General features: G+C 61.7%; 88 protein-coding genes and 11 pseudogenes. 43 read left to right on the forward strand and 56 right to left on the reverse strand.

The annotated features are described in order from the left end of the window. The coding region (locus tag AB4048_RS18500; protein ID WP_442203538.1) for a glycogen/starch synthase at window positions 1-126 on the reverse strand (126 nt) is incomplete at its 3' end. Between the two features lie 125 nt (window positions 127-251). Next, window positions 252-434, reverse strand: coding sequence for a DUF2934 domain-containing protein (locus AB4048_RS18505; protein WP_442203455.1), 183 nt, complete (start codon window positions 432-434; stop codon window positions 252-254). Window positions 435-658: 224 nt separating this feature from the next. Here AB4048_RS18505 and AB4048_RS18510 point away from each other — a divergent pair, with 224 nt between their 5' ends. The 9 genes and pseudogenes from AB4048_RS18510 to AB4048_RS18550 form a co-directional block, all read left to right on the forward strand. Next, entirely contained in the window at window positions 659-1,378 is a 720-nt protein-coding gene (locus AB4048_RS18510; protein WP_442203456.1) for a hypothetical protein, read from the forward strand. 558 nt (window positions 1,379-1,936) lie between these two features. After that, window positions 1,937-2,830, forward strand: coding sequence for a non-homologous end joining protein Ku (gene ku / locus AB4048_RS18515; protein WP_442203457.1), 894 nt, complete (start codon window positions 1,937-1,939; stop codon window positions 2,828-2,830). Between the two features lie 11 nt (window positions 2,831-2,841). Further along, window positions 2,842-3,654 carry a non-homologous end joining protein Ku gene (gene ku, locus AB4048_RS18520; protein WP_442203458.1) on the forward strand — a complete coding sequence of 271 codons (813 nt, stop codon included), beginning with the start codon at window positions 2,842-2,844 and terminating at the stop codon, window positions 3,652-3,654. A gap of 336 nt (window positions 3,655-3,990) precedes the next feature. Further along, window positions 3,991-4,809: an N-formylglutamate amidohydrolase gene (locus AB4048_RS18525; protein WP_442203459.1), complete on the forward strand. Its 819-nt coding sequence runs from the start codon at window positions 3,991-3,993 to the stop codon at window positions 4,807-4,809. Next, on the forward strand, window positions 4,806-6,692 hold the full coding sequence (locus tag AB4048_RS18530; protein WP_442203460.1) for a flavohemoglobin expression-modulating QEGLA motif protein: 1,887 nt from the start codon (window positions 4,806-4,808) through the stop codon (window positions 6,690-6,692). Before AB4048_RS18525 ends, AB4048_RS18530 begins: the two co-directional genes overlap by 4 nt. 9 nt (window positions 6,693-6,701) lie before the next feature. Beyond that, window positions 6,702-7,748, forward strand: a complete 1,047-nt coding sequence (locus AB4048_RS18535; RefSeq protein WP_442203461.1) for a glutathione synthase — start codon at window positions 6,702-6,704, stop codon at window positions 7,746-7,748. Between the two features lie 81 nt (window positions 7,749-7,829). Continuing rightward, window positions 7,830-8,087, forward strand: coding sequence for a DUF2188 domain-containing protein (locus tag AB4048_RS18540; RefSeq protein ID WP_442203462.1), 258 nt, complete (start codon window positions 7,830-7,832; stop codon window positions 8,085-8,087). Next, the gene (locus tag AB4048_RS18545) at window positions 8,084-8,458 is read left to right on the forward strand and encodes a GFA family protein (RefSeq protein ID WP_442203463.1); all 375 of its coding nucleotides are present in this window, start codon (window positions 8,084-8,086) and stop codon (window positions 8,456-8,458) included. The genes AB4048_RS18540 and AB4048_RS18545 overlap by 4 nt, the downstream gene beginning before the upstream one ends. A 174-nt stretch (window positions 8,459-8,632) precedes the next feature. After that, a pseudogene (locus AB4048_RS18550) lies at window positions 8,633-9,328 on the forward strand (putative zinc-binding metallopeptidase); the annotation flags it as partial. A 78-nt stretch (window positions 9,329-9,406) separates the two neighbouring features. On the opposite strand, the gene AB4048_RS18555 reads toward AB4048_RS18550, so the two are convergent. Both AB4048_RS18555 and AB4048_RS18560 read right to left on the reverse strand, forming a co-directional pair. Beyond that, entirely contained in the window at window positions 9,407-9,661 is a 255-nt protein-coding gene (locus AB4048_RS18555; protein ID WP_442203464.1) for a hypothetical protein, read from the reverse strand. A 197-nt stretch (window positions 9,662-9,858) separates the two neighbouring features. Beyond that, entirely contained in the window at window positions 9,859-10,269 is a 411-nt protein-coding gene (locus tag AB4048_RS18560; RefSeq protein ID WP_442203465.1) for a hypothetical protein, read from the reverse strand. A 184-nt stretch (window positions 10,270-10,453) separates the two neighbouring features. On the opposite strand from AB4048_RS18560, the gene AB4048_RS18565 reads away from it, so the two are divergent. Together AB4048_RS18565 and AB4048_RS18570 are read left to right on the forward strand one after the other, a co-directional pair. Then, window positions 10,454-12,382 (forward strand): PAS domain S-box protein, encoded by a 1,929-nt coding sequence (locus AB4048_RS18565; RefSeq protein WP_442203466.1) that lies wholly within the window; start codon window positions 10,454-10,456, stop codon window positions 12,380-12,382. Window positions 12,383-12,758: 376 nt separating this feature from the next. Beyond that, window positions 12,759-13,016: a hypothetical protein gene (locus AB4048_RS18570; RefSeq protein ID WP_442203467.1), complete on the forward strand. Its 258-nt coding sequence runs from the start codon at window positions 12,759-12,761 to the stop codon at window positions 13,014-13,016. Window positions 13,017-13,852: 836 nt separating this feature from the next. On the opposite strand, the gene AB4048_RS18575 is transcribed toward AB4048_RS18570, so the two are convergent. Further along, window positions 13,853-14,320, reverse strand: coding sequence for an Lrp/AsnC family transcriptional regulator (locus AB4048_RS18575; protein WP_442203468.1), 468 nt, complete (start codon window positions 14,318-14,320; stop codon window positions 13,853-13,855). Window positions 14,321-14,441: 121 nt separating this feature from the next. On the opposite strand from AB4048_RS18575, the gene AB4048_RS18580 reads away from it, so the two are divergent. From AB4048_RS18580 to ehuA, 11 genes are all read left to right on the forward strand, one after another. Beyond that, window positions 14,442-15,920, forward strand: a complete 1,479-nt coding sequence (locus AB4048_RS18580) for an NAD-dependent succinate-semialdehyde dehydrogenase (protein WP_442203469.1) — start codon at window positions 14,442-14,444, stop codon at window positions 15,918-15,920. A 14-nt stretch (window positions 15,921-15,934) separates the two neighbouring features. Continuing rightward, window positions 15,935-17,338 carry an aspartate aminotransferase family protein gene (locus AB4048_RS18585; protein WP_442203470.1) on the forward strand — a complete coding sequence of 468 codons (1,404 nt, stop codon included), beginning with the start codon at window positions 15,935-15,937 and terminating at the stop codon, window positions 17,336-17,338. 146 nt (window positions 17,339-17,484) lie between these two features. Then, window positions 17,485-18,933, forward strand: a complete 1,449-nt coding sequence (ehuR, locus tag AB4048_RS18590) for a MocR-like ectoine utilization transcription factor EhuR (RefSeq protein ID WP_442203471.1) — start codon at window positions 17,485-17,487, stop codon at window positions 18,931-18,933. A 68-nt stretch (window positions 18,934-19,001) separates the two neighbouring features. Further along, window positions 19,002-20,021 (forward strand): hydroxyectoine utilization dehydratase EutB, encoded by a 1,020-nt coding sequence (gene eutB / locus AB4048_RS18595; protein ID WP_442203472.1) that lies wholly within the window; start codon window positions 19,002-19,004, stop codon window positions 20,019-20,021. Beyond that, on the forward strand, window positions 20,018-21,031 hold the full coding sequence (gene eutC / locus AB4048_RS18600; protein WP_442203473.1) for an ectoine utilization protein EutC: 1,014 nt from the start codon (window positions 20,018-20,020) through the stop codon (window positions 21,029-21,031). Before eutB ends, eutC begins: the two co-directional genes overlap by 4 nt. Beyond that, window positions 21,028-22,206, forward strand: coding sequence for an ectoine hydrolase DoeA (gene doeA, locus AB4048_RS18605; RefSeq protein ID WP_442203474.1), 1,179 nt, complete (start codon window positions 21,028-21,030; stop codon window positions 22,204-22,206). The genes eutC and doeA overlap by 4 nt, the downstream gene beginning before the upstream one ends. A 4-nt stretch (window positions 22,207-22,210) precedes the next feature. Beyond that, window positions 22,211-23,224, forward strand: coding sequence for a N(2)-acetyl-L-2,4-diaminobutanoate deacetylase DoeB (gene doeB, locus AB4048_RS18610; protein ID WP_442203475.1), 1,014 nt, complete (start codon window positions 22,211-22,213; stop codon window positions 23,222-23,224). A gap of 60 nt (window positions 23,225-23,284) precedes the next feature. After that, complete coding sequence (gene ehuB / locus AB4048_RS18615) at window positions 23,285-24,136, forward strand: ectoine/hydroxyectoine ABC transporter substrate-binding protein EhuB (protein ID WP_442203476.1); 852 nt, start codon at window positions 23,285-23,287, stop codon at window positions 24,134-24,136. Window positions 24,137-24,194: 58 nt separating this feature from the next. Further along, the gene (gene ehuC / locus AB4048_RS18620) at window positions 24,195-24,860 is read left to right on the forward strand and encodes an ectoine/hydroxyectoine ABC transporter permease subunit EhuC (protein ID WP_442203477.1); all 666 of its coding nucleotides are present in this window, start codon (window positions 24,195-24,197) and stop codon (window positions 24,858-24,860) included. A 13-nt stretch (window positions 24,861-24,873) separates the two neighbouring features. After that, window positions 24,874-25,566: an ectoine/hydroxyectoine ABC transporter permease subunit EhuD gene (ehuD, locus tag AB4048_RS18625; RefSeq protein ID WP_442203478.1), complete on the forward strand. Its 693-nt coding sequence runs from the start codon at window positions 24,874-24,876 to the stop codon at window positions 25,564-25,566. Beyond that, entirely contained in the window at window positions 25,563-26,342 is a 780-nt protein-coding gene (ehuA, locus tag AB4048_RS18630) for an ectoine/hydroxyectoine ABC transporter ATP-binding protein EhuA (protein WP_442203479.1), read from the forward strand. The genes ehuD and ehuA overlap by 4 nt, the downstream gene beginning before the upstream one ends. Before the next feature lie 19 nt (window positions 26,343-26,361). Here the strand turns inward: ehuA and AB4048_RS18635 are convergent. Beyond that, window positions 26,362-26,499 (reverse strand): annotated as a pseudogene (locus tag AB4048_RS18635) (IS5/IS1182 family transposase); the annotation flags it as partial. Beyond that, window positions 26,483-26,641: a hypothetical protein gene (locus AB4048_RS18640; RefSeq protein WP_442203542.1), complete on the reverse strand. Its 159-nt coding sequence runs from the start codon at window positions 26,639-26,641 to the stop codon at window positions 26,483-26,485. The pseudogene AB4048_RS18635 and the gene AB4048_RS18640, both read right to left, overlap by 17 nt. Before the next feature lie 359 nt (window positions 26,642-27,000). On the opposite strand from AB4048_RS18640, the gene AB4048_RS18645 reads away from it, so the two are divergent. The 3 genes and pseudogenes from AB4048_RS18645 to AB4048_RS18655 all read left to right on the forward strand — a co-directional run bounded on the left by AB4048_RS18645 (window position 27,001) and on the right by AB4048_RS18655 (window position 28,963). Continuing rightward, window positions 27,001-27,291 (forward strand): type II toxin-antitoxin system Phd/YefM family antitoxin, encoded by a 291-nt coding sequence (locus AB4048_RS18645; RefSeq protein WP_442203480.1) that lies wholly within the window; start codon window positions 27,001-27,003, stop codon window positions 27,289-27,291. Further along, window positions 27,288-27,665, forward strand: a complete 378-nt coding sequence (locus AB4048_RS18650) for a type II toxin-antitoxin system VapC family toxin (protein ID WP_442203481.1) — start codon at window positions 27,288-27,290, stop codon at window positions 27,663-27,665. The genes AB4048_RS18645 and AB4048_RS18650 overlap by 4 nt, the downstream gene beginning before the upstream one ends. 153 nt (window positions 27,666-27,818) lie before the next feature. Then, window positions 27,819-28,963: pseudogene (locus AB4048_RS18655) on the forward strand (site-specific integrase). Between the two features lie 117 nt (window positions 28,964-29,080). Here AB4048_RS18655 and AB4048_RS18660 read toward each other — a convergent pair. Further along, a pseudogene (locus AB4048_RS18660) lies at window positions 29,081-29,320 on the reverse strand (helix-turn-helix domain-containing protein); the annotation flags it as partial. A 246-nt stretch (window positions 29,321-29,566) separates the two neighbouring features. On the opposite strand from AB4048_RS18660, the pseudogene AB4048_RS18665 reads away from it, so the two are divergent. Continuing rightward, window positions 29,567-29,842: pseudogene (locus tag AB4048_RS18665) on the forward strand (acyl-homoserine-lactone synthase); the annotation flags it as partial. A 281-nt stretch (window positions 29,843-30,123) separates the two neighbouring features. Further along, window positions 30,124-30,239: pseudogene (locus AB4048_RS18670) on the forward strand (aspartate 1-decarboxylase); the annotation flags it as partial. An 85-nt stretch (window positions 30,240-30,324) separates the two neighbouring features. On the opposite strand, the gene AB4048_RS18675 reads toward AB4048_RS18670, so the two are convergent. Together AB4048_RS18675 and AB4048_RS18680 are read right to left on the reverse strand one after the other, a co-directional pair. After that, window positions 30,325-31,782 carry a cryptochrome/photolyase family protein gene (locus tag AB4048_RS18675; RefSeq protein ID WP_442203482.1) on the reverse strand — a complete coding sequence of 486 codons (1,458 nt, stop codon included), beginning with the start codon at window positions 31,780-31,782 and terminating at the stop codon, window positions 30,325-30,327. A 17-nt stretch (window positions 31,783-31,799) separates the two neighbouring features. Further along, complete coding sequence (locus tag AB4048_RS18680) at window positions 31,800-32,300, reverse strand: TspO/MBR family protein (RefSeq protein WP_442203483.1); 501 nt, start codon at window positions 32,298-32,300, stop codon at window positions 31,800-31,802. A gap of 577 nt (window positions 32,301-32,877) precedes the next feature. On the opposite strand from AB4048_RS18680, the gene AB4048_RS18685 reads away from it, so the two are divergent. Next, a complete protein-coding gene (locus AB4048_RS18685; RefSeq protein ID WP_442203484.1) occupies window positions 32,878-33,657 on the forward strand; it encodes a transporter substrate-binding domain-containing protein in 780 nt (259 codons plus the stop codon). Between the two features lie 53 nt (window positions 33,658-33,710). Here AB4048_RS18685 and AB4048_RS18690 read toward each other — a convergent pair whose 3' ends face one another. Further along, window positions 33,711-34,187 carry an NUDIX domain-containing protein gene (locus AB4048_RS18690; RefSeq protein ID WP_442203485.1) on the reverse strand — a complete coding sequence of 159 codons (477 nt, stop codon included), beginning with the start codon at window positions 34,185-34,187 and terminating at the stop codon, window positions 33,711-33,713. Between the two features lie 100 nt (window positions 34,188-34,287). Next, window positions 34,288-34,926, reverse strand: a complete 639-nt coding sequence (locus AB4048_RS18695; protein WP_442203486.1) for a TetR/AcrR family transcriptional regulator — start codon at window positions 34,924-34,926, stop codon at window positions 34,288-34,290. A gap of 245 nt (window positions 34,927-35,171) precedes the next feature. Between AB4048_RS18695 and AB4048_RS18700 the strand changes: the two genes are divergently transcribed. Next, window positions 35,172-37,268 carry an oxidoreductase gene (locus AB4048_RS18700; protein ID WP_442203487.1) on the forward strand — a complete coding sequence of 699 codons (2,097 nt, stop codon included), beginning with the start codon at window positions 35,172-35,174 and terminating at the stop codon, window positions 37,266-37,268. A gap of 233 nt (window positions 37,269-37,501) precedes the next feature. Here the strand turns inward: AB4048_RS18700 and AB4048_RS18705 are convergent, their stop codons facing one another. Next, window positions 37,502-38,596 carry a nucleotidyltransferase family protein gene (locus AB4048_RS18705; protein WP_442203488.1) on the reverse strand — a complete coding sequence of 365 codons (1,095 nt, stop codon included), beginning with the start codon at window positions 38,594-38,596 and terminating at the stop codon, window positions 37,502-37,504. A 280-nt stretch (window positions 38,597-38,876) separates the two neighbouring features. Continuing rightward, window positions 38,877-39,995 carry a branched-chain amino acid ABC transporter substrate-binding protein gene (locus AB4048_RS18710; protein WP_442203489.1) on the reverse strand — a complete coding sequence of 373 codons (1,119 nt, stop codon included), beginning with the start codon at window positions 39,993-39,995 and terminating at the stop codon, window positions 38,877-38,879. 199 nt (window positions 39,996-40,194) lie between these two features. On the opposite strand from AB4048_RS18710, the gene AB4048_RS18715 reads away from it, so the two are divergent. Next, window positions 40,195-40,404 (forward strand): TOBE domain-containing protein, encoded by a 210-nt coding sequence (locus AB4048_RS18715; RefSeq protein ID WP_442203490.1) that lies wholly within the window; start codon window positions 40,195-40,197, stop codon window positions 40,402-40,404. Window positions 40,405-40,499: 95 nt separating this feature from the next. Here AB4048_RS18715 and AB4048_RS18720 read toward each other — a convergent pair whose 3' ends face one another. The 13 genes from AB4048_RS18720 to AB4048_RS18780 all read right to left on the reverse strand — a co-directional run bounded on the left by AB4048_RS18720 (window position 40,500) and on the right by AB4048_RS18780 (window position 52,363). After that, entirely contained in the window at window positions 40,500-40,919 is a 420-nt protein-coding gene (locus AB4048_RS18720; RefSeq protein WP_442203491.1) for a GFA family protein, read from the reverse strand. Window positions 40,920-41,029: 110 nt separating this feature from the next. Next, window positions 41,030-41,938, reverse strand: a complete 909-nt coding sequence (locus AB4048_RS18725; protein WP_442203492.1) for a sigma-70 family RNA polymerase sigma factor — start codon at window positions 41,936-41,938, stop codon at window positions 41,030-41,032. A gap of 159 nt (window positions 41,939-42,097) precedes the next feature. Further along, the gene (locus tag AB4048_RS18730) at window positions 42,098-43,828 is read right to left on the reverse strand and encodes an ABC transporter substrate-binding protein (RefSeq protein WP_442203493.1); all 1,731 of its coding nucleotides are present in this window, start codon (window positions 43,826-43,828) and stop codon (window positions 42,098-42,100) included. Window positions 43,829-43,907: 79 nt separating this feature from the next. Further along, the gene (locus AB4048_RS18735) at window positions 43,908-44,189 is read right to left on the reverse strand and encodes a DUF2160 domain-containing protein (RefSeq protein WP_442203494.1); all 282 of its coding nucleotides are present in this window, start codon (window positions 44,187-44,189) and stop codon (window positions 43,908-43,910) included. A gap of 15 nt (window positions 44,190-44,204) precedes the next feature. After that, a complete protein-coding gene (locus AB4048_RS18740) occupies window positions 44,205-45,032 on the reverse strand; it encodes a carbohydrate ABC transporter permease (RefSeq protein WP_442203495.1) in 828 nt (275 codons plus the stop codon). Window positions 45,033-45,043: 11 nt separating this feature from the next. Beyond that, window positions 45,044-45,910 carry a carbohydrate ABC transporter permease gene (locus AB4048_RS18745; RefSeq protein ID WP_442203496.1) on the reverse strand — a complete coding sequence of 289 codons (867 nt, stop codon included), beginning with the start codon at window positions 45,908-45,910 and terminating at the stop codon, window positions 45,044-45,046. A gap of 4 nt (window positions 45,911-45,914) precedes the next feature. Continuing rightward, window positions 45,915-46,985, reverse strand: a complete 1,071-nt coding sequence (locus tag AB4048_RS18750) for an ABC transporter ATP-binding protein (protein WP_442203497.1) — start codon at window positions 46,983-46,985, stop codon at window positions 45,915-45,917. 12 nt (window positions 46,986-46,997) lie between these two features. Continuing rightward, entirely contained in the window at window positions 46,998-48,074 is a 1,077-nt protein-coding gene (locus AB4048_RS18755; protein WP_442203498.1) for an ABC transporter ATP-binding protein, read from the reverse strand. Between the two features lie 96 nt (window positions 48,075-48,170). Continuing rightward, a complete protein-coding gene (gene glpD, locus AB4048_RS18760) occupies window positions 48,171-49,685 on the reverse strand; it encodes a glycerol-3-phosphate dehydrogenase (protein ID WP_442203499.1) in 1,515 nt (504 codons plus the stop codon). 110 nt (window positions 49,686-49,795) lie between these two features. Continuing rightward, a complete protein-coding gene (locus tag AB4048_RS18765) occupies window positions 49,796-50,569 on the reverse strand; it encodes a DeoR/GlpR family DNA-binding transcription regulator (protein ID WP_442203500.1) in 774 nt (257 codons plus the stop codon). Between the two features lie 196 nt (window positions 50,570-50,765). Further along, window positions 50,766-51,152: a type II toxin-antitoxin system PemK/MazF family toxin gene (locus AB4048_RS18770; RefSeq protein ID WP_442203501.1), complete on the reverse strand. Its 387-nt coding sequence runs from the start codon at window positions 51,150-51,152 to the stop codon at window positions 50,766-50,768. After that, window positions 51,146-51,484, reverse strand: a complete 339-nt coding sequence (locus AB4048_RS18775; RefSeq protein ID WP_442203502.1) for an AbrB/MazE/SpoVT family DNA-binding domain-containing protein — start codon at window positions 51,482-51,484, stop codon at window positions 51,146-51,148. The genes AB4048_RS18770 and AB4048_RS18775 overlap by 7 nt, the downstream gene beginning before the upstream one ends. 123 nt (window positions 51,485-51,607) lie before the next feature. Further along, a complete protein-coding gene (locus AB4048_RS18780) occupies window positions 51,608-52,363 on the reverse strand; it encodes an MBL fold metallo-hydrolase (protein WP_442203503.1) in 756 nt (251 codons plus the stop codon). A 244-nt stretch (window positions 52,364-52,607) separates the two neighbouring features. On the opposite strand from AB4048_RS18780, the gene AB4048_RS18785 reads away from it, so the two are divergent. Continuing rightward, window positions 52,608-53,111 (forward strand): hypothetical protein, encoded by a 504-nt coding sequence (locus AB4048_RS18785; protein WP_442203504.1) that lies wholly within the window; start codon window positions 52,608-52,610, stop codon window positions 53,109-53,111. Window positions 53,112-53,183: 72 nt separating this feature from the next. Here AB4048_RS18785 and AB4048_RS18790 read toward each other — a convergent pair whose 3' ends face one another. The 3 genes and pseudogenes from AB4048_RS18790 to AB4048_RS18800 form a co-directional block, all read right to left on the reverse strand. Beyond that, complete coding sequence (locus AB4048_RS18790) at window positions 53,184-54,437, reverse strand: ATP-binding protein (RefSeq protein ID WP_442203505.1); 1,254 nt, start codon at window positions 54,435-54,437, stop codon at window positions 53,184-53,186. 123 nt (window positions 54,438-54,560) lie between these two features. Further along, window positions 54,561-55,114: pseudogene (locus AB4048_RS18795) on the reverse strand (Kae1-like domain-containing protein). A 104-nt stretch (window positions 55,115-55,218) separates the two neighbouring features. Then, window positions 55,219-55,634 (reverse strand): annotated as a pseudogene (locus AB4048_RS18800) (Kae1-like domain-containing protein); the annotation flags it as partial. Between the two features lie 43 nt (window positions 55,635-55,677). Between AB4048_RS18800 and AB4048_RS18805 the strand changes: the two are divergent. After that, on the forward strand, window positions 55,678-56,055 hold the full coding sequence (locus tag AB4048_RS18805; protein WP_442203539.1) for a LysR substrate-binding domain-containing protein: 378 nt from the start codon (window positions 55,678-55,680) through the stop codon (window positions 56,053-56,055). A gap of 193 nt (window positions 56,056-56,248) precedes the next feature. After that, entirely contained in the window at window positions 56,249-56,803 is a 555-nt protein-coding gene (locus AB4048_RS18810; protein ID WP_442203506.1) for a hypothetical protein, read from the forward strand. Window positions 56,804-56,895: 92 nt separating this feature from the next. On the opposite strand, the gene AB4048_RS18815 is transcribed toward AB4048_RS18810, so the two are convergent. From AB4048_RS18815 to AB4048_RS18835, 5 genes are all read right to left on the reverse strand, one after another. Next, a complete protein-coding gene (locus tag AB4048_RS18815) occupies window positions 56,896-57,414 on the reverse strand; it encodes a DUF992 domain-containing protein (protein WP_442203507.1) in 519 nt (172 codons plus the stop codon). 72 nt (window positions 57,415-57,486) lie between these two features. Continuing rightward, window positions 57,487-58,299 carry a class I SAM-dependent methyltransferase gene (locus AB4048_RS18820; RefSeq protein ID WP_442203508.1) on the reverse strand — a complete coding sequence of 271 codons (813 nt, stop codon included), beginning with the start codon at window positions 58,297-58,299 and terminating at the stop codon, window positions 57,487-57,489. Window positions 58,300-58,452: 153 nt separating this feature from the next. Next, complete coding sequence (locus AB4048_RS18825) at window positions 58,453-59,205, reverse strand: bestrophin-like domain (RefSeq protein WP_442203540.1); 753 nt, start codon at window positions 59,203-59,205, stop codon at window positions 58,453-58,455. A gap of 138 nt (window positions 59,206-59,343) precedes the next feature. Next, window positions 59,344-62,517, reverse strand: a complete 3,174-nt coding sequence (locus AB4048_RS18830) for an efflux RND transporter permease subunit (RefSeq protein WP_442203509.1) — start codon at window positions 62,515-62,517, stop codon at window positions 59,344-59,346. After that, window positions 62,514-63,746, reverse strand: coding sequence for an efflux RND transporter periplasmic adaptor subunit (locus tag AB4048_RS18835; protein WP_442203510.1), 1,233 nt, complete (start codon window positions 63,744-63,746; stop codon window positions 62,514-62,516). The genes AB4048_RS18830 and AB4048_RS18835 overlap by 4 nt, the downstream gene beginning before the upstream one ends. A 306-nt stretch (window positions 63,747-64,052) precedes the next feature. On the opposite strand from AB4048_RS18835, the gene AB4048_RS18840 reads away from it, so the two are divergent. From AB4048_RS18840 to AB4048_RS18850, 3 genes are all read left to right on the forward strand, one after another. Continuing rightward, window positions 64,053-64,274 (forward strand): hypothetical protein, encoded by a 222-nt coding sequence (locus tag AB4048_RS18840; protein ID WP_442203511.1) that lies wholly within the window; start codon window positions 64,053-64,055, stop codon window positions 64,272-64,274. Between the two features lie 92 nt (window positions 64,275-64,366). After that, window positions 64,367-65,575 (forward strand): TIGR03862 family flavoprotein, encoded by a 1,209-nt coding sequence (locus AB4048_RS18845; protein ID WP_442203512.1) that lies wholly within the window; start codon window positions 64,367-64,369, stop codon window positions 65,573-65,575. 169 nt (window positions 65,576-65,744) lie between these two features. Continuing rightward, the gene (locus AB4048_RS18850) at window positions 65,745-66,854 is read left to right on the forward strand and encodes an acyl-CoA dehydrogenase family protein (RefSeq protein ID WP_442203513.1); all 1,110 of its coding nucleotides are present in this window, start codon (window positions 65,745-65,747) and stop codon (window positions 66,852-66,854) included. 41 nt (window positions 66,855-66,895) lie between these two features. Here the strand turns inward: AB4048_RS18850 and AB4048_RS18855 are convergent, their stop codons facing one another. From AB4048_RS18855 to AB4048_RS18870, 4 genes are all read right to left on the reverse strand, one after another. Further along, entirely contained in the window at window positions 66,896-68,335 is a 1,440-nt protein-coding gene (locus AB4048_RS18855) for an FAD/NAD(P)-binding protein (protein ID WP_442203514.1), read from the reverse strand. Window positions 68,336-68,648: 313 nt separating this feature from the next. After that, window positions 68,649-69,302 carry a methionine ABC transporter permease gene (locus AB4048_RS18860; protein WP_442203515.1) on the reverse strand — a complete coding sequence of 218 codons (654 nt, stop codon included), beginning with the start codon at window positions 69,300-69,302 and terminating at the stop codon, window positions 68,649-68,651. Then, complete coding sequence (locus tag AB4048_RS18865; RefSeq protein ID WP_442203516.1) at window positions 69,283-70,365, reverse strand: methionine ABC transporter ATP-binding protein; 1,083 nt, start codon at window positions 70,363-70,365, stop codon at window positions 69,283-69,285. Before AB4048_RS18865 ends, AB4048_RS18860 begins: the two co-directional genes overlap by 20 nt. A gap of 88 nt (window positions 70,366-70,453) precedes the next feature. Continuing rightward, entirely contained in the window at window positions 70,454-71,290 is an 837-nt protein-coding gene (locus AB4048_RS18870; RefSeq protein WP_442203517.1) for a MetQ/NlpA family lipoprotein, read from the reverse strand. Window positions 71,291-71,678: 388 nt separating this feature from the next. Between AB4048_RS18870 and AB4048_RS18875 the strand changes: the two genes are divergently transcribed. Further along, complete coding sequence (locus AB4048_RS18875) at window positions 71,679-72,920, forward strand: flavin monoamine oxidase family protein (protein WP_442203518.1); 1,242 nt, start codon at window positions 71,679-71,681, stop codon at window positions 72,918-72,920. Between the two features lie 2 nt (window positions 72,921-72,922). Here the strand turns inward: AB4048_RS18875 and AB4048_RS18880 are convergent, their stop codons facing one another. From AB4048_RS18880 to AB4048_RS18895, 4 genes are all read right to left on the reverse strand, one after another. Next, on the reverse strand, window positions 72,923-73,246 hold the full coding sequence (locus AB4048_RS18880; protein WP_442203519.1) for a type II toxin-antitoxin system PemK/MazF family toxin: 324 nt from the start codon (window positions 73,244-73,246) through the stop codon (window positions 72,923-72,925). Further along, window positions 73,243-73,467, reverse strand: a complete 225-nt coding sequence (locus AB4048_RS18885; protein WP_442203520.1) for an antitoxin MazE family protein — start codon at window positions 73,465-73,467, stop codon at window positions 73,243-73,245. Before AB4048_RS18885 ends, AB4048_RS18880 begins: the two co-directional genes overlap by 4 nt. Window positions 73,468-73,594: 127 nt before the next feature. Beyond that, entirely contained in the window at window positions 73,595-77,578 is a 3,984-nt protein-coding gene (locus AB4048_RS18890; RefSeq protein WP_442203521.1) for a PAS domain S-box protein, read from the reverse strand. 275 nt (window positions 77,579-77,853) lie between these two features. Further along, window positions 77,854-78,897, reverse strand: coding sequence for a GH25 family lysozyme (locus AB4048_RS18895; RefSeq protein WP_442203522.1), 1,044 nt, complete (start codon window positions 78,895-78,897; stop codon window positions 77,854-77,856). Window positions 78,898-79,211: 314 nt separating this feature from the next. Between AB4048_RS18895 and AB4048_RS18900 the strand changes: the two genes are divergently transcribed. After that, window positions 79,212-79,439, forward strand: a complete 228-nt coding sequence (locus AB4048_RS18900) for a hexameric tyrosine-coordinated heme protein (protein WP_442203523.1) — start codon at window positions 79,212-79,214, stop codon at window positions 79,437-79,439. A 69-nt stretch (window positions 79,440-79,508) separates the two neighbouring features. Here the strand turns inward: AB4048_RS18900 and AB4048_RS18905 are convergent, their stop codons facing one another. The 4 genes from AB4048_RS18905 to AB4048_RS18920 form a co-directional block, all read right to left on the reverse strand. Then, the gene (locus AB4048_RS18905) at window positions 79,509-81,806 is read right to left on the reverse strand and encodes an ATP-binding protein (RefSeq protein WP_442203524.1); all 2,298 of its coding nucleotides are present in this window, start codon (window positions 81,804-81,806) and stop codon (window positions 79,509-79,511) included. A gap of 198 nt (window positions 81,807-82,004) precedes the next feature. Beyond that, window positions 82,005-82,289, reverse strand: a complete 285-nt coding sequence (locus AB4048_RS18910; RefSeq protein WP_442203525.1) for an acylphosphatase — start codon at window positions 82,287-82,289, stop codon at window positions 82,005-82,007. A 137-nt stretch (window positions 82,290-82,426) separates the two neighbouring features. Further along, complete coding sequence (locus tag AB4048_RS18915) at window positions 82,427-83,896, reverse strand: FAD-dependent monooxygenase (protein ID WP_442203526.1); 1,470 nt, start codon at window positions 83,894-83,896, stop codon at window positions 82,427-82,429. 164 nt (window positions 83,897-84,060) lie between these two features. Then, on the reverse strand, window positions 84,061-84,315 hold the full coding sequence (locus tag AB4048_RS18920) for a hypothetical protein (RefSeq protein WP_442203527.1): 255 nt from the start codon (window positions 84,313-84,315) through the stop codon (window positions 84,061-84,063). Between the two features lie 206 nt (window positions 84,316-84,521). Between AB4048_RS18920 and AB4048_RS18925 the strand changes: the two genes are divergently transcribed. Further along, entirely contained in the window at window positions 84,522-84,959 is a 438-nt protein-coding gene (locus AB4048_RS18925) for a DUF1801 domain-containing protein (protein WP_442203528.1), read from the forward strand. Between the two features lie 378 nt (window positions 84,960-85,337). After that, a complete protein-coding gene (locus AB4048_RS18930; RefSeq protein ID WP_442203529.1) occupies window positions 85,338-85,529 on the forward strand; it encodes a hypothetical protein in 192 nt (63 codons plus the stop codon). Window positions 85,530-85,533: 4 nt separating this feature from the next. Here the strand turns inward: AB4048_RS18930 and AB4048_RS18935 are convergent, their stop codons facing one another. Together AB4048_RS18935 and AB4048_RS18940 are read right to left on the reverse strand one after the other, a co-directional pair. Continuing rightward, window positions 85,534-86,172, reverse strand: coding sequence for an NrsF family protein (locus AB4048_RS18935; RefSeq protein ID WP_442203530.1), 639 nt, complete (start codon window positions 86,170-86,172; stop codon window positions 85,534-85,536). Then, window positions 86,169-86,717, reverse strand: a complete 549-nt coding sequence (locus AB4048_RS18940; RefSeq protein WP_442203531.1) for a sigma-70 family RNA polymerase sigma factor — start codon at window positions 86,715-86,717, stop codon at window positions 86,169-86,171. The genes AB4048_RS18935 and AB4048_RS18940 overlap by 4 nt, the downstream gene beginning before the upstream one ends. Before the next feature lie 184 nt (window positions 86,718-86,901). On the opposite strand from AB4048_RS18940, the gene AB4048_RS18945 reads away from it, so the two are divergent. After that, window positions 86,902-87,153, forward strand: coding sequence for a pentapeptide MXKDX repeat protein (locus AB4048_RS18945; protein ID WP_442203532.1), 252 nt, complete (start codon window positions 86,902-86,904; stop codon window positions 87,151-87,153). Window positions 87,154-87,505: 352 nt separating this feature from the next. Here AB4048_RS18945 and AB4048_RS18950 read toward each other — a convergent pair whose 3' ends face one another. Next, window positions 87,506-87,787, reverse strand: a complete 282-nt coding sequence (locus tag AB4048_RS18950) for a hypothetical protein (RefSeq protein WP_442203533.1) — start codon at window positions 87,785-87,787, stop codon at window positions 87,506-87,508. Between the two features lie 347 nt (window positions 87,788-88,134). Continuing rightward, window positions 88,135-89,170, reverse strand: a pseudogene (locus AB4048_RS18955) (IS110 family transposase). 73 nt (window positions 89,171-89,243) lie between these two features. On the opposite strand from AB4048_RS18955, the pseudogene AB4048_RS18960 reads away from it, so the two are divergent. Continuing rightward, window positions 89,244-89,746 (forward strand): annotated as a pseudogene (locus AB4048_RS18960) (IS66 family transposase); the annotation flags it as partial. Window positions 89,747-90,025: 279 nt separating this feature from the next. Here the strand turns inward: AB4048_RS18960 and AB4048_RS18965 are convergent. Beyond that, window positions 90,026-90,784 (reverse strand): transporter substrate-binding domain-containing protein, encoded by a 759-nt coding sequence (locus AB4048_RS18965; protein WP_442203534.1) that lies wholly within the window; start codon window positions 90,782-90,784, stop codon window positions 90,026-90,028. Between the two features lie 186 nt (window positions 90,785-90,970). On the opposite strand from AB4048_RS18965, the gene AB4048_RS18970 reads away from it, so the two are divergent. Further along, window positions 90,971-91,645 carry a cysteine hydrolase family protein gene (locus tag AB4048_RS18970; RefSeq protein ID WP_442203535.1) on the forward strand — a complete coding sequence of 225 codons (675 nt, stop codon included), beginning with the start codon at window positions 90,971-90,973 and terminating at the stop codon, window positions 91,643-91,645. A 7-nt stretch (window positions 91,646-91,652) separates the two neighbouring features. Here AB4048_RS18970 and repC read toward each other — a convergent pair whose 3' ends face one another. From repC to AB4048_RS18990, 4 genes and pseudogenes are all read right to left on the reverse strand, one after another. Next, a complete protein-coding gene (gene repC, locus AB4048_RS18975; protein ID WP_442203536.1) occupies window positions 91,653-92,873 on the reverse strand; it encodes a plasmid replication protein RepC in 1,221 nt (406 codons plus the stop codon). Between the two features lie 444 nt (window positions 92,874-93,317). Then, window positions 93,318-94,427 (reverse strand): plasmid partitioning protein RepB, encoded by a 1,110-nt coding sequence (gene repB / locus AB4048_RS18980; protein ID WP_442203537.1) that lies wholly within the window; start codon window positions 94,425-94,427, stop codon window positions 93,318-93,320. Between the two features lie 4 nt (window positions 94,428-94,431). After that, complete coding sequence (gene repA / locus AB4048_RS18985; RefSeq protein WP_442203541.1) at window positions 94,432-95,637, reverse strand: plasmid partitioning protein RepA; 1,206 nt, start codon at window positions 95,635-95,637, stop codon at window positions 94,432-94,434. Window positions 95,638-96,306: 669 nt separating this feature from the next. Then, window positions 96,307-96,433: pseudogene (locus AB4048_RS18990) on the reverse strand (IS4 family transposase); the annotation flags it as partial.

The following is a 96,433-nucleotide window of genomic DNA, read 5'->3' on the forward strand; positions in this document are numbered from 1 at the left end:
CGGCACAAGCGAAACGGTCTCTACCTCAAACTCCGATAGAGCGTTCGGAAGCGATCCTGTGACGTCGGCAAGCCCGCCGGTTTTAACGAGCGGGAAAATCTCCGATGTTACCGATAGGACTTTCAACCGCCCCTCTCCTCATTTTCCAGGCCCGAGGCTTCGAGCATTGGACGATGCCCTTAGCGCAGTTTGTCACGAAGTGTGCGGGATGCGCCGGCGCCAGCCGGCGCTCGCTGCAGGATTGCTGCCGATCAAGAGGCGCCGTCCGTCACCTTCTCTGAGGCTTGCTCCGTCGCTCCCGTGGCTTGCTCTTCGGTTGTTTCATCCTCTTCTTCCGCGCGCTTCCAATGGTCGAGATGGTGTCCATCGACACGGCCCTCGTCTTCCCAGATCTTATAGGCGCGCTCACGTTGTTTCTGTTCACGGTCGTCCATCGTCGTCTCCTTGGTTGGCAAGAAATAACTCCAGAGGAACGAACGTGTTCCGGCAAGAGGCTGCGGCATTTCGGCATTGTCCTGGATGCCGATGCCCCAACCCCCTGGAGATTGACGTTCCGAACTTCGCAGCCGATCCGCAGTTTTTTTGGCCCGACTGCATCGCCTGCGGAACATTGCCGGACCCCAACCGTTCGCCGGAAAGAACACCTTCGGAGGATCCCATGAGCAATCTTTACAACGAGAACGCACCCGCCTTTGGTCAGCAGCCGATCAGCACACTGACCGCCTTTTTCGATTCCCGCAGCGCTGCAGAAACTGCGATAGGCAAGTTGAAGGACGCTGGCGTTTCTGACGTCCGCTTAATGCCGGGCTACGAGGCCGATGCGGAAAAGGCCCAGGTTAAAAGCGACGATCGCGGCGGCTTCTTCGAGGCCCTTGAAAGCTGGTTCTTCCCTGACGAGGACCGCGACCTCTATGCGGAAGGACTTCGCCGCGGCGGCTTCCTGGTTTCGGCATCGGTCGACGACGCCAACTACGACTTGGTGCATGACATCCTGGACGACGAAGGGTCAATCGACATGGACGAGCGCGCCGACCTCTGGCGCACGGAGGGTTGGAGCGAGCGCCAGTCCGAAGACGCCTTGGCGGACCTCAAGCACGATCAGGCGGCCGTCGCGCCGGACGACGTGTTCGAGGCTGACGCCGCTGCCCGCGCCGCCACCGGTGTTGGACGCCATGCGCGAAGCCTGGAATCAACATCGCCACGCGTACGTGCCTACGAGCTCGGAAGCGACGTTCCTGAGGAAATTGAAGACGACGTCCTTCCGACCGGACGCCAGAGAACTGTCGCCGAAGGTGAGGATCCTGTCGATCGCGACACGAGGCAGAGCGAAGAGTTGGACCGCATCCGGCAGGAACAGAGCTTCCCACACGGCCGATAAGCTCCAAACGGTGAAGGTGCGCGCTTCACGACTTCGAGCGGCCTGCACTTGATAGAGACGACGACGATACGGCTGCTGTCGTTCACGAGGGGCAGCCGGTCGGCGCCTTCTTCCGAGGTGGCGACGAGATCGTCGGGATGAGGTGCGGCGATGAATCTGGACGCGACCTTGCGTTCTAGGTTGGGCGGCTGGGTCGGAGGACCGAATATCGAGAGCATGCGTTGCAAAGCGAGGTCGCAGCGAACGGGTTAGGTGCTCGCCTGGCATTTCGTCGCCCGCAGCGAGAAACCGGAAAAATCGCTGCGTGCACCATCCCCGTCGCGTCCGATTGTCACGCCGCGACCTCGACGAAATAATCGGCAAGCTCGAGGATGGTTCCGCTGAGATGCGGACGTAATGAAGGTTCTGCGATTTGGCCTTCAAGTGATGTTTCCGTGAAAAGCCGAGGACGGCAGTACTGAGACCGGCCAGAGCTCGCTCATTTGATTCGTTTCGGCCGGGAACGAATCTCTTCCGGAGCGATTGACTCGTGACTCAATGTTTCGGGAGTAAAGCGTCATGGCAGCCCATCGCGCGCAGTGGAAAGGCTTCGTCAAGTTCGGGGAAGTGTCGTTCGGCGTCGCCCTTTACACAGCAGCCTCAAGTTCCGAGCGGATAACCTTCAACACTGTAAACAAGGCGACCGGTAACCGGGTGAACCGGATCTTCATCGACAGCGAAACCGAGGAGCCCGTTTCCCGCGAGGAGCAGACCAAGGGCTTCGAGGTTGGCGACGGCCAGTACATCGTCATCGATCCGGAAGAGTTCGCCGCGACCATTCCTGAAAGCAACAAAACTCTTGAGATTGAGGCTTTTGTTCCCTGCGGCGACGTCGACGATGTTTACTTCGACAAGCCGTACTATCTGGCCCCCGGCAAGATGGGCGGCGACGCCTTCGCTGCGCTGCGCGATGCCATGAGGACGTCCAAGGTTGCTGCGGTAGCTCGCGCCGTGCTGTTCCGCCGCGTCCGCACCGTTCTTATCAGGGCGCATGGCAGGGGCATGATCGCGACGACCTTGAATTACGACTACGAGGTCCGACCTTCGGAAAAGGCATTCGAGGAAATGCCGAAGATGCGCATCAAAGGCGAGATGCTTGATCTCGCTAAGCACATCATCGCCACCAAGAAGGGCGAGTTCGACCCGGCGACGTTCGACGATCGCTACGAGACGGCGCTCGCCGAGCTTGTGAAGGCGAAGATCGAAGGCAAGACGCTGCCGAAACGCAAGGAAGTCAAGGTATCGAAGCCAAACGACCTGCTGGCGGCGCTGCGCGAGAGCGCTGGTAAATCGAAGGCTGAAACGCCCAAGCGCACCGCCGCAAACGCAAATGCCGGCACAAGTGGCGACAAGGTGCGCCGCGCATCGACCGCCAAGTCCCGAACGGCCGCGCAGCAACGCAAGGCGAGCTGAGGAGACACGACATGGCACTTCGTCCCTACTGGAAAGGCTATCTCAAGCTTTCGCTGGTCACGTGCCCCGTAGCGATGACGCCCGCTACAAGCGAAAGCGAAAAGGTTCGCTTCCACACGCTCAACAAGGAAACGGGCAACAGGGTCGTCTCCCAATACGTCGACTCCATCACCGGCAAGGCGGTCAAGGACGACAGCGAGGCGAAGGGCTATGCGCGGGGAGAGAACGACTATGTGATCCTGACGGAAGACGATCTCGATGCTGTCGCCCTGGACACTGTCAAGACTATCGACATCGACAAGTTCGTTCCCGCCGACACTATCGAGTGGATCTATCTCGAGAAACCCCACTATCTCATGCCGGACGATCCCGTCGGCCAGGAAGCGTTCGCCGTCATCCGGGATGCCATGGCGTCTGACAAGGTCGTCGGCGTTTCGAAGCTGGTGATCGGTAGGCGCGAGCGTGCGGTCGTCCTCGAACCCAGGGGCGAAGGCATCGTCCTTTGGACGCTTCGTTTTGGCGACGAGGTCCGTCCGGAGAAATCCTACTTCGAGGAAATCGACGAGAAGGCGGAGCCGGAGTTGGTGCCGCTGGTGCAGAAGCTCATCAAGCAAAAGACTGCCAAGTGGACCTCCGACATGGCGAGCGACCCCATTCAGAAAAGCCTGCTGAAGATCATCGCGGAGAAGAAGAAGGCGCTGAAGCCCACCAAGAGGTCGGCGAAAGGCACGTCCGAAGCCGCTCCGAGAAGCAACGTCGTCAGCATCATGGACGCGTTGAGAAAGTCGGTGGAAGCCGATCTGAAGGGCAAGAAGATGCGCTAGTGATGATGCGCTTCGAAATTGCCACCGATAGAGAGATTGCAAGACGCCGCAGTGGATCGACGTAGTCCGAGCCGCACTAAGAGCTTTCCGACCGCAAACTTCCTCCTAGCCTCAAAAGTACGCAGGGGCCACCAGCCTCAACGCTCGGTGACAATCCCCGCTCTAAGGCAAGATCCACCAGGACGTGCTCGCGCGCGAGTGCAGCCGTGGCAAACCTTGAGCCAAACGGCATCGTGTAACTTTAGGCGCCCCCGTGCGTTCATATGATTATCGATCGACGGTAGCGGCCGCGCTTGCGCGGCAAGCCGCCATCCCGTTGCGTGTAAATGGATGATCATGGCCAACTCGCTTATTGAACCGCCGCCGCGTGCGGATGCTTTATGGAGCGTGGAACGCGGTGTTTCCCCGATCGTCGCTACTGCCGTGCACGAAGGGCATTTGGTCCGCGAGGAACTCCAAGACCTGTACGCACTTTCGCCCGACGAGAGGCTCCGCGAGGAGGACCCTTTCACGGAATTCACAACGCGTGACGTCCCGAACCGGATCATTTTCCATCGCTCGCGTTTTGAGGTTGACATCAATCGGGAGCGGGACGGGGCCATCTACCTTAGGCCGGAGCAATCTTGGGGAATGAATGTTTGGAAGGATGGCCTCGCGTCGGCTCACGTGGAAACCTCGCTTCAAGTTCACGACGACTACTACGAGATGCTGCTGACTTTCCTAAAGGGAATTGAGCGCCGACACGGCCGGATGATCGTGCTCGATATCCACAGTTACAACCATCGCCGCGCCGGCCCCGATGCTCCCCAAAGCGAGCAGCTCGAAGCACCCGATATCAACATAGGCACGTCCTCGATGGACCGGAAGCGCTGGTCGCATGTGGTTGAAGCCCTTATGGCTCACTTTGCATCCTTTGAAATCAACGGCCGGCCGCTCGATGTTCGTGAGAACGTTGCGTTTCAGGGCAAGGGCGAACAGACTCGCTTCATCCATCAGCATTTTCCGTACACTGGCTGCGCTATTGCCGTCGAATTCAAGAAGTTCTTCATGGACGAATGGACGGGTAAGCCGGACCCTGCCCTTCTAAAGGAGCTGCGCAGCATCGTCGCGTCCGCTGTACCCATGTTGGAACAAGTATTGGACACACGCCGATGAGCAACGTGCGGCCGATCAGCCCGCAGATGGAAGAGAACTGGCTCGCCGATATTCTGGAATGTATCCGCGAAGGCAAGTCTGTGCGCCGTGAACTCCCGCGAGGTGGCCGGCTTCATATAGACCGACCCCTTCCCTTTCTATGCGTCCATATTGCCGGGGACGATGCGGAGCCGGCAGCACGCGATATTGCACAGGCCAATGCCTCCTACCTTGTCGCTCCGCATGCGGATGAGGCAATTCCGGTCATTGAGGCTATTGAGGCGATTCTCAAAGAGCGGTTCGGCGTCTTCCTGCTCTTCGACATCGGCGAACTGTCACAGGATAGGTTTCTGACGGATGATGCCCCTTTCCTGCCGCCGTTTGAGGTCTCTGTCTGGTCGAGCACCGACGCGGTCGGGGCGGCCGGCGCGTTTTCGGCAGCCGTCAGCGATAGCGAAGCGCGCTTCCGACCCCCCCGCGTGGAGAAGATGGATGCGGCTTCGTCCAGCGCTGACAAACTGCTGCCCCGCGAAATCGGCTGCTCGGCGATTGCTGTGCGGTTCGCACCAGTCTATCGGCAGCCGGGTTCGGGCGATATTTACCCGGAGCTTCGCGAACAGCTTGTGGGCATGCTGTTCGATGCGGAGTTGAAGGCCTTGTCATCCTTCATCGAGGCCCATCAGATCTTCAAGCTGACAACGCACCGGGCGCTAGGACGCAAGGCTTTCGTCGAAGCTGTTTCGAGAGTCGACCGCAGCATCGACGAAGTCGCCTCGACCTTTGACTTTCTTCTCGCGGTGACTCCAATTAATGCCGAAGCAGCATTCGAAGCGTTCTTGGCGGGCGGGAGTGGGGCCGATCCGCCCTTTCTCTATCGCCCGCTCGGCCTGCAGGTGGAAGCGGTCAAGCGCAAACTGTTCTCAATTCCGTTCGACCATCTCGAAGATCCCGTGTTGCACCAGCTCTACCGGGAAAAGCAGCAAGAGCTTGATCTGCAGCTTTCGCTCCTGTCGTCTCGACAGAGCCCCAAGTTTGTCGAGTTCGGCCGTGCGCTCTATGGAGTGGTCAAGCGGCCTTTGCTGTGCGAGGCGAGAGCGATCGTCACTACATTGGCCGGCAACGAGCTGACCGGCGGTGATGACATCGGATCCGAAAACACGATCGCCGATTGCTTCCAAGTGGCGCGTCGTGCCAACGCAATGATCGCCGCGTATCGTCGGCAGTTGGAGGACTTTCAAGTTGCGGTCGAGCTTCGCGACGACCTGCCCTCCGGCCTGATGGTCTCGGGCCATCGGCTGCTGATTGCGCGCAGCACGCTGATGGATATTCGCCGCGTCGAACCCCTCCTGTCGCATGAGATCGGTGTTCACCTGCTTACCTATTTCAACGGCTCGGCACAGGGCCTACGGCTCTTCCGTTCGGGTCTTTCGGGCTACGAGGGCATGCAGGAGGGACTGGCGGTGTTTGCCGAATACCTTTCCGGCGGCATGCCCCCCGAGCGGCTCAAGCTCATTGCCGGGCGGGTGATTGGATGCGCCTCCATGCTGGACGGCGCGACCTTTGCCGAGACTTACTCGATGCTAATCAAGGACTACGACTTCAGCGCACCGGCGGCCTTCAACCTCGTGCTCCGGCTTTATCGCGGCGGCGGGCTTGCGAAGGATGCAATTTATCTGCGTGGACTGCTCGCGCTGCTTGATCATCTGAAGAACGGTGGAACGCTGGAGCCGTTTTGGATGGGGAAGATCGCTGCCTCGCATTTCACCGTCATGCAGGAACTTGCTGAGAGAGGGCTTCTGCGTATGCCGGCTGTCTATCCCCTCTTTCTCGATACCGAAGAAGGACGCGCCCGGCTGGAACGGGCCAGAAACGGCATGCGCCCCCTGGATATGATTCAACTGTAGGAGCCGTGAATGCGAATTGCTTTTTTTGTGAACTCGATCGAAGGCGAGGCTGGTTACTACACGACGACCTCGCTCGCACTCGCGGCCATCGCTCGAGGGCACGACGTCTGCTACTTGACGCCCGGTGATTTTGTACTGCGTCCGGATGACAGCCTAATGATCCGTGCCACCGTGCTGAAGAGCGGAAAGCCAAAAAAAGCGGACGCCTTTGTTAATGCCTTGCAAGGTGGCCAAGCAGAAATAGAGACCATCGACATCAGCGAGGTCGATGTGCTCTTCCTGCGCAACGACCCCTCCGAAGATGCTGACGAACGGCCATGGGCGGCACATGTCGGCTCGATTTTCGGACGGCTTGCGGCCGAACGCGGCGTGCTCACCGTCAATGATCCCGACGGTTTGGCGCGCGCCCAGAACAAGCTCTATTTCCAGGGCTTTCCAGAAGCTGTGCGCCCGACAACGCTGATCTCGAAAAGCATCGAGGAGATCCGCGCCTTCATCGACGAGCAGAAACAGGGCGTTATTCTAAAGCCGTTGCAAGGCTCGGGCGGCAAAAATGTGTTTAAAATCGCTTCGAGTAGGGAAGCCAACCTTAACCAGATCTTTGAGGCAGTCAGCGGCGAAGGTTATTTGATTGCGCAGAGTTATCTTCCCGACGCCACGGCGGGCGACATCAGACTTTTCCTGATGAACGGCCGGCCGCTGCAACGCGACGGCGCCTATGCAGCATTTCGACGTGTGCCTGCTCAGGGCGAAGTCCGTTCCAACATCAATGCTGCCGGTACCGCCGCTGCGGCGGAAATCACGCCGGAAATCCTCGCGGTCGCGGAGATGGTTCGACCCAAGCTGGTAGAGGACGGCATGTTCCTCGTCGGACTTGATATCGTTGGCGACAAGATCTTGGAGATCAATGTTTTCACGCCTGGCGGCCTGCCCGACGTTGCGGGGCTTCACGGCATAGATCTATCACCCGATGTCATCATCGCTCTCGAACAAAAGGTCGAAATGCGAATGAATTATGCCGGCCGGCTTTCAAACCGGACGCTGGCGACTCTATAGGCACGGCCGACAGTCGGAACAAATCGCCGCTGAGCTGGTTGCGACAAGAAATCTCAGGGTTTTCAGCGGAGGGAGAATTTCATGGCGACAATCACGTATCACGTGGCCGAGCACGACGGCGGTTACGCATATCGACTCAACGACGTCTGGTCAGAGACCTTTCCCGATCACGACACCGCCCTTGCCGAGGCGAAGTCGGCGGCGCAGCGTCAGCATATAGGAGGGAATGACGCTGAGATCTCATACCAACTCGCTGATGGTCGCTGGCAAATTGAACATGCCGACGGAGGTGATCGTCCGGACACCGACGTTATTGACGACAATGGAGATTTTCGATGACCACGCTCGCCGGATCGTGCAGATGCGGGCGGGTGCGGGTTGCCGTTCGCGGGAAGCCGGCCAGGATAGGCATCTGCCATTGCACCGACTGCCGCCACGAAAGCGGCTCGGCGTTCACCTTTTTCGCGGTGTGGCCCGCCGATCATTTTGAAAGCAAAGGCGAGACCAACGAATACGCGGGGCGCCGCTTCTGTCCGGAATGCGGATCGCGAATGTTCTGGGCGGATGAGAAAGAGGCGGAAATCAAGCTTGGCATCCTGACCGACGCGCCGACGCCACTCACTCCGACCTACGAACTATGGATCAAGCGCCGCGAAAACTGGCTCCGCCCGATCGAAGGCGCGGAGCAGTTCGAAGAGGATCGAATATGACGGTCGCGCGGACTGGCGCGACTATGTGTCGGCTCAATCGGCTTCATCAGGATTAGATCGCCGAACTCCGACAAGGTCTAAAGTCGAGTCTCTGCGCATACAGCGGTCGATGCGGAGAAAGAACGGCGGTAAGCGCCTACGCGACACGCGTTTCTCATTTCAAGGATTCGATGCATGCGGCTGTTTTCCTGCGATTATTGCGGTCACGTCGTTCATTTCGATAACCGCTCGTGCATCAACTGCGGCCATAGGCTCGGCTTTGTTCCCGAGAAGTTGACGATGTGCACGCTGGAACCGAGTAGCGGCGGCGCATGGCCTATCGTGGGCAAGACGAACCCTGCTCGCTTTCTCTGCGCCAACGCGAGCATCGATGTCTGCAACTGGCTGGTCGATCCAGCCGACGGCAACGCCTATTGCGTCGCATGTCGGCATAATCGGCTTGTACCCAACACCAACCTCCTCGAGGGTATCGACCGCTTCCGCCGTATCAATCAGGCGCAAAGACATCTGTTCTACTCGCTGCTCCGTTGGAGCATCCCTCATCCTGACCGGAACGAGGATCCCGCAGGCGGGTTGGTCTTCGACTTTGTGGAAGATACGATCGCAGCGGATGGAAGTATCGTCGCTGCAATGACGGGCCACGACGAGGGCGCCATCTCGATACGCGCGGCGGAAGCCGACGACGTGACACGGGAACTCGCCCGTTCGTACATGCACGAGCACTACCGTACGCTTCTCGGCCACTTCCGGCACGAGACGGGTCACTTCGTTTGGAACAAGCTTGTACGCGACCGTCGAGCATTCGAGGAATTCAGGGCCGTTTTCGGAGATGAGCGCGAGAACTACGATGCCGCGCTCCAGCGCCATTACTGCCATGATTGTACGGAGGAGGAGAGATGCTACAATCTCTGTTGGCTTTGTCCGATCAAGACGTAACCTGCTTGCTTCTTAATACTTAATATCTCGGGATTGTTGGCGTCCCTGCTGCTTGGTCTGCCGCTTATCCTGACGGCAGGACGCGTTGCTCTGCTGATTGGCGGCGCGGCAATCCTGTTTTGTGGATCGCGCGCCCTGGCGCGTATCTTGTTTGACGTCGCGACCAGCACGGCGTTGTTGCGCCTGCTCCGTCGCAGAGGACATTCCTGCCGATACGAGGAACATGGTTGCCACCAGAGCGGTGAGTAGAGGCTTCAATATGTGCATTGGCTGATCCCCATTAAGATCCTCCGCCCCTCTTCAGACGGGGCGCGGTGCGACGCCGAATTGGTTACATCAGTGCAGGCGGTCAATGCTTGATGCATTCGGAGCCGTTGCGGTAACCAGATTGGCGACGAAGATTTCCGAGGTTCTTGGAAAGTCAAAAATTCGCCGGTGTAGGTGGCTTGGCGGACGACTACCGCTCAGTCATATCCCAAGACCTTAATGGTGGCCGTCTTTGCGTTATTAAGGATCTGATACTGGACGGTAACACCGGTGAGGCGCCCTTTGCGCCCTGGAGCGTCCTTCGCAGCCGTCTGACCTCCCGATTTCAGGACACCGAGGTCATTGACAGTGTCGTCTCGGCGATTGTCCCAGTGGAGCACAACTTTATCAATCTTCACGTCAGCGCCTTCGGCAGCTAGCTTCACCCATTTAACGTCCTTTTTCCAGCGATTCCCTTCACTGTTGATGTTGACGCTTGGATCTACGGACTTCACCGTCGACTGGCCGAGCACGAACCATTCCTCAGCAGCTTTGGAGCTTCCTGCTGTGCCCAAAGCGACGGACGCGGCCAAGAGCGGCGCCATCACAGTGAGGATCCTGATCTTCATTTCTTTTTCCCTCCGGATTGTCAGAAGAAACGCCCCCGCGCCCATATGAGAGGTATGGCGAGAGGTTCAACTGTCAAGGGTGCGCTCATCGTCTCGGACAACCGGCCCCGTTGTCCATAGCAAGGGGCTTGTGTTTGCTTTGGCAGGGACTAAACCCACAGGAACAAAAAGAATTGGAATCGCAATGCCCGCCGCCATGACCGAGCTAACCGACACCACCGTCGACGACCGCTATCGACTGCTGGTCGATAGCATTACCGACTATGCCATCTTCATGCTCGACGTTAACGGCTTTGTGAGCAGTTGGAACGCCGGAGCAAATCGCTTCAAAGGCTATACCGAGGCGGAAATCCTCGGCGAGCATTTCTCGCGGTTCTACACCGAAGAGGAAAGGGTGGCGGGCACGCCACAGAAGGCGTTGGCAACGGCCAGAACCGAGGGCAGGTTCGAGACCGAAGGCTGGCGGGTCCGTAAAGATGGCGAGCGCTTCTGGGCGCATGTGGTGATTGACGCCATCAAGGACGCGCAGGGGCAAATCCTGGGGTTTGCCAAGATCACCCGCGACCTCTCGGAACGCAAGAAGGCGCAGGAGTTCTTGAAGCGGAGCGAGGAGCAGTTCCGGCTCCTCGTTGAGAGCGTCACGGACTACGCAATCTACATGCTCGATCCAGAAGGCTATGTTTCGAGCTGGAATGCTGGCGCTCGCCGCATCAAGGGTTATGCCCCCGCAGAAATTATCGGTGAACATTTCTCCCGGTTTTACACTGAGGAAGACAAAGCCAGCTACTTGCCGAGGACCGCTCTTGAGATCGCCGCCAAGGAGGGACGATTTGAGAGGGAAGGATGGCGGGTCCGGAAAGATGGCTCCCGTTTCTGGGCGAACGTCATCATCGACTGTATCCGCGGCGAAGATGGCGCGCTCGTGGGGTTCGCCAAGATTACGCGTGACATTACGGAAAAGCGACAGGCTCAGCAAGCGCTCGAGCGCGCGCAGCTTGAGCTCTTTCAGGCGCAAAAGATGGAAGCAGTCGGCCAGCTCACCGGCGGCATCGCCCACGACTTTAACAACCTCCTGATGGCTGTGCTGGGAAGCCTCGAGCTCGCGAACAAGCGCGCGCGCGCTGGCAAAGACAATAAGGAACTGATCGACAACGCAATCCAGGCAGCGAAACGGGGCGCCGCTTTGACGCAACGCTTGCTAGCCTTCTCCCGAAAGCAGGAACTCAAGCTTGAAGCCGTGGATGTCGCCGCCATCGTGAGGGGGATGGCCGGACTGCTACAGCGGTCGATCGGCCCTTCGATCCAGATTGCTACTAATTTTCCACTTATTCTTCCCGCCGCAAACGCCGATGCCAACCAGTTGGAAAACGGGGTTTTAAACCTCGTCCTTAATGCGCGTGACGCCATGCCTCGCGGCGGAATTATCACCCTTTCCGCCCGCAAGTACTCGATCCACAAAGGCGACGTTAACGGGCTGGAGGGCGATTTCATCTGTCTTAGCGTTCAGGATGAGGGCGAGGGTATGGATACCGCCACGCTGGATAAGGCAACCAGTCCGTTCTTCACCACCAAGGGCGTGGGTAAAGGGACTGGCCTCGGGCTGCCGATGGTGCAGGGGCTGATGGCGCAGGCCGGCGGAGCACTCGTGCTTAAATCCTCGCCTGGCAAGGGGACGACAGCCGAACTTTGGTTGCCGCTTGCAGAGCCAGCCCAAGTTGAATCCGCACCGGAGGTAGTGCCACCCGCATCCATCTGCCGACCATTAACAGTTCTCGTTGTAGACGACGACCCGCTGGTTCTGATGAACACCGTGTTGATGCTGGATGACCTGGGACACTCCGCGATGGGAGCCGCTTCAGCAGATGAAGCGCTAGTAATCTTGGAGCAAGGACAGTTGCCGGATGTCGTCGTATCCGATCAAGCAATGCCTCGAATGACCGGTGACGAGTTAGCCAGAGAAATTGGAAAGCGGTATCCCCAACTGACCATCATTCTCGCTTCCGGTTATGCCGAGCTTCCGAAAGGAGCGGCCCTTGCCCTGCCGAGGCTCGCGAAGCCGTTCTCTCAGGCTGAATTGAACGAAGCCTTAGCGTCCGTGATAACGACGTCGTAAAGCCGGCCACCATTTGACCAAGCGGGCCATTGTGCCAGCCATTACCATAACCGCCACGGATAGCATTTGATGGTCGTCACTTCATCAGGATGCTTTCGGAGAGGGTCGGCGATCTCCGCTTCACCTTCGCCATCGATGAGATCGATCCAACCGGGGAAGCCAAGGAGAAGATCGCCGGTGCCAACAACGTCTGCCCCAGGCAGCCTATGAGGAATACCTTCGCCATCTAAACTCGCGCTCGGTCCTACAGCTCAGACACACCGCGGCCGGGTCATCCGTGAGGAATATCCTATATGTGACAGCCGAGAGTCGATCCTAAGCAGATTGACTCTATAGGCGCTTGCTTCAGCATTTCGCTTTCTACAGGGAGGCCGCAATGATCCCGTCACCGCTGAAGGACAAGCCATACGACGACCGCGAAACCGACTGTCTGATTGCGCTGGAGATGAGGGTGCATGATGTCGTGGACGAGGCGGAGGCGGCAGGCTGGGCGCGCTTAGAAGCCATGGCTGCGATTGCCAGCATCGCCCTCAACCAGATGTTCGCCGAACAGGAGAAGGAGGTGACCAACTCCCGGCGGGCAGAGGCACAGGGTAAGGTTGCCCTTAAGGCTTCTGACAGCTTCCCGCGCTAGCGTGCTTACGCGGGCGCGACCGGGCGCTCGAGAGGTGTCCGAACTCCGCCTCTCTCCACGGTCTCACGTCACACCGGATCTGTGACGCACCTATAAGGGCGAGCCTGTCCCCCGACGGCTCGCCCCTTTCTTTTAGCGCCGGGCAAGGTTGCCCATAAGGCTTTCCGCCAGCTTCTTGCGCTAGACCTGACTATGTTAAGTTGCAATGGGCGAGGCCGGGCGCCTGGAGGAGAAGACCTGCCCGAACTTCCTCTCTTCCGCTTTCTCCCGTCACAAACCGGATCGGTGGCGCACCTAAGAGCGGGTCTCTCCCCGACGACTCGCTCTTTCTTTGCGCCAGAGAACAAACGGACGACAAAACGGGTCTCGCCTACGTCTAATGAGGTAGGCTCCGGCGGTGAACATCGCTCCCCGTCCATCGTTTCCCCTGGGATAGCTTCCTATTGTTGAGAGTATGGCTATTGGACGAGACCGGTCGTTCGATGGGTCCAAAGTGGCACGCGCACGCCGGCTCTGTGGGCCACCTTTAAGAGCGAGATCGTCACCCGCGGCTCGCTCTTCTTTTTACGATAGCACCGTGGAACAAACTCTAATCTTCTAAGTTTTTGGGTTAGCGGGTCGTGACGGTCATCGAAGTCCCTGCTCCATTCCCCCCCTGTCAGGGCAGTTTGCCCGCACTGCCGACCGTCACGGCCCCGTCGCTTTTGATCAAACAACGTGACATCGCGTTCAGCATCGTGTCCGGAAGAAGGACGCTTCATTTCACCTCTCTTTTCCAAGACGCTCGATCCACGATCACTGAATAGAAGTCCCACACAAGCTGCCAGAATTACCAATCAGTCTTCTATTGGGAACGCAAAGCCAGCTTTCACCCGGTCCATCACCACCATGGTTTTGAAACCTTTGATATCGTGGTTCTCATAGAAGAACCTGCGCGTGAAGGCTTCGTAGTCCTCCATGTCCTTCGCAGTAATCACCAGGATGAAATCGGCATCGCCCGTCACGTAGTAGCCGATCATCACTTCCTTGGTGGCGCGGATTGCTGCCTTGAACCGATCAACGATATCAGCTCGCTCGCGCTCCAGCGAGACAAGGACGATCATCGTGATGCCGCGCCCAACGGCCTTGGGCGAAACGATCGCCACATCTGCCTCGATCACGCCTTCCTCACGCAACCGCTTCAGCCGTCGCTGACAGGCGGTCGGCGAGAGATTGACGATCTGCGCCAACTCTTCCGAGGTGAGGCGATTGTTTTTCTGAACGGCGTCGAGCAGTGCTCTGTCGGCTCTATCGAGAGTGGTCATGCAGAAATCCTGCGGTTGGCGTCTTATCTAAGCGCAATTCCTGCGTTGAGCATGAAATCAACGCAGCCAATTGATCATGGCGCGCGGTTAGTCTCTATGTAAACCCCAATTGGAGTTCCGCATGAAAGGCATCGCCAGCACTGCGCTGAAAAACCTGAAACGACCCGATCTGATCGAGCGGCGCGCCTTTCTGAACGGCACGTGGGCTGCGCGTGGAGAGGCGCTGAGCGTCATTGATCCGGCGACCGGCGAGCACCTCGTTGATGTCGCAGCCTGTTCGCTCGATGATGCCGATGCTGCCGTCGAGGCCGCGAAAAATGCCTTTCTCAATTGGCGCGACAGGCTCCCCGTCGAACGGGGTCAGATCTTGCGTGCCTGGGCCAGGCTGATGCGCGAGAATGCGCAGGATCTCGCGGCCATCATGACGGCTGAACAGGGCAAGCCGCTCGCCGAGTCGCTCGGCGAAATTTCCTATGCCGCGAATTTCCTCGAATGGTTTTCCGCCGAGGGCGAGCGAGCCTATGGCGAAACAATGCCAAGCCACCTCGCCGGCAGCCGCCTTTCGGTACGGATGCAGCCGCTTGGCGTCACCGTCGCGATCACCCCGTGGAACTTTCCCTCTGCCATGATCACCCGCAAGGCGGGGGCAGCGCTCGCGGCCGGCTGCACGATGATCGTCAAGCCCGCCCCGGAAACGCCTCTGTCGGCGCTTGCTTTGGCAAAGCTTGCGGAGCAGGCCGGCATGCCCGCCGGTGTCTTCCAGGTTCTCACCGGCGAAGCCGCGCCGCTTGCGCGCCGTCTGCTGGAGCACACGGATGTGCGTGCCTTTTCCTTCACCGGCTCGACCGAGGTCGGGCGCATCCTGCTTACGCAATCGGCGGCTACCGTGAAGAAGGCCTCGTTGGAACTTGGCGGCCATGCGCCTTTCATCCTGTTCGACGACGCCGAGCTTTCCAAAGCCGCAAAGGGCTGCATCGGCGCAAAATTCGCCACGTCAGGGCAGGATTGCCTTGCCGCCAACAGGATTTACGTCCAGCGCGGGCACTACGACCGGTTCGTCGATGCCTTCGCGAAGGCGACCTTGGAACTCAACGTCGGTCACGGCCTCCAACCCGGCACCGATATCGGGCCGATGACCCGCCCTTCGGTTGCTGAAAAATGCCGCCAGCAGATTGCGGAGGCGATCTCCGCCGGGGCGCGTCTCGTCTGCGGCGGGCAGGACAGTCCGCTCGGCGGCAATTTCGTCACGCCGACCGTGCTTGCTGATGTCACCGATGACATGCTCATCGCTCGCGAAGAGACCTTCGGCCCGGTTGCCGCGATCCTGCCGTTCGATGACGAGCAGGAGGTGCTCGCGCGTGCCAATGCCACCGAAATGGGACTGGCGGCCTATCTCTACACCAACGATCTCGGTCGCGCGATGCGGCTCACCGACCGGCTCGAATACGGCATGATCGCCGTCAACACACCGAAGTTCACCGGCGCTCCGATACCCTTTGGTGGCTGGAAGCAATCCGGCCTTGGTCGCGAAGGCTCGCGCCACGGCCTCCTGGAATATCTCGAAGCAAAATATGTCTGCTTCGGCAACCTTGCTGCATGAAAGGATCCGCTATCATGACCGCCGACCCCAACCAGATCGCCGAGATGGACCGCAACTCGGTCCTGCATCCCTTCACGCAGATCAAGGATTTCGCCAGCGGAAAGTTGGGCGATCCGACGATCGTCGAAACCGGCAAGGGCATCCGCATTCAGGATGCTAACGGCAAGCAGCTGATCGACGGTTTCGCCGGTCTCTACTGCGTCAATGTCGGCTATGGCCGCACCGAGGTTGCCGAGGCGATCTCCCGCCAGGCGTACCGACTTGCCTATTACCATACCTATGCCGCCCACACGACGGATGAGCTCGCGATCCTCTCCGATCGACTGGTGAAGATGGCGCCAGGCAGGATGAGCAAGGTTTTCTACGGAATGTCGGGTTCCGATGCCAACGAAACGCAGGCAAAGCTCGTCTGGTACTATAACAACCTGCGCGGCAAGCCGAACAAGAAGAAGATCATCTCCCGCGAACGCGGGTATCATGGTTGCAGCGTCGTCTCAGGCTCCATGACCGGCATGAGCTTTTACCATGACCACATGGACCTGCCGCGACCCGGTATTCTCCATACCGGCGCGCCGCATCACTATTGGGGCGCGGAAGCAGGTGAAACGGAACTTGAATTTTCCAAGCGCCGCTCTGACGAACTGGAAGCTCTGATCCTGCGCGAAGACCCGGATAGTATCGGTGCCTTCATTGCCGAGCCGGTGCTTGGCACCGGCGGCATCACGCCGCCGCCGCAGGGCTATTGGGACGAAGTGCAGAAGGTCCTCAGGAAATACGATATCCTGCTCATCGCCGACGAAGTCATCACCGGTTTCGGACGCACCGGCTCGATGTTCGGCTCGCAGCACTACGGTATCGAGCCTGACCTGATCACTGTCGCCAAGGGCCTTACCTCGGCCTACTTCCCGCTGTCGGGCGCGATCGTCGGCGAAAAGGTCTACAAGGTGATGGAAGAAGGGGCCGACCGCGTCGGCGCTTTCTCCCATGGCTACACCTATTCCGGCCATCCGATCGGCGCCGCAGCAGCCAACGCGGTTCTCGACATTGTCGAGAAGGAGGACCTGCCGGGGAACGCACGTACGGTCGGCACCTATTTCCAGGCGCAGCTGAAGGCCAAGTTCGCTCAGCTTTCGATCGTCGGGGAAGTGCGAGGCGTCGGCCTGATGGGCGCCATCGAATTCGTGGCCGATCGGGAAAAGAAGACACGCTTTGAACCCGGCCTCACGGTCGGCGCACGGATCTCGAAGGCCGCGCGCAATCGGGGGCTCATCGCCCGCGCTATGCCGCATGGCGATATTCTGGGTTTCGCGCCGCCGCTCGTCATGACGAAGGAAGAAGTCGACGAGATCGTTGCCATTGCCGAATCCGCCGTACGCTCCGTCATGGACGAATTGGTCCAGGCTGGCGAGAAAATCTGAGGCAAGCATGACTCCGGGCGGGATAGGCCTCGCCCGGCACTGCCGTTTTCCGGCAAAATCACGACCCACGGTGCATAAGGCTTCATCTTCCGGGACGAAGCGTGCATAATGTCATGAAATGATCGTTCCCAATACGAGACAATTTCATGCGACGCCAGGCCAATCCCCTCAACCTTGATCCGATCGCGGCAACCAAGCCCGTGGCATGGCGGCCGAACCTCGCCAAGCAAAAAGGCGAGACGAAGCATGCAGCGCTCACCGAGCGCATCATTGCCGATATCGACGCCGGCGTGCTCAAACCGATGGATCGAATGCCCACTCATCGCGATCTCGCGCGTGAGCTCGGCCTTTCCGTGCAGACGGTCAGCCTCGCGTATAAGGAGGCCGAGCGGCTCGGCTATCTGAGCGGTGAGATTGGTCGCGGCACCTTCGTCAAGACACGCGTCACGGACCGTGCCGGACGCATGATGCTTGATCATAGTGTCAACGAAGTGCTCGATCTTTCCATTATTCGCGGCGTCTATCTCGATGCGCACGAAACCGCATCGCGCGAGATCCTTCGCGAGCTCTCCGACGGCGACAATGCAAGCTTCATGCGTCCCTGCCGGCCGATCGCCGGCCTTGATCGTCATCGAGAGACGGCGCGTATCTGGCTACGCACGCTCGGGGTCACGGCAGGTGCAAGTCGCATTCTCCTGACCAACGGCGCCGCCCATGGCATTTTTCTCGCTTTGACCTGCATTGTCCGGTCCGGCGATGTCGTCTTGTGCGAAAATCTCACCGATCACGGCATCATCGGGATGTCCAATATCCTTGGCTTCAGCCTGAAGGGCTTGCCCACCGACAACGAGGGCATTTTGCCCGATGCACTGGAAGCCGTCTGCGCCGGAGGCGGCGTTCGCGCGCTGGTGGTTATCCCGACGCTCAACAATCCGACAAGTCATATCGCGGGTGCGGCGCGCCGGCACGAGATCGCTGCGATCGCGGGACGTTACGGCGTCTTCGTCATCGAAGACGAGGTCTATCGCGCGATGATCGAGGAGGACCTGCCTTCGATTACCGAGATGTTGCCCGATCTCGGTTTCTTCGTCACGAGCTTCACCAAAACCGTGCTGACCGGGCTGCGCGTCGGCTATCTCGTCGTTCCACCCGCCTATTCCATTCGCGCCGCCTCGATCCTGCGCGTGTCGAGTTGGAGCGGCACCTATCTGACAGGCGAGATCGCCACACGCTGGGTCGAGAACGGCACGGCACAGCGGCTGCTGGGCATCCAGCGAGACGAAGCACGCGCACGCCAAGACCTCGCAGCGGAGATCCTTGGCGACCATATCGTCTCCAGTCATCCGCTTTCGCTCTGCGCCTGGCTCAAGGTCCCGTCGCACTGGACCGAGGAAGGATTGGTTCGTTCGCTGACCAGCCAGAATGTCGCGGTCACCCCGTCCGAACCCTTCATTGCCGGACCCGGCCATGGCGGCGGCATTCGCATCTGTCTGGGCGGGCGCTTGAACCATACAAGCCTGGCCAAGGCGCTGACGACCCTGAGGCAAGCCTTCGAGCAACTGCCGCCGGTCTATGACATTGGCTCGATTGGCTAGAGGCCCGCACGACAATCATTGAATCATTACAATATATTAATTGACATGATTTTGTTTTCGCTCTCAACATGACAATCATGAAGAGAGGAATCCTGCCCAGATCGACCGACGAAAAGGTGCTGCCAATCAGGCTGGCGGACATCGAGCAGGCTGTCGCCCGCATCGCCGGGAGAGTGATACACACGCCGCTCGTTCGCTCCAGCTCTCTTTCCGAACGCACCCGTCAGCCCGTCCATCTCAAGCTCGAAACGTGCCAGCCCATCGGCGCCTTCAAGCTGCGCGGCGCGACGAACGCGATCCTGTTGCTCGATGACGCTCGCCGCCAGCGCGGTCTCGTCACCGCATCGACAGGCAATCACGGTCGCGCCGTCGCGTATGCAGCCCGCGAACTGGGCGTTTCCGCCACCGTCTGCATGTCATCGCTCGTTCCGGCCAACAAGGTCGAAGCGATCCGCACGCTCGGCGCCGAAATCCGCATTGTCGGAACATCGCAGGACGACGCACAAGAGGAAGCCGAACGCCTGGCCGAGAGCTTCGGCCTCACACTGATCCCGCCTTTCGACGACGTGGGCGTCGTTGCCGGTCAGGGCACGATCGGCCTCGAAATTGTGGATGCCCTCCCCGGCCTTGCGACCGTGCTTGTTCCTCTTTCCGGCGGCGGTCTGGCGGGCGGCATTGCCGTCGCCGTCAAGGCTTTGAAGCCACAGACCCGCGTCATCGGCATTTCGATGGAACGGGGAGCAGCCATGCATGCGGCGATTGCCGCCGGCAAACCTGTCGCGATCCGCGAGGAGGAAACGCTGGCGGATTCGCTTGGTGGCGGCATCGGTCTCACAAACCATGTGACCTTTGCGCTCTGCCGCGATCTCCTCGATGACATCGTGCTTCTGACCGAAGACGAGATTGCCGAAGGCATCCGCCATGCCGCGCGAAAGGAGAGCATAACCGTCGAGGGTGCCGGTGCGGTCGGCATTGCCGCTATCCTCGCGGACAAGGTCGAACTTTTTGGCCCCACCGCGGTCATCGTCTCAGGCGGCAACATTGACCCGACGCGGCACCGGAAAATCCTCGCGGAGGCCGCCACATGAGCCGCATCAGCATTCTCATGGAACGAGATCTTCGCGCCATCGTCAGGCTCGACGTCTCAGCAGTCGATTGCGTCGAAGCGGCCTTTGCAGCGCTCGCGACCAAGGCCGTTGCCATGCCGCCGATCCTGCGCCTGGACATTCCGGAATTTCGCGGTGAAGTGGACGTCAAGACAGCCTTTGTGCCGGGCTTTGACGGGTTCGCCATCAAGGTCAGCCCCGGATTCTTCGACAACCCCAAGGTCGGTCTGCCGAGTCTCAATGGGCTGATGATCCTGCTGAGCGCGAAGACTGGATTGGTCGAAGCTCTTCTTCTCGACAACGGCTATCTCACGGATGTGCGCACCGCAGCCGCCGGTGCGGTCGCAGCAAGACATCTGTCGCGCGAAGACGCCTGCGTCGCGACGATCTTTGGTGCAGGCATGCAGGCGCAGCTGCAGCTCGCGGCTCTTGCGCTCGTGCGCCCGATCAGATCGGCGCGGATCTGGGCACGCGACCACGCCAAGGCGCAGAAGCTTGCTGCTGATTTTGCTCGCGACCACGCAATCGAGGTCACCGCCATTAGCGATCCGCGCGAAGCCGTCCGCGGCGCAGATATTATCGTCACGACGACACCCGCAGAAAAACCGATCCTGATGGCCGAATGGCTCGAACCCGGTCAGCATTTGACCGCGATGGGATCGGATGCAGAGCACAAGAATGAGATCGATCCGCTCGTCTTTGCCCGCGCGACTTACGTCGCGGATCGGCTCTCGCAAACCCGCATTCTCGGCGAGCTGCACCATGCCATCAGGATTGGCGCAGTCATGCCGGACCAGCAGTTCGCCGAACTCGGAGCGGTCATCGCCGGTAAGGCAGTTGGCCGGTCGAGCGCAGAGGCAATCACCTTCGCCGACCTCACCGGCACCGGCGTGCAGGACACCGCAATCGCCAACCTGGCACTTGCCCGTGCGAAAGACGCCGGAAGCGGCCAGACGATCGAAAACGACATCAAAATGGGAGATGCAGCGTGAGTGTGACGCTGAACTTTACGCGCGAGGAATATGCCGCGCGCCTTTCCAAAACCCGTCATGCGATGGAAAAGGCGGGGATCGATCTCCTGATCGTCACCGATCCATCCAACATGCACTGGCTCACCGGCTATGATGGCTGGTCCTTCTATGTGCATCAATGCGTTCTGGTGCCGCCGACCGGCGAGCCGATCTGGTACGGCCGCAAGCAGGATGCTAACGGCGCAAGGCGCACCGCTTATCTGGACAATGACAATATCGTTGGCTACCCCGATCACTACGTCCAGTCGACCGAACGCCACCCGATGGATCTCCTGGCGCAGATCATCGATGAGCGCAAATGGTCCAGCTTCACGGTTGGCGTCGAGATGGACAACTACTACTTCTCGGCAGCCGCCTTTGCATCTCTGCAACACCATCTTCCCAACGCCCGCTTCAAGGACGCCGCGGGCCTCGTCAACTGGCAGCGCGCGGTCAAGAGCACGACTGAACTCGACTATATGCGCAAGGCGGGCAAGATCGTCGAACTGATGCACAAGCGTATTGTCGACGTCATCGAGCCCGGCATGCGCAAATGCGATCTCGTTGCCGAGATCTATGATGCCGGCATTCGGGGTACGTCGGAATTTGGAGGCGACTATCCGGCGATCGTGCCGCTTCTGCCGTCGGGCGCAGACGCCTCCGCCCCTCATCTGACCTGGGACGACAAGCCGATGCGGTTGGGCGAAGGAACGTTCTTCGAGATCGCCGGCGCTTACAAGCGCTACCATTGCCCGCTGTCGCGCACCGTCTTTCTGGGGAAACCGACGCAGGCCTTTCTCGACGCGGAAAAGGCTACGCTCGAAGGCATGGAAGCCGGTCTTTCCGCAGCACGCCCGGGCAATAGCTGCGAAGACATCGCCAACGCCTTCTTCGCCGTGTTGAAAAAATACGGGATCATCAAAGACAACCGCACCGGCTATCCGATTGGCCTGTCCTATCCGCCGGACTGGGGCGAACGCACCATGAGCCTGCGCCCGGGTGACCGTACGGAGCTGAAGCCTGGCATGACCTTCCATTTCATGACGGGTCTCTGGCTCGAAGACATGGGGCTCGAAATCACCGAGAGTGTCGCGATCACCGAAACAGGCGTCGAATGCCTGTCGAACGTGCCGCGCCAGCTGTTCGTGAAGGGCTGATGCGATGCTGACCGACACGCCCCGCCCATCGCCGATCTCCCCTTCCGTCGATTTCGACGCGAAGGGCGTACAGCACGGGCATCTGCGCCTGCCCTTTAGCCGTGATGACAGCGCCTGGGGCTCGGTAATGATCCCGATCTGCATCATCGCCAGTGGCGAAGGCCCGACCGCGCTTCTCACCGGTGCCAACCATGGCGACGAGTATGAAGGTCCGGCGGCCCTCTTCGAACTGGCACAGACGCTCGATCCGTCCGAGGTTAGCGGGCGTATCATCATCGTGCCCGCGCTTAACTATCCTGCGTTTCGCGCCGGTACGCGCACGTCGCCGATCGATCGCGGAAACCTGAACCGCAGCTTTCCAGGCCGCCCCGACGGTACGGTGACGGAGAAAATCGCGGACTATGTGACCCGCCATCTGATACCGCTCGCCGATATCGTGCTCGACTTCCATTCGGGCGGCAAGACGCTCGACTTTCTGCCCTATGCCGCAGCACACGAGCTGCCGGACGAGGCTCAGAAGGCGCGCTGTTTCGATGCGGTTGCGGCTTTCGCTGCGCCCTATTCGATGAAGATGCTGGAAATCGATGCGGTCGGCATGCTGGATACGACGGTCGAGGAAATGGGCAAGGTTTTCGTCACCACCGAACTCGGAGGTGCGGGCACCGCCAGCGCAAAATCCATCGATATCGCACGCAGGGGCAGCCTCAATCTCCTGCGTCACGCCGGTATCCTGAAGGGTTCGCCAGACGTTCAGGCAACCCGCTGGCTGGATATGCCATCGAACGACTGCTTCACATTTGCTCAGGACGACGGGCTGATCGCCTTCGCCCGCGATCTGGGCGAGCCGGTCGCGAGGAACGAAATCGTCGCCCGCGTGTATTCCGTCGGTAAGACCGGTGTTGCGCCAATCGAATACCGCGCCGCCATGGATGGCGTGCTTGCGGCCCGCCACGTGCCCGGTCTGATCAAGGCCGGCGACTGCCTTTCCGTCATCGCGACGATGACGGAGAAACCCTAACCAGACGAACGCCGTGAGATCCGAAAACGGACCACGAAACCAAACCAGAGGAGTATTCGCATGCACATCAAAAAAATCGCCGGGCTCTCCGTCCTCGCTCTCGGCCTCGGCATCACGTCGGCCAGCGCGCTCACCCTCGAAGAGGTAAAGCATCAAGGATTTATCCGCGCTGCGACAGCCAACGAAGTGCCTTATTCCTACATGCAGCCCGACGGCACCTCTGCCGGCATCGGCCCGGATGTCGCAAACGCCGTGCTGAAATCCATGGGAATTGCGGACATCAACTGGACCGTGACGCCGTTTGGCACCCTTATCCCGGGTCTCAAGGCAAAACGCTTCGATTTTGCCGCCGCCGAGCAGAACATCTCGCCGGAACGCTGCAAGCAGGTCGCCTTCACCGAGCCGAACTCGTCCTATGGCGAAGGGCTCCTGGTCAAGAAGGGCAATCCGAAGAAGCTAAAGACCTACGCCGACATTGCCAAGGATCCTTCACTCACTGTGGCTGTGGTTTCGGGCGCCAACAATGTGGACTTCCTACGCGCCGTTGGCGTGAAGGATGAGCAGATCGTCTTCATTCCGGCCAATGCCGATGCCATTCCGACGGTCCAGAGTCGGACGGACGCCTATGCGGCGACGGAGTTGACCGTCTCCGCACTCGCCAAGGACCAGGCTCAGGTCGAGCAGGTCGCGCCATTCGACGATCCGATCGTCAAGGGTGCACCCGTGCGCAACTATGGCGGCTTTGCCTTCCGACCGGAAGACAAGGAACTGCGCGACGCGTTCAATGCGGCCCTTGTCGAATTCCGCAAGACGGACGACTACAAGAAAATCCTCACCAAGTACGGCCTGTCCGAACAGAGTATTGCCGCGGCCGCGGACAAGAAAGTCGCCGACCTCTGCGCTGGCAAATAGCGACAGAAGGTGCTCGATCCCCATCGAGCACCATTCGTAAAAATCGGGAGACTTCCAGATGAGCTGGACAGCCTACCTGCCGATGCTCTGGCAAGGTGCCGTCGTCACGATGACGATCACATTGGCGTCAATCGCCATCGGCGCCGTGCTCGCCTTTGTGTTCGGCATAATGCGCGTTGAGGGCGGGCCGATCTTGTCGGCTGTTGCGCTTTGCTACACGGAGGTCTTCCGAGGCACTTCGCTGTTCGTCCAGCTTTTCTGGTTCTACTATGCATTGCCGCTGGTCGGCTTGAGCTTCGATCCGATCACGACGGGTATTCTGGTGCTGTCAGCGCATGCCGGCGGCTATGGTGCAGAAATCGTGCGCGGCGCGCTCTCGTCGGTCTCCACGCAGCAGCTGGAAGCCGCCCGGGCACTGAATTTCTATCGATTCCAGACGCTGTTTCGCATTTCCTTGCCGCAGGCGGTTGTCGAGATGATGCCGGCATTCGGCAATCTCGCGATCGAGACGTTGAAGCTCTCTTCGCTGGTTTCGCTGATCTCGATCGCAGATCTCACCTTCGCGGCTCAGTCGATCCGCAACATAACGCTCGACAGCGCCAGCATCTATTCGATCACGCTCGTCTGCTACTTCGCCATGTCGCTCGTCTTGATGGTTGCGATCCGCGTGATCGAGCACTTCGTGCGACGCGGCGACGTGTTCCCCCGCGGCGGCCATTCGTGAGGACTTTACCGCGATGATGTACGGTTACGAATGGGACACGACGACGTGGGTTACCTACACCACCTCGATCCTGCCAATCATCCTGATCGGATTGACGGTTACGCTAAAGGCGGCAGCCGCCGGCTTTGCCATTGCGCTGGTGCTTGGCCTGTTGTTCGCGCTGCTGCGCCGCAGCCGCATCAAGGGGATCTCCTGGACAACCGCCTTCATCGTCGAGTTCCTGCGGGATACGCCGCTTCTGGTGCAGCTGTTCTTCCTTTACTACGTCCTGCCCGATTTCGGCATCGTGCTGCCAGCTTTCCTCACTGGCGCACTGGCGCTCGGATTGCAATATGCGGCCTACACGTCGGAGGTCTATCGCGGCGGCATCGAAGCCGTGCATCGTGGCCAATGGGAAGCGGCAACCGCACTCAACCTGACCCGCATGCAAACCTATCGCGACGTCATCCTTCCCCAGGCCATCCCGCGCATCGTGCCGGCCATGGGCAACTATCTCGTGGCGATGATCAAGGAAACGCCGGTGCTCTCCGTGGTCACCGTTCTTGAGATGATGGGGCTTGCCAACATGATCGGCGAGCGCACCTTCGAATATCTCGTGCCGCTGACCCTTGTCGGCGTAATCTTCCTTCTACTCACGCTGATCTGCTCGGCAGGCCTCTACCGCTTGCAGAAAGCTCTTCCAAAAGCAGGAATACCCTTGCGATGACCGACAACAACAACCCGCCCATTATCGAATTTTCCGATGTCACCAAGCGCTTCGGCATCCTGACAGTGCTCGACAGCTTCAATTTCAGCGTTGCCAGGGGTGAGAAGGTCACACTGATAGGACCGTCCGGCTCCGGCAAATCAACGGTCCTGCGTATTCTGATGACACTCGAACCGTTCCAGGAGGGCAAGCTGACGCTTGCAGGGACGTCCTACCACGAACCGGGCGGCAAAGGCCGGTTCCAGGCGTCGGAAAAGCACTTGCGGCAGATCCGCAACCATGTCGGCATGGTCTTCCAGAGTTTCAATCTCTTTCCTCATATGACCGTCCTTCGCAACGTGGTCGAAGCGCCGGTGCGGGTACTCGGAATGGCGCGGGCGGAAGCGGAAGCGCGGGCGATTGAACTGCTGCAGATGGTGGGGCTTGCGGACAAAAAGGACCACTATCCGGTGCAGCTCTCCGGTGGCCAGCAGCAGCGTGTCGCAATTGCCCGTGCACTTGCGATGCGTCCACGGGTTCTCCTGTTTGACGAACCGACCTCGGCGCTTGATCCACAGTTGGTGGGCGAAGTGCTTTCCGTCATCCGCGGACTGGCGCATGAACACGATCTGACCATGCTGCTCGTCACCCATGAGATGCGCTTCGCCCGCGAAGTGTCGGACCGCGTCTGCTTTTTCGATAAGGGTCGCATCTGCGAACAGGGTGCACCGGAGGAGATATTCGGCACACCACAGGAGGTCAGGACGCGAGAGTTTTTGTCATCGGTACTAGGATAGTCGGCAAATCCAGCGTAGCCGCAGCGGCCTCCGGTGTTATCCAAAGGGTTAAACTGCCACGGCGGCGAAGGCCCGTCTCATACTCCGCCCAGTTCGCCACCTTGAACTTCATCTTGCCCATGTGATGACGGCGGGCGGCGTTATGTTTGTGCGGCATCCGGGATCAACCAAGCTATTTTCGATCCCGGCCACATAGTTGAAAAATGTTGAAATTTGATCGCTGCACCAATTCCTGCAAAACGTTGAAATTTGGTCCGTGCACCAATTCCGACCGGCTCGGCATTGGCAACATAGGTCACCCGGTCCCGCCGCTGCCGGCGATCATTCTCGGGCCTGAACACTGGAGCCGCTCGGCTCGGCTGCATTCAGCGACGTTGCCCAACGAACCGGCAGTGCCACCAATCTGCCCCACTTACCTGGGCAAGCAAAGCGTTCAGCGACGTTGCCTAACGAACCGTATCGTTAACCATATGAATTAACGACAGAGATGCCGTATCGGAAGTTTACTTGACTCTACCTTCCGTCGCCGTAGAGGTCCTGGCATTCGCCACATCACTTCCGATAAGTACCGCTTATCGGAGGTTATATGTACAGGCGGCTTGTACGCGGGCGATGGCGGTGTTATGTTCGTCCGAAACAGCAAATATCGGAGGGCGCGATGGCCCAGACCAGTTACAAGATCAGCGAAGCGCGTAAGAATTTCGCCGAGGTACTCGAGCGCGCCAACCAGGGCGAGGAAATCGTCATCATGCGTGGCAACGAGATCTATGCCCGTATCGGTCCGGCTGACGGCGGCAAACGCCCGTTCGGCCTGTTGCGTCAACGCGGCCTGCCAGACGACCTGTTCGACAACACCGACGCCGAACAGGCAGCGATCGACGCTGGCGACTGGAATGACGATACCGGCGTCTGGCAAGGTCAGTCCAGTGACGGCAAGCGCCCGCAATGAAAGTCCTTCTCGACAGCCACGCCGTCTACTGGTGGACAATCGGCAGCGACCGGCTTTCCGGCAAGGCCCGGTCGCTGATAGAGGACAAGGCCAACACCGTCCTGGCTAGCGCTGTTTCCTTCTACGAGCTCGACAACAAGATGCGCTTGAAGAAGCTCGATCTGAAGCCGCAGGAATTGCGCGCCGCCGTTGCCGGCAGCGGCCTGCAGACGCTGGCGATCACCGACCTGCACGCCGAACTGGCGGCAAGTTTTGATTGGGATCACCGCGATCCCTGGGACCGGATTCTCGCCGCCCAGACGCGGCTGGAGCATTGCGCCTTCGTGTCGCTCGACGTCGCCTTCGATGCCGTGCTGCACGAACGGCTGTGGTAGGGGCCGTGATGACTATATGCGCCAATGTCGCGGACGCCGCGGAAGGCTTCGAAAGTCAATCGCATTGGCCTTCCGCGCGGATGGAATCGGTGTGGACTGAAACCGGTGGCCTGGTGCCAGGCGCACTGCCTCGTCTTCGAGAGGGGCGCCGCAATGAGTGACAGGCAATCTGCATCCATCACCAGCCGCGCCGAGGCCCTGGACACCATCGCCGCGGTGCTGCCAATCGACCGCCGCGACAAGCTCGCCGAGCTATTGACCGACCAGGACGTCGAAACACTCAAGCACCTCGTCAATCAAGGCATGGGCGAAAACACGCTACGGGCGCTGACCTCGGATCTCGCCTACCTGGAAGCCTGGTCGCTCGCCGCGACCGGCGGCCCCCTGCCCTGGCCGGCGCCCGAGGCGCTGCTGTTGAAATTTGTCGCCCATCATCTGTGGGACCCGGCACGACGCGAGAGCGATGGCGATCACGGCATGCCGGCCGACGTCGACCACGCCTTGCGGGGCGGCGGCTTCCTGCGGGTGACCGGCCCGCATACGGGCGCAACCGTCCGCCGCCGGCTGGCAAACTGGTCCACTCTGACTAAATGGCGCGGTACGCCCGGTGCCTTTGCCTCCCCTGCCCTCAAATCGGCGATCCGGCTCGCCGTCCGTGCCGTGCCACGGCAACGCCGCCGCAAGAGCGCCAAGGCGGTCACTGGCGATGTGCTCGCCAAGCTGCTGGCAACCTGCGGCGATCACAATCTTCGCGATGTGCGCGATCGGGCGATCCTGATGGTCGCCTTTGCGTCTGGCGGACGTCGCCGCAGCGAGGTCGCCGGGCTACGCAAGGAACAGCTGACAATCGAGGCGCCGGTCAAGGGCGAGGACGGGCCCCCCTCCCTTCGCTCTCCATTCATCTCGGCCGTACCAAGAATTCCGCGGCTAGCGACGACGAGGTGGTCTATCTGACCGGTCGGCCTGTCGACGCCTTGAACGCCTGGTTGGCCGCAGCGAAGATTGTCAGCGGCAGTGTGTTTCGGGCGATCGACCGCTGGGGCAACGTGAGCAGCCGGGCGCTCGATCCGAAGGCGGTCAACGACATCGTCAAGAGCCGGGTGGCGATGGCGGGGCTGGAGCCGGAGGAGTTTTCGGCGCACGGATTGCGATCCGGCTATCTCACAGAAGCGGCCAATCGTGGTATCTCCCTCCCCGAGGCTATGGAGCAATCACGTCATCGCTCGGTGCAGCAAGCTTCCAGCTACTACAACAACGCAACACGTCGCAGCGGTCGGGCAGCTCGACTCCTATCGTGACACCATCGCGTTGCTACCGAGCCTTGCTCAAAGTTCTAAGATTTTTTATGCGGTCAACTCTGCTAACTCGCTGTGTATACTGACAAAACCACGAAAAAAAACGGCTGACAAGTTATTGCCGTTTGGGCTGTCGCGTCGCTGGATAAGTCCGGCCTCCACGAGGGCCGCCAGTTGTCGTCGCAGTGTGGTGCCCGTAATCCCGTGCGCGCGCACCGATAGCTGACCGTTTGAGGGAAACACGACGAGGCCCTGCTCCGCGTCGAGCTCTGTCTCAGGATAAAACGTCAACAGCGCATCGAGAACGGCAAGCGCTCTGTCCTGGAGGCCTACGCGTTCTCGTGCCTCGCAGACGTCTCGAAGCCGAGTGCCATTTCTCTCGGGAATTCTGTGGCTTAGACATTTTAGGCTTATTCTCATTGCATCTGTTTTACTGTGAATCCTACAAGAATGAACGCGCGGCTTTCGCGAGGAAAAGGCCTTTTCCTCAATAAGTCGCGATCGCGGCGGCGCGACTCACTCGCCAGACTGTGTAGGATCCTACAACTATTACTCGATTCTGATTTGTGCTGATTTCCCCGCCGACCAACGACGACGGAGAAATTCATGCAGGTTCTCGCGATCACCAATCCGCGAAATGCTCAAGAGGCTCAGCTTCTCCAGCAACAATATCAGCTACGTGCACGCATCTTGTCCAATCGCCTTGGCTGGGACGTCGACGTAGTGGACGGCCACGAGTCGGACGCCTTCGATGCTCTTGGTCCAACCTACATCCTCGCAATATCCAACAGCGGCGAGGTGACTGGTTGCGCGAGGCTGCTGCCGGCGCTTGGCACGACGATGGTGAAAGACGCGTTTCCCTCGCCTTTTTTTCCAGATGGACTCCGGCCCGCGTTGGACAAGCGTCGACATTGATGATGATTTGCATGTTGCGCCGTTGCGCAATGGCGTCGCCGGCAAGCTTAGAGACACGGCCTTGGAAGGGCTTGTCGGCGACAGGATCGCACGCTACGCCGCCACGGCAACACGACAGTTGTCCAAGGAGCCACTGAATGGCGCTCGCTTGCCCGCGTCTTGTGCATGTCGGAATTGGCCGCGCTCGCCCGCGTGGCGGAACGCGACGAAGGCGACTTCACTGGAACCATCCTTGAAAGGTTATGAATATACGCAAACTCGTCGCCGGAAAACTTCACGGAATCTATGTGACCGAGGCGAACCTTAACTATCGTCACGCTCGACCCCGATCATTGCGAGGCGGCGGGCATCCTTCGCATGGAGTACGCATATTATGGAACCAGCAGACGCTCGGGCCGCTTCTTGATGAGGCCAGCGGCATCGGCAGGCAGGCAGGCCCGCTGCTGGCCTCAGCCCAAGGATTTGAATGCCGCAAGTGCGCGTCGACGAGCGTCGTCGTGGGGGACGATTGGAAGCGGATAGATCGGATCCGCCAGCCGATGGCCGCTGAAAAGGTCGGTCGATTTCGTCTCCGGGCGGCGATGGACCTTTGACGGTGGCAGTTCGGAAAGCTCCGGCAGCCAGCGCCCGATATAAGCACCGTCAGAGTCGAATTTTTCGGCCTGCAGAAAGGGATTGAAGATGCGGAAAAAGGGGGCGGCGTCGGCACCCGAGCCCGCGACCCACTGCCAGCTGACGGCATTGTTGGCGGGGTCGGCATCGACGAGCGTGTCCCAGAACCAGGCCTCGCCCTCGCGCCAATCGATGAGAAGATGCTTGGTAAGGAAGGATGCGGCCACCATCCGCACTCGGTTGTGCATCCACCCGGTCGTCCAAAGCTCGCGCATGCCCGCATCGACAAGCGGATAGCCGGTCAGGCCCGTTTTCCAGGCACGAAGCGCGGGCGGATCGTGCCGCCAGGGCATACGGTCAAACCTGGGCTGGAGGTTACGCTGCCCAAGGTCGGGATTGTGGTAGAGCAGATGATAGGAAAACTCCCGCCAGCCGAGTTCGCTAAGGAACTTCTCGATATTGCGGTCCTGCCTGCCGGCTGGCGTGGCATTGACCGCGGCATGCCAAATCTGGCGGACGGAAATATTGCCGAACCTCAGATAGGGCGAAAGCCTGGAGGTCGCGGAGCTGTCGGGGCGGTCCCGCTCCCCGGCATAGACATGGAGCCCATTTTCCAGGAAGTGCTCCAATGAGGACATTGCGCCGGTTTCGCCTCGCGTCCAAGCCTCGCGGAGCCCACCCGCCCAATCCGGCGACGAGGGTTCGAGCGCCAGATCGGCGAGGTCTACCCCCTCGACTGCCACGTCGTGAAAGCGGATATCGAAGGGCGCCGGCAGCGGATCGGCAGGGGCGCCGAGCGCGTTTGCGGCGCGCAGGAACGGCGAAAAGGCACGAAACGGCTCACCCGACCGGCTTCTAACCTGCCACGGCTCATTAAGCAGGTTGCCATTGAACCGCTTCACATTGACGCCGTCTTGCCCAAGCTTTGCGCTTACGCTGTCATCGATGCGGCGCTCCGGGGCGCCGCAACGATGGTTGAAATAGACGGCCTCCGCTCCGCAAGCGGCCGCAAGCCGCGGGATCGTTTCGGTCGCAGGACCGACCACGATCAAAAGCCGACCGGCACGCGCGCGAAGGGCGTTGTCCAACGCCTCAAGGGAGCCGTGCAGCCACCAACGGGCGGCTCCGCCCAAGGGTCGGATGTCGGCACTCTTATCGTCATGGTTGAAAACGCAGACGAGCGGCCGCCCTGTCGCGACGGCGGCATGAAGGATAGGATTGTCGGCGAGGCGAAGATCGTCACGAAACCAGACGATGAGGGGGCCGGCACCGGTCTCCTGCTTTTTGGTGGGCATGTGCCGTAAACTCCTTGTCAGCCATTCAGACGCCAGATCGCGAAGTTGAGGAGGCTGGCGAAGGCGACCCAAACGGCAAGCGGTACGAGGCAGATCGCCGCGGTCCGATCCAGCCGCCGGAAAGCCTCGATGGTGGTGAGAACGAGCAGCCATTGCGGCACGATATTCAGCAAGCCGGCAATCGGGCTATGCCAACCGAAGAAAAACCAGGACCACAGTGCGTTGAGCGCCAACTGACCAAAAAACAGCGCCAGGGCAATACCGCGCCCGGGAGTTGTTTCAGGAAGCCGCAGGATACGCCAGACGGCATAGGCCATCAATGCGTAGAGCGCCGTCCAGACCGGTCCGAAAATCCAGTCCGGCGGATTGAAAACCGGCTTGGCGAGCCCCGCATACCACGGCGCGAGATTTGGAAATGTCGCCCACTGGCCAAGGAGCAATGCGGCGGCAACAGGTAGAACCGCGACGGCTGCGCTGAACCATGGCGAATGAAGCGATGTCGTTTCTATGTCGGTCATGATGCTCCTAGATGGCCTGCCCAAAACGGGCGATTGACCTTGCCGCGCGCTGCGAGGCCGCTTTGTCGATCCAGCGCGATCTACTTGCAACGGCGTGTGGCGGATCGCTGTCATAAACGCCGCCGGAAGCCAATGGTTTCAGACCGGACAGAACAGAGAGCCCGCACCGCCTTAATCGGGCAATCGTGCTCGGGCGGGTTCTGACCGAGAAACATCGCTCCGAGCCCTGACACGGGTAGCGGTACAGGCGATGAGGACCGACGGCGCTCCAGCACTATCATCTCAATTTCCGCTCTATAATTTGCTTCGTTATCATACACTTATGACAGTACTTATAAGATCGTATAATTTCACTTGCGCGATTTTCGAGTTTGTGGCTCCATGTCTAGAGCAACGAAGCCAATCCGGGACGATCGGGAGGGTTTGAGGAGACAAGCAGCCTGTTGTGAGACGTCAGGACGTCCGTTCGGGTGGCCGACGGAAGCTCACTGCCGCCGACCGGCACCCAAATTTGATCGCCAAGTTTATCAGCCGCATTCACTGAGTTCGAAATGCTCCAGACAAAAAAGGGAACAGCATGAAGAAGACATTGAAGACGCTTGCCATTGCAGCCGCGCTCGGCGTCGCGTTCGCGACGGTCGCAACCGCCGAAACCGTGAGGGTCGGTTTTGCGGCCGAGCCTTATCCGCCGTTCACCTCGCCCGATGCGAACGGCGAATGGGTCGGCTGGGAGGTCGATTTCCAGAAGGCGATCTGTTCGCAGGCCAAGCTCGACTGCGTCATCACGCCGGTCGCCTGGGACGGGATCATCCCTGCCCTCTCCTCGAAGAAGATCGACATGATCATCGGCTCGATGTCGATCACCGAGGAGCGTCTGAAGGCCATCGACTTCTCCGATAAATACTACAACTCTCCAACCGGTATTGTCGGACCGAAGGACCAGAAGTTCGACGCGACGCCGGAAGGCCTCGCAGGCAAGACGATCGGCGTGCAAGTGGCGACGGTTTACCAGGACTACGCCAAGAAGTATTTCGCGGGGAAATCGACGGTCAAGGAATACCAGACCCAGGACGAGGCCAACCAGGATCTCGCCGCCGGCCGGATCGACGCCATCCAGGCCGACGCCATCGCGCTCGACACCTTCCTGAAGAGCGAGGACGGCAAGAATTGCTGCGAGGCCAAGGGCAGCGTCAAGGACGATCCGGCGATCCTCGGCAAGGGCGTGGCCGTCGGCCTGCGCAAGGGCGATACGGCGCTGAATGAAAAGATCAACGCCGCGATCAAGGCGATCCGCGCCGACGGCACCTACGACAAGATTTCGAAGAAGTATTTCGACTTCGACGTCTACGGCAACTGAACGCGACGAGCGACCGGCGGGCGACAACCGGCCGGTCGTTTCCGCCCTCGACGTCATCCCGCCTTCTCAGCAAGTTGCCTCGATAGATCCGAGAGCATCGGACGCTGGCCGTTGAGCAGTTTGACTTCGGCTCGCTCTATCGAGAACCATCCGGCTCGATCGATCTCCGGGAAGGTCTGGAGACGACCCGACTTCGGCGGCCATTCCATCTGGAATTCGGAACTGCGCAGAGTGTCCATACTCAGGATGGGATCTGCATTGACGGACCAGACGACGACGATCTTGCCGCTCGGTTGACGGTATTCGCCGAGCGACAGGAACGTGCCCTCGATTTCAACGCCGAGCTCCTCCCGGGTCTCCCTTATCGCGGCGGCAAGTTCGTTCTCGCCTGGTTCGATAAGCCCTTTCGGAATTGACCACGCGCCATCGTCCTTCCTTGCCCAAAACGGTCCTCCGGGGTGGGCCAGAAGAACTTCGAGTTCTTCCGCCGACCATCGATATATCAGAAGTCCGGCGCTGCGGATTGGCATTGACTGATCCTGATGGCTTGCCGAGGACGAAACGAATTTGGAGGACAGAAGTTTCACAAATAATCGAGCCGCAAAGCAGATGCCGACGCCGGCAGACACCTCATGCGTAGGCGCCGCGACGCAGGCCCTCCAGCCAATTGCGGCAGAGCCGAATACCCTCCTCGGGCTTGAACGAATCCGGGTTCAAGCACCATGCCAGCCAAAGCCCGTCGAGCAGCGCAGTCAATGCAACGGCGGTAAGCCTGATATCGCCGATGGAAAATCCTTCGGCTGCCGCTAGGTCGCCGATCAGGCCCTCGACGGTCGCGACATAGCTCGAGTATTCGCCCTGCTGCGAAGCGCTCATGCGCGGCGAATGAAGGATCAGACCCCAGAACACAACCCAGACGCCGAGCACGCCGCGATCGAAAAGCAAGGGTGAGAACGACGCTTCGATGAAGGCATCCAGGCGCTTCTGCGGGGTCGGCTCCGCCTCCTCGACGGCGCCTAGCAGCCCCTGGAGCAATCCTGACGACATGATATCGAAGGCATAGGCCACAAGCTCGTTGATCTCGCCGAAGTGATGGGTGATCAACCCTTGGGTCACGCCCGCCTCGGCCGCGATCTGGCGGACGGAAACGCCGGCATTGCCATGCTTCACGATGCAGCGAAGCGCCGCTTCGCCGAGTTGGCGCCGGCGGTCTTCAGGCGCCTCCCGTCGGAAACGCGTCCTGCCCTTCGTGACTACGTTCCTTGCCAATACGACGCGCCTTTCTACGTTTAGACATTGCGTGATCTCACCGCCACTTGCCAAGGGCCATCGAGAACGTCGCATTCGAGAACTGTGGATACTGATCTTTATTTGTCATTTAAATAGATGAAAAAACATCGCTTTTAAAGATATTATACGATCTTATAATTTCTGTTGCGAAAACCCTTGCCCGTGCCTATCCTGCAGCCAATGACCTGCCGAAGAGCCGGCGGGCGGGGAACGAGGATTTGAGGATGACGCGGGATTCTCGCTACGACGTACTTTTCGAACCTGTTCGGATCGGCCCGGTAACGGCGCCCAACCGCTTCTATCAGGTCCCGCATGCCAGCGGCATGACGAACGCGTTGCCAAGAGTGCGCGCGGCCTTCCGCGAAACCAAGGCCGAGGGCGGCTGGGGCGTCATTTGCACCGGCGCCTGTTCCATCGACCAGACTTCGGACGACGCCCCCCTCCCCTTCGCGACGATGTGGGACCGCAACGACATTCGTGCGCACGCGCTGACGACCGAAGCCGTTCATCGCCACGGGGCGCTGGCGGGCGTCGAGTTGTGGCACGGCGGAGCGGCGGTGATGAACCGCGCAAGCCGGCTGCCGCCGATATCGCCGTCGGGTATTCCGTGGATGGCGACGCATATCGGCTTCATGGGCAACCTGCGTCCAAGGATGATGGACAAGTCCGACATCAAGGACGTGCTGCGCTGGCAGGCCGAGGGCGCCCGCAAGGCGCGCACGGCCGGCTTCGACATCATCTATGTCTATGCCGGCATGGGCTATCTCGGCTACGAGTTCCTGCTGCCGGAATATAACCACCGCACGGACGAATACGGCGGCTCGCTGGAAAACCGCATCCGCTTCGTCCGCGAGATGCTCGAGGTCACCCGCGATGCGGTGGGCAAGGATTGCGGCGTGGCGCTGCGCGTCAGCGTGGAAGAGCTTCGCGCTCGGCCGGGAACCCATCAGCAGTCCGAAGCCCACGAATTGATTGCCCTGCTCTCCGATCATGCCGATCTTTTCGACGTTAAGATGGATTCGAGCCCGACGGACTGTTCCGCCTCGCGCTTTACCGGCGAAGGCAGCCACGAACCGGTAATCGACTTCGTGAAGACGATGACGGACAAGCCCGTCGTCGGCGTTGGCCGCTTCACTTCCCCCGACACGATGGTTTCGCAGATCCGCCGCAACGTACTCGACTTCATCGGCGGCGCACGGCCCTCGATCGCGGATCCATTCCTGCCAAACAAGATCAAGGAAGGCCGGATTGAGGAAATCCGCGAGTGCATCGGCTGCAACATTTGCATTTCAAGCTGGCACGACGGCGTGCCGGTGCGCTGCACGCAGAACCCGACGGCGGGCGAAGAGTGGCGCCGCGGCTGGCACCCGGAGCGGGTCGCTCCCGCGCGCACCCGTGAGAAGGTCCTGATCGTGGGTGGCGGCCCAGCCGGTCTCGAATGCGCGCTGACCGCTGCCCGTCGCGGCCACGACGTGACGATCGCCGATGCCGGAAGCAGCTGGGGTGGAAGGCTGACTTTCGAAAAGACGCTGCCCGGCCTTGCCGCCTGGAACCGCGTCGTCGACTACCGGCTTGGGCGCCTGCGCGACATGGCGAATGTCTCAATGTATCTCGAGAGCGCGCTTGGTGTCGACGACATCATCGATCTCGCACCGGATCATGTTATCCAGGCGACCGGGGCGCGCTGGACCAACATGCTCTACTCTTCGCTGGAGATTCCCGTCGGAACGTTGGAAGACCCTGAGGTCTATACGCCCGACGACATTGCCGCCGGCAGATTGCCGCAAGGGCCGACGCTGGTTTTCGACTTCGACAACTACTATCACGGCGGCGTGCTGACGGAGCATCTGGCAGCCAAGGGGATCGAGGTGTCCTACGTCACCCCGGCGGGCCAGGCCTCGGCCTGGACGATCATGACGAATGAATTGCCGCTCGTGCATCGGGCACTCTCGCGCCGCCGGATTCCGGTGACCACGCTGCAGACGCTCAAGGACTTCGACGGCGAAACCGCAACGCTTTGCCATCTCTTTACAGACGAGGAAACAAAAGTGCGCTGTCGCTCGGTATTGATCGTCGGCTTGCGCGTGCCCCGCGCGGAGCTGCGCGAAGCCCTGCAGGCAAGACGCGGCGAACTCGACGCGGCCGGCATCAGAAGCATTGCGACGATTGGCGACGCGTTGGCGCCCGGAGCGATAGCCCATGCGGTCTATAGCGGCCACAAGGCGGCGCGCGAACTCGGCGAGCGCGGCGGCAAAATCTACCTGCGCGACACCCCGATCACCGATTGCGAACCGGGCTTCGAGCAGGCGGCGGCTGAATAATTGCGGCGATCGACTATGCTTTTGGGCATGGCATAGACCACCAGCGACCGACATCAAGGCGGCCGGACCGAAAACGGGTCCGGAGCGATGGATGGCGGGACCGAACGAGATCATCGTCAAGATTGGGTCTGACGCCGGCCGAGCGGGCGGCGATCTATTCAGGCAACATGACAAAAACCCTCGGTGTGTAGTCTCTTGTCGGGGTCGGTTTCGGTTGGGGGCGAAGTGACACCCTACTCGCCGAACGGCAGTTCGAGGACTTCGCGGTTCTGTTTCGCGCCTTCGACAAGAACCTCGGCCAGACGTCTGGTGTCCTCCAAGGGCAACATCGCCGCCCCTGCCCTAATGCCTTCCTGCCATGCCGGGCCGCGCTCCCACGCCTCGTTGTAGGCGAACGCCAGATCGGAAGCCCTTCTCGTCTGCTGCAGGGCTTCGAACATCAGCGCGGCCTGCCTGATGTCCTTGTCGCGCTTCACGGCGCTCTGGCCGTCCTTGTGCCGGCGGCTGGCGACGATGAGCTTATGGACGGCATATCGGGACGGATCGGGGACCGTCACCGAGACGCCGGATTTGTGCAGCAGGATCGTTCTGATCGGATCCCGGATCAGGTAGTCGAGAAGGCGCAGCGGATCGGCGCTGGCGCCACCAAGGGCAGGCATCTTCGCGGGCTGGTCGAGGTCGTCGTCCGATCCTCGTTTCGTTGTCAGGAATTCGACCCTGTAGCCGCCGTCTGCCACGAACGCGGAGGAGGCCCCGGCGCCCGGTCGATGAGGCACCGGCCGGAACGTCGGATCGACGCCTTGCAGCAGCTCGACGAAGGGCGGCAGGCTATCTTTGACCTCGGCCGAGATCGCGTAGTCCTGGGCAATGTCCACATCCCCTGTCAGGAGAGCAGCCATCGGCAAGCGGACGCCGAGGATCCCCCCGTATGTCTGGAAGGCCACCGTCCCGATCATAACACCCCGGAGCCGGAACAGGCCTCCGGCTGCCAACGCCTCGACGATGTCGCCGGACATCTTGTCGGGAGCGATGAGGCCGCCTTCGCGGGTGAGGGACGATACCATGCGACGTCGTGCGCGCAGGTCGTCCTTCTCGACCTTGAAGGTTTCGACCCTCTTGGCGATGTCCGCATCATCAGCAGGACCGACGTAGCGACGTGTCCTGCCGCCCTGTCCATCCGGAAGATCGAAATACCAGTAGCGTTTCCTCTTGACGGTGACCGGAGTAAACCGGCCGTCAGAGGGGAAGTCGGCCGTCCATGCCGCGTCGACGGACCGCTGGCCGAGCTCCGCGAGCATCGTCTGAAACATGAGGTCGACGCATTTCATGCGCTTCGCCTGGCGTTATACCTTATTTGCAGAACGGTATAACAGTGAGCGCTGTAGGAAGCAAGAGCAGGGATCGTATGGACCGTCCGCAGATATGTAATCGGACGAGAGCCAGTCGCGTGCGTTGCAAGCGCTTGCGAAAAAATTACGACGAGAGGGCGTGCCGGCTGCGGTTCCAGGCCAGCAGGCGCCTCAGGTCAAGCTGAAATAGTCGTTCCGAAGAGCCCCGAGGGGGAAGAGAAGCAGCCGGCGATGGCCGGCTGCTTCCGTGATCGGCGGATTACTGCGCGATCGGGGCGTATTTGCCGTCGTGCCACTGGTTGATGTCGTAGCTGGCGTTCTTCAGGTCGCCTTTCTCGTCGAAGGTGACCGCGCCGACGACCGTGTTGAACGGCTGGCCGTTCTTCAAGGCTTCGGCGACCTTCGCCGGATCGTCAGATCCTGCTCGCTGAATACCCTCGGCAAAAGCCTGGATGACGGCATAGGAGAAGAGCGTGAAGCCTTCTGGAGAGAAGCCGCCCTTCGAGATCTTGTCGACGGCTTCCTTGGCCTCCGGCTTGGCGCGCGGATCGGACGGGAAGACGAACATCGTGCCTTCGCCGGCAGGGCCGGCAATCTGCCAGAACTCCGGCGAGGCGATGGAGTCAGGCATGATCAGCTGGAACTTGTAGCCCAATTCGGCCGCCTGGCGCAGGATAAGGCCCGCTTCAGGATGGTAGCCGCCGAAATAGACGACGTCGGCCTTCGCGTCCTTCAGCTTCGCGACCAATACAGAGTAGTCCTTCTCGCCGGCGTTGATCGATTCGCGCAGGACTTCCTTGAGGCCGGCTGCATTCATCGTCTCGCGAACGGCATTGGCGACGCCCTGGCCGTAGGCGGTCTTGTCATCGAGGACGGCGACGTTCTTGCCGGCGTATTTCTTCGCGATCCACGGGCCGATAAAGGCGCCCTGCGCGTCGTCGCGGGTGTAGAGGCGCATGATCGTCGGCCAGCCCTTCTTAGCCGCGTCGTCGGTCAGCACCGGATTGGACGAGGCGGGGCTCATCATCAGCGCTCCGCTTTCGGCATAGACCGCGGACGCCGGGATGCTCGATCCCGAGCATGCATGGCCGTCGATGAAGGTCACGCCGTTCGCCACGACGCGGTTTGCGACCGATACGGCCTGCTTCGGATCGCACTGGTCGTCTTCGATCTGCAGCTTGATCTGGCGCCCCCCGACGCCACCCTTGGCGTTGATCGCATCGGCTGCCGCCTGAGCGCCCTGCTTGAACTGGTCGCCGATGGTCGCGAGCGGCCCGGTCATCGGTCCGATGACGCCGAAGGTGATGTCCGCCGCGGAGGCGACATTTGCCCCCATGAGCAGGCCGATCGCCGTCGCCAGGATCCATTTTTTCGTCATTGCATTCCTCCCTATTGTGGATATGCAACCTCGCGCGAGATTGCCGAAGTGAAACGGTGCGAACGTTCTCTACCAGTTATTCCTAAAGGACTGCAATTTTAAAGTGTTAGAGTGCGGGCCTCGGGCTTTTTTCCTTTTCTTTCGGCAGGCGCGCGCCTGTGCTACTGCTCGCAAACTGAATTTAAGGGAGCGATCGGCTATGAAGATCAGTGCACGCAATCGGCTGAAAGGCACCGTCACAGAGGTGACGCTCGGCGCCACCACGGCGCATGTGAAGATCAATGTCGGTGGGTCGATCCTAACGGCCTCGATCACCAACGAGGCGGCAAAGGAGCTCGGACTTGCGGCAGGCAAGGAGGCCTATGCGGTCATCAAGGCTTCCGACGTGATGGTCGCCGTCGACGACTGACTATCCGAATTGCTTCAGTTCGGCTGACGGCCCCCAGCGAGAGGGCCGTGCGGATCGGCATCCCTGCCCAAGGCAAGGCTGCAATTAGCGAGATTCTACAGCAGACGCGTATCGGCCGGTGACCGGTCGAAGCGATCGTTCCGGCCGTCGACATAGTGGATAGGGGCTGCCGCCAATTCGTCCGGATCGACTTCGAGCAGGGTAACTGGGACGGCATAAAAAACGCCGCCCATCGCTTCCGCCATGCCGCGCCCGGGCGTGCGGATGCCGCAATGCTCGCAAAAATGAAATTGAATGCTTGGTTCCGCATGTCCCGGTGGGGTCCACTCGTAGACAGACTGTGAGCTGGAGCCGGCGACGAGCCTGTAGCGATCGGGGCTTGCGACGACCAGCCACGAACGCGCCTTGGTGCAGCTCGAGCAGTTACATTTTATGGTGCCCTGACTGAGGTCGACATCCGCTTCGAAGCGAACGGCACCGCAATGGCAACTACCCGAATAGGTTTTTAGGGTCACTGATCGATCCTCTCCCGTTTTCGTCGACAGGGTTGGCGACGATGTTTGCTTACCTATTACGGCTGCCGATATCGGGGGGATACGCAAGGGCTGGGTTTTTCGTCACGCATTCATGCGCTGTATACGACAACGGAAGCGGCCGCCGCCAGAATCCACGGGCATTTTATGTAGTCGGTGATGCCGACAACGCGGTTGCCCGCTACTTCAAGGCGGATGACCGAGTAGGGCGTCGATCCGTCGGCGTCATCACCCAAGATGACGACAACCGTTTCACCGTCCACCTCGCCGAGCGTCATCCGCCAGGGAATGATCGGGCGATCGTACTCGACGAAATAGGGCGATTCGATCAGACGTCCGGCAAAGCAATCGGCAACCCGCAGGCGGGCGTCGGCGCTGGTCAATTCGCGCACTCCATCCCAGTCGCGCCGATTGAACCGTTCGATGTAGGCGCGCAGCAATTCAAGCGCCTCCGGGCCCATGCTGGCCTTGTCCTCGAGATTGTCGGTGAGTGCCCCCAATTTGCGCCGACCGCGACTGAGCGCGGCCTTGACGCCGCCGGTCGTGGAGTCGACCAATTGGGCAATTTCCTCGAGCGAGTAGTCGAACACATCCTTCAACAGCACGCACGCCCGCTCCTTGGGCGGAAGGTTGATCACCAGGCGTTCTAGCGCGCCGTCAAGGACCAAGCCCACAGGCTCGCTCAGCTGAACCGGGTCAAGTTCCACGGCAGTCGCTTCCGCCTCCTGCCGCACCTTGCGTCGGCGAAGGAAATCTATGCAGCGATTGTGAGCGATCCTGAACAGCCAGGGGCTAAGCGGGCGGGTGTCGTCGAACCGGTCCAGCTTGCGATAGGCTTCGAACACCGCCTCCTGCATCACGTCCTCGCCATCCAACACCGAGCCGGTCATGCGGGCGCAGTAACGGTGCAGCCTTGGGCGAAGATGCTGGATGGTCTCCAGGAATGCGACATATCGCGCCTCGAAAAGACCAACGGTTTCGAAATCAGGTTGGGTGCTCATGTCTACTTATACGCAGCCGAGCACCGCTAGGATACGCGCAGGCTCAAGCGATCCGAGGAAGATGGGCGTCGCCAACCCGCGCTGATGCCGGGGCAACGACGACCGAGTGCTCAACGAGAATGCCGGACGACACGTTGTCGTCCGGCATCGGTTCGATCGTTACTTCTTGGCGTCGGCCCAGCTCTTGACGAGCTCATCGTAGTTGACCGTGATCGGCTTTTCCTTCTCGTTGGCGATCTTCAGCTGCGGAGCGAGGTTGCCCTTGGCGACGGCGTCCTTGTTCCAGTAGTCGAGATCATGCTCCTCCGCGAGTTTCGGGCCGATATCGCCCTGCACCTTGGCGCGCTCGAGGCGCTGCAGGACCTTCTCCTGCTCTGCGCAAAGCGAGTCCATGGCCTCCTGCGGCGTCTTCGCACCGGAAGAAGCGTCGCCAACCGCCTGCCACCACAGCTGCGCGAGCTTCGGATAGTCAGGAACGTTGGTCCCCGTCGGCGACCATTGCACGCGGGCCGGCGAGCGGTAGAACTCGATCAGGCCGCCGAGTTTCGGCGCGCGTTCGGTGAAGCTCTTGTCGCGAATGGTGGATTCGCGGATGAAGGTGAGGCCGACATGGCTCTTCTTCACGTCCACGGTCTTCGAGACGACGAACTGCGCATAGAGCCACGCGGCCTTGGCGCGGTCGACCGGGGTCGACTTCATCAGCGTCCAGGAACCCACGTCCTGATAGCCGAGCTTCATGCCATCCTTCCAGTAGACGCCGTGCGGGCTTGGCGCCATACGCCATTTCGGCGTGCCGTCTTCCTTCATGACCGGCAGGCCGGGCTTGACCATGTCGGCGGTAAAGGCGGTGTACCAGAAGATCTGCTGGGCGACGTTGCCCTGGGCCGGAACCGGACCGGATTCGGAGAAGGTCATGCCTTGCGCTTCCGGCGGCGCGTAGGACTTGATCCAGTCGAGGTACTTCTGGATCGAGTAGACGGCAGCCGGGCCATTGGTGTCCCCGCCGCGCGCGACGCACGAGCCGACGGGCCGCGAATGATCGTCCACCTTGATGCCCCATTCGTCGACCGGTAGGCCGTTCGGCAGGCCCTTGTCGCCGTTGCCGGCCATTGAGAGCCATGCGTCGGTGAAGCGCCATCCGAGCGACGGGTCCTTCTTGCCATAGTCCATATGGCCGAAGACCTTCTTGCCGTCGACATCGCGGCCGGTGAAGAATTCGGCGATATCCTCATAGGCCGACCAGTTGACCGGCACGCCGAGATCGTAGCCGTATTTCGCCTTGAAATCGGCCTTGTTCTTCTCGTCGTTGAACCAGTCGTAGCGGAACCAGTAGAGGTTCGCGAACTGCTGGTCGGGAAGCTGGTAGAGCTTCTTGTCCGGCGCCGTCGTGAACTTCGTGCCGATGAAGTCGTCGACATCGAGATTGGGGTTGGTGACATCCTTCCCGTCGGTCGCCATCCAGTCGGTCAGCGAGCGCGCCTGCTGGTAGCGCCAATGGGTACCGATCAGGTCCGAATCGTTCACGTAGGCATCATAGATGTTTTCGCCGGACTGCATCTGTGTCTGCAGCTTCTCGATGACGTCGCCCTCACCGATAATGTCATGTGAGACCTTGATACCGGTGATCGCGGTGAAGGCCGGCGCCAGCACCTTGGACTCGTATTCATGCGTCGTCAGCGTTTCGGAAACGACCTTGATATCCATGCCGGCGAAAGGCTTCGCCGCATCGACGAACCATTGCATTTCCTTTTCCTGATCGGCGCGGGGAAGCGTCGAAAGATCACCGATCTCCTTGTCGAGGAAGGTCTTTGCCTCGTCCATGCCGGCATAGGCGGCGCCGGTCATCGCCAATAGAATGCCTGCTGTCGTCGTCAGTAGTTGCCTTCGCATGGTATCCTCCCAGGGTTTGCGATTGCAGTTCCTTACGTCTTGGCGGCCAGTACCCCCGGCCATCCGCATCACCTTGCCGTCACACGAAGCGGAACACGCCGATGGCGTAGACCACGGATATGGCAAGAGCCCACCACAGGCTGGGTCCGACAAGACCGAGCCATGCGAGATGAATGTATGCTGCACCGAGCAGCGAAACGAAAAGCCGGTCTCCCCGCGTGGTTTCGAACCTGAGGATGCCGACGCGTGGGCTCCCTCCGGGCGCGAAATACTCCCAGATGCCCATGCCGATGAGCAGCGCCAGGATCCCCAGGAAGAACAGGGCGGTCGGAAGCGTCCACGCCATCCAGGAAAAATTCATGTCCGTCCTCCCTTCCTATACGCGCCCGAGCGCGAAGCCCTTGGCGATGTAGTTGCGCACGAAATAGATGACGAGAGCGCCCGGAATGATGGTGAGCACGCCGGCCGCTGCCAGCACGCCCCAGTCCATGCCGGCCGCCGAGACTGTTCGCGTCATGATCGCGGAGATCGGTTTTGCCGCGGTTGTCGTCAGCGTCCGCGCCAAAAGCAGCTCCACCCAGGAAAACATGAAGCAGAAGAAGGCGGCGACGCCGATCCCGCTCGCCACCAGTGGCATGAAGATCCGGACGAAAAAGCGCGGGAACGAGTAGCCGTCGATATAGGCGGTCTCGTCGATCTCCTTGGGCACGCCGGACATGAAGCCTTCGAGAATCCAGACCGCCAGCGGCACGTTGAACAGGCAGTGCGCCAGCGCGACCGCGATATGCGTATCGATCAGCCCGAAAGCCGAATAGAGCTGGAAGAACGGCAGTGCGAAGACCGCGGGCGGCGCCATCCGGTTCGTCAAGAGCCAGAAGAACAGATGCTTGTCGCCGAGGAACCGGTAGCGCGAGAAGGCGTAGGCCGCCGGCAGCGCTGCCAGCACCGAGATTGCCGTGTTCATCACCACATAGGTGATCGAGTTGATATAGCCGTTATACCAGGAGGGATCGGTGAAGATCACCCGGTAGTTTCCAAGCGTCGGATTGTGTGGCCAGAGCGAGAAGGTGCCGCTGATTTCGGCATTCTCCTTGAAGCTCATGTTGACCAGCCAGTAGATCGGAAGCAGCAGGAAGATGATGTAGACCGTGGGCACGATCCAGGAATAGCTGCCAGCCGGTTTGAATTTCGATGAGACCGCCACTCTCGCCTCCCTCACGTGTTCTGGTCGCCGCTCGTCATGACGGTGTAGAACACCCATGAGAGCAGGAGGACGATCAGGAAGTAGACGATCGACATCGCCGCCGCCGGTCCGAGGTCGAACTGGCCGACCGCCACCTTGACGAGGTCGATGGACAGGAACGTCGTCGAATTGCCGGGGCCGCCGCCGGTGACGACGAAGGGTTCGGTGTAGATCATGAAACTGTCCATGAAGCGCAGCAGCACCGCGATCAGAAGCACGCGTTTCATCTTCGGCAACTGGATGTAGCGGAAGACAGACAAGCGCGACGCACCATCGATCTTCGCCGCCTGGTAATAGGCGTCCGGGATCGACACCAGGCCGGCATAGCAAAGAAGCGCCACGAGGCTCGTCCAGTGCCACACATCCATGACGATGATGGTGACCCAGGCGTCGAACGGGTCGCGGACGTAGTTGTAGTCGAGGCCGATCGCCTCGAGCGTATGGCCGAGAAGTCCGATGTCGACACGGCCGAACACCTGCCAGATCGTGCCGACCACGTTCCACGGAATCAACAGCGGCAGCGCCATCAGCACCAGGCAGACCGGTACGCCCAATCCGGTCTTCGGCATGTTCAGTGCAATGAAGATGCCGAGCGGGATCTGCAGCGCAAGAACGATGAACGAGAAGACCAGATTGCGCGACAGCGCCGACCAGAAGCGGTCGGAATGCAGGATCTGTTCGAACCAGTCGGTGCCGGCCCAGAAGAACTCGTTGTTGCCGAAGGTGTCCTGAACGGAATAGTTGACAACTGTCATCAGCGGGATCACCGCCGAGAAGGCGACGAGCAGCAGCACCGGCAGCACCAGAAACCAGGCCCTGTTGTTCCAGGTCTTGTCCACGGCGTTACCCCTCCCTGCCGACGCGCCAGGAATTGGCGTAGATGCTGATAGCGGCCGGATCGAAGGTGACGCGCGCCTCGGCCGGGATCTCGGCGTCTTCCTTGGCGACGATCGCAATCGGCTGCCCGGCGAAGCTGGCGCGCACGATCTTCTGGCGGCCGATATCGTCCACCCGGCTGATTGATACCGGCATGCCCTCGCGGCCGATGCGGATGAATTCCGGCCGGATGCCGAGTTCGACCTTGTCACTGGGGGCGACCTTCGGCGCGTAGTCGAGCGACAGCGTCTCGCCGCCGACCGAAACGGTCTGGCCGTCAAGCGTCGCGGGCATGACGTTCATCCCCGGCGAGCCGATGAAATAGCCGACGAAGGTGTGGCTTGGCCGCTCGAAAAGTTCTGCCGGCGTACCGATCTGCACGATCTGGCCGTCGTACATCACCACCACCTTATCGGCGAAGGTCAGCGCCTCCGTCTGGTCGTGGGTGACGTAAACCATGGTGAAGCCGAACTGCTTGTGCAGGCGCTTCAACTGCGAGCGCAGCACCCATTTCATTTGCGGGTCGATGACCGTCAGCGGCTCGTCGAAGAGGATGGCGTTGACGTCGTTGCGCACCAGCCCTCGCCCCAGCGAGATCTTCTGCTTCTGATCGGCCGTCAGCCGTTGCGCCTTGCGTTTCGCCCATCCCGAGAGGTCGATGATCTCAAGCATGTCGCGGACGCGGCGGTCGACTTCAGGCTCGGGAACGCCCCGGTTGCGCAACGGAAAGGCGAGATTGTCGTAGACGGTCATCGTGTCGTAGATGACCGGGAACTGGAAGACCTGCGCGATGTTGCGCGCCTGCGTCGTCAGGTTGGTGACGTCCTGCCCGTCGAACAGGATACGCCCGTGCGAGGGGTGCAACAGGCCCGAAATGATGTTGAGCAAGGTGGTCTTGCCGCAGCCAGACGGTCCGAGCAGCGCGTAGGCGCCGCCGTCGTTCCATTCGTGGTCGACTTCGCGCAGCGCATAGTCGGCCTCCGACTTCGGGTTGGGTCCGTAGGCGTGGCGAATGTGGTCTAGGGTGATCCGTGCCATGTCCGCTCTCCCCTACCCTGCCGCGTGTGCCGCGATCGCGCGGCCGTTCGGGTCGAACGCCATCAGATGGCGGATGTCGAGAAAGACGCCGATCTCCGTATCCGGATCGATGTCGTGAATGCCGTGCTCGAGCATGACCCAGCGCGCGCCGCTGTAGTCGAGGTAGACGAAGCTTTCCGAGCCGGTGATTTCGGAGATCTGCGTTCTCGCCGTCAGCCGCGCAGCTTCCCCGGTCTGGGGTTTAAGGGAGAGATGATGCGGATGGAAGGCGACCGTCACAGGCCCGTCCGGCATTCGCGCCAGATGCGCCGGCACCGGCAGTCTGCCGGCTGCAGCGTGCTCAAAAACGCTGCCGGCCTTCACAACGTCGATGAAGTTCAGCGGCGGGTCGGCAAACGTCTTGGCGGTCAAGAGATCCACCGGTCGGCGATAGACCTCGATCGTCGGCCCGAACTGGGTGATGTGACCTTCCGACAGCGTCGCCGTGTTGCCGCCGAGCAGCAACGCCTCGGAGGGTTCGGTCGTCGCATAGACGAAGATCGCGCCCGACTGGGCAAAAATCCTTGGAAGCTCGGCGCGCAGTTCCTCGCGAAGCTTGTAGTCGAGATTGGCGAGCGGCTCGTCCATCAAGACGAGGCTTGCGCCCTTCACGAGTGCGCGGGCAAGTGCCGTGCGCTGCTGCTGGCCGCCGGAGAGATTGAGCGGCGTGCGGTCGAGATAAGGGGTCAGACGAAGAAGTTCGGCGGCCTTGCGCACCTCCTTGTCGATCGTGGCTTGATCCTTGCCGGCGATGCGCATCGGCGAGGCGATGTTCTCATAGACGGTCATGGCGGGGTAGTTGATGAACTGCTGGTAGACCATCGCGACGTTGCGCTTCTGCACCCGCATGCCGGTGACGTCGGCGCCGTCGAAATAGACGGAGCCGCTCGTCGGACGGTCGAGCCCGGCCATTAGCCGCATCAGCGACGTCTTTCCCGACAGCGTCGGGCCTAGCAGCACGTTCAGCGTGCCCCTTTGAAGCGCAAGATCGGTCGGCCGGATGTGATAATCTCCGCCCACCATCTTTGCAGCGTTCCGCAATTCCAGCATTCGCTTCTAGTTCCTCCTCAACGTCGGGGAAGTACATCCCCTGATTTTCAAGCAATTCCGAACGCAAAACCGCTGCGCGCTTTTGCTGCAATTGCTCTAGCCGGCCATTTCCGCCGGTCGCTCGGCCATGTATTCCTCCACTGCCGCGGCCTCCTCGCCGGTCAGCAGCAGCCCGTCCTTCGTTCTGCGCCAAAGCACGTCCTGCGCGCTTCTCGCCCACTCATGATCAATGAGGTAACGAACCTCCACTTCGTAGAGTTCGGCACCGAAATGGCGGCCGAGATCCTTCGGCGCGGCCGCGGGCCCAAGCAGCGCGCTCGCGCGCGTGCCGTACCGTCGCACGAGACGGCGCGCATGGGCATCGCCAAGAAAGGGGTAGCGGCTCTTCAGTCGGCCGACCTCCGCCTCATAGCCTTCAGCCGGGAAATCACCGCCCGGCAACGAACTTTTGGCGGTCCAGGGATTGCCCTTGGTGCCGATCGCCTCACCGATCTTCTCCAGCGCATGCTCCGACAGGCGCCTGTAGGTGGTGAGCTTGCCGCCAAAGACATTGAGGAGCGGCGAGCCGTCCACCCTCTCCACCTTCAGCACATAGTCGCGCGTCGCCTCCTGCGCCATGGACGCGCCGTCGTCGAAGAGCGGGCGCACGGCGGAATAGGTCCAGACGATGTCTTCGTGCCGAACCGGCTCGTTGAAGTACTCGGACGCCGCGTTGCAGAGGTAGGTCGTTTCCTCCGCGGAAATCTGCACATCCTTCGGATCGCCCGGATAGTCACGGTCGGTGGTGCCGATCAGCGTGAACTCGCCCTCGTAGGGGATGGCGAAGATGATGCGGTTGTCGGGGTTCTGGAAGAAGTAGGCGCGGGGGTCCTCGAATTTCTTCCTGACGACGATGTGGCTACCCTGGACCAGGCGCACATTCCGCGCCTCGTTCTGGCGAAGTGCGGAACGCAGCACCGCGTCCACCCATGGCCCGGCGGCGTTCACCAGCATGCGGGCGCGATGCAGCTCAGCCCTGCCCGTCAACCCGTCGATGGTCTCGATCGACCAAAGCCCATTCTCCTGACGGGCGGACACCACCTTGGTGCGCGGCATGACGAGCGCGCCGCGATCCGCGGCATCGCGAGCGTTCAGAACCACCATACGCGCATCGTCCACCCAGCCGTCGGAATATTCGAATGCCTTGGTGAAAAGCGCCTTCAGCGGCTTGCCTGCCGGGTCGGTGCGCATATCGAGCACCTTGGTGGACGGCAGGAGTTTGCGCCCGCCGAGATGGTCGTAGAGGAAGAGGCCGAGGCGGATCAGCCAGGCCGGACGGACGCCGCCCTTGTGGTAAGGCAGCACGAAGCGCATCGGCTTGATGATGTGCGGCGCCATCGACCACAGCACCTCGCGCTCCATCAGGGATTCGCGCACGAGCCGGAACTCGTAGTGTTCGAGATAGCGAAGGCCGCCATGGATCAGCTTGGTCGCGCCGGAAGAGGTGCCCGAGGCGAAATCGTTCATTTCCGCAAGCGCGACCGTGTAGCCTCGCCCGGCCGCGTCGCGCGCGATGCCGCAGCCGTTGATGCCGCCGCCGATGATGAAAAGATCATGCGCCTGACGGACCAACTACCCCTCCGAACCCCGATCGACCTGATCACGTCACTGTGATTGTCTGAAAGTGAACTTAAACCGAAGATTTATCGAATGTCAAACGAATGCAGCGCAGCAAAAATCCGCTACTCCCTTCCTTTCGCTGCCTCGACCAGCGCGACGCCGTTTTCCTGACAGATATTGCGGATCGAGGCCACGTCGCAGCGGTCGGTTATGAAGGTGTGGACCTGCGAGATCTGGCCGATTCTGACCGGCGCGGTGCGCTCGAACTTCGTCGAATCCGCCACCAGAATGACGTGCCTTGCATTGGCGATGATCGCCTGCGCGACCTTCACCTCGCGAAAGTCGTAGTCGAGAAGTGCGCCGTCGGCGTCGATCGCAGACGCGCCGATAACGGCGTAATCGACCTTGAACTGGCGGATGAAATCGACCGCCGCCTCGCCGACGATGCCGCCGTCCGATTGCCTGACGACACCACCGGCGATCACCACCTCGATGTCGTCGATCACCCTCAACCTGTTAGCAACGTTAATGTTATTGGTGATGACCATGAGCTCGCGGTGGCGCACCAGGGCTTCGCCGACCGCCTCCGTCGTCGTGCCGATGTTGATGAAGAGGGAGGCGTTGTCGGGAATGAGTTCGGCGGCGGCGATCCCGATCGCCAGCTTCTCGGTCGCTGCGATCTGGCGGCGCTGATCGTATTTGACGTTTTCGGTTCCGCTCGGAAAGGTGGCGCCGCCGTGGATGCGGGTGAGCAGCTGCGCATCGCAAAGGTCGTTCAGATCCTTGCGGATCGTCTGCGGCGTCACCGAAAACCGTCCCGCCAGCTCCTCGACGAAGACACGCCCGGCGGATTTGGCAAGCGCCACGATGTGTGTCTGCCGATCTGTCAGAAACATATCCCCTCCCTTCGCTTTTTTTTCATTTTGAGCGGAAACGAGGATTATGGCAAACGGATTAAGTGCGATTGCGCGGGGATTTGGCGACGATCGAGAGGTATTTGCCGCCTACGCCGTTACGCCTGCTCTGGTCGAAAGCGCGTTCGGCGCGATCTTTCGGGTCTGCCGGAAGGGAAACAGGATTCTACGCAGGCGCTTATTCGCCGAGTTCGCCCGGCTCCAGGAGGCCAAGGCCGAAGATCGGCGCGAACCGCTCAAGGACTTCTGTCAAGATCTCGTCCGGGATTGTATCAACGGACTTTTCAGCATTTCGATTACGCCAGTCTATCGACTTGACTTGGTCAACCTGAACAACACCTGTCACGCCGGTTCCTGTTCCGGCCAACGGGATGGCGAAATTGCTGCCGCGTGACGCGTTGCCGACAGTGGTGATAGGAGCAATGAACGCAAAGCCGGTCGCGTAATTGAATTTTGATGCCGATATAATCAGGCCGGCATGGCGTCCACGCTTCTCCCTGCCGGCAGATGGATGCATGTCGAGCCACCAGATTTCACCTTGTTGAGGTATCCTTGGCCTTACCAAACTTCACGCCCCGTTGGCGAGGCGTCCATCCAGCGGCGTTCTTCGTCCGACAAAGGAACGTCGGCGTCGTAGCCAGCAATCAGTTCATCCAGCGTATATTTTGGCTGCCGTACCCGCATCGCTTTGGCTGATGGCACAATCGGCTCCACAATGACCTGCGTCCCTTTCACCGAAACGGCCATCTCTTGGCCCTCGGTCAGACCCAACATGTTCCGCGCTGCGGCAGGAACCGTCATGACGAGCGATCCGCCGGCTTTCTTCAGCTTCGCCGTCGCTAGGAAACCACCAGCCTTTTCACCACGCTTTGCTGTTCTGCTCTTCATGTCTGCCATCAGCTCACAACTCTCGAAAGTCGGACACTTGTATAACATGGCAGACGCAGGCGAACAAGAATTCGAGGTCTACGCACTTGCCGCATGCTCGCCCTCTAGATCAGCTCCGAGTAAAGGGCAATGCTATCCCCCAACCTCGATCGCCAGCACCTCGCCATCGGCGGGAATGAGGAGTTTCGAGGCCGAAACGCTCCGTGCGGCCGCCGCCTCGCGCAGGTCCTTTCGGGTGACGGTGGCGTGGTCGAGCGCCTCCATGTGCACCGCGATCACCCGGCCAGGGGCTGCTTCACAGACGGCAAGCGTCTCATCGGCGTCCATGAGGATCAGGTCGCCATCCCAGCGCGCGCCGCAGGAGTGGGTGACGACGACATCCGGCGCGGTGTCGCGGATGACTGCCTCGACCGGAGGATAGAGAACCGTGTCGCCCGCCCAATAGACCGACGGCTCGCCGTCCGCCTCCAACGTGAAGCCCATGACCCAGCCCATCTTTTCCACGACGGGGCCGAGGCCGTGGCTGCCTTCGCGGCGCGTCAGCTTAAGGCCTTGCCATGTCGCGCTGTCGCCGAGTTCCGTCACGTCCGTAAACCCCGCTTCCCGGATCGCCTCGGCGTCACCCGGCTGGCAGAAGATCGGCAGGTGCTTCGGCAACCGCGCCTTGGCGACCTCGTCGAAATGGTCAGTATGGAGATGCGAAACGATGACCAGTTCCACCCCGTCCAGGATGTCGTCGATAGCAATCGGCAGATCGGTCATCGGGTTCGCGGAACGGCCTGTGAAGGACGGCAGGCTGTGCTTCTCCGCGAGATAGGGATCGATCAGCACCGTGCGACCGGCATAGTCGAGCTTCAGGGTGGCGTTGCGGATCAGCTGGAGTTTCATCGAAGGCATCCTTGCGGCATCTAAAGGCCTGCAGGTAGGCGCGATTTGCCGAGCAAAATCAAGAGCGGAATTGTTCTCGATGACAACAGGCCTCGCCCGAGATCCCAACTCCACCAGCCGCTGCAGAAAAAGCGTGCGCCGGCCCCACTTTTTTGAGACCCTGTTTTCCGGAACTCGACGGTCTGCGGCACGTTGTGGACGCAAGCCGCCGAGCGCGGGCTGGGCTCAGGTCGAGGAGAGTTCCATGGCTGATATCCGATGCTTGTGCATTCTTCTGCCGCTGCTTGCCGCCGGCACAGCCGCCGCGAGCGACGAGGACTTCCTGAAATCGCTGCAAGGCCAGTGGGACGGCGGCGGCATGGTGAAGGACCCGGTCTCGGCGCCCACCGTCAACATTACCTGCCACTTCGCTTCCGAGGCGAAGGACGCGGGACTGTCGATGGCGGGCACCTGCCGCGGCATGCTGATCTTCACCCGTGCGCTCGGCGCCGACCTATCCGTCGCCGGCAGCCGCTACAGCGGTGTGTATATCGGCCCATCGGGCAAGCGATCGAGCCTCTCCGGCAGCCGCAGCGGCAATGCCATCAACCTCGCCATCCGCTGGTCGAAACTGGTCAACGGCGACCGCAATGCCAGCCTCGTTGTCGAAAAAGTCGGCGATAACGGCATGCGCCTGACCACCGTCGACGTCGACCCCTCCTCCGGCAAGCCGGTCGTGACGAGCGAGATCAATCTGAAACGGAAGTGAAATGTTGCGGCGATCGGCCTGTCGGCCGGGAATTTAGGATGCGGATAGCTGCGCGATCGGGATCTACGCGGGTTACATGGTCCATAGAAGCGACAACGGCGCGGCTTGAAGTTTTTCGCCGAAAGGTGTCACCCGATCATGGTCGTGCAGAACCAGCCCGCGAACAAAGCGGTCGCCGACGGCCGCCTGCAGTTGGCGCAGACCACGAAAATCCTCGGTCTTGACCGTGGCTGAGGCCTTGACCTCAATTCCGACGATCCTGCCACGCCGGTCTTCGACCACGACGTCCACCTCATCGCCGTCTTTCGTCCGGTAGTGCGAAAACGAGAGCCGACGATCCGACCACGAGGCGAGTTTCAAGAGCTCGGAAACGACGAAGCTCTCAAGCAACGCTCCAAAACGCGCCCTGTTGTCGCGAAGCGCGTCGGTCTCGTCCTCCCGCAATGCTGCGAGCAAACCCGTATCGATAAAATGGAGCTTCGGCGTTTTGACCAATCGGCTCAGGCGGTTGTTCGACCATGGCGCAAGCGTCCGGACCAGAAACAGCCGTTCAAGAATGGCAACGTATTTCTGGGCGGTGACACTCGAAAGCCCCAACGCTGCGCCGAAACTGCTATGATTGACCAGTTGTCCGGCATGTTCGGCAAGAACGTCCAGCAGCCGCGGCAGTCGATCGAGTTGATCAATGTTAGCGATGTCACGCACGTCGCGGTCAAGGATCAATGCCACATAGTCTTCCAGCCAAGCGATCCGCCGGGCAGCTGTGGGCCTTCGCAGAACTTCCGGATAGCCGCCCCGCAGCACAGTTGCCAGCAGGTCGTGGTCGACCACGGTATCCTTGCCGATTGCAGGCTCCTCGCCAGCGAAGAGCCGATCCAACAGCAGACCCGGAGTGGACCGGATCTCGGCTTGAGCAAAGGGCAAAAGCGGAATAACCGCCATACGGCCCGTCAGCGAATCCGCAATCGTCGGGACCGTGGCCAGATTGGCCGAGCCGGTCAGCAGAAACCGGCCGGGCGCGTCATTGCGGTCTACGCTTTCCTTGATCGCCAGCATCAGTTCAGGCGCCCGCTGCACCTCGTCGATGATAACGCGGTCAACGCCCCGGACAAAACCGACGGGATCTGTCTTCGCCGCATTGAGCGCTCCCGCATCGTCCAGCGTAATATAAGGGCGGCCAGGGCCAGAAAACTGCCGCGCGAGTGTTGTTTTTCCCGCCTGTCGGGGTCCGGAAATCAAAACGACCCGCGTGTCGGCAAGCGCGGTCTCGACGATCGGTCGAGCTTTGCGTTCAATAAACGATGTCGGTCTGGTCGCGTCTGTCATGCGACCATATTTAACCGAAGTTGCGTCTGATTTAAAGTGTAGTACCGTCTAATTTATAATTTACTTCCGTCCAATTTAAATTCACCGCCTGAACGCCAAAGTTCTGGCCCCATCTTCTATGCTTCACGATGTCCGCAATCCGCTCGCCACGATCGCTGCCTGGCCAAGAGCGATGCCGCCGTCGTTGGCTGGGACCTGATTGTGAACCAGCACCGAGAGATCCGCTCCCGAAAGGCGGGCGTGCACGCCTTCGAGCAGCAACCGGTTCTGGAACACGCCGCCGGTGAGAGCGACGGTATCGAGCCGTTCGTGGGCGCAGATGCCGGTCGCCGTCGTTGAGATCGCGGCAATCAGCGTGGCATGAAAGCGGGCGGCAAGACTGGCTGCGTCCATGCCGCCGAGAAGGTCGTCGAGGATGCCGCGCCAGAGACTTTCCCGGCGCAGAATGGTGCCGCCGGGCGAAACGTCATAGGCCTTCGCATGCGGCATCATTGGCGTGGCGAGGGCTTCCAACTCGATGCCGCCTGCCCCTCGTACCCCATCCGCTCCGGCGCGACGCCGATGACATCGGCAGCCGCATCGAACAACCGGCCGGCCGAGGAAGAGAGCGGGCTGAGATTTCTGGATGCCGCAATCGGGCGCAGCGCCGCGACGGGGCGCGCGGCGAGCCGCCGGATCGCATCGAGACTCGCCCAGCGGCCATGCTAGAGATCGTCACCGAAAGCGGCGTGGAGATGGCAACCGCGTTGCGCCAGGGTTCGACCGCCGCCCGGTCGTCGCCGATCAGCGGCACAGGCAGGAAATGCGCCAACCGACGAGCTTCCGAATATGTGCCGATAAGAAACTCCCTCCCCAGATGGTGCCATCCGCCCCATAGCCGGTGCCATCGAGTACCACGCCGAGAACCCACCCGCCGGTCACGCCATTTTCCGCCATGCAGGAGGCGAGATGCGCGTGATGGTGTTGGACGGCAACCACCCGCGCGCCTGTTTCGGCCGCAAGTTTTCGGCGGAGTTCGGCGGAGACCGATCCGGGATGAGCGTCCACCGCGACGATCTGAGGCCTGCGCTCGAACATATCCGCATCGAGCCGCACCGCATGCATGTAAGCCGCGCGCGTTTCCGGCTCGTCCAGCTCGCCGAGGTGCTGGGAGAGAAGCACCTCGCCGCCCCCGGCAAAGGTAAAAGCGGACTTCAGATCCGTCCGGCGGCGAAGACCGAGACATCAGGGTTCGCAAGACCTGCCAGGCGCACGGGCTGCGGCGCACAACCGCGACCACGCGCGGACGATCGCGAGGCCCGGCCCGTCAAGCCGCGCGACGCTGTCGTCGACGCGGCTGACGATGCAGGCGGTGATCGCCGGGCTCGGCGTTGCCTTCATCTCGGCCCATACGATCGAACAGGAGCTGGAACTCGGCAAACTGGTGATCCTTGACGTCATCGGCATGCCGATCCGTCGCCAGTGGTTTTCCGTCTCCCGAACCGACCGGCTCAAAACGCCCGTCATGACCGCCTTCTCCGATTTCCTCATCCGGCAAGGGCCGATGCACTTGCCGCCGATTTCCTGGCCCTATCCGGAAGCCGCATTCAACCTTCCGCCGCGTAGCCCCTCAACTTGACTCCCTACCCGCGGCCGAGGAGAAGGCGTCGGCAACCGGACCTGCCTAGACTGGCTTGCGTCGCATTAGCACTTTGAAATGTTGTATAATTTTGCCGCTACCTGGATTCCGATCCGGGGAATTATGCGGTAGGTTCGGCGAAGAAGGCGGGCGCGATCCTTGGGCGCGCCATCTCTGACGCCGGCGGGGGATCATGGCCAATACGATCGAAATACGCCTCGACAACGTATCGCAGCTATTCGAAACCTTCGACCCCTTTCCGTTTCGCGAACGCGACCTCGCCACGCAGGCGGAGGAATATATCGCGACGTTCGCGGCCGAACTGCCATCCAACCAGCCCTTCGAGATCGTCGTCCATCTGCCTGCGAATGCAGAGGCAACGGATACGAGCCGCGGGCTCCAGGAAGCGGTGCAGCATTTCTTCTCCCACGGCGCCGACAAGGTCAGCCGCGAGCTTAGCGATCTCTTCCGGATGGGCCGGCGCGCGCTCGTGATCAGTCTGTTCGTCCTCGCCTTCTGCCTCGTGGCCGGCCAGACGTTGTCGGCCGCGATCCCCTACGCCCGCGCCGCACACTTCATCGAGGAAGGTTTCATCATAATCGGCTGGGTCGCCTATTGGCGGCCGCTGGAGATCTTTCTGTACGACTGGTGGCCGCTTGCCCAGCAGCGCAAGCTCTACCGCCGCATCGCTGCCGCCCCGGTCGCGGTCCGTTTCGATGCCCCCAGCGCAATTCCAGGAAAAGTGTGACGCGGTTTTCCGACCGGAATTGCGTAAAAACGGTCTAGAGGCTCCATGGCCCTCGGGCGATGACCCGAGAACCACACACCAAGCCCGGCCCGTTACCGCGCCGGCCTAAGCACGAGGTGCGACACGCCGGCCGCCACGTTGAGGCCTTTTGTCGTTTCGGCGCTGATCGGCTGAAGTCCGAAGTTGCGGGAGGTGCCGCCGACAAGCGCGTTCGCACCCAGGCCGACGACGACCGAAGCGCCGGCGGAGACGCCGACATAGTTGCCGGCGAGCGCCCCCTCGCCTGCTTTAGTCGCGTTCAGATTGTAGACCAGCCAACGCATATAGGATTTCTGCGTGACGCCGATATCAAGGCCAAGCTTGCCGATGCTGCCCTGGTAGTGTTCGATTTTGCCGGTCTGGCGCGCGAACTGACAATCGACCGCCTTGCTTGAACCGAGCACCATGCCGACGCCGCCGGCAACGGTGCAGGAGAGCGAGCCGAGCCGGGCCGGCTGGCCGCTCGCCTGGTGAGCCGGTTCGGCCTTCGTGTTGTGCTTGACGGTGGTCGCGCCTGCGGCCTGCGACAAGGCGATCAACGACGCAGTCGCGATGAGGATGAGCTTCTTCATGGGGATTTTCCCTCTGATTGAGTGTAAGGACCTCCACGTAACGAGCCCGCGTCACATCTTGTTCCGAAATGCTCAGCGGCGGGCGGTAAAGAGGAAGGCCGTGGCGACGCCCTCGACGACGCCGCTGCCGAAGTGCTGCGCCAGCGCATGCGCGACCGCATCGGTCGCCACATCGACGCCGTCGGGGTCTCGGGCCTCGATCTCGCTGCGCAGCGGCGTACCCTGGCAGAAGGCGGTGGCGATCTCGCGCGCCGAAGCGGCGCGGGTCGTCTTGCGCAGGGTCGCTTCCTCGATCGCTCGAAAACCGGCCGCCTCAAGGGCAGCGCGGATCGCAGTGGTATCATGGTAGCCGTGCGGCGTTCTTGCCATGAAGCCTGGCGGATCGTCGGGGAAGAACTCGGCAAGGGCCTTGGTGATCGCGTCGGTGACCTCGTTGGCTTCGATCCGATCCCAGACGCTGAAAAGGTAGTGACCGCCGTCTCTCAGCACACGGCGCGCCTCACTATAACCCTTCGCCTTGTCGGGAAAGAACATCACGCCGAACTGACAGGCCACCACGTCGAAACTTTCCGCCTCGAACGGAAGCGACAGCGCATCTGCCTGAAGCCATTCGATGCGCTTGTCCTTGCCGAACTTGGCGACGGCCCGGTCGAGCATCGGCTGGTTGAGGTCGGTCGCAACGATGTGCGCATCTTCGGGCAGACCGGACGCAACAAAACCGGTGACGACGCCAGTTCCGGCCGCTATCTCGAGAAAATCGCGTGGGCTAAGCTTGACGATACGTTCCGCGAGATCGCGCGCGTAAACCTCGAAGACCGCCGGCACCATCAGGCGCTCGTAGAGATCTGGAATGGCGCCCGCGAAAACCTTGTCCGACACCGCCATGAACCGCCCTCCTCAAGCAATCCGGAAGTGTATGACCATACGCCCTGCCAGGGCGGGATGAAATAGCCGGCACGCGCCGATGCTATCCCACCCTCGGGATGCGAAAGCGCGAGGAGCGGGAAACGACACGGCCTTCATTCTGCAAAGAACAAGTTAGGGCTGCCCGAGCCGCAGAAGGGCGGCTCTGAGCGGGTCCCCTGAAATATGGATGAGCCCGATATAGGGGTTGGCCATGTCAACGATCAAAAAGACGGCACCGGCGACCGAAAGCGCGCAGATCAGCAGGATAGAGAAGACGGTGAGGTTGGGTGGTGCCTGCAGGCCGAATGTGCCGAAAAGGAGGGAGAGCCAGAAGACGAGGATGGTCAGGAACGCCCAGGGCAGGCCCTCGCTGTCGGTTTCGACGAGCAGCCAGTGCGCCTCGGCAACCTCGCCGCTGATCTCTAGCGCGCGGCCCTGCAGCAGGCGCTGCGCATCCGTCTGAGGCTTGAGCTCGCGGAGCCGATCCTGCACCGCTTCGATGTCCCTGTAGTCGCCGGGGAACTTTCCGGAGGCCTGATCGGTGGTGGCCACGCTCCAGCCCCGCTCCAGGCGCCTTTCGACCAACGTGCGCAGCGACTGGCGTGCTTCCTCCGTCTCCGGCCCATAGTGAGCCATCACGCGGTCGAGCAGCAGCACGCGGGCGACCGAGGAGCGCATCTCGGTATCGGCCGTGTCGAAAGTGGATTTCGCCGAGGCGATCAGGAGCCCGAGCGCCAGCGCCGACAGCGTGCCGACCACCGCGGTCGCAAGGCGGATCACGTCCTTGGATTCGAGGTTGAGATGATGATCGGGCAGCCGAAACCGGGCGCGCATTCCCGCGACGGTCGCCACGCATAGGACGAAAAAGACGATTGCACCGAGCACGACCGAACTCACGCTTCTCTCCGCAGGGCCGCGCCAGCCGGCGCGAACGGTTGATGTCGCCGCACACCCGAGCGGACGCTCGCCAGAGCGGATTGAACCCTTCCGCGATCGCCTTTGTGCTGGGTTCCGGTCAAGGGATCACGCGCCGATCTCTTTCGCCTCGGACGTCTTCGTCTTGCGCGCGCCGGCGCGCCCCATTCTCCATTCCTCCAGCCGCTGCAGCACGACGTAGAAGGAAGGCACGAAGAGAACCGCAAGGCAGGTGGAGGCGAGCATGCCGCTGAACACCGAAATGCCGATCGAGCGGCGCGCATTGGCGCCGGCGCCGGTTGCCAGCACCAGCGGCACGACGCCGAGGATGAACGCGAACGACGTCATCAGGATCGGCCGGAAGCGCAGTCTGGCCGCTTCGACCGCCGCTTCGATGATCTCCATGCCCTCGGCGCGCTTCTCGCGCGCATACTCGACGATCAGGATGGCGTTCTTGGCCGAAAGCGCGATCAAAAGGATAAGACCGATCTGGGTGTAGAGATTGTTGGCAACGCCAACGCCCATCAGCGCGCCGACGGTGCCGAGCAGCGCCAGCGGCACGGCGAGCAGCACCGCGAGCGGCAGGATCCAGCTCTCATATTGCCCGGCGAGCACGAAATAGACGAGAAGCATGGCGAGCCCGAAGACGAAGTAGATCTGCGTCCCCACCGCCTTTTCCTGATAGGACATCGCCGTCCAGTCGAAGCCGGTGCCGGGCGACAGCGTGCGGTCTGCGATTTGCTCCATGATGTCGATCGCCTGGCCCGAACTGAAGCCGGGAGCCGCGCCGCCGACGACCGTTGCGGTCGGATAGAGATTGTAGAGGCTGATCAGCGACGGACCCTGCATGAGGGTGACATCGACGACCGTCCCGAGCGGTACCATCGTGCCGTTGCCCGCCCGCACCATCAGCTTGCGGATGTCGTCGGGGCTTATGCGCGCTTCCGGGGCGGCCTGCACGTAGACCTGGAAGGTGCGCCCGAACTTGTTGAACTGCGTGACATAGCTCGAGCCGACGTAATCCGACAGCGCCGAAAACACCTGGCCGACCTCGATGCCAAGCGTCTCGGCCTTGATGCGGTCGACGGTGACCGCAAGCTGCGGCACGCCGGCGCGGAAGGAGGTGCCGACGCGCTGCAGCGCCGATTGCGCGTTGGCGTTCTTGAGGACGGTGTCCGCGATCGTCTGCAGGAGCGCGTAGTCGAAATTGCCGTTGCGGATCTCCAGCTGCATGGTGAAGCCGTTGGCGTTGCCGATGCCCTGGATCGGCGGCGGCACGAGCACGAGCACATTGGCGCCGAGCACGCCTCCCAAAGCCGTGTTCAGGTGGTTGTAGAGGGACAGGAGGTCCTGCCCCTTCTCCTTACCGCGCACGCCCCAGTCCTTCAGCACGACGTATGCCACGCCGGCGTTGGGGAGCGAGGCGCTGTTGTCGAGCGCGGAGATGCCGCTGATGGTCAACACCTGGTCGACGCCGGGCGTATCCTGGGCGATCTTGCCCACTTGCTGCATCACGGCGTCGGTACGCTCCTTGGAGGCGCCATCCGGCAGCTGCGCGGAGATCAGCACGTAGCCCTGGTCCTCGACCGGAAGGAAAGCGGTCGGCAGCCGAGCCAGCCCATAGACCGCAATACCGATCAGCACCAACGCGATGACCACCATCAGGCCGCTGCGATGGACCATGCGGTCGATGAGGCCGGCATAGGCGCGCTCCACCGGTGCGTAGGCGCGGTTGAAGCCGCGGTAGAAGAAATTGCGCTGCTCGGGCGGCACGGGCGGCCGCAGCCACAGGGCGCACTGCGTCGGCTTCAGCGTCAAGGCGTTGATGGCGCTGATGACGGCGGTGGCGGCGATGACAAGCGCGAACTGCCGGTAGAGCTGGCCAGTGAGGCCAGGCAGGAACGCGGCCGGGATGAACACGGACATCAGCACCAGCGTGATGCCGATGACAGGCCCGAGCAACTCATCCATCGCCTTTTCCGCCGCCTCGCGGCCAGGCATGCCCTCCTCGATGTGGCGCGCCACGCCTTCGACGATGACGATCGCGTCGTCGACAACGATGCCGATGGCAAGCACGATGGCAAAGAGGGTCGAGAGATTGACGGTGAATCCGAGGGCGGCCATCGCCGCGAAGGCGCCGATGATGGTGACCGGCACGGTCGTTGCCGGAACCAGCATGGCGCGCCAGTCCTGCAGGAAGACGAGGATGACGATCAGCACCAGCACGCCGGCCTCGATCAGCGTCGTATAGACCTCATGGATGGACGCGTTGACGAATGTCGTGGTGTCGAATGGCATCTGATAGGTCAGCCCGGGCGGGAAGCTCTTTGCAAGCTCCTCCATCTTCGCCCGCACTTCCTTCGCCACGACGATCGCATTGGCTTCCGGCAGCTGCGAGATGCCGATGCCGGCAGCCGGGTGGCCGTTCTGCATGAAGGTCTGGCTGTAGGTCTGGGCGCCGAGTTCGACGCGGCCTATGTCGCGCACGCGGGTAATGCGTCCGCCGTCCTGACCATTCACCTTGACGATGATGTTCTCGAAGTCTGCCGCCTCGCTGAGGCGGCCGTTGACGTTGAGCGTATACTGGAAGTCCTGGCCCTGCGGCACGGGTGGGATGCCGATCTGCCCGGCCGCGACTTCCTGGCTCTGCTGCTGGACAACGGCGATGACGTCCTGCGGCGTCAACCCGCGCGCCTGCAGGAGATTGGGATCCATCCAGATGCGCATGGCATACTGGCCGGCGCCGAAGACCGTCACGCTGCCGACGCCGTTCAGCCGCGACAGTTCGTTCTGCAGGTTGATAACGCCGAAGTTGGCGAGAAAAAGGCTGTCGAAGCGGTCGTCGGGCGAGGTCAGGGTGACGAAGCCGAGGATCGAGGTGGACTTCTTCTGCGTCGTCACGCCCTGCACCTGCACGGACTGCGGCAGAGACGCCATGGCGATCGCGACACGGTTCTGAACCAGCACCTGCGCCTGATCAGGGTCGGTGCCGATCGCAAAGGTGACGTTGAGCGAATAGGTGCCGTCGCTGGAACTGGTCGATTGCATGTAGAGCATGTTCTCGACGCCGTTGACCTGCTGTTCGATCGGCAGCGCGACGGTCTCGACGAGGGTCCTGGCGCTGGCGCCGGGCATTCGCGTCGTGACCGAGACGGTCGGCGGCACGACGTTCGGATATTGCGCGACGGGCAATTGCATGAGCGCCACTGCGCCGATCAGGACCATGACCAGCGCCAACACGTTGGCAAGGACAGGCCGCTCGATGAAGAAGCGTGAGATCATGGCGATGTCGCCTTGGCCGGAGCGGGGGTCGTCTGCGGCGTCACGGGCGGGGTCGCCGGCTGCGGCGCAAGTGTCAGACCCGCATCCATCGCCACTTGCTCCGGTGCGACCGTCGCACCCGGGATCGCCCGCTGGACGCCTTCCGTCACCACCCAGTCGGCGGGTTCAAGACCCTCTTCGATGACGCGCAACTGGCCGTCGCGCTGACCGGTCTTGACCTGGCGCTGTTCCACCACGTTGTCCTTGCCGAGCATCAGCAGGTAATTGCCCTGCTGATTCGTGCCGAGCGCGTCGTTGCGAACGAGGACGGCATTGTCCAGGTGGCCGACAGGCACGCGCACCCGGGCAAAGAAGCCCGGCAGCAGCGCGCGGTTCTGGTTATCGAGCACGCCCCGGACCTGCAGCGTCCCCGTCGCCGCGTCGACCTGCGGTGCCGCGTAATCGAGGTGGCCTTTGTGGGGATACCCTTCCTCGCTCTGCAGGCCGATCTCGACGGGAACGCTTGGAAGATCGACGTCCCGCATCGATTTTCCCTGCTTCGCCAGCTGTTGCTTGATCGCCAGCACCTGCGGCTCGCTGACGTTGAAATAGACGTAGATCGGATCGACCTGGACGATGGTGGCAAGCTGCGTCGGGCCCGACACGCCGACCAGCGCGCCGACGTCGACCAGATGCTTGGTGACGATGCCGTCGAAGGGTGCCAGCACCTTGGTGTAGCCGAGATTGATTTCGGCGAGCTGCAGGCTTGCCTGCGAATTGAGGATATTAGCGTTCGCTTGGTCGAGCTGCGCCTTTGCGGCATCGACATTGGTCTGGGTCGTGACCTGCTGCTTCATGAGATTGAGCTGGCGGTCATATTCCTGCTGCCGGCCGACCTGGGCTGCCTGGGAGGACGCGAGCATCGCCTGCGCCTGATCGCGCTGGGCGACATAGGTGTTGCTCTGGATGCTGAAGAGCTGAGTGCCGGCTTTGACTGGTGAACCATCGTGATAGTCTATCGTTTCCAGGAAGCCTTGGACGCGCGCCTCGATGTCGACGCTGTTGATGGCGGCGGTGTTGCCGGTCAGTTCGAAATACTCGGTGACCGAGCGCTTCAGCGGCTGGGAAACATGCACCGAGGGCGGCGGCGGCGGCTTGTATTCGTTGTCGCCGCGGTTACACGCCACAAGCGCTGCTGCCGCAACGAGCACGAGCGGCAATGGCAAGCGCAGGCAAGATCGATCACGCATTTCGCTGCCCCGGTTTCACGCGTTCAGTCATCATGCATGCGCCTCGCCGCGCCGTCTCCGCGATCAAGGTGGTGCTAATATGCTGCAAATACTACGCGAAATGCAATAGCCCGCAACAGCCGCGGCGGCGGATTGGCCGAATGCGGAGTAGGCAACCATCGTGTAAATAAGCCCGAAGGAGATGGACTACCGCGTAAGGTTTGACATAGTCTGAACAGGTAACACCGCGATGATGGATTCGATGCCGACGACGAGATGAGGAGCGGGTCCAGCGCCTTCGGTGTCCAGCGAAGCGCGCACTGGCTGATGCGGGAGGCCATCGAGAATATGTCGAACGCGAAGAACAGCAGAAGCAAACTACGCAAGGACGCCCTTGCCGCATGGGAAGCCTATCAGGCGACCGGCTTGCATGCGACGGCTGAAGAAGCCGATGCCTGGCTTGCCCGGCTGGAAGCTGGCGAAGACGCGGATCCGCCCGCATGCCACCAAAACTGCACACCTCAAGGCGTTGCATCTTCATTTGCGTAACAAACCATTGTAGGCGACCGTTTTGAGAATAGCCCTCCCAGATGGAGGGCCGTGAGGCGCGGACAATTGCGGCAAGGAACATCAGACGGGCGATGGCAAGCAGGCAAGTGGCGATCATCGGCGGCGGGCCGGCCGGGTTGGCGGCGGCGGAAGTGCTTTCGGCCGGCGGCCACACTGTCACCGTCTACGAGCGCATGCCGACGGTCGCACGCAAGTTTCTGCTTGCCGGCAAGTCCGGGCTCAACATCACCCATTCCGAGGTCTACGCGCGCTTTCGCACCCGTTTCGGCACAGTCAGCGACAGGCTTTCGGCGGCGCTCGATGCCTTCACTCCCGCCGATGTCCGCGGCTGGGCATCAGGGCTCGGCACGGAAACCTTCGTCGGTTCCTCGGGCCGGGTCTTTCCGACCGTCATGAAGGCCTCGCCGCTACTCCGCGCCTGGATCGCCCGGCTTTCCTCGCAAGGCGTCAAGATCCTCACCCGCCATTGCTTCACCAAATTCACCGAGGAGGGACCGGCCTTCGACACGCCGGACGGACAGCTCACGGTGCGCTGCGACGCGGCGCTCTTTGCGCTAGGCGGCGCGAGCTGGCCGCGGCTCGGCTCGGATGCGGCCTGGTCGCCGCAACTTGCGGCATGGGGTGTCGAGATTGCACCTTTCCGCGCGGCCAATTGCGGCTTCGACGTCGACTGGAGCGTACCCTTTCGCAGCCGCTTTGCCGGTGCCGCGTTGAAGGGCGTGACGGCCTCCTCCGGCGCCGGCACCGTTCCGGGCGAGTTCGTCATATCCACCCACGGCATCGAGGGCAGCCTCGTCTACGCCCATGCGGCAACTCTGCGCGATCGGCTGGAAAGCAAGGGTAACGCCACGCTTACCATCGATCTGACCCCCGGCCGGACGCTGGAAAGGCTCACGCGCGATCTCTCCCGGCAGAACGTCAAGCAGAGCCTGTCGAACCGGCTGCGCAAGGGTGCCGCCCTTGACGGCGTCAAGGCCGCACTCCTACGCGAGGTCGGGGCGCCCGCGACCCTCGCCGACGCCGGAGCCCTTGCGCGGGTAATCAAGGCGGCGCCGATCGACGTTCGCCGCCCGCGCCCGATCGCCGAGGCGATCTCCTCGGCGGGCGGCATTTCATGGGAAAGCGTCGACGACAACTACATGCTCAAGGCGATGCCCGGCGTCTTTGCCGCCGGCGAGATGCTGGACTGGGAGGCGCCGACCGGCGGCTATCTCCTTACCGCCTGCCTCGCCACGGGCCGCGCCGCTGCCCACGGCATCGACGCCTGGCTGCAGAGGTAGGCGGCGTCGTGAGGTAAAAACCTCACGCACTTCCTAGCTTCAAATTGTCTCAAACGGCCCATAAATTAGAAAAACCAATCTATACAAAGCCTATAGGGTATGACCTATTTACCGGCCGTAAGCCTGTGCGTTTCCAAGCCGCCTTCTGTTGGGAGCTGAAGAAATGGGTATGAACTCACCAGTGCTTGACCGCCCCGCCCGCAGCGCTGCCTTGATCGGCGCAGAGGACGAAGCGATCACTGTCGCCAGAAAGCTCGCCGGTCTTTTTGAATTGGATGCGGCGAGCGATCTGATCTCCCGCTCCGGCCTTTTGGGTGTGTCCGTGCCCACCGAGCATGGCGGTATCGACGTATCGAATACGGTCCTTGCCGACATCTGTTCCATTCTTACCGAGCATTCGACCGCGCTTGGCGCAATTGTGGCTGCCCATTTCGTCGCTATGGAACACGTCCGCAGCCGCGGCACGGAAGGCCAGCGCACGATGATTTTCTCCGCGGCACTCGCCGGTGCCCGGTTGGGAGGCGTGCGAACGCTCCGGGATGGCGGCCAGGAGGTAGCAGAACTGTCGATATCCCCGCGTGGCCTCGGCTGGCGCATCAGCGGCGAATTGCCCTGCACGCCCTCTGCCAGCCGCGCCGACTGGTTGCTGGTTCCCACCCGCGACAACGCCGGCAAGCAGGCGTCCATGCTGTTGCCGACCCGCATCGGTGGATTGCACTACGTTGCGAATGACTGCGGCCCATCGCCAAGCGGGGCCAGCCAGGCCGCCGAGCGCGCGTTGTTCAGGGACGTCCCTGTCGAGGGAGACGTGCTGCTTCATACCGTGCCGGACAAAGCGCACCCCGACGTGCCGCCAGCACTGGAACTCCTCCTCGAAGCATCGCTCCAGCTCGGAGCCGGGCGCCGGGACTTCCAGCGCATCCTCCATCTCCCCGAAGTTTCGGCTGCCGTCAACGACGGCGACGCGCTCGCCATCGGATCACTTTCCGTACGGCTCGCTGCGGCTGAGGCGACGATTGAAAATGCCGGCCGCGCCATTGATGCCGCCCAGATCGGCGCGGCGGACCGGCATCGCGTCAGCGCCCTTCTCGCGGCAACGACCGCCTGCGTGACGAGTGCCGAGGGTGCACGCGATGCACGCAACCTGCTGGGCTGGATATCCGGCCGCCACGCGGTGAATGCGTCTCGACCAAATCGCCCAGCCCACATCGACGGTCTTCTGCGCGATACCGGCCGCTATCGGCTGGAAACGCGCGACGACGAACCCGATGAGGACTGATCGCGGTCGCTAAAACCTTGGCGTTCTGACCTTTTGCGCTTCTACCCCGCCTGCCGCTGCGGGGTTGCGGCAACGGCGAAGCCGATTTCTTCGGCGATCCGCTCCGCGACGAAGACGGCGTGCTCGGTTACCTGCGGCAGGCCCATGAGCTCGCCGAAGGTCCCGCGCGCCAGCGGTCCCGCCACGTAGAGCGTGTGCGACGCCTCGCCGCCAACGTCGATCGCGCGACTTTCCTCGCTGACATCAAGCCCAAGTTCGGTCGGATCGGTCCTCAGCAGTCCCGCCTTCGCGAGCTCCGCGAGGAAGGCTTGGCTTTGGAGGATCGCGCCGTGGCCCGGGCCTGTCGTCACCACGACGGCATCGAACCGCTCCTCGGCGACGCCCTTGCCGCGCCGATGGCGGAGACCGACGATGAAAGCACCTTCAGCCCCGCGCTCGGCACGCGTGATCGATGCGGCGTGGAAGACCAGCGCGCCCTCGGCGATCCGCCGCTCGATCGCCGCCTCGATCTGGGGCGCGATACGAAAGCGGTGCACGTCCCAGTAAGGCCGCAGGAAACGTACAATCCGGCGACGCTCAACGTCCGGCAGCGCGCGCCAGATTTCGCCGCCTTGCGCACGCAGGCGGTCGAAGACCGCATGCCAGGTGATGCCGGCATCGGCTGCATCGGAGACCGCCCGGCGGACGCGTCGCAGCAGCTTTCGCGCGCTGAGGTCGGAAGGATCAAGAAAATCGCCAAACGGATCCTGTCCGCTGAAATTGTGCCCGCGCGAACGAAGCCCTCTGCGCGAAATCGCAACAATGCCGCCACGGTGGCCGCGGGCGTCGAGCGCGGCAATGACGTCGGCCGCGGTAAGGCCAGCACCCACGACGAGCACGCGATCGTCCTTGCGGATCGCGGCCAGCGCGTCCGGCACGGTCGCGTCGGCAACATAGCCGGGGTGGCCGGCAAACGCCCGCTCGAGCGTCGAAGGCGGCTTCGGTTCGGGATGGGTTGCCGCGATCACGACAATGTCGGCCGATAGCGACGCCCCTGCCTCCGTGACTACCTGCCATTGCCGGTCGGACAAGCGCCTGACGGACGCGACCCGCGCGCGCTGATGCTCGACGGTGCCGTCCTCAAGCAGCGGACCGAGCTGAGCCGCCACGTAGCGCCCGAAAATCTGGCGTCGCGGAAAGATGTGCCCCTCCGGCGTTACCGCCTCCGGATCGTCGGCGACAGCGTTCGTCTCGATCAGCCAGCGTTGGAAATGCTCGTCGTCTCCGGGCGCGAGCGTCATGCGTGCAGCCGGCACGTTGATCCTGTGCACGGGTTCGGCGGTGTCGTAGGCAAGGCCGCCGCCAAGCGCTGCCCGGGGCTCGAAGACAACGATCCGCGCCGCGCCGGGCTGAAGACGTCGAACTAGATGATAGGCGGTCGCGGCACCCGTGAAGCCGCCACCGATGATGGCGACGACTGGCTTCGAAAGGTCGTCGCTCACGACTGTGACGCCTTGAACTTGGACCGATGATCGCCGGCGGTCGCTTCGCCGAACGGTCCCGCGTCGATCGAAATTTCGCGGCTCGGAATTGGGTGGCCCAGCGGCAAATTCGGCATTACAAGCTCCCGGAAACGGTCAAGATGAGGGTAGCCGGAGAATAGGAAACTGTCGATGCCGACCTGGCGACACTCCTCCAGCCACACGAGCTCTCCTCCGGACATGATCAAGCGAACGCGCAGCCCTTTAGCGGCTCCGCGTCTGGTGTTGCGAAATACCGCTCGATTGCAACAAGCCCATTCTACCTTAAACGTCCTCAACGATGGTCGAGCCTTGCGACCAGCCGGTCGCCTAGCCATTGGATGCCGCAGACAAGCACGATCAGGACGACGACAACGGCGATCATGACATTGGTTTCGAAGCGCTGGTAACCGTAGCGGATCGCCAGATCGCCGAGGCCGCCGGCGCCGATCGCGCCCGCCATCGCCGACGCGCCGATTAGCGTCACCAGCGTGACCGTGAAGCCCGCGACGATGCCGGGCAGCGCTTCCGGCACCAGCACCTCGCGTATGATGGTAAAGCGGTTGCCGCCCATGGCGCGCACGGCGTCGATCAATCCGCGGTCGACCTCGCGCAGCGAAACCTCGGCGATGCGCGCGTAGTAGGGAATGGCCGCGATCGCCAGCGGCACGATCGCCGCCCCAGTGCCGATGGACGTGCCGACGATCAGGCGCGTTAGCGGGATCAAGGCCACGAGCAGGATGATAAAGGGAACCGAGCGAAAGCCGTTGACCACCGCGCCGATCACGCGATTGACCCAAAGATTCTCAGCCATCCCGCCACGGCTCGTCAAGACGAGCGCCAGCCCCAGCGGCAGGCCTGCGACAAGCGAGATGATCCCGGATGCCCCCGTCATCACGACGGTCTCCCAGAGCGAACGGACAAGCAGATCAAACATGATCGGTGTCATAGCCGAGTACCTCCACGCGCGCCGAGCGCGCCGTCAAGAATTGTTCCACCTCATCCTTCAAGCCGGGATCGCGGGTCGGCACGGCGATGAAGAAGCGCGCCACCGGCTGCGACTGGATGTGGTCGATGCCGCCATGGACGAGACGGAAGGAATGCGGATGTGCCGCCGAAAGATCGGCAAACAGCGCGCCTTGTGCCTGCGGACCGGCGAGGTCGACACTGAGGATTGCCTCCGTTCCGCCGGCCGACGAAAGCCGCGCTGCGACATGCTCAGGCAGCTGCGGACGAATGCCGGCCAGCAGGCTCTTGGTGATGGCGCTCTCTGGATTTCCGAAGATCGACCAGACCTGCCCCTCCTCGACGATCCGCCCGGCATCGATCACCGCCACGCGATCGGCAATGCCGCGTATGACCTCCATCTCATGGGTGATCAACACGATCGTCAGCCCGAGCTTGCCGTTGATGTCCTTGAGAAGTGCCAGGATGGAGCGCGTCGTCTCCGGGTCGAGCGCCGATGTCGCTTCGTCCGAAAGCAGCAATGCCGGGCGCGCTGCCAGCGCGCGGGCAATTCCGACCCGCTGCTTCTGGCCGCCGGAAAGCGAGGCGGGGTAGGCTTTCGCCTTGTCGGCAAGCCCCACCAGGTCGAGAAGCTCGCGTGCCCTCGCCAGCCGCTCGCTCTTTGCTATTCCTTCGATCTTCAGGGGCAGCGCGACGTTTTCTTCCACCGTCTTTGCCGAGAGCAGGTTGAAATGCTGGAAGACCATGCCGATCCGGCGGCGCACTGGCTGCAGCTCGTTTTCAGCAAGGCCGACGATATCCCGCCCCTCGATCCGAATCTCGCCGCTATCGGGACGCTCCAAGCCGTTCAGGCAGCGGATCAGCGTTGACTTGCCGGCGCCGCTGCGGCCGATGATACCGAAAATCTCACCCTTGCGGACGCTGAGCGAGATGCCGTCCAGCGCCGCCGTGTCGCCGAAGCTTCGCTTGACATTGACGAGCCTCACGACATCTTCGGCCGCCGCCGGTTTCGCCTCGACTGTCGAGGCGGAAACGAATGAGTTCATGGTCTTTCCTTTGGAAACGCCGAGGGCGGCCCGGACATCTGACATCCGAACCGCCCCGGTTTTGCGCCCGTTCCGGCGCTGATTTCAATCAATACGCGCTGAGGCCCGTACCCTTGTAGACCTTGTCGAATTCGGCCTTTACCGCGTCGTTCTGATAGGAGGATACCAGGGTTTTCACCCAGCTTGCGTCCTTGTTGTCTTCCTTGACGGCGATAAAGTTGCGGTAGGGATTATCTGCGATCGGCTCCTGGGCGATACGGTCGTTCGGCGACAGGCCGCTCTTCAACGCCCAGTCGGTGTTGACGACGGCCGCGTCGAGGTCGTCGATCGAACGTCCGACGATGCCTGCATCGAGTTCCTTGATCTCCAGCTTCTTCGGATTTTCCGTGATGTCGGAGATGGTCGCGAGAATGCCGGTGCCCTCCTTGAGCTTGATCAGGCCCTCGTTCTGCAGCACGCGAAGCGCACGTCCTTCGTTTGAAGGATCGTTGGGCAGGCCGACGACGGCACCCTGCGGGATCTCGGCCACGGACTTGTACTTCTTCGTGTAAAGCCCGATCGGCCAGACGCCGGTAAAGCCGACACGGACGATGTGGTAGCCATGCGTCTTGATCTGGTTGTCGAGATAGGGCTGGTGCTGGAAGGCGTTGGCGTCGATCTCGCCGCGTTCGAGCGCCTCGTTGGGCTGCGTATAGTCGTTGAAGGCGACGGTTTCGATCTTCAGGCCGCCTTTGGCAGCCTCGGCCGTAACCACGCGCCAAACATCTTCGTCTTCCCCGCTCATAATGCCGACCTTGATCGTCTTATCCTCGGCAAAGGAGGCGGAAGGCGCCGCAAGCGTCACCAGCGCTGCGGCAGAAACGGCCAGCGCCGCTAGGCTCGCGCGTCGCGTGAAGGCGACCATGGAGTACTTCTTCTTGTTCATTTGTGACGTCCCGTCTGAATTGATGAGGATGGAGCCTCGAAACGGGGGAAGCATGTCAGACGTGAGCGCAGCGAGCGAAGCACTGGCGTCCGATTTTGGCGACAGCACGGAAAAAGCCTTGCAGGAAAAGCTCCAGCCGCGAATATAATTTCTATTGAATTTATAGATTACCCAAAGCCGCGTCGAAGGATCGGATGCGGCGAGCGAAATTTTCGATGCCTCCAAAAGTAAAGTTCGGACGGTTGCCCGGCAACCTTGGCAACCGTATACCTACGAGAACCGCTTGGCGTCGGCGCTCAAGCGGTGCCTCGGGCCGGTCGAGGCAGATTGTCATCTATGGCGAGACCGGCGGCGGGACTGCGGCCGACACTTGGATACCCCGCGAGCTATGATTGAAGACCCAGACATCGCGATCATCGGCGCCGGCGCAGCCGGGATCGGTGCCGCGCGGCGCCTTGCGGGCAGCGGCCTGTCGGTCGTCGTCCTCGAAGCCCTGCCACGCCTCGGCGGACGGTCATGGACGAGTCAAGCCGCGGGCGTGCCGGTGGATCTCGGCTGCGGATGGCTGCATTCGGCCGATCGCAATCCATGGACGCAGATTGCTGAACAGTCGGGTTTCAAGGTCGACCGCGGGGACGCCGCCTGGGGCAATCAGTTCCGCGATCTTGGTTTTCCAGCGTCTGAGCGCGCTGCGGCCTGGGGCGCCTTTGCCGAATGGAGCGAGCGGCTCGCCGCCACCCCGCCTGCGAGCGACCGCGCCGCCGATGCCCTGGATCCGGCCAGCCGCTGGACCGCCTACCTTCAGGCGCTCAGCGGCTTTATCAGCGGCGACGAGCTCGAACGCATCTCCGCGAGAGACTATGCCGCCTATGACGCGGCCTCCACAAATGTCAACTGGCGGGTCGTCGCCGGCTACGGCACGCTGATAGCGGCGAGCCTTCCGCCCGACGTTTCGGTGCATCTTTCCACGCCTCTCAAGGCAATCTCGCTCGACGGACGTCGGGTCGCCCTCGACACACCCGCCGGCACCGTGCGCGCCCGCGCCGCGATCATCACTGCCTCGACCAACGTGCTCGCCGGCGACACGATCGCCTTGCCGCCGGCGCTCGATCCCTGGCGCGATGCGGCAATGCGCCTGCCGCTCGGCAACAATGAAAAGCTGTTTCTCGAGATCGTCGGCGGCAGCCCCTTCGCCCCGGAGAGCCATCTCTTGGGCGATCCGTTCGATGCTGCGACCGGCACTTATTACATCCGCCCCTTCGGCTACCCGGTGATCGAATGTTTCCTGGGAGGAGCCGGGGCGCGGGCTGCCGCGGCCGATGGACGGGATACCGCCTTTGCCCGGGCGATCGACCAGCTTGCCCGCCTGTTCGGATCGCAAGTGCGGACATGCCTCCGGCCACTGATTGCGTCCGATTGGGCCGGCACCGCGTCGATAGGCGGTGCCTACAGCCATGCCCTGCCGGGACAGGCGGCTGCCCGCACGGCACTCGCCCGCCCCTATGATGGCCGGCTGTTTTTCGCAGGCGAAGCCACCCACACAACGGACTTTTCAACGGCCCATGGCGCGCTTGAAAGCGGCACACGCGCCGCCGCAGAAGCGCTCGCCGCACTTGCGCTGGGGACTTGATCTCAGGCAAGGCCGAGAAAAACCGCCAATGATCGCGTGACGGAAAGCATGGTTTCGTCATCGAGCCGCCCGAAGGAGGGGCCGAGTTTGTCGCGTTTCACCGACATGGCCTTGTCGATCATCACTTGTGACGGCTTGCGGAGTCCGTTCTCAGGTGTCGGGCGCAGGGTGGGCCGGATCAGGGGGGCGTCTACCAATGTTCCTGACAGCAGCAGCACCGTCACCGTGCCGGTGTCCTCGAACTGATCGGCCTGGATGATGAGAGCAGGACGGGGTTTCCCGAAGTCCCCCGGCATGGCGACGGCAACGAGGTCACCACGCCTCACTTGTCGGTCTCGTCGGAGAGATCGGCAAGCACGGCGTCCATGAAGGCGTCCAGATCGTGGTCAGTTGCATCTGCCGCGGCGACCGCCCGTGCCTGGCGGCGGCACTCGTCGGCGAACCCCGGCCGGCGCGTGTCAGGAACCCATATCTGCACCGGCCGCAATCCAGCAGCCCGCAGCGCGTCCCGGCGCTTTTGGACCCGTTGGGTTACAGGTGCTGGCATGCTTAAACCTCCACTCAATTCGTTACATGTAACAAATAGGCAAAGGGCGGCAGCTCGTCAAGACGCGTGACGCAGCCGATCCCGACCGCTGCGTCTTCGACATGTTTCCTTGGTCCTTGGACGTCTCTCAGACCATGAAGCAGCGTTCGATTGCGGATTTGACTTCCGCAATTCCAAACGGCTTTTGCAGCAGGGATATGCGCGAGCCATTGCCGATGCGCGGTGCGTCGTCCTTGCCGGTCGCAAAGACCAGAGCAGTCTCCGGCCAGCGCTCCCTGACGTGCCTGCAGAAATTCTCGCCGCTCATTCCGGGCAGGCCGAGGTCCGAGACGATGATGCTGGCAGCCTTGTCCTCCAGCATCGCCAGCGCTTCCTCGGCCGATCCCGCCTCACGGACGTGATAGCCCAGTTCCTGCAGCATGTCGGTGGTTGCCATCCTGATAAGAGGCTCGTCCTCGACCACAAGAACCGACTTCGCGTCGGGAACGGCGGCATCCGGCGCCGGTCGGGCGTCGGCCTTCGCCGGCGCCGTTTTTTGCCGACGACCATCCAGGAGCTGACGGAGCTTGTGGGCAAGCGCATCCCGACTGTAGGGCTTGGAGAGAAGCTGCACCCCCGGATCCAGACGGCCCTCGTGCACGATCGAGTTCTCGGTGTAGCCGGAGGTGAAAAGGACCGCCAGGTCGGGAAGCCGTTCCTTCGCCTTCCGCGCCAATTCAGCGCTCTTCAGCGATCCCGGCATGACAACGTCGGTGAACAACATGTCGATCGCCATTCCGCTCTCGATGACCGCAAGGGCGGCACTTGCATCCGGCGCCTTCAGGACGCGATAGCCCAGTTCCTGCAGCATCTCGACGACCGTCGCGCGAACGCCTTCGTCGTCTTCGGCGACCAGGATCGTTTCCTTGCCGCCTTCGACCGGCATATCGACATGCAGAACCTCGACATCCTCCTGCTGCACCGAGCGCGGCAGATAGAGCCTGACCGTCGTGCCGCTGTCTACTTCGCTGTAGACCTTCACATGCCCGCCCGTTTGCTTGACGAAGCCGTATACCATGGAAAGCCCGAGGCCCGTTCCCTTGCCCTCCGGCTTTGTTGAAAAGAACGGTTCGAAGACTTTGTCGATGATTTCGGGAGGCATGCCGCCGCCGGTATCCGTCACCGACAGCGCCACGTACTGGCCCGGTTCGGCATCCTCGTGCAGCCGCGCGTAAGCATCGTCGATGAACGCGTTGCCGACCTCGATCGTGAGTTTGCCGAACCCGTCCATCGCGTCACGGGCGTTGATGGCCAGATTGAGCAGGGCGTTCTCGATCTGCATCGGATCGACCAAAGTGTTCCAGAGGCCACCCGAGACAATGGTTTCGATCTCGATGCCCTCACCGATCGTTCGCCGCAGCATCTCGTCCATGCCGCGGACAAGACGACCGATATTGACGACACGCGGGTCCAGCGCCTGCCGGCGCCCGAATGCCAGAAGCTGGGCCGCAAGCTTCGCGCCGCGATCGACCCCTTCCAACGCATTGGTGATCCTGCGCTGCGCTCGTTCGTTGCCAATGACATCCTTGCCCAGAAGCTGGAGATTACCGGCCACGACTTGCAGAAGGTTGTTGAAATCGTGCGCCACGCCGCCGGTCAGGTTGCCGATGGCCTCCATCTTCTGCGCTTGCTGAAGTGCGGCCTCGGTTTTTCGAAGAGTGGCGGCGGCAGCGCGTTCTTCGCTGACGTCGCGCCCGACGGCATGGATATGGGCGTCGTCGCGAACCGCCGTCCAGGAGATCGTCCGGAAGCTTCCCGCCCTGGTTCGATAGCGAATCTCGAAGGCGAAAGTCCGAACGCCCTGCTGGAGCCTGCTTATCTGAGCGACCGCCTCAGCGCGATCGTCGGGATGGATCAGATCCATGAACGAACGGCCGATGAGTTCGTCCTCAGACCAGCCGAATACGCTCTCCCCGGCCGGGTTGACGGCAGTGATCGTGGAATCAAGGTCGGCCACGAGCATGATATCCGTCGACAGACGCCAGACCCGGTCGCGGTCGGCCGTGCGCTCGGCGACGCGCTGCTCCAATGTTTCGTTGAGACGTTCCAGCTTCTCTCTGGTCGCCCTCAGTTCCTCGACATCGGTATTCGTACCGATCCAGCGACGGACCTTGTCCTCATCATCCGTAATCGGAACAGCTCTGGCGATGAACCAGCGAAACGCGCCATTGTCATCGCGTAGACGGAACTCGCTCTCATAGGTCTCGCCGCGTTCCAGCGCGCGTTTCCATCTCTCCATGGTCGTTTTCATATCGTCCGGGTGAACGATCGCGAGCCAGCCATTGCCCTTGAGTTCCGTCGGCGCGAGGCCGGAATACTGGTAGACGCGGTCGTTGAACCAATCGAGTTCACCGTCGGCACGCGCCGTCCATACCTGGTTCGGCATCGCCTGCGCAAGCGCTCTGAAGCGAGCCTCGCTTTCACGGAGTTCGCGCTGTGCTTTGCGTCTGTCGGTCACGTCCTGAACAACGCCGACAAAGCGCACCGGACGGGCATTGTCGTCGAACTCGAACTCCCCCTTGCGGGCGATGACGCGCTTCTCGCCGTTATCAGCGCGTCGAATGCGATACTCCGTGCTTAGCGGACCGCTCCCTTCCTTACGCGATTGCGGATTGGACGCCATCTCCCGATCCTCCTCGAGGACGAGATCCTCGAGGAGGCCGGTGGGAACCTCGTTTGCCTCAGCAATACCGAATATCTTGCAGAATTCCGGCGTAGCGCTCACAAGGCTTTCGTCCAGATTGACCGAGAAGACGCCGACGCCGCCCGCCTCCTGGGCGCGCCTGAGCCGCGCCTCGGCTGCCTGCAGCGCCTGCGTCGCCAGATGGGCGGCGGTCTGGTCGCGCAGGACCTTCACGAGCCCGATGGGTGTGCCGGATTGATCGCGCAGAGGGCTGATTTCGCCATTTGCCCAGAATTTTGCACCTGATTTGCGCACATGCCAGCGCTCATGGTGAGCGGTTCCCAGCGCAAACGCCGCCTCCATCGCCTCCTTTGCCTTGCCCGCCGCACGGTCCTCGGCCGTAAACAGCATGTCCCAATCGAGCCCCGCGACTTCCGACTGTGTCCAGCCGAACAGCCGGTGCGCACCCTCGTTCCATCGAAGGATCTTGCCGTTCAGATCAAGGGCGATAATCGCGTAGTCGACCGCGCTGTCGAGGATCTGCCGGCCCTGCAGTTCCGAGGCTCGCAGAGCCTCTTCCGCCGTGACGCGGTCGGTCACGTCAGTGCCTTGCGCGAAGATTCCGACGACCTTGCCGTCCTCGCCGACAACCGGCTGATAGACCAGATCGACGAATTTTCGTTCGAGCCTGCCGTCCGCTTCCAATTGGAAATCGACCGCCATCGCCTTGCCCGTATATGTCGTGCCGGTCTCATAAACACGATCGAGAAGCTCGAAGTAGGCCTGTCCTTCAAGATCCGGAAGGGCCTCGCGAACCGTCAGCCCGACGATGTCGCGATGGCCGACAAGTTGCATATAGGCCTGATTGACGAGGTCGAAGACGTGCTCTCGCCCATGCATCATCGCCATGAAACCCGGCGCTTGAGCAAACATCTGCTTCAGCCGGTCCTGCTCGGTGTTGCGCCATTGTTCGGCGCGCACCTTTTCCGTGGTTTCGATGACGATCGCCATCACACCGACCGGCGTGCCGTCCTCGCCAAGTATCGGCGAATAGTCGAGGTTGAGCCAGGCGTGCGAGGAACGCCCCTCGCGGAAAAGCTTCAGTTCCTGGTCGCGGTAGGCGAGCGTTCTGCCAGCAAGGCCGACACGCATGACGTTGTCATTGAAATCAGCGACTTCCGGCCATCCTTCCCGCACCTTCGAGCCCAAGAGCTTCGGGTGGCGCGCGCCGGCGAACTCCGAATAGGCATCATTATAGATCATGATGCCGTCTTCGCCCCAAAGGGTGACGATAGGCACGGGTGAACGAAGCAGAATAGCAACGGTCGTCTTCAGAATTTGCGACCAGCCATCGATGGCGCCCAACGATGTTCCGGCCCAGTCGAACGTAGCGATAAGGCTGGCGAGCTTTCCGCCGCCGGCGAGAAAAGGCAAGTCTGTGTGGGTCACGTAGAAATCTCGTTTCGAGTGCTGGCAATCTAGGGCTCTGGCGTGGAAAGAACAGGGGCCTTGCTGGGCGTGGTAGGCAGCGCCATCTCCGGCGGTTAGCGAGACGAAGTCAATAGGCTCGGCTCTGCAGGCGGGCTGTCGATATCAGCCATCCACCTGAAATCATCGGGATGGAATGCCTCCCGGACACGGAAATCAGCGCGAGGGGCGAATTGCAACCCCCGATAAGGCGATCCTCGACGCCTGTCGCAGAAACGCCTGCAAATCAGAACGGCTCACCCCGCACGCGCTGTCACCCAGTCGTGCCAGTCGTCTTCGTTGCCGTTGAAGACGTTGAGATCGATCCTGCCGTCGACGCCGTCGGATATTCCCGAGCCTGAATATTGCCAGAAGAGCCATTTGCGGCCGGGATAGACGGTTGACGGGTGGGCGGCCACCGAGCGCAGCCAGAAGGGATAGTTGAGCAGTTCGCCGCGAAGGTTGTCGCGGTAGAAGTCCGGCGCGGTATAGATGATCGGCCGCTGGCCGTAGTGATGTTCCAGTTTGTCGAGGAAGACCTGCATCTTTTCGAGGACGCGCGCGCGCGAAATGCGCTGGCTGCAACTCGACTCCCCGTTCCACTCGACGTCGAGGACCGGCGGAAGGGCGCCGGCTTCCTTGGGCACGTTGCGGATGAACCAGTCCGCCTGCTCGCCGGCGGTGCGGCACCAGTAGAAGAAGTGATAGGCGCCGTGCTTCAGGCCAGCTTTTTTGGCCTGGCGCCAGTTGCTCATGAACATCGGATCGAGATGATCGCCACCGTCCGTCGCCTTGATGTAGACGAAGTTCGCGCCCTGATCGCGCAAGGTTGCCCAATCGATATCACCCTGCCAGCGCGAAACGTCGACGCCGTGTACGCTGAGCTTGCGTGGCGACGATCTGCCGAAGCTGATCGGCTTGGCGTCGCGGAAGCGATGACCGTAGACCCGCGAGCGAACCGGCGCCTGCGAGCCGATGGCAGGCGGTTCGGGCTGCGGCGACGTCAGCGGCCTGTCGGATGGAACCGGCAAGGCTACCGCCGTCGGCGCATCTTCGAAGGCCGGAGGCTGCGCGACCTGCCCTGCCCAGGCCAGAACCTCCCGTTGCTGAGCCGTCTGGCTGGCCCGCTCCTCGTCGGTTCCCACCGAGCCGGAAGGTATCGGGCCTGACGCCGGGACGACGGAGCCCGTCTTTTCCGGCGACGGCAGTCCCGCCACCAGGCTTTCCGGACTGGAACCGGACACGCAACCCACGAGAGTGAGGCAGGTAAAGACGATTGCTGGCACAGCCGACAGACGCATGAACAATCCGTACGCAAAAAGAAACGATCGCAGGGCAACGCCGCGAACCATGAAAAGACATTGCTAACGGAAATTCACCAAGAAAGACTGAATCCAATCTTTGTCCTAATGCAACGGAACGGCCTGCGGGCTGAGCGGGGATCGGACTGCCGTTTACGTCTAAGAACGTAGACGACAAGGCGATTTCATATCGCTTATAAATTGCCTCGTCAGACTGTGCCCGCCTTACATTTTCGCGCCGATGCCCGCCCCCGCAAAGTGCGGCACGAAAGGTCCGACGCTGGGCGTTCAATCCGCAAACATGGAGGAAGATCATGAGTGAACCTTGGCTTTCAACGTTGAAGACCGACACGGCCCAGGCCGGTTGGGAGCTTGCCGTCAAGATGTCCCGCATGGGGGTCAAGGTGACGCAGCCATCCGACGAGGTGCGCAAGCGGCTGCGCGGCATCTACGAGAACGACGCCGACAGCCTGATCGCCTCCTCGCAGGTGATTGCGATCAATTTCCAGACGATCGCCGCTGCCAACGGCTATTGGAAATGAGCCCGCGTCCCGCCTACCGCCGGTTCGTCGTCGGCCGCAACGCGGTAGGAAAGTCCGCCGCGCGCGTCATTATCTGTCGAGTGCCTGGCGCACCTTGAGCGCCAGGTCGTCGACGCTGAAGGGTTTGGAGAGAAGGCTCGTGCCCGGCTCTATCGAGCCGTTGCGCAGAATGGCGTTGCGCGCATAGCCGCTGGTATAGAGGACCTTCAGGCCCGGAAGCCTGTCGCGGGCGCGATCGGCGAGCTCCCGGCCGGACATATCCGGCATGACCACGTCGGTGAAGAGCAGCGAAACTGGCTGGCCCTGTTCCAGGAGGCGGAGCGCTTCGCCAGGGCCCGCCGCCTCGATCACCCCATACCCGAGCTCCTTCAGCGCTTCCACCGAGATCGCGCGCACCTGCGCCTCGTCCTCGACGACCATGACGACCTCGCCGGGCAGGCCGTGGCAGTCGGCGCCCGTAATCCCGGCTTTTTGCGCCGCTCCCTCGTGGCGCGGCAGGTAGATGCGCACCGCCGTGCCGCTCCCCGGCTGCGATTCAATCTGAACGTGACCGCCCGATTGCCGCACGAAGCCATAGACCTGGCTGAGACCGAGGCCGGTGCCCTTGCCGACCTCCTTGGTGGTGAAGAACGGTTCGAAGGCCTTGGCGATCACGTCGGGCGCCATGCCGAAGCCGGTATCGGCAACGACCAGCAGCACATAGGGACCCGGGGAAATGGCAAACTCCGCGGCTTGGCGATCGTCGAGCCCGAGGTTAGAGGTGCCGATCGTCAGCGCACCGCCGTCGGGCATGGCGTCGCGCGCGTTGACGGCAAGGTTGAGGATGGTGTTTTCGATCTGCCCCGGATCGACCTTCACCTGCCAGAGATCGACTTCCAGCGCTGTCTTGATGTGAACATGCTCGCCGAGCGTGCGCATCAGAAGGTCGCGCGTGCCGAGCACCATGCCGTTGAGATCGATCGGCTCAGGCTCCAGCGTCTGCTGACGGGAGAAGGCCAGCAGGCGCTTGGTGAGCGCGCTCGCGCGCTGCGCGCCCTCGAGTGCCCCCTCGATGAAGCGGCCGACATCCATGTCGCCCTTGGCGAGTTTTCGCTGCAAAAGATTGAGACCGCCGACGATGACGGCAAGCATGTTGTTGAAGTCGTGGGCGATGCCGCCGGTGAGCTGGCCGACGGCCTCCATCTTCTGCACCTGGCGCAACTGGTCTTCGGCCTTGGCGCGCTCGCGGACCTCCTCGGCAACGCGCTCGCCGAGCGTGGCGTTGAGCTGCTGGAGTGCGACTTCGGCGCGCCGCCGCTCGGCGACCTCCCGTTCCGCGGCCTGGAAGAGCCGCGCATTGTCGATGGCGATCGCCGCCTGCACGGCAATCCCGGTGACAAGCCGCTCGGCGGCGGCGGTGAAGACGCCGGGCTCGGGATGTCCGAGGAAGAGACCGCCGAGCACTTCGCCCGAGCGCGACAGCACGGGGGCGGCAAGATAGCTGCGCACCGGCAAATGCCCCTTCGGCATTCCATAGTATGGCGCGTGCTTGCCATACCGTGGATCCTCAAGGATATCGTCGGAGCGCACCACCCCCTCGCCCTTGAAGGTGGGGGCGAAGACGGCGGTGTTGCGCGGCATCGGAAATCGCGAAAAGGCCTCGCGCGGCACGCCCGAGAGCGCATAGAGCATGTAGCTCTCGCCCTGCTCGTCGAGCACGTTGTAGAAGAAGGAGCCGAAGGCGGCCCCGGTGATCTCGGTGGCGGCATCGGTCACCACCTGCACCGCGCGGTCGAGATTGAGCTCGGCCGAAACTGTCATGCCGACGCGGTTCAGGATTTCCAGGACCCGCGCTTCCTCTCTGATCAGCCGCGTATGCTCCGCCCGCGTTTGCACCTGGGAAGACGTCGTCCCCTCACCGTCGGGGCGGCCGATCTCGCGCTCCTCCGCTCTTCCGGCGGTTAGGTCGCGCGCCTCGAAGGTGATGAACCGCACGCGGCCGCGCTCGTCCTTCAGCGGCATCAGCGTCGCCTCGATGGCGACCATGTCGCCGTCGGCATGTCCGCGGATCTTGGCGTCCCAACGCATGCGATCGCCGCTCGCGGCGGATTGGATCTTCGTGCGAAGTGCCTCGCGCATCTCCTCGGATGCCTGCCACCAGAAGGTCGTCCAGAAAGGCTTGCCTTCGATCTCGGAAAGCGCCGTCCCGGCGGTCTCGAGCGCCACCCGGTTGATTTCGATCACGTTGCCCCGTGTGTCGAGAAGCCCGACGAACTGCGCCATGGAATCGAACGTGATGCGGGCAAGCTTCTGACGCGCGGTTTCGCGCGTGTCGGCAGCGAAGAGTTCGGTTCCAAAAACATTAAAACTTTCGGATGCCCTGGTCATAACAGAGGTTCGCCCCGACTTGGCGGGCGAACGAAAGCGCAGCGCCTCAGCGCCGTCGCCAGGTTGGACCTTGTTAACCCCTGTTGCATGCATTCCCCCTTGAGATGCAATGCAGGGCACGCTGCGAAGCAATTCCGCGATTCACCCGGCACGACAACGGCTAGGTCAGAAAAAAGTTCCACGACCTTGAAAGCTCCATCACCCCGTGATGTGGAAACCGGGCGGCACATCTTCCGCGACAACGAATTCCGAGGCGACATCGGCGACGGCAGCGTTAGGCGGCCCCTCGCGAAAGCGTTCAAGCATCTCTGTCACCGCCGCCGGTCGCCCCGCGATCAATGCGGCGACGGAACCGTCCGGCTCGTTGCGCACCCAGCCGGTGAGGCCAAGCGCCGCCGCCTCTCGGCTCGTCCAGACGCGAAAGCTGACGCCCTGCACCCTCCCCCGGATCGTCACCCGCGCCGCCTTGCGCTCCTCCGCCATGCCGCCTTCCTCTTTGCTTTGTCCTGGATTTGGCGCAGCACGCGGCAATGACAAGCGCTGCGGCGCTTGTTGGCGGATGCGGTGCGGGCGCGGTGATTGTCATGTCGTCTACCCGACAGGAATGACGCGCGGCTGAACTAGCCCGCGAGCCGCTTGAGATAGGTGTTCATGCAGGTCCACTCGCCTCTCCAGGCGACGGCGGCGACGTAGCCGTCGGGGCGCACGAGCCAGATGCCGTTCGGATCGGGCGGCGTGCGGATTGTTGGATCGACCAGCGCGGCATGGTCTCGCGCAAACGCTCCGGCCTCGGCCTCGTCGGCGGCAAGCAGCGCGAAGCGTGGCGGGCTTTCTTTTCCGTACGGGGCGCCGGCGAGGATCCGCGCGCCGGGTGCGGGGCCGTTGAGGCCATGCGTCGCCTTCAGATTGAGGGGGCTTTTGGGATAGCCCACAGACACTTCCGACAGCCGCTCGGCGAGCGCATGGCGGGTGGCGGCAAGGCCGAGGAAATGGTGGGCGGCAAAATTGCGCAGCTCCTGCAGCACACGGTTCCTTGTGGTGGCGATGCGGGTGAGCCGGCCGCTATCGGCAAGCACGTCGGCGGCTACCGGGCCACGCTCCGGCGTGTAGCTCGACAGCAGCGGTTCCGGCGCGGCGCGGCCGGACGTCACCATCGCGAGCTTCCAGGCAAGGTTGAACGCGTCCTGCATGCCGGTGTTCATCCCCTGCCCGCCGGCCGGGCTATGGACATGCGCGGCATCGCCGGCGAGAAACACGCGGCCGACGCTATAGTCGGAAACCTTGCGCTCGTTGATGATAAAGGAAGTGAGCCAGATCGGATCGGCAAGCGTCAGCCCGCCCGGCCCCCTGCGGTCGACCAGCGCCTGCGCCTCGGCAAGGGTCGGCTCCGGCCTGCCGGCCGCCGCCGGTCCAAGATCGGCACTGAGGCGAAAGCGGCCTGCCTCGATCGGGAAGAACATGGCGACGCCGTCCTCGTGCCAGAAGGCCGAAAGCTCGTCGTCCGGCAGCCCGGCACCCGCCACATGGACATCGGCCAGCAGGAAGTCGGTCGCCAGCGTCTCGCCGTCGAAGCTGACGCCGAGCGCATGGCGGACGAAGGAATGGGCGCCGTCGCAGCCGATCAGCCATTGCGCCGCGACACTCTCCTTGCGGCCGTCCGGATGGGCGAGATGGCAGGTGATGCCACCAGTATCCTGGGCGAAATCGCTAAGTTCCGTCTGACGTTCGACGGACACCCCATAGGTCTCAAGCTCGGCTTCAAGCAGCCGTTCGGTTTCCGATTGGGGAATTAAAAGCATGAACGGATAGGGAGTTTGCGGCCCGTCGAGCGTGACGCGGGCGATCTCTTCGTGGCCCGCCCGAAGATTGACCGCCGAGATCTTCCGCCCGGCGGCGACGAAGGCATCCGCCGCGCCGCTGCGCTCGAGAAGCTCCAGCGTCCGGCTCCAGATCGCCAGCGCCTTGGACTTGTCGGTGCGCATCGCGCCCTTGTCGACGACGCGCACAGACACTCCGAAACGCGCCAACTCCAGCGCCATGGTCAGCCCGACCGGCCCCGCGCCGGCCACGAGAACAGCTACCGCACTCATCGTCACCTCCGCGGCCTATCGGCCCCGCCAACGAGATGAGGCATCATGCCTTGCCGGGCGGCGGTCAAGATCACGGTAGGACGACCTCTTGGCGCTGGCAACCGCTTTGCAAATTCCGCGTTGCCACGGACGCCAGTGTCGCCAGCGCACAACATCCGCAAGACTTACGAGATCCGGGCGGTCTCTCGCAGTTGCGTACCGCTGGGGAGATGCTTCAAAAGCGCGCGAGCAGCCTCAAGCACAGCATCCGCGGCATTATCCGCCTCGGTTCCGAACTCCACCGCGAGAAGTCCAGTAATGCCGGTACCAACAAGAGCACCGTGAAAGCCAGCTTCAAATACAACGTTGGATAGTTCGATAGGATCATTCTCCCCTTTGGGCAGGGCAAACACGAGCTTAAACTCAAATTGTTCAGTCATCTTTGTCGTCCCACTCGCCTGCTAAGCCCTAAGTCTGCTTCCGGCTAATGCTCCAGTTAATAAACCAGTTCTGCGTTGTGTTGGGCAATCGAAATGCGTGATGCATATCCGACACCTTGGGATAAATTCCCGCATCGATCGCCGATGCCCGAGACTGGCACGGAGCCGGCTAACAATAGACACTCAACTCAGACGGACGAGCAACCATGAAGAAAGCGACAGCAAGCATGAAGGCTACTGGCTCGAAGGAGGAAGGCGGCGTGCCGCCCACCCAGCTGATCGATCAGAGGATCGAGGAACTCGCCGACTGGCGCGGCAAGACCCTCGCGCGCGTTCGGGCCCTGATCAAGCAGGCCGACCCCAACGTCGTCGAGGAGTGGAAATGGAGAGGCGTGCCGGTGTGGGAGCATGCCGGGATCATCTGCACCGGCGAGACCTACAAGGCGGTCGTGAAGCTCACTTTTGCCAAAGGCGCCTCTCTCGACGATCCCGCAGGCCTTTTCAACTCCAGCCTCGAAGGCAACACCCGGCGCGCCATCGATATCCATGAGGACGACAAGATCGACGAAGAGGCGTTGAAGGCACTCATCCGCGCCGCCGTGGAGCTGAATACGTCGAAGGCCAAGAAATCAAAGAGCGCCTGAGGTGCTTCAGACTGCCGGAAAGGCCGCTCTTTCGTCACGCTCGGGCCTGTACCCGAGCATCTGCAACCGATTGATTTTATCGACACGGAACAGATCCTCGACACAAGGTCGAGGATGACGGCGCGTGCGGAGAGAGGCCGTCGATCAACGGGAGCGTCCAGGGCGTTCGCGCTCACCCTGTCCTGCCGCCGTCATCCCGTTCGGGCGTGATGCCTTGTCGGGCTTTGCCCGCGACATAGATCCTCATGTGACACATCCATGGGCTCGGCCGGGTATTGCCCCGTCGATCCCCACGAAAGGATCGAGATGCGACGGCATGTTTGTTCACTGGCCTGCTTGCTCATTCTCGCTTCGTGCAACGGCGGGACGTCCGAGCCTTTGCAGCCCATCCCCGGAAGCATCACTTACGGCGGACAGCCGAGAACGAAGCTCACGCTGTCGCCGATCGGCACCCGAATGCAGCATACCTTCACCGATAACTGGGGACGGGAAGTGGTCGAAACCTATATCCTTCAGCCGGATCGCAGTCTCAAACTGGTGAACCGGATCTACCAAACGCCCCCGTTCTGACGCTCTACCACCGCAGCAGCCGGGGCCCGACCCATCGGCCGAAAAGACCGCACAGGATGATCCCGAGCGAATACCAGATCAGCACGAAGGGCATGCCGCTTTCCGTGCAGAACCAGGAATAGACCCAGGCACCGCCGGCGCCCGCGGCAAGACCCGACACCAGGCCGGCAAGCTTCAGGTCGGTGGGTGCGGCTTTGCGCAGAACCCAGAGGTTGCCGACGAAAACCGGCAGCGCAAACCCAATTATCAGAAACGGGCAGCGAAGTGCGGAGTGCCCAAGGAGCATGGGCCGGTAGGCCGCCGAGGCCGCGAGCTGAACGATCGCCGCCACGATCATGACCGCCACGATCGCCGCCGCGACGAAGAAAAACCGCCCTTGCGTGCCTTCCGGACGCGCCAGGCGATACATGGCGAAATAGGCGGCGATGGCCAGCAGGAGGTTGTAGGCGCTCTTGATCCAGAATGCCGCTTGCTGCATCGCGAGCGCCATGTCGGGCCGAGGCCCCACAAGCACCAACATCAACCCCAGGGAAACCACAAGCGCCGATAGCACGCCGATCAGGAATGTTTTCGCGAGCGCGTGCCGCGGCAACGGCCGAAGGTCGCGCGCCAACCGTTCAACGAGGTCGTCCGTGGTCGTCATGCGCCACCTTTCAATTTCTCGCCGAGCGCCTTGATGGCCCGGTGGAGACTGACCTTTGCGGCCCCCTCCGACTGGCCGGTCCGACCGGCGGCAAAGGCAATCGACTGCCCCTCGATCTTCACCTGCCGGATCAGCTCCTGCTGGGCCTTCGGCAAAGCGGCAAGCAGCCGGTCGATATCCAGTCGCGCGGCAACGGCGTCCTCGCTGAAGTCGCTTTCGATATCGTCCTGCAACTCCGTCTCCAGCATCCCACGCCCGCCGCGACCGCGGCGATGGTCGATGAGCTTGTAGCGCGCGATCGAAAAGAACCAGGCCGTGAACGATCGTTCGCGATCGAACGTCATCCGGCGACTATGGAGCGCCAACAGCGTTTCCTGAACCAGATCCTCCACGTCGGCATTTGACGCGCCGCCCATTCTGCGGCTGTAGTAGCCGACCAGCAGATATCTGAGCGCACCGAGCAGGCGCCTATAGGCCACCTCATCCCCGTCGAGGGATTTGAGCATCAGTGCCTTCAAGGCCTCTTCCGAATGTGCAGTCGTCATGCTCTCAAGCATCCATTCGCTGAAAACGGCAAGCGGTTACAAGGCAGGCGAAGAATATTCGTCCCGGTTTTCGCGTATCACATAAGCGTGAAGCTGTAACGTCTCAGTGCCGGCGCCGAACGGATAGTTGTGAGCCATCGGCACTCCGCCGGCGGACATGTCAGAGCGATCCGAGGAGTATCCAATGACAAAACTCATCTCCAGCCTCGCCGTCTGCGCGCTTGTCGTCGGCGTTTCCGTCGCAGGCGCCGCACGGGCGGAAGACGTCATGAAGAAAGACACGATGAAGAGTGAGACGATGATGAAGTCGTCGGACGCGATGAAGGGCGGCGCGATGAAAGCCGGCACCAAGGCCGACTGCATGCAGAAAGCCGGAATGGAGACCGACGACACGAAGAAAACCGAAATGATGAAGGCCTGCGATACGATGCAATAGCGGCGTGCACCTAGTCTAGCCGCCCGTGTTTTCCGCCAATACTAGGCTTCGCCGATGATGCAGCCTGACCCCTCCCCCTTATAGGGAGGGGTCAGGCTGCTGACAAAGCAGTCTTTTTTGCGAGCGTTGTCCGTTCTGTCCGTCATCCCCGGCCTTGAGCCGGGATCCAGCCGCGCCGCGTCGGCGGCGAGAAACAGTTTTTGCGCGCAAGGACTTGCGCGCTCTACCCCGGATCGAGTCCGGGGGTGACGGCGGATGGCGGCGCAGTCCTGGTAAGCCGTTAGAGTTTGCGCGCAGTCTGGCTCCTCCCCTTTAAGGTCTCGGATCCCGCACGCGGAGGACGCGGTATGGATCAGCCCCGGTTGTGCTCCGAAATGCTGACGAGCCCGACCTTGGCGAACCACAGGAGCAGATAATCCGGCTTTTTGAGCATGATCAGGCAAACCGAAGCTTTTACTTCCCCGAAACGGGCAAATGCGCCGGCAATCATGAAATTCGAAGGCCCGTCCACCGCCGTCCGTACGTGGGGCGAAATCGGTGGCAGCACTTCAGCGCCAGCACATAGAAAGTGTGCATAACCGGCGCGTTGAATCCTGCTGGTCGTCGCAGGGATTCCTAAGACCGGGCAAATCATGATTCGGTCCAGGGAGGCAAAGAAACGGCTCCCCTCCGACGCCGGCCAGTTCCGTGTCGGCAATCATGCGCTGTGTTGGGTTCATCTATGGACGCCCCCGACTTTGCAAGGGATAACTTGGCAACAATGGCGATACCTGCGGCTGCAGTCATCTATTCGGCCTCTTCAATTTGCCGCAACTTGCGACAACGGCCCTGATGGTAGATCCGCAAACCAGTTCCCAATCACGCGGACGAACTCGAAGTTCGATGCACCCAGCGGGATCAACTGGTTCCCGTTAGCCCGGTTTTGCCATCACTCGCTCTTTACCCTCGCACCCGCATCGACCCGACGAGGTCGAATTCTGACTATGCGCTTTTCATCGTGGCACCCTCCCCGGGATGCCCAAAAGTTCCGCCGAACCGCAGCAGTGCCCAGATTACGCGGGCCGTTTTATTGGCGATAGCCACTGCGGCCACATTTGCTGGCCGCCGGCCAAGGAGCTTTGCTAGCCAATCCCAAGAGTGGCTACGCCACCGCATGACGCTGCGGCTTCCATGGATTAAAAGCGTTCGTAGATAACCATCGCCGCGCTTGCTTATCCCTCCAAGCCTCTCCTTGCCGCCAGTAGAATGTTGGCTTGGAACGAGTCCGAGCCAAGCTGCAAAATGGCGGCCGGATCTGAAATCCGATGGTTCTCTCATCGAGGAAACCAAAGCGGTGGCTGTGACGACACCAACGCCGGGAATGGTCATCAGTCGCTGGCATGCCTCGCTTCGTCTCACCACCGCTATAAGGTCTCGGCCTATCCGAAAGAGCTTCGTTTTAACCTCGCGGAGTTGCTCGACAAGATAGCGCAAAGCATGGCGGGCTACGGCAGGAAGCTCATCGCATTCCCCGTCTTCAATGAGCTCAGTCAAAACTCCAATGTTATGAGCCCTAGTAGGGCCAATAATGCCGAATTCTGTGAGGTGTCCGCGGATTGCATTAATCAGCTGTGTTCGTTGGTGAATCAGCATTTGTCTGACCCGGTGCAGGATCAGAACTTCCTGCTGCATCTCTTCTTTGATCGGAACGAACCGCATGGTCGGCCGAGTGACCGCTTCGCATATCGCCTCCGCATCAGCCGCATCGCCTCTTGTTAGTTTTGACGTACGGCCTGACATACTGCGCGGGCAAAAGCCGAACATCATGGCCAATGTCTCGCAGAAGACGTGCCCAGAAATGAGAGCCTGGGCATGCTTCGAGCGCAACCAGACAGGGCTGTAGGCTGCGAAAAAACGTTTCTACCTCCGCTCGTTTGAGCTTTCGGCGCATGACGAGTTTTCCGGTCGCATCGGCGGCGTGAACCTGAAAGACAGACTTTGCGATATCGAGACCAACAACACTGACGTGAGCTTGCATGATAAATCCCCTCGTTGACGACGGCCTACTATCCGCCGCCGCGACCACCGGCGGAAGGGGGCGTCCATACCATCACGCCGAGCACCTTGTGCAGAAGCTGATGCCGGCTACCGCGAAGGAGCAGCGGTTGCTCACGATGGTCCGCGATCTCATGTGGCGCTTCTACAAGGCGTTGAAAGCCTACAAGCAGGATCTTTCACCACAGGCTGTCCCTGCGTTCCGACGACGGTTCGACCGGATCTTTACCCCGCGCACTGGTTACGAGCCGCTCGACAAGCTGCTCGGGCGGCTGCGTCGACGGAAGAACGAGCTGCTGAAGGTGCTCGATCATCCCGGCATCCCTCTGCACACCAACGCATCGGAAAATGACCTGTGGGCCTTCGTCACGAAACGAAAAATCTCCGGCGGCACAATGAGCACGACGGCCGTGTTGCGCGCGACGTCATGCTTGGCCTGATGAAGACCTGCCAGAAGCTCGGGCTGTCCTTTTACCACTACCTCGGAGACCGGCTTGGCCTGCGCGCTGGAGAGCAGCCGATCCCGCCGCTTTCGACCACAATCCTCGCGCTCGCCTGAATATTGGGTAAATCCCGCAGCGCCGCCGACAAGCTTGCCCACTAAACAAGCAGCGCCACCGAATCTGCCCCACTTACCCGCCGTCCGCCCAATGACCGAGCACTGGGCCTTATGGTAAACGTTTGGTAAACGCCGTCATTTCAACCAAACGGTAGTGATAGCGCAGCTTACTTCTGCTACCTGCATAGCCCTGGCTGAGAAGCACTTAAAAAAAGCCCCGCACCTCGTCGGCGCAGGGCGATAAAAGGCGCCCGGCAGATGCCGGGCGGTTGTGCGATATCAATAAATGTCGAAGGGGAAGTACTTCGCGACGATCTGCTTGTAGGTGCCGTCGGCGACGATCTGGTCGATGGCCTTGTTGAATTTTTCGCGCAGCGCGTCGTCGCCCTTGCGGATGCCGATGCCGGCTTCGGTTTCGGTACCGGGCACGTCGGCGAGCATCTTGCAGCAATCCTTGCCGGCGTTGTTCAACCAGTCGACAACCACGAACTTGTCGGAGATCAGCGCGTCGATGCGGCCGTTCTGCAGGTCGGCGGTGGCCTCATCCTGGGTCGGATAGAGCTTCACGTCGGCGCCGCCCTTGCCGTAGACGTCGGTCGCATAGTTGCCCTGCGTCGTCGAGCCCTGGGCACCGACGGCCTTGCTCTTCATGTCGGCGGCGGACACGCCGGTAAGCTTGCTGTCCTTGGGCACGATGACGGCGAGCGGCGTCGTGTAATATTTGTTGGTGAAGTCGATCTTCTGCTTGCGCTCTTCGGTGATGCTCATCGACGCGATGATGGCATCGAACTTCTTGGCCATCAGCGCCGGGATCATGCCGTCCCAGTCCTGCGAGACGATCTTGCACTTGGCCTTCATGGCGTCGCAAAGGGCATTCGCCATGTCGACGTCGAGACCGGCGAGCGTACCGTCGGATTTGGTGAAGTTGAAGGGCGGATATGCGCCTTCCGTGGCAATGGTGATTTCAGCGTCCGCGGCAAACGCGATCGGCGCCATCGCCAGAACGGCGGCGGCTGTCATCATAAGCAGTTTTTTCATGTTCCATCCTCTGTCGGAAAAGCCTGGTGGCTTCGGGGCCAAACTATCGAAACTTTTTGCGCTGTGAAGCGATTTTTCGCGTCTTTCATCCATCCCCGCATTAAATTTCGGCAAGTCTAAATATTAGCAATCACTAACTTTAACGGTCGCCAAGACCTGCTATACCGCCGCAAAGAGGAGATTCCGATGATAAGCGCCACCCCGTTCGACTACCCCTATGACGGCAACCTGAACGCGAGCTCGACCGCGCTCGTCGTCATCGATTTGCAGGAGGATTTCCTGTCCACGACGGGGTATTTCGCCAGGCAAGGTTACGATCCGGCACCGCTCAGGCAAATCCTGCCGGTCGTGGGCAATCTCATCGAAGCCTGCCGGCGCGTCGGCATCCGTATCGTTCACACCCGCCAGGGCTACCGCGCCGATATGGCCGACATGACGCCCTACGAGAAATGGCGCCGCAAGCAATCCGGCCTCGAAGGGACGAACGTGCTGTTGCGCGACAGCCCCGGTTTCGAGATCGTCCCGGACATCGATGTCAGGTCCGAGGATATCGTCGTCGACAAGACCTGCAACGGCGCCTTCACCTACACCGATTTCGAGCACGTGCTGCGCGCCCAGGGCATCACGCATCTGATGTTTTCCGGCTGCACCACCGATGTCTGCGTGCATGCGACGCTGCGCGAAGCCTGTGACCGCAATTTTCAGTGCCTGACCATTTCGGACGCCTGTGCGAGCGGCGATCAGTATGCGCATGAAGCGGCGTTGCACATGGTCACGATCGAATACGGCGTCTGGGGCGCCCTGACCGATTCCGCGGCCGTTCTTCGCGCGCTGGCGAAGCTTCCCAACAAGGCTGGCTAACACGTCATCACCCCCTTCCCTCCCGCTCCAGCGCGGCAAGCATCGGGGCAAGCGTGAAATTGCCGGCTTCGGCCTTGCGCGTGAGGTCCCTGAGATAGCCGCCGGGCGAACGGATCGCCTCGGCGCGTTCCAGAATGGCCGCGATCGTGACGGCGGCGGCGATATCGCCCATGGCGGCGCGCGCCCGCGCCCAGGCATCCGGCGAGACGCCGAGCATGGAGCGGATGAGGTCGGCGGTTTCGATCGCCTCGCGCCAGGTCTTGATGCCGCCGCGGGCGTAGTCGCTGATCTGCGGGCAGAGTTTCAGGAACTTGGCAAGAGTCACGCCCGCCGACTTCACCTCCGGCGCGGTTTTTGCGCCATCATCAGCCGCTTCCGCCTCGTCCTTTTCTTGGCCGGTTAGTTCAAAAGACTGGTCTGTGTTTGAATTCTGAATATGGCGCTCAGAAAGGTAGTCATTGGCGCTCATTTCTTCGTTTGTGAGAGAGTTGAGGTAGGCTTCCTCGGTCTCTGCGCGAAGCCGCACCAGCCCGTCGCGGCGCGCTTCCATCTCGGCGAGCGCGGCGTTGCGCCTCACTCTGCCCGAAAGCCCCTGGAGCCGGTCTGCGAGAGCGAGCCAGTCGCCCGAGCGGCGTTCCGAAAGCCCCGCCTCGATCAGCTTGGAAATGTCGCGAAGGTGAATGGTGATTTCGGCGCGCAGCCGATCGATTGCCTTCTGCTCTGCACGGACGGCATCGGCGGTGGCGTGAATATCGGCGGCGGCAAGCGCCAACGGCGCCAGATCGAAGCCGAAGGCCTCCTCCACCTCGCCGTGATCGCCGCGGCGGCAGAAGCGCTTGCCGTTCGGGCTGTCGCGGCGCAGGAGCAGCCCCGCCTCCACCAGCTGCGCCAGATGCCGCCTCAGCGTCGCCGGGGACATGCCGCGCGTGCGTAGCGAAAGCTCTGCGTTCGAGGGAAAGACGATGATCGGCTTTCCGCCATCGAGCACACGCTCGCCATGGAAGCTCGCCAGCGCCTCGAGGACGGCGATGGCGCGGTCGGATAGACCGTAAACCATGCGCGCCTCCGTCAGCGCCCGGAAGAGCTGCCATTTGTCGGCCGCGCCCTGGTCGTTACCCCCCTGCCCTTCCCTCAGCGCCTGCTGGCGCCTGGCGACCTTGGTCTGCAGGGCAAAAATTTCCGCACGCATACGCGCGCCGCCGAACGGCGTCGTTGCCAGTCTCTCCATCCTTATTATCCCCTTCGACAGAGGCAAGCGGCCGGAAAACGCCGATATCGGAAGGCAAAGCAAATCCATGGCGCAAAGCGGCGGAGTTGGATCCGGCCTGGCGCTGGTATCATGGATGGGAAATTGATCGCATGGCGGCAGCGACGCGTTTGCGAAGGCGCGTTAAGATGCCGTTAACCCTTTGAACCCACGCATCCTCGGTCCGAACCCAGAGCGAGCTCGGAGAATATGCGCGGATGAGAATCAATCACCCTTGCCGGCATGCGAATGGCTCGCCGACTCTTGACTTTGACCTTCGGAAGTGATTCTCTCGAATTGCTACATTGAAGAGGGCTTCCTGAATGGCAACGTTTTGGAGGCCTTTTTTCTTGCTCTCGTGTTCCTTTCCTTGCTCGTTTCGCTTCTCTTGCGGGAGCCGGCAGCGCCGGGAGCCCCCGCAAACCCTTATTTCTTTGTTCCGTCGGCGAAGGCCGCGTAGCGTTCCGCCAGGAGCGCCGCCGCCTCATCGATGAAAGCTGGATCGACACCGGGCGCAAAATCGATTCGCGCCGCGCGTCCTTCGCGCTTCACCCGGGCAAACACCTTGCCTTTCGCGTCCTTCAATTCCTCGGCAGCCGCCGCCGGCTGCGGCTTGATGCTTAACCGGGCAAAGAGCATGGCGAAGCGCCGGTCGCTGTCGGCGGCGCGATAGGCGTCGCCGCCCAGCTCCTCGATTGCGATGATGCGCCGCCCCTCGCCGGCCAATAGCGCGCCGAGCGCCATCCAGCGCGGCCGGCCGGCCTTCGGCGCCGGGCCGATGCCGCGCACGATCTGCTCGGGGATGGCGTCGGCCACCTGCAGCAGGCGCGACAGCTCGGTCTTGTCGACGGCGAGCGCATCGCCCGCGACCTTGCGGTCGAAGCCGTGCGCAACCAGCGCCTTCGCAAACAGCGCCCGCTCGATGAAGGAGAGGTTCCGCCGCTCGGCGTTCTCCTTGCCCTGCGCCAACACCAGATCGTCGTCGGAGAGCGCGCGCACGATCGCCTTGACCGGGCGACCGAGACGGGCGACGGCCCTGAGGCGGCGGTGCCCGTAAGCGGTCTGATAGCGGCCTTCCCTGTCAGGATGCGGCCTGACCAGGATCGGCGATTGCTGGCCATTCTCGCGGATGCTTTCGACGAGGCCGAGGAAATCGCCGTCGTCGCGCTCCGCCTCGCTGAGGCGATCGCTGACAAAGGAGCCGTCGATCAATGACGGATCGAGCGAGACGACGCGTTCCCCGTCCGTCAGCGCCTGTCGCAGATGGCGCGCCTCTTCGGCTTCCCGCGAGATCGCGCCGAGCGTCAGGCCCATGGCGCGCACGGCGCCGGACGCCGCGCGGGGGACATCGCCCGAAGACACCGGGGCGACGGTAGCGCTGGCCGGAGCGGAGTTGACAGCTGTCAACTCGCCCTGCCCGGTTTGTGCCGGCGTCGCGGATTTGGTCTCTGGCGCGGCCGTCGGCTGGGGCGTCGGCTTCATCGGTCCGCCTGCAAACAGCGCCTTCAATTCGTTCTTGCGGTTGCCGCCGACCATGGTCTCAGCGCCTCCATGCCGCGTGGATCAAGGCCTCGATCTCGCCGTTGACGGCGTTGAGCGACTCCAGCGCCCGGTCGTAGGTGGCACGCGTGAAATTTTCGCGACCGACCTCGTAAAGCGTCTGCTTGGTCAGCCCGGCATCCGACACGGCCGTGGATTTCACCATCGCCGAGGTCAGCACCCGCTCGCCGAAGAGCGAGCGCATGAAGCCGACGATCTGCGCCTGCGGACCGTCGTTCGGCTCGAAACGGGTGACGAGATAGCGCAGGAAATCGAAGTTCAATTCACCGCCCGCCTCGCGCACGACGCCGAGCAGGTCGGCTGTCATGAACAGAAACTGGTTCATCGAGGCGACGTCGAGCATCTGCGGATGCACGGTGACGATGACAGAGGTGGAGGCGCAGAGCGCGGAAAGCGTCAGATAGCCAAGCTGCGGCGGGCAATCGAGCACCACGACGTCATAGTCGTCGGCGACGCTTTGCAGCGCTGCCTGGACACGGGCGAAGAAGAGGGGACCTGCCTCGGCGCCATTCTGGCGTGCTGCCAGCGCCTGCGGCGTCGAATGCTCGAACTCCTGCAGCTCAAGATTGCCCGGCACCAGATTGAGCCTGTCGAAATAGGTGCTGCGGATGATGTCCTTCAGCGGCCGCGCCTCGCCGTCATAGCGGATGGCGCCGTAAAGCGTGTCGTTGCCGGTAAGATCGAGCTCCGGCTGGTAGCCGAAGAGGGCCGACAGTGAAGCCTGCGGATCGAGATCGACGGCCAGCACCCGGTGGCCGGTCATCGCGAGGTACTGGGCGAGATGCACGGAGGAGGTGGTCTTGCCCGAGCCGCCTTTGAAATTGGTGACGGAAACGACCTGCAGATGCTCGCCGCGCCCGGCATCGCGCCATTTCATGTAGGACCGTGCCTTGGCGACATTGCCCTTGGCCAGCGCCTGGTCGGCCAGATGGCGTCTCAGCGCGTTGATGTCGGCGAGCGAATAGAACCGGCGGCCGCCGACGCCGGTGTCCGGCTGCGGTCCCTCGCCGGCTAAGGAAAGCTGGCGCAGATAGCCGTCGGAAACGCCAATCAGCTTTGCTGCCTCGCCAGAGGAAAAACCACGCAGGCTCTTTTGCGCCGTCGGCGGGAACAACCGCTCGCGCATGGCCTTCAGCTGGTCGGAGAGCGCGCGCGCATCGAGCGCGATCGCTTCATCCGCCGGCATCGATGTCCCGCTGCGTTCCAGAACCGCCTCCGTCTGCCACTCCGCCGCCCGTTCGGCAACAACCGCCATAAACCCCACTCCTTCGCCCTGTTATCGCCGCGGCATTTCCGATCACCGCCCCCTGGTCACGAGAGCAACCCCTAGACTAAGCTGAGGCGGCTAATGTTTCGCGATTCTCTCTCCACGTAAATACGCCAGCTTGAACCGCTAACAGAATCTGCAATCAGTAACGCTGAAACGAAAAATCTGCATGAAATTCCGTAAAAAGGTGAAGGATGCCCCGAGTCGCGTCAAGGTTTTTTTGGTTAACGGAAATTAACAAATGGGGCGAAAGGTCCCGAATCACGCCGGCATGGGGAAAAGCATCGCATGGTTTGGGGGAAGGGGAAAAAGCCGGCAATCGCCGCGAATGAGCGGGCCGCCGTCAAGTTCATCCCCGCGCCGCCGCGCGCTTCCTACGATCGCGGCGTCATCCTCGGCCGTGTGTCGAGGGTCTGCTGCGTCTCAAAAAATGAACCGTTCGCAGATGCTCGGGACGAGCCCGAGCATGATGACGAAAGAGGATTTGTCAGCAGGTGGAGTTGACAGCTGGCAACTGCCGCTTCTTCACAAACCTCGCTCCGATGCAGCGTCATCCTCGGCCTTGTGCCACTGCTGTCCGGTTTAAATTCAGGTCCATTTGAGCACCATCTGTCTGGTGTCGCCTGGCGGGTCTGGCGGAGGCTTGAGGAGGAGGTCGGTGCGGCGGCGGTGCATGAGGTTTGCGCGCACCAGGCGGGCGAAAGCGAGTGGGCTG

It is taken from the genome of Rhizobium sp. RAF56 (assembly GCF_052113965.1).
GTDB lineage: Bacteria > Pseudomonadota > Alphaproteobacteria > Rhizobiales > Rhizobiaceae > Rhizobium.

Bases quoted from the DNA above. Each gene is read 5' to 3' on its own strand.
- AB4048_RS18970 (WP_442203535.1), top strand. From the start codon at position 90,971: ATGATAAGCGCCACCCCGTTCGACTACCCCTATGACGGCAACCTGAAC.
- AB4048_RS18935 (WP_442203530.1), bottom strand. From the start codon at position 86,172: ATGACGACCACGGACGACCTCGTTGAACGGTTGGCGCGCGACCTTCGG.
- AB4048_RS18830 (WP_442203509.1), bottom strand. From the start codon at position 62,517: ATGATCTCACGCTTCTTCATCGAGCGGCCTGTCCTTGCCAACGTGTTG.
- AB4048_RS18920 (WP_442203527.1), bottom strand. From the start codon at position 84,315: ATGACTGAACAATTTGAGTTTAAGCTCGTGTTTGCCCTGCCCAAAGGG.
- AB4048_RS18650 (WP_442203481.1), top strand. From the start codon at position 27,288: ATGAAAGTCCTTCTCGACAGCCACGCCGTCTACTGGTGGACAATCGGC.
- repA (WP_442203541.1), bottom strand. From the start codon at position 95,637: ATGCCGGCGGATGAAGCGATCGCGCTCGATGCGCGCGCGCTCTCCGAC.
- AB4048_RS18815 (WP_442203507.1), bottom strand. From the start codon at position 57,414: ATGAAGAAGCTCATCCTCATCGCGACTGCGTCGTTGATCGCCTTGTCG.
- AB4048_RS18790 (WP_442203505.1), bottom strand. From the start codon at position 54,437: ATGACAGACGCGACCAGACCGACATCGTTTATTGAACGCAAAGCTCGA.
- AB4048_RS18915 (WP_442203526.1), bottom strand. From the start codon at position 83,896: ATGAGTGCGGTAGCTGTTCTCGTGGCCGGCGCGGGGCCGGTCGGGCTG.
- repC (WP_442203536.1), bottom strand. From the start codon at position 92,873: ATGGAGAGACTGGCAACGACGCCGTTCGGCGGCGCGCGTATGCGTGCG.
- AB4048_RS18860 (WP_442203515.1), bottom strand. From the start codon at position 69,302: ATGACACCGATCATGTTTGATCTGCTTGTCCGTTCGCTCTGGGAGACC.
- AB4048_RS18710 (WP_442203489.1), bottom strand. From the start codon at position 39,995: ATGACGAAAAAATGGATCCTGGCGACGGCGATCGGCCTGCTCATGGGG.
- ku (WP_442203457.1), top strand. From the start codon at position 1,937: ATGGCAGCCCATCGCGCGCAGTGGAAAGGCTTCGTCAAGTTCGGGGAA.
- AB4048_RS18900 (WP_442203523.1), top strand. From the start codon at position 79,212: ATGAGTGAACCTTGGCTTTCAACGTTGAAGACCGACACGGCCCAGGCC.
- doeB (WP_442203475.1), top strand. From the start codon at position 22,211: ATGCTGACCGACACGCCCCGCCCATCGCCGATCTCCCCTTCCGTCGAT.
- AB4048_RS18580 (WP_442203469.1), top strand. From the start codon at position 14,442: ATGAAAGGCATCGCCAGCACTGCGCTGAAAAACCTGAAACGACCCGAT.
- AB4048_RS18700 (WP_442203487.1), top strand. From the start codon at position 35,172: ATGACGCGGGATTCTCGCTACGACGTACTTTTCGAACCTGTTCGGATC.
- AB4048_RS18835 (WP_442203510.1), bottom strand. From the start codon at position 63,746: ATGCGTGATCGATCTTGCCTGCGCTTGCCATTGCCGCTCGTGCTCGTT.
- AB4048_RS18940 (WP_442203531.1), bottom strand. From the start codon at position 86,717: ATGACGACTGCACATTCGGAAGAGGCCTTGAAGGCACTGATGCTCAAA.
- AB4048_RS18525 (WP_442203459.1), top strand. From the start codon at position 3,991: ATGGCCAACTCGCTTATTGAACCGCCGCCGCGTGCGGATGCTTTATGG.
- AB4048_RS18925 (WP_442203528.1), top strand. From the start codon at position 84,522: ATGAAGAAAGCGACAGCAAGCATGAAGGCTACTGGCTCGAAGGAGGAA.
- AB4048_RS18675 (WP_442203482.1), bottom strand. From the start codon at position 31,782: ATGCCCACCAAAAAGCAGGAGACCGGTGCCGGCCCCCTCATCGTCTGG.
- AB4048_RS18945 (WP_442203532.1), top strand. From the start codon at position 86,902: ATGACAAAACTCATCTCCAGCCTCGCCGTCTGCGCGCTTGTCGTCGGC.
- AB4048_RS18560 (WP_442203465.1), bottom strand. From the start codon at position 10,269: ATGAAGATCAGGATCCTCACTGTGATGGCGCCGCTCTTGGCCGCGTCC.
- AB4048_RS18555 (WP_442203464.1), bottom strand. From the start codon at position 9,661: ATGCACATATTGAAGCCTCTACTCACCGCTCTGGTGGCAACCATGTTC.
- AB4048_RS18780 (WP_442203503.1), bottom strand. From the start codon at position 52,363: ATGAAACTCCAGCTGATCCGCAACGCCACCCTGAAGCTCGACTATGCC.
- AB4048_RS18735 (WP_442203494.1), bottom strand. From the start codon at position 44,189: ATGAATTTTTCCTGGATGGCGTGGACGCTTCCGACCGCCCTGTTCTTC.
- AB4048_RS18585 (WP_442203470.1), top strand. From the start codon at position 15,935: ATGACCGCCGACCCCAACCAGATCGCCGAGATGGACCGCAACTCGGTC.
- AB4048_RS18575 (WP_442203468.1), bottom strand. From the start codon at position 14,320: ATGACCACTCTCGATAGAGCCGACAGAGCACTGCTCGACGCCGTTCAG.
- AB4048_RS18530 (WP_442203460.1), top strand. From the start codon at position 4,806: ATGAGCAACGTGCGGCCGATCAGCCCGCAGATGGAAGAGAACTGGCTC.
- AB4048_RS18845 (WP_442203512.1), top strand. From the start codon at position 64,367: ATGGCAAGCAGGCAAGTGGCGATCATCGGCGGCGGGCCGGCCGGGTTG.
- AB4048_RS18570 (WP_442203467.1), top strand. From the start codon at position 12,759: ATGATCCCGTCACCGCTGAAGGACAAGCCATACGACGACCGCGAAACC.
- ehuB (WP_442203476.1), top strand. From the start codon at position 23,285: ATGCACATCAAAAAAATCGCCGGGCTCTCCGTCCTCGCTCTCGGCCTC.
- ehuA (WP_442203479.1), top strand. From the start codon at position 25,563: ATGACCGACAACAACAACCCGCCCATTATCGAATTTTCCGATGTCACC.
- AB4048_RS18895 (WP_442203522.1), bottom strand. From the start codon at position 78,897: ATGCGTCTGTCGGCTGTGCCAGCAATCGTCTTTACCTGCCTCACTCTC.
- AB4048_RS18840 (WP_442203511.1), top strand. From the start codon at position 64,053: ATGCGGGAGGCCATCGAGAATATGTCGAACGCGAAGAACAGCAGAAGC.
- AB4048_RS18885 (WP_442203520.1), bottom strand. From the start codon at position 73,467: ATGCCAGCACCTGTAACCCAACGGGTCCAAAAGCGCCGGGACGCGCTG.
- AB4048_RS18690 (WP_442203485.1), bottom strand. From the start codon at position 34,187: ATGCCAATCCGCAGCGCCGGACTTCTGATATATCGATGGTCGGCGGAA.
- AB4048_RS18850 (WP_442203513.1), top strand. From the start codon at position 65,745: ATGAACTCACCAGTGCTTGACCGCCCCGCCCGCAGCGCTGCCTTGATC.
- AB4048_RS18730 (WP_442203493.1), bottom strand. From the start codon at position 43,828: ATGCGAAGGCAACTACTGACGACGACAGCAGGCATTCTATTGGCGATG.
- AB4048_RS18685 (WP_442203484.1), top strand. From the start codon at position 32,878: ATGAAGAAGACATTGAAGACGCTTGCCATTGCAGCCGCGCTCGGCGTC.
- eutC (WP_442203473.1), top strand. From the start codon at position 20,018: ATGAGCCGCATCAGCATTCTCATGGAACGAGATCTTCGCGCCATCGTC.
- AB4048_RS18750 (WP_442203497.1), bottom strand. From the start codon at position 46,985: ATGGCACGGATCACCCTAGACCACATTCGCCACGCCTACGGACCCAAC.
- AB4048_RS18965 (WP_442203534.1), bottom strand. From the start codon at position 90,784: ATGAAAAAACTGCTTATGATGACAGCCGCCGCCGTTCTGGCGATGGCG.
- AB4048_RS18510 (WP_442203456.1), top strand. From the start codon at position 659: ATGAGCAATCTTTACAACGAGAACGCACCCGCCTTTGGTCAGCAGCCG.
- eutB (WP_442203472.1), top strand. From the start codon at position 19,002: ATGACAATCATGAAGAGAGGAATCCTGCCCAGATCGACCGACGAAAAG.
- AB4048_RS18540 (WP_442203462.1), top strand. From the start codon at position 7,830: ATGGCGACAATCACGTATCACGTGGCCGAGCACGACGGCGGTTACGCA.
- AB4048_RS18865 (WP_442203516.1), bottom strand. From the start codon at position 70,365: ATGAACTCATTCGTTTCCGCCTCGACAGTCGAGGCGAAACCGGCGGCG.
- ku (WP_442203458.1), top strand. From the start codon at position 2,842: ATGGCACTTCGTCCCTACTGGAAAGGCTATCTCAAGCTTTCGCTGGTC.
- ehuR (WP_442203471.1), top strand. From the start codon at position 17,485: ATGCGACGCCAGGCCAATCCCCTCAACCTTGATCCGATCGCGGCAACC.
- AB4048_RS18785 (WP_442203504.1), top strand. From the start codon at position 52,608: ATGGCTGATATCCGATGCTTGTGCATTCTTCTGCCGCTGCTTGCCGCC.
- AB4048_RS18810 (WP_442203506.1), top strand. From the start codon at position 56,249: ATGGCCAATACGATCGAAATACGCCTCGACAACGTATCGCAGCTATTC.
- AB4048_RS18950 (WP_442203533.1), bottom strand. From the start codon at position 87,787: ATGATTTGCCCGGTCTTAGGAATCCCTGCGACGACCAGCAGGATTCAA.
- AB4048_RS18870 (WP_442203517.1), bottom strand. From the start codon at position 71,290: ATGAACAAGAAGAAGTACTCCATGGTCGCCTTCACGCGACGCGCGAGC.
- AB4048_RS18725 (WP_442203492.1), bottom strand. From the start codon at position 41,938: ATGAGCACCCAACCTGATTTCGAAACCGTTGGTCTTTTCGAGGCGCGA.
- ehuC (WP_442203477.1), top strand. From the start codon at position 24,195: ATGAGCTGGACAGCCTACCTGCCGATGCTCTGGCAAGGTGCCGTCGTC.
- AB4048_RS18875 (WP_442203518.1), top strand. From the start codon at position 71,679: ATGATTGAAGACCCAGACATCGCGATCATCGGCGCCGGCGCAGCCGGG.
- AB4048_RS18715 (WP_442203490.1), top strand. From the start codon at position 40,195: ATGAAGATCAGTGCACGCAATCGGCTGAAAGGCACCGTCACAGAGGTG.
- AB4048_RS18645 (WP_442203480.1), top strand. From the start codon at position 27,001: ATGGCCCAGACCAGTTACAAGATCAGCGAAGCGCGTAAGAATTTCGCC.
- AB4048_RS18775 (WP_442203502.1), bottom strand. From the start codon at position 51,484: ATGGCAGACATGAAGAGCAGAACAGCAAAGCGTGGTGAAAAGGCTGGT.
- ehuD (WP_442203478.1), top strand. From the start codon at position 24,874: ATGATGTACGGTTACGAATGGGACACGACGACGTGGGTTACCTACACC.
- AB4048_RS18820 (WP_442203508.1), bottom strand. From the start codon at position 58,299: ATGGCGGTGTCGGACAAGGTTTTCGCGGGCGCCATTCCAGATCTCTAC.
- AB4048_RS18905 (WP_442203524.1), bottom strand. From the start codon at position 81,806: ATGACCAGGGCATCCGAAAGTTTTAATGTTTTTGGAACCGAACTCTTC.
- AB4048_RS18535 (WP_442203461.1), top strand. From the start codon at position 6,702: ATGCGAATTGCTTTTTTTGTGAACTCGATCGAAGGCGAGGCTGGTTAC.
- AB4048_RS18565 (WP_442203466.1), top strand. From the start codon at position 10,454: ATGCCCGCCGCCATGACCGAGCTAACCGACACCACCGTCGACGACCGC.
- AB4048_RS18755 (WP_442203498.1), bottom strand. From the start codon at position 48,074: ATGCTGGAATTGCGGAACGCTGCAAAGATGGTGGGCGGAGATTATCAC.
- AB4048_RS18910 (WP_442203525.1), bottom strand. From the start codon at position 82,289: ATGGCGGAGGAGCGCAAGGCGGCGCGGGTGACGATCCGGGGGAGGGTG.
- AB4048_RS18765 (WP_442203500.1), bottom strand. From the start codon at position 50,569: ATGTTTCTGACAGATCGGCAGACACACATCGTGGCGCTTGCCAAATCC.
- AB4048_RS18705 (WP_442203488.1), bottom strand. From the start codon at position 38,596: ATGAAATGCGTCGACCTCATGTTTCAGACGATGCTCGCGGAGCTCGGC.
- AB4048_RS18545 (WP_442203463.1), top strand. From the start codon at position 8,084: ATGACCACGCTCGCCGGATCGTGCAGATGCGGGCGGGTGCGGGTTGCC.
- repB (WP_442203537.1), bottom strand. From the start codon at position 94,427: ATGGTCGGCGGCAACCGCAAGAACGAATTGAAGGCGCTGTTTGCAGGC.
- AB4048_RS18680 (WP_442203483.1), bottom strand. From the start codon at position 32,300: ATGACCGACATAGAAACGACATCGCTTCATTCGCCATGGTTCAGCGCA.
- AB4048_RS18505 (WP_442203455.1), bottom strand. From the start codon at position 434: ATGGACGACCGTGAACAGAAACAACGTGAGCGCGCCTATAAGATCTGG.